The sequence below is a fragment of the Klebsiella sp. RHBSTW-00215 genome (genome assembly GCF_014103785.1).
Lineage (GTDB): Bacteria > Pseudomonadota > Gammaproteobacteria > Enterobacterales > Enterobacteriaceae > Klebsiella.
Window position 1 is genome coordinate 4190897 of the sequence record NZ_JABXQS010000001.1, and the last position, 114923, is coordinate 4305819.

Sequence of the window (114923 nt, forward strand, 5' to 3'; positions counted from 1 at the left end):
TGTACTACCTGTATCGGTAACTCCGGGCCGTTGCCGGATCCGATTGAGCGCGCAATCAAACAGGGCGATTTGACCGTCGGGGCCGTGCTTTCCGGTAACCGTAACTTTGAGGGCCGAATTCATCCGCTGGTGAAAACTAACTGGCTGGCCTCGCCACCTCTGGTTGTAGCTTACGCGCTGGCGGGCAATATGAACCTCGACCTAACCCGCGATCCGTTGGGCATCGGCAAAGACGATCAGCCCGTGTATCTGAAAGATATCTGGCCAAGTGGAGCAGAAGTCGCGCATGCGGTTGAGCAGGTTTCGACGGAGATGTTCCATAAGGAGTACGCCGAGGTGTTTGAAGGGACGCCCGAATGGCGGTCGATAAAAGTCGATCGCTCTGATACCTACGACTGGCAGGATGACTCAACCTATATTCGCCTGTCGCCGTTCTTTGACGACATGGGCATTGAACCCAAACAGGTAGAAGACATTCATGGCGCGCGCATTCTGGCGATGCTGGGTGACTCAGTGACGACTGACCACATTTCACCGGCGGGTAGCATCAAAGCCGATAGCCCGGCGGGTCGTTACCTTCAAAATCATGGCGTTGAACGCACCGATTTTAACTCCTACGGTTCGCGACGCGGAAACCACGAGGTGATGATGCGCGGTACGTTTGCCAATATCCGTATTCGCAACGAAATGGTGCCCGGAGTGGAAGGAGGGATGACGCGCCATCTTCCCGATAGTGAACCTGTCGCGATTTATGATGCGGCAATGTTGTACAAAGATGAAGGCACGCCGCTGGCGGTGATTGCCGGGAAAGAGTATGGCTCAGGCTCCAGCCGCGACTGGGCAGCGAAAGGACCGCGTCTACTTGGCGTCAGGGTGGTTATTGCCGAATCTTTTGAGCGTATCCACCGCTCGAACCTGATTGGGATGGGGATATTGCCGTTAGAATTCCCGCAGGGTGTTACGCGTAAAACGCTGGGACTCACTGGTGAGGAGAGGATCGATATCAGCAACCTGCAATCACTGCAGCCGGGGATGACGGTTCCGGTGACCCTAACCCGAGCAGATGGCAAACTGGACGTTATAGACTGCCGCTGTCGTATCGATACCGCCACTGAGCTGACGTACTACCAGAACGATGGCATTTTGCATTATGTCATTCGCAATATGCTATAAACAAAGAGGGCCAGCGTATGCTGGCCCTGAATTTTTCTGCCCGGATTATTTATTGAGCAAGTGCCCCATTTTGGCGGCTTTCGTATCCAGATAGTGCGCATTTTTCGGGTTACGACCCACGATCAGCGGTACGCGTTCAACAATGTTGATTCCTGCTTCGGTCAGAATTTCGACTTTCTTCGGATTGTTGGTTAACAGGCGCACTTGATCGACGTTGAGCAACTTAAACATATCGGCGCACAGCGTGAAGTCGCGCTCATCGGCGGCAAAACCGAGCTGATGGTTAGCTTCGACCGTGTCATAACCCTGATCCTGTAAAGCATAGGCGCGGATTTTGTTCAGCAGGCCAATATTGCGCCCTTCCTGACGGTGATATAGCAGGATGCCGCGGCCCTCTTCGGCAATATGCGACAATGCCGCTTCTAGCTGAAACCCGCAATCACAACGCAGACTAAAAAGGGCATCGCCCGTTAAGCACTCTGAATGTACGCGAGCCAGAACGGGGATCTGCCCCGAGATATCGCCAAAAACCAGGGCAACATGATCCTGCCCGGTTGCCAGTTCTTCAAAACCCACCATGAGAAAATCGCCCCATGGGGTTGGCAGTTTGGCTTCTGCCACACGTTTAAGCTGCATGTGATTCTCCAGATTCTATCAGCACCTGACTGTGCTTCTGTTTGCCGCTATTTTGCCACAACGGCGTGACGTTCTCCTAATTGCGCACGGCTGCTTGCGTGCAAAGCGCACAAACGAACGACTTTCCGTTATGATATCCAGGTCAATGATAAGGAGACGAGATGCTGTTGATTGCCAGACGAACCGCCGTTGGCGCGGCGCTGTTATTGGTTATGCCTGTTGTAGTCTGGATTTCCGGCTGGAAATGGCATCCAGGGTTGCCGGAAGGGGTGATGAAGCTGTTGTATTGGGTGACCGAAACGGTGACTCAACCCTGGGGCGTCATTACCCACGTTATCCTGTGCGGCTGGTTCCTGTGGTGCCTGCGTTTTCGTCTACGGGCGGCAATCGTGCTGTTTCTGATTCTGGCGGCTGCAATTTTGCTCGGGCAGGGCATGAAATCCTGGATTAAAGTTCGCGTGCAGGAGCCTCGGCCCTTCGTCATTTGGCTGGAAAAGACGCAACAAGTGCCGGTGAATCAATTCTACGCATTGAAACGTAAAGATCGCGCTAAACTGGTGCATGAGCAGTTAGCGCAAGAGCAGCAAATTCCTAAATTTCTGCGTAAGCACTGGCAGAAAGAGACTGGATTCGCTTTCCCATCCGGCCACACGATGTTTGCCGCCAGTTGGGCATTGCTCGGCGTTGGTTTGCTGTGGCCGCGGCGTCGTTGGGTCACTCTGGCGCTACTGCTAACATGGGCCACTGCGGTGATGGGCAGCCGCCTGGCGCTTGGTATGCACTGGCCGCTGGACTTGATCGTGGCAACCGTGATTTCCTGGCTGCTGGTTACCCTGGCGACCTGGCTTACGCAACGGTTTTGTGGTCCGCTATCGCCGCCGGGAGAAGAGGCTCAGGACATTAAAAAAAGGGCTGCAGCCCCGGAGTAATGTTGATTTTACCGCCATCAGGCCGCATATCCTGTACTGGCGTTGTGCATTTCCATTTCACCGCTGCGGCGAAAATGATACTTTATAGGGCTGAACGCGGGATTTTTTCGCGCAACCCACATAACGGGAAGTAATGTGAAATATTTACTCATTTTCTTACTGGTGTTAGCGATCTTTGTCATTTCAGTGACGCTGGGTGCGCAAAATGACCAGGTAGTCACTTTCAATTATTTGCTCGCGCAGGGTGAATTCCGGATTTCGACACTGCTGGCCGTCCTGTTTGCTGCTGGTTTTGCTATTGGTTGGCTGATTTGCGGCCTTTTCTGGCTGCGCGTTCGCGTCTCGCTGGCGCGTGCTGAACGTAGAATCAAGCGTCTGGAACACCAGATCGCGCCAACCAGCGCTACACCTGCGCAAGCCGGTGTTCCTGCGGTGAAGGAATAATCATTTATGTTGGAGTTGTTGTTTCTGCTTTTGCCCGTTGCCGCTGCCTACGGTTGGTATATGGGGCGCAGAAGTGCACAACAGTCCAAACAGGACGATGCGAGCCGTCTGTCACGTGATTATGTGGCGGGGGTCAACTTCCTGCTGAGCAATCAGCAGGATAAAGCCGTTGATCTATTCCTCGATATGCTGAAAGAGGATACCGGTACCGTTGAAGCCCACCTGACGCTTGGTAACCTGTTCCGCTCCCGCGGCGAGGTTGACCGGGCCATTCGCATTCACCAAAGCCTGATGGAAAGCGCTTCGTTGACGTATGACCAGCGACTGCTGGCCGTACAGCAACTCGGTCGCGACTACATGGCCGCTGGTCTGTATGACCGTGCGGAAAGCATGTTTAAACAGCTGGTGGATGAAACCGATTTTCGTCTCGGCGCCTTGCAACAGCTGCTGCAAATTTATCAGGCAACCAGCGACTGGCAGTCCGCTATCGAAATGGCAGAACGTTTGGTTAAGTTGGGCAAAGATAAACATCGCGGCGAAATTGCCAATTTTTGGTGTGAGCTTGCCTTACAGCAAATGGCGGGTAACGATCTGGATAAGGCCATGACGTTACTGAAAAAAGGTGCCGCTGCCGATCGTAATAGCGCTCGTGTCTCCATCATGATGGGCAGGGTATGGATGGAAAAGGGCGATTATGCCAAAGCGGTAGAGAGCCTGGAGCGCGTCATCGAGCAGGACAAAGAACTGGTCGGCGAAACGTTAGATATGCTGCAAACCTGTTACCAGCAGCTGGGCAAAACCGATGAGTGGGAAGCGTTTTTGCGCCGCTGCGCAGAAGAAAATACCGGGGCGACCGCTGACTTAATGTTGGCGCAAATCCTTGAACAGCGGGAAGGTATGGAGTCGGCGCAAAACTACGTCACGCGTCAGTTGGAGCGTCATCCAACGATGCGGGTGTTCCATAAGCTGATTGACTACCATATCAACGAGGCTGAAGAGGGGCGAGCGAAAGAGAGCCTGGGCGTTTTACGCCAGATGGTCGGTGAACAGGTTCGCAGTAAGCCGCGATACCGCTGCCAGAAATGTGGTTTTACCGCCCATACCCTGTACTGGCACTGTCCATCCTGTCGCTCATGGGCAACAATTAAGCCAATTCGCGGCCTTGATGGGCAGTAGATTAAAAAAAATCCGCGTTTTAGTTACAACATACTAAAGTGTTTTTTATCCTTCATTTCCTTTGGCATCGGAAGTAAACCCGCCTGGCAGGGCGGGAAATACAACCTGTCATTTTCGCCTCATCGCAGGTAGAATGCTGCCCGTTTACCTTTTTTGCGCCACACTGGCGCCCATCAACAATTAAGGTCCGGTCATGACGTCTACTGCTATATCTTCTTCCCGCGTTGTCACATCCTCTCCCATTGTTGTTGCTCTCGATTATGATAACCGTGATAAAGCGCTGGCATTTGTCGACCGCATCGACCCACGCGACTGTCGCCTGAAGGTTGGCAAAGAGATGTTTACTCTGCTGGGGCCGGAGTTTGTCCGCTGTCTGCACCAGCGTGGTTTTGAGGTTTTCCTCGACCTGAAATTTCACGATATTCCAAATACCACGGCGCGGGCGGTAGCTGCTGCGGCAGAACTCGGCGTCTGGATGGTCAACGTTCATGCCTCCGGCGGCGCGCGCATGATGACCGCCGCACGTGAAGCCTTGCTACCATTTGGTAATGATGCGCCGCTGCTGATCGCGGTGACCGTATTAACCAGTATGGAAGCCAGCGACCTACAGGATCTGGGCATTACGCTTTCCCCAGCCGATTATGCCGCGAAGCTGGCGGCGCTGACCCAGAACTGTGGCCTAGATGGCGTTGTTTGTTCAGCACAGGAAGCGGTGCGCTTCAAACGGGAACTAGGTCAGGCATTTAAGCTAGTGACGCCAGGCATTCGTCCGCAAGGCAGCGATGCAGGCGATCAGCGGAGGATCATGACGCCGGAACAGGCGCTGGCCGCTGGTGTTGATTATATGGTCATTGGTCGCCCGGTGACTCAGTCTGCCGATCCGGCCGCCACGCTAAGTAGTATTAATGCATCATTGAACAAGGGGGCGTGATGAGCGATTCCAACAGTCGTCTGGTGTATTCGACGGACAGCGGGCGTATCGATGAGCCCAAACAGGTACAAGAGCGTGCGAAAGGTGATGGCATTGTGCGCATTCAGCGCCAGACTAGCGGTCGCAAAGGCAAAGGCGTGTGCTTGATTACAGGTATCGATGAAAACGACGAGGCGCTGGCTAAGTTGGCTGCTGAACTGAAAAAGAAATGTGGCTGCGGCGGTTCAGTGAAGGATGGCGTGATTGAGATTCAGGGTGATAAGCGTGATTTACTCAAATCACTTCTCGAAGCGAAAGGTATGAAGGTTAAACTGGCGGGCGGCTAATAATAAGGCCACGATATGCGTATCGTGGCCTTAATTTTTTTGCTGGAGAATCAGTTAGCTAATATAAATTTTTATTTTATTTCGTGTGATGAATATTATTTACCTACCTGGTGACCAATAATACCGCCGACTGCGGCGCCGCCCAGCGTACCCAGGGTGCTACCGTCAGTTAACACTGCACCACCGATTGCGCCGGCACCCGCACCGATAGCGGTGTTACGATCGCGTTTAGACCAGTTAGAACAAGCGCTCAGAGACATTGCAACTGTTATTGCCAGGACCGCAGCGGCCATTTTTTTGTTCATTGAAGTCATCATAATTTTCTCCTGAATAATCTATTCACGGATACAACTTCCTATAAGCATAGCTTGTTACTTCTGCTTAAGGGGTATTCCATGAAGCTAAGTTGCGCAGGTGTTACTCTAATCACGCAGGTGATAGTCACTTCCTGTTATATCGCTAACATTAATTTTACTTTCTATAAAATTTTCAGGGAGGTAAAAAGTCTTAATTCAGGTGTCAGAAAAGTCTCAGACGAAGCATGGGCCGGGTATTTACCCGGCACAGTGAGGAGTTGCAGCGAAATAGGGAATTAGGGGTGATTAACGATATCGACAGTTAATCCGCACGCAGCCAGCCGATCGCGAACGGCATCGTTTAGGTTGTCGTCGGTAATAATGCGATTAAATCGTTCTACAGGGCCTAGCGGATAGGGGTGAACAACGCTGAACTTCGAGCTGTCGCTTAGCACAATCGCTTCACAGCCTTTTTCCAGCACCGCGTTGACGACATCGGCGCGCATCATATCCCGGCCGGTAAACCCGGTTTCAGCTTGCCAGCCATCGATACCAATAAAGGCCTTGCTGAAGTGAACTTGTTGAATGAACTGCCGCGTCAGTGGGCCAACCATACTTTCGCTGCGTTTTTGGTAAATCCCCCCCAGTAGAATGACTTCTCCGGGCGTCTCTTTAAGCAGGTGAGCGATATAGCTACTGACGGTGATGATGGTGATATCGCCACGCTCAGCAAGCGTACGGGCAAGCAGGGCGTTGCAGCTGCCGTTTTCGATAAACACCGTCTCGCCGGAAGAAACAAGCTTAGCGGCTCGCGTTGCCAGCTCTCGTTTAATAGAAAAGTTGGTCATCATGCGGGTTTCCACATCTTCGCTATCCAGAGGAACAGCGAAACCATGGGTACGTCGCAGATAGCTCTGCTTTTCCAGTAAATTCAAATCCTGGCGAATAGTGACTTCAGAGACACCGGTCATCTTCGCGAGATCGGACACGCTCATACGGCCTTTATCAATGACCATTTGCAAAATACTTTGTTGTCGGGCGTTCATAGCAACATCACAGTTAAAGGGCTATTTGAGGCTGACAATCGGCGCTGAACGGCCGACCGCGGCGATAAAGGTTTTTAGATTTCCCACGGCGCTTTAGTTTGGCCGGGCTTGGCTTCCTGTTCGTCACTAGAAAGCGCCTGCAGTTCAGCTTTTAGAATTTCCAGGTTATGAATGGCGGAGTGATAATCTCCGGCAACCAGGATATCCAGCACGGTATCAATACGTTGGGCGAGCAGGCGGGCATTCAGATCTGACATGGCGTAATCCTGGTTACAAATGTGAATAAAATCAATGATGCTAAAAACGGATGAAAAAGAGAAGCGAAAAAAACTCACAACCTAACTCATCTACTATTATTAGCGGAAAACGCGCAGGAAAACAACGGGAAGGGCCAGGATGCGGCTCCGAACGGGAGCCGCACAGGGCAGTCTATCAGGCGGCAGGACGCGCAATCACGCTGCGGGTTTCCATGCGAACTTCGGCAATCGTGACGTCGATTACGTCGGTCACTTTGTAGACGACTTCACCTTTAATCTGCACGGTACCATTTTCCTGGCTGCAAACCAGTTCATCGCGAACGGCGTGCAGGAACGGAGCCGGGATAAAGGCGACAGCACCGTTATCGACCAGACGCACGCGCATTCCACCGCGGCTGACATCAATGATTTCAGCAGCAAAACGCGTATCGGTTCCGGCTTTTGGGCTCAGATAACGGGCGTATAGCCAGTCACCGACATCGCGCTCCGCCATGCGGTTAAGACGACGGCGGTCCGCCATCTGTACCGCAACGTCATCCTGTGGACGCGCAATGGTTTCCCCTTTGATAACCGCTTTCAGCAGACGATGGTTGATCATGTCGCCGTACTTACGGATCGGTGAGGTCCAGGTCGCGTAAGCTTCGAGGCCCAGACCGAAATGAGGTCCCGGCTCGGTGCTAATTTCCGCGAACGACTGGAAGCGACGAATGCGGCTGTCGAGGAAGCCAGACGGCTGCGCGTCCAGCTCGCGACGCAGCTTGCAGAAGCCTTCGAGCGTCAGTACTTCCACCGGGTCAACGTGTACATCGTGCGTCTTCAGCAGCGCAGCCAGTTGCTCGGTGTTTGCCGGATCAAAACCGGTATGGACGTTATAGACGCCGAAACCGAGTTTATCGCGCAGCACGCGGGCAGCGCAGATATTGGCGGCAATCATCGACTCTTCAACAATGCGGTTGGCGATACGACGTGGTTCGGCAACGATATCCAGCACTTCACCTTTCTCACCCAGCACAAAGCGGTAGTCCGGGCGGTCTTTAAACACCAGCGCGTGGGTTTTACGCCATTCGCTACGGCGTAGGCAGACATCCTGCAGCAGTTTGATTTGCTGAGCGATGGCATCGCTCTCTGGCTGCCAGCTGCCGTTATTTTCCAGCCAGTCGGAAACATCATCGTAAGCCAGTTTCGCTTTGGACATGATGGTGGCAGTGAAGAATTCGATATCGTCTTCAATGGTACCGTCATCAGCCAGAATCATACGGCAGGCCAGAACCGGACGAACTTCGTTGGCGCGCAGGGAACACAGGTCGTCAGACAGCTCGCGCGGCAGCATTGGGATATTGAACCCCGGCAGATAGTTGGTAAAGGCACGAATTTTCGCCGCGTTGTCCAGCTTGCTGCCTTCAGCAATCCAGGCGGTCGGATCGGCGATAGCGACGGTCAGGTGCAGTTTACCGTCCGCGGCAAGCTCTGCGTACAGGGCATCGTCCATATCTTCGGTGCTGGCGCTGTCGATGGTCACAAAAGTCAGAGCCGTTAGGTCGCGGCGCTCCAGACCTTCGTCGAGCATTTCAGTTGCTACGCCATCCGGCGCTTCTTTTTCCAGATTGTGGCGCGCGAGGGTAACCCACCACGGTACAAAATGGTCATCGCCATAGGTGATGAACTGGGTCAGCTCGGCATAGAAGCCGCGATCGCCTTTCAGTGGATGACGGCGCATTTCAGCAACGGCCCAGTCACCCTCTTTAAAATCATGCTCAACGCCGCGAACGGCCCGGCAGGGAATGGCATCTTTCAGCAGCGGATGATCAGGAACGATGGAAAGACGGTCATCTTTCTTATGAACTTTGCCGACAAAACGCGTCAGAAAAGGCTCAACCAGCTCTTCTGGCTCAGCGCTTTCGCGTTCTTTTTCAGTATTGACCACGGCAATAATACGGTCGCCGTGCATCACTTTTTTCATTTGCGGCGGCGGAATAAAATAGCTTTTCTGCGAGTCGACTTCCAGGAAGCCAAAGCCTTTTTCCGTCCCCTTAACGACCCCTTCAACGCGCGGAGTCTGGGAATGCAGTTGCTGTTTAAGCTGCGCTAGCAGCGGGTTGTCCTGAAACATAATTTCTTATTTTCGTGGCTAAAAGAGCGGCTGACATTTTTACGCGAATATGCCTGCCTCAGCAAGCGCTGTTTCAGCATTTTACGTCTGCTGACACACATTCCCGAGGGCGATTTTCAGTCGATTCATCCAACCGCACAGCCCGCACCAGGCAAGAAGGTCGATAGCCGAAGTGCGAGAGAGTCCGTATTCAATAAGGGGAGTTAGCTGGGCGGCGCTGAAGCGGTCTGGGGCTCGGGTCAAAAGCTGGACGGCCTGTAAAATGACACGCTCCTGGGGATGTTGCAGCTCCCATGCCTGAGCGTCTGCCCCATGACCACGCAAAGCCTCAATAAGGTCTGGCAAATCCGGACATCGTGCGACCCAGGCGTTAAAGCAGCTGGTGCTACCGTTAATGCGTGCGGTTATCAGCGCCACCTGACTGACAAACTGTTGCGCGTCGCTGAGATGTGTCAGAACTTGTCCCAGCACACTAAGAGGTGGCTCCTGTGTCGCCAGCAGCGGTGCCAGTTCGAACAAACCGGGATGCTTCTGCCAGTCAGCTAACAGCGATTGACGCTCATCATTGGCGTAGTGTAAATCTGAATCGTCCAGGCCCGGCTGCCAGTCGACATCACTTGCGGCAAAAAGCGCTTCTGGCGCATCTTCCTGCTGCGGCATGCCGGGTATCCAGCGAACCGGATAACCTAATGCGGCCTGGAGTGCGGCGATAGCGCGGGCCTGAAAGCCGACAAAGCCAACAATCTGATTGATCAGAATAATATCGCGGCTGGTCAAGCCCACCTCATCCAACTGACTGCGGGATAGCGCGTTAATAACCGAAGGCGAACTGGCAAGCTGGCGAGCATATTGCGTGATCTGTGCCAGACGACGGTTGCTCTCTCGCGAAGAGTCCGGGCCGGGAAGCGGTGCCAGGCGGGCAGCATAGTGGTTACACAGGCGCTGTACGCCGTAAACCTGTGCCACGGTCAGCGCAGTACTTAGCCGGTCGTAGGCATTAAATGTTTGCAAGCGGCTCACAACCACTGTCGTCGGGAAGAAGGCATCGGCTAACTGACGGGCAGGCGCTATCCAACGCGCATGCGCCTGGAAAAGATCTTCGGGCAGAGTCAGGTCGAGTAGAAAGCGATCTTCGACATGGGCGGCTTCAGGGACGAGCGGCAATACATCCACCGGGCAGATTGTTGACTGGGTCTCATGATACCAGTGGTTTTTGCCGTTAACGCGGCGTTGCTCCATGGGGGATCCTTGTTCGGTATGTGGCAAACCACCGTTTCGCGGTTGCGCTATGCTGAACTATCCTGGCTTAACCCCGGAGCGGGAGAAAATATTGATACGTGCTAACAAATAGCGGATTGGAATAACAAAAGAAAAGTGCGGGGGAAAGCACCCTCCTCACGGACGCGAGGAGGGCAAAGAACTTATTTCAGTTCCAGCTCGTTCATTGCGGCGATGCTGAAACCACCGTCAACGTGAACGACTTCACCGGAGATGCCTGCAGACAGGTCGGAGCACAGGAATGCTGCGCTGTTACCCACGTCTTCAGTGGTGACGGTGCGGCGGATCGGAGTGACCGCTTCGCAGTGCGCCAGCATCTTACGGAAATCTTTAATGCCGGAAGCAGCCAGAGTACGAATCGGACCGGCAGAGATAGCGTTAACGCGAACGCCTTCCGGACCCATAGCGTTCGCCATGTAACGAACGTTAGCTTCGAGGGACGCTTTCGCCAGACCCATTACGTTGTAGTTCGGGATCGCGCGCTCAGCGCCCAGGTAGGACAGCGTCAGCAGGGCGGAGCCCGGGTTCAGCATACCGCGGCAGGCTTTAGCCATCGCCACAAAGCTGTAGGCGCTGATATCGTGGGCGATTTTGAAGCCTTCACGAGTGACCGCGTTAACATAATCGCCGTCCAACTGATCCGCCGGAGCGAAGCCGATAGAGTGTACGAAACCGTCGAACTTCGGCCATACCTTTTCCAGCTCGGTGAACAGAGATTCAATGCTCTCATCTTCAGCCACGTCGCACGGCAGTACGATGTTGGAACCCAGTGCCGCAGCAAATTCTTCCACACGACCTTTCAGTTTTTCGTTCTGATAGGTGAACGCCAGTTCAGCCCCTTCACGGTGCATTGCTTGCGCAATACCGTAGGCGATGGACAGTTTGCTGGCAAGGCCAGTCAACAGAATGCGCTTACCGGAAAGAAAACCCATAGCTTTAATCCTTATCGTTATTGCGTATTTTTACTTTAACAATCATTTGGTTAGCGTTGTTATTTCAAAATAACTCAAATTTAGCCGGGAATTATATCCCACTGACGACCCCTTGTGTCACGATATTTTTCTGTTGTCCCTTACGCCTTATCACGTAGGGGTTACCGTGCATACAAGAGAGTATACCCTCTGATATGACAGACATCCGTTGTTAGCGGCGTTCAATCTCGGCCAGTAAAAGCCGGGCATCTGCAGATTGCGGGAGCAGCTCTCCCGGCGACTCGCCGTGCCACCAGATCCCTGAACCGGCTGTACAGGTCTTGCCAGCCAGCTGCCAGCGACCTTGCAGCACCCAGGCGATACCTTCCGCGCCGGGCTGCTGTTGTTCTGCGACAACCGTGACCAGAGCGGCGGCGCGCGAGCGCTGAGTCATGATATTGAAATCCAGGCCGCGTCCGGAAATGCCCTCGCTGACGAGGGGCCATTCTCCGGCAAAAGCCCACGGTTGCCATAATTCAAGGCGCTGCGCGATGTTGTCGCCGTGCAGCCACAGCGGCTGCCCTTCGAGAAGGGTAATCACCCGGTCAACCTCAGGAAAGAGGGAAAACGGCCCATCGTTACTCAGGGTGGCAATACTGGCGCGCCAGATAAAAGGCGCATCAGGCGAGGGGAGGCTGACAATTTCGCGAGTTTCGCCGCCGCCGTTTTTCCACGGCGTCACGGGTAAAGAGGAAAACTGAACCGGAATAATCATCGTATTGTGCGCCTCGGATTATTTGCCGTCTTTACGCCAGGCGTCAGCCGTGAGCGCCTCGCCAAAATGCCCGGCGATAAGACGTTTGGTCAGGTCATGCAACGGCGAGGCCAGTACATCTGCGGTGCTGCCACGTTCGACCACTTCCCCCTGATGCATCACTAAAACCTGATCGCTGATATGTTTCATCATCCCCAGATGCTGGGTGACGTAGATATAGGAGATACCCTGTTTCTCCTGTAACTCCAGCATCAGATTGATTAACTGTGAACGCATCGACATATCCAGCGACGCCAGCGCCTCATCGCAAATAATCACCTTCGGGCGCAGAATTAGCGCGCGGGCCAGACCGAGGCGCTGTTTTTGCCCTGGCGCCAGCATATGCGGATAGTAACTCACATGGTCCGGCAGCAACCCGACCATACGGAGCGTTTCGATAATCTGCTTTTGTCGTGCTTCTGGCTCGAGGTCAGTATTCAGACGCAGCGGAAAATCGAGAATTTGAGAAATTCGCTGCCGTGGGTTGAGCGAAGTCGACGGGTCCTGAAAGATCATGCGAATCTGTTGGCTACGATAAGAGTAATCGCCGAATTCCAACTGATGGTCATCAATCAGCAGTTCGCCGGTGCTGGGCTCGACCATTCCGGCAAGCATTTTCGCCAGCGTTGATTTCCCTGAGCCGTTCTCGCCAATAATGGCCAGGGTCTGGCGTTCACGCAGGGTAAAGCTCAGCGGCTTGACCGCGTCTACGGTTTGTCGATGAAACCAGCCGGTACGGTAGCGAAAGGTCTTACTCAGATTGCGCACTTCAAGCAATGTTTCGACCATTTCACTCTTTCTCCATGTTCAGCGGGAAATGACAGGCGTAGAGATGGTTACGCACGCCCACCAGCCGGGGCGTTTCGATGCATTCACGCTGGGCATAGGGGCAACGCGGGCCGAGGCGGCAGCCGATCGGTAACTGTTCAAGCAATGGGATCGCCCCGGGCATGGTGTTGAGCCTGCTCTTATGCGGCAAGGCGCTACCGAAATCCGGGATTGCGCGAATCAGCGCCTGGGTATACGGGTGATGGGGGATGGTCACCAGCTCTTCGCTGGGAGCGCTCTCTACTGTCTGCCCGCAGTACATGACGTTAATTTTGTCTGCCCATTTACTCAGCATCTGCATATCGTGACTGATCAGCAAAATGGTGGTGTTGTTGTTCTGATTGAGCCGCGTCAGCAGGCGGATGATTTGCGCCTGGGTCGTCGGTTCCATGGCGTTGGTTGGCTCATCGGCGATCAGCAACCGCGGCTGGTTTGCCAGCGCGATAGCAATCATCACCTTCTGGCACTCGCCGTCAGTGAGTTCGTAGGGAAAGCTGCGCATGGCGTCTTTATGATCTTTAATCCCCACGCGGTGTAACAGCTCGATGACGCGACGTTTACGCCAGCCCAGGCGTTGCCACCAGCGACCTTTAAAGGTCCAGCCGGGGATATTTTGCTTTAACTGCTGGCCGATACGTTCGGAAGGATCAAGACAGGATTGCGGCTCCTGAAAAATCATCGATACGTTGTGGCCCACCAGCTTGCGGCGTTCACGGTTTGAGAGGCGCAGCAGGTCGATATCATCGAAGCGCATACGGTCAGCGGTCACCCGCCAGTTATCTTTGGTGACGCCGCAAATCGCTTTGGCGATTAAGCTTTTCCCTGATCCAGATTCTCCGACCAGACCGCGGATTTCGCCCTCAGCGAGGGTCAGGCTGACGCGATCGACGGCTTTGACCCAGCCTTCGTTGGTCTTGAATTCGATGGTTAAATTACGGATATCAAGTAACGGCATTATTCCACCCCGGCGATGATTGCGCGGCGGATCCCATCGCCCAGCAGGTTAACCAGCAGGACGCTTAGCATGATTGCCGCCCCCGGAAGCATCACCGTCCACGGCGCGACGTAAATCAACTCCAGCGCGTCGCCGAGCATTGCTCCCCATTCCGGAGAGGGGAGCTGAGCGCCGAGGTCGAGGAAGCCCAGCGCAGCGATATCCAGAATGGCCATCGACAGCGCGCGGGTAATCTCAGTGACCAGGCCGGAGGTAATATTCGGCAGCACCGCAAACCATAAAATGTTCAGCGTCGACGCGCCGTCGAGGCGGGCGGCGATGACGTACTCTTTTTCCAGCTCGTCATGCACCATGCTGTAAACTGAACGTACCATACGCGGCAGCAGCGCCAGCCAGACGGCGAACATGGCGTGGCTGAGGTGCGGCCCGGCAAAGGCGACGACGATTATCGCTAACAGCAGGGACGGGATCGACAGCAGAGTGTCGAGGATATGGTTCATGATGGCTGAGCGCAGGCCGTGAGTAGAACCGGCAATCACGCCCAGCACCAGACCCAGCAGGGTGGCGCTGAGGGTCACCACAAACGCGCCGCCTACCGTTGGTGCCGCCCCGCTTAGCAGTCGGCTGAGGACGTCACGGCCAAGATCGTCCGTGCCGAGGAAGAATGAGACTTCGCCGTAGCGCGACCACGACGGCGGCAATAGCTGATAGCCAAGAAATTGTTGGTCGATGCCATACGGAGCGAACCAACTGCCGAAAACGCATAACAGCACTAACGCCGCGCAGCCGTACAGACCCACCATCGCGGTCGTATCGCCATAAAATTTTCGCCATACGGTGCGCAGCGCGCCGGGCGGGCGCTTCTCCAGATAAACGCTATCGTAGGGCATACCATTCCTTATGTTTCAGTGGGTTAGCCATAGCACCCAAAATATCGGATATCACGTTTACAATGATCACTAGCGCGCCAATGACCATCACCCCCGCCGAAATAGCCGCGTAATCCTGTTGACGAATGGCGTTGATCAGCCAGCGGCCAAGACCCGGCCAGCTAAAGACCATTTCGGTAATCATCGCCAGCGTCAGCATGGTGGAAAACTGTAATCCCAGACGCGGGATCACTGGCGGAAGGGCGTTGTGCAGCACGTGACGGTGCAAAATGGTGCGCCGTGAAACGCCGCGAGTCGCTGCGGCTTTGACATAGTTCGTGTCGTAGACTTCGCTGGTGCTGATACGCATCAGGCGGATCACTTCGGTAGTCGGCGCCACCGCCAGGGTAAGCACTGGCAGCACCATATGACGCGCGGCGCTGACGATCATTTCATGACGCCACGGCGAATCAGAAAGCCAGGCGTCAATCAGCGCAAAACCGGTGACTGTCTTGACTTCATACAGCAGGTCGAAGCGCCCTGATACCGGGAACCAGCCTAACGTCAGGGAGAAGAACAGGGTCAGCAGCAGCGCCAGCCAGAAGACCGGAATAGAAAAGCCCATCAGCGCCAGGGCGCTAATCAGGGTGTCCGGCCATTTATTACGCATAATCCCTGCCAGCATACCGACGGGAATGCCGACTAACAGCGCGAAGCCGAAGGCGAGGATGCACAGCTCCATGGTGGCCGGGAAAACCTCTTTGAGCTGCTCGGAGATCAGTTGACCGTTAATGCTGGAGACGCCGAAATCCCAGTGCAGTACTCCTTCAAACCAGAACAACCAGGCGTTCCACAGCGAAGCGCCCTGTAGCGGGGCGTGCGGCGTGAAATAGCTCAGACTAAAGCCGACGAAGGTCAGCAGAAAGAGCGTAATCAGCAGCAGCAGGAAGCGGCGCAGGGTAAAAATAATCATGGTTTTTTCACCTCGTCTTCTTTCTCGCGCGAGACGCCCGCAAAGGAAGCATTGCCAAACGGGCTCAGTACCAGGCCTCTCATATCGTAACGGTAAGCCTGTAAACGCAGCGAAGAAGCCAACGGCAGTACTGGCAGTTCGTTGGCGAGAATGTGCTGCGCCTCTTTATAGGCTTCAATACGCGATGCCAGCTGCTGCGAGGTCAGCGCTTTTTGCAGCACTTCATCGAACTCGCGGTTACACCAGTGAGCGTAGTTGGTTTGCGAGGTAATCGCCGCACAGCTCAGCAGCGGGCGGAAAAAACTGTCCGGATCGTTGCTGTCCGTTGCCCAGCCAGAGAGCGTCAGATCGTGGTTCATATCCATCAATCTTGCCTCCTGGAAGCGACCTTCAACCGGCACGATAATCACCTTTACGCCAATCTGCGCCATATCCGCCTGAATAAGCTCGGCGGTTTTCAGCGGGCTGGGGTTCCAGGCTTGCGAACTGGTTGGCACCCACAGTTTGAGGGTTAGCTTTTCCAGCCCCAGCGCTTTCAGTTGGGCGCGCGCTTTCGCTGGATTGTATTCGGTAATCTTGGCGTCATTATCGTAGGCCCAGGAGGCGCGTGGCAGCATCGACGCTGCGGTTTCCGCCGTGCCGTAGTAGATTGATTGCATCAGACGCTGGTTATTAATCGCCAGCGCCAGCGCGTGGCGAACTTCTGGGTTATCAAGCGGTGGTTTCGCGGTGTTAAACGCCAGCCAGGCGATATTCATCCCTGGACGCAGGGTCAAACGCAGTCGCGGATCGTCACGCAAAATTGAGAGCTGGCTGGCGGCGGGCCAGGCCAGCACGTCGCACTCGCCGGTGAGCAATTTCGACAGGCGACCTGTCCCGCCAGAACCGAGGTCGACGACAACCTGCGGCATCAACGGCGTGCCGCGCCAGTAGGCTGAATGGCGCTGTAGCCGGATGTACTGGCCACTACGATACTCTTCCAACTGGAACGGACCGGTGCCGACCGGCTGGCGGTCAATCAGCTCCTGACGATCGCCCTGCGCCAGCTTCGCGGCATATTCCGCCGACATGACCGAGGCGTAGTGGGTCGCCAGGTGCCAAAGGAACGAGGCGTCCGGGCGTTTCAGGCGAAACTCGACGGTCTGGTTATCCAGCTTACGCACGCTTTCAACGCTGTCAGCGAACTGCAGGCTGTCGAAATAAGGGAAGCTGCTGCCGTTGACGTTATGCCACGGATGGTTGCGATTAAAAATGCGCCCGAAGGTGAAAATAACGTCGTCGGCATTGAAGTTGCGGGTGGGTTTGAACCAGGCGGTGGTCTGGAATGGCACGTTGTTGCGCAGATGGAAACGGTAGGTCGCGCCGTTATCCAGTACCTCCCAGCTTTCCGCCAGCTCTGGCACTAGACGGTAAGTATAAGGGTCGACATCAAGCAGGCGGTCGTAGAGCTGGGCGGCCAGCGTGTCGACAATCAGTCCGCTGCTGACCTTTTGCGGATTAAAAGTATTGACCTGACCGCTGACGCAATAAACAAAGCCGCTATCACGGATATCGGCGTGAGCAGGCAGCGCTGGCGCGGCAAAGGCCTGTCCGCACAGCATAGAGACGGCTGCCAGGAGAGATGACAATTTCAGGCGCATAGTATCTTTTTGATTATAGAGCAAGGCTCTATCTTATTAATATTAAATAACATTTACCACCACCTTAATTGCTTATGGAGATAATGTAAGCGATGGTTGCGTTGGTTATTTGGCCAACTAATTCAAATTTAAACCGCTTATTAACTTCGAGTATACCTCTTAAATCACCCTGCGTTTGGCGTCAGGCGAGCGAAGGTATTATGAAAAGAGATTCATATGTCCCACGGGGCGCGGGCACCCTGATTTTTGCCACATGGTATCTTTTTATTAGCGGTTTCTCCAGTTAGCCGTGTTTCCACCGCGGCTGGGCAGGGAGGGCTACAGCGGAAGGAGTTGGTTATATCGCGTGATATAATCTTTGGGGGTAATTTCAAACTCATCACCGTCGTGATGGGTGGCAACATAGGTTCGCAGTACCAGACCACTTTTTTTCTGCGTAATTTCCCAGCCTTGCAGGCGATAGGAATCCTCGGTTGAACGGATGCACAGGTCTGAAAAGATCATCATGACCGACAGCGCAGGGGCCTTATGGCCTTTCATTGTATGGATTAAGCTGACGTGCGCGGCATAGCGGCTAAGCGTCGAGGAATTAACCGGAATCATCTGTATTTTCAGTCCGTTGAATGGTCATGGCGCAGATGATAATTCACATTGAAGTATCTTGCTAGTTACAAATAATTAACCATTAATTCATCGGTAATTTAGTGACGGCGTCACTTATTTTTCTAATCCTGCGTTCGGTTCAGAGCTGGTGCTTCTTAAGCAACGCCCGTAGCTGGTGGTAGGTGAGACCGAGCAATTCCGCTGCTTGTTTCTGATTGTATTTTGCCTGCTCCAGGCTCATCTCCAGCAGGCTCTTTTCTTGCTGGTGCTGGAAGCTACGCAAATCGAGCGGCAGCGCAGGCCCGGCGTTATTTTTTTCTGCGACGACCGGTGAGGTTTGCCGTTGGTGAAAGGGATTAATGATGATGTTATCCAGCTCGCTGTCGCTGCTGCCATGGCGGTAGACCGAGCGCTCAACCACGTTTTTCAATTCGCGAATATTTCCGGGCCAGCGGTAGTTTTGCAGCGTTTCCGTCGCCCGCTCGCTAAAGCCGGGAAATAGCGGAAGTCCGAGCTCGCGGCACATCTGGATAGCAAACTGCCTGGCGAGCAGCATGATATCGCTGTGCCGCTCGCGCAGCGGCGGCAGTTGCACCACATCGAAGGCCAGCCTGTCGAGAAGGTCGGCGCGAAACAGCCCTTCTTCTACCATTAGCGGCAGATCGGCATTGGTTGCGCACACCAGGCGAACGTTAACCTGCAGCGGCTGGCTGCCACCGACGCGCTCCAGCTCGCCATATTCAATCACCCGCAGCAGTTTTTCCTGCACCAGCATCGGCGCGGTTGCCAGTTCATCAAGAAACAGGGTGCCGCCATCAGCACGTTCAAAACGCCCCGGATGGCGCTTGCTGGCGCCGGTAAACGCTCCGGCCTCGTGGCCGAACAGCTCGGAGTCGAGCAGGTTTTCATTGAGCGCGGCGCAATTTAGCGAGATAAACGGCCCCTGCCAGCGGGAAGAGAGAAAGTGCAGGCGGCTGGCGATAAGCTCTTTACCGGTACCGCGCTCGCCGATCACCAGCACAGGTTTATCCAGCGGTGCCAGCCGTGAGACCTGCTCCAGCACCTCAAGAAAGCTGTTGGCTTCGCCGAGCAGGTTGTCCTTGTATTCCGCCATGATGAATTTCGCCATTTAGTAGTGTGATTCACTAAATCACTTTAGCAATCCACTGTGCAGATAACAACCTCATCTTTTAAAATCAATGAGATAAAAAGTTGGCACGCCATTTGTATTAATCATTGCACAGGCCGATGCCTGACACCAAGAACTATGAGGATTGAAATTATGGGTATTTTTTCTCGTTTTGCCGACATCGTGAATGCCAACATCAACTCCCTGCTGGAGAAAGCGGAAGACCCGCAGAAGCTGGTTCGACTGATGATTCAGGAGATGGAGGACACGCTGGTTGAAGTCCGTTCGACCTCGGCGCGCGCGCTGGCTGAAAAGAAACAGCTGAGTCGTCGTATTGAGCAGGCCGTCGCCCAGCAGGGTGAATGGCAGGACAAAGCTGAACTGGCGTTACGTAAAGAGAAAGATGACCTGGCTCGCGCTGCGCTTATCGAAAAACAGAAGCTGACCGATCTTATTGGTAGCCTTGAACATGAAGCGCAGCTGGTTGATGAAACCCTGACGCGGATGAAAAAAGAGATCGGCGAGCTGGAAAACAAACTGAGCGAAACCCGCGCACGTCAGCAGGCGTTGATGCTGCGTCATCAGGCTGCCAACTCTTCCCGCGACGTTCGTCGTCAGCTGGATAGCGGCAAGATTGATGAGGCGATGGCGCGTTTTGAATCGTTTGAACGCCGTATCGATCATATGGAAGCCGAAGCGGAAAGCCATCGTTTTGGCAAAGACAAATCGCTGGATCAGCAGTTCGCCGACCTGAAAGCGGACGATGAAATCAGCGAGCAGTTGGCGGCGCTGAAAGCCAAAATGAATCAAAATAACCAGTAATCGTTTTTGGGCGGCACCGAGATGTGCCGCTGCCACCTGCAAGGAGTCGACATGAGCATGCTTTTTCTCGCCATCCCTTTGACGTTGTTTGTGCTGTTTGTTTTGCCGGTCTGGCTCTGGCTGCACTACAACAATCGCACCGCCAGCGGCAGCTTATCGCAGAACGAACAGCAGCGTCTGTTGCAACTGACCGATGACGCGAAGCGGATGCGCGAGCGTATTCAGGCGCTGGAAGCCATTCTTGATGCTGAGCATCCGAACTGGAGAGACCAATAATGGGCGGACTGGATTTGAGTAAAAAACTGTGGCGCATTCCGCAGCGCGGCATGGTGAAAGGGGTTTGCGCCGGTATCGCGGAGTATCTGGACGTGCCGGTGAAGCTGGTGCGCCTGATTACCGTGCTGGCAATGATTTTTGGCCTGTTCCTGTTTGTGGTCGTGGCCTACATTATTCTCTCATTCGCGTTGGATCCGATGCCGGAAAGCGAACTGAATGGTGAAAAAATGCCGAGCAGTGGAGAACTGTTGGCTGCCGCAGATAAGGAACTGGCGGCGGGGGAGCGTCGTTTACGTGAAATGGAACGTTACGTCACCTCCGATACCTTTTCGCTGCGCAGTCGTTTTCGCCAGCTGTAACTGAACGTGAGGTTAATGATGAACATGAAATGGCAGCAGGCAGGGCAAAAAGTGAAACCAGGTCTGAAATTCGCGGGCAAGCTGGTTCTGCTGACCGCGCTGCGTTATGGCCCGGCCGGCGTTGCTGGCTGGGCGGTTAAATCCGTCGCCCGTCGGCCGCTAAAAATGCTGCTGCTACTTGTTCTTGAACCCATGCTTAGTCGAGCTGCACAACGGTTTTCTAAACGTCGCGGATGGCGTATGTTATGAGTGCCTAAAAACTCAACATATCAGGATGATAAAATGCTACGAAAACTACTTCTGGGTTTAGCTCTGGCCGTCGCCTTACCGGTGTCTGCGGCGGAGCATTGGATAGATGTTCGCGTTCCGCAGCAGTATCAAAAAGAACACGTCGAAGGGGCGATTAACATCCCGTTGGCTGATATAAAAACGCGGATTGCGAGTGAAGTTCCGGATAAAAACGATACCATTAAAGTCTATTGCAACGTCGGGCGACAATCGGGTCAGGCCCAGCAGGTGCTGACCGAGATGGGCTACACTCAGGTGGTTAATGCGGGTGGTCTTAATCAGATAGATATGCCAAAAAGCGCCAGTAAGTAATCTTCAGCCCCGCGGTCGCGGGGCTAATGCAAGCCATTGATAATTAGCCGTATAGCCCCCATATTATTCTCTCTCGTTCTTCAGGCACAACAGGATGGCGATGAAGCGACTCAAAACTGAATTCAATGCGCTGGTTAATCGTGGGGTTGATCGGCATCTCCGTCTGGCCGTTACCGGTCTTAGCCGCAGCGGGAAGACCGCTTTTATCACCGCGCTGGTCAACCAACTGCTGAATATTCACACCGGGGCGCGTCTACCGCTACTTAGCGCGGTCAGAGAGGAGCGTCTGCTCGGCGTCAAGCGCGTACCGCAGCGGGACTTTGGCATTCCGCGCTTCACCTATGACGAAGGGCTGGCCCAACTGTATGGTCAGCCGCCGGTCTGGCCAACGCCCACCCGCGGCGTCAGTGAAATCCGCCTGGCGCTGCGCTATCGTTCCAACGATTCGTTGTTACGCCACTTTAAAGAGACCTCAACGCTGTATCTGGAAATCGTCGATTATCCCGGCGAGTGGCTGCTGGACCTGCCGATGCTGGCCCAGGACTATCTCACCTGGTCACGACAGATGACCGGGCTATTGCAAGGGCAGAGGGCAGAATGGTCGACGCGTTGGCGGCAGCTTTGTGAAGGGCTGGACCCGCTGGCTCCGGCCGATGAAACCCGCCTGGCGGAGATTGCCAGCGCATGGACCGATTATCTGCACACCTGTAAACGCGAAGGGATGCACTTTATTCAGCCCGGGCGCTTTGTGCTGCCAGGCGAAATGGCCGGCGCGCCTGCGCTGCAATTTTTCCCCTGGCCGGATGTTGATGCGACTGGGGAGGCCAGGCTCGCCCAGGCGGACAAACACACCAATGCCGGGATGTTGCGCGAGCGCTTTAAATACTACTGCGAGAAAGTCGTCAAAGGTTTCTATAAAGACCATTTTCTGCGCTTTGATCGGCAAATTGTGCTGGTGGACTGCCTGCAACCGCTAAATAGCGGGCCACAGGCGTTCAACGATATGCGCCTGGCGCTGACGCAGCTGATGCAAAGTTTTCACTATGGTCAGCGCACGCTGTTCCGCCGCTTGTTCTCGCCAGTTATCGATAAGCTGCTGTTTGCGGCCACCAAAGCCGATCACGTGACCATCGATCAGCACAGTAATATGGTGTCGCTGCTGCAACAGCTGATTCAGGACGCGTGGCAAAACGCGGCGTTCGAGGGGATCAGTATGGATTGCCTGGGGCTGGCGTCTATTCAGGCGACCCAGAGCGGGCTTATCGAGGTGAACGGCGAAAAGATCCCTGCGCTGCGGGGTAACCGGTTGAGCGATGGTCAGCCGCTGACCGTCTATCCCGGCGAGGTGCCCGCACGTCTGCCGGGCCAGGCATTCTGGGAGAAACAGGGCTTTCAGTTTGAAAACTTCCGTCCGCAGGTGATGGATGTTGATAAGCCGCTGCCGCATATTCGCCTCGATGCGGCGCTGGAATTTTTAATTGGAGATAAGTTGCGATGACCGAACCGTTAAAACCGCGTATCGATTTCGACGGCCCGCTGGAGGCGGAAAAGGCGCAAATTCTCAAATCCGCCCGCGCTTTTGATGACGTGGATGCCGGGAAGTTTGCTCCGGCGCGCCTTGATGTCGTGGAAGAAGAAGAGGGCGCGGCGGAAGCAGTTGTTGAATCAGTTCTGCGGCCCAAACGTAGCCTGTGGCGGAAAATGGTCAGCGCCGGGTTGACTATTTTCGGCGTGAGCGTGGTCGCGCAGGGCGTGCAGTGGACAATGACCGCCTGGCAGACGCAGGACTGGATCGCGCTTGGCAGTTGCGCTGCCGGGGCGCTGATTATTGGCGCTGGCGTCGGTTCAGTCGCGACCGAATGGCGGCGTCTGCGGCGGCTGCGTCAACGAGCGCACGAACGCGATGAGGCGCGGGATTTGATGCACAGCCATGCGGTTGGCAAAGGGCGTGCGTTTTGTGAAAAACTCGCGCAGCAGGCGGGGCTGGATCAATCGCATCCGGCGCTACAGCGCTGGTATGCGGCGATCCACGAGACGCAGAACGATCGCGAAGTGGTCAGCCTGTATGCGCAGATCGTGCAACCAGTGCTTGATGCCCAGGCACGGCGCGAAATCAGCCGCTCGGCGGCGGAATCGACGTTGATGATTGCCGTCAGCCCGCTGGCGCTGGTGGATATGGCGTTTATCGCCTGGCGTAACTTACGCCTGATCAACCGCATCGCCACGCTGTACGGCATTGAGCTGGGCTACTACAGCCGTCTGCGCCTCTTCCGTTTGGTGCTGCTGAATATCGCTTTTGCCGGGGCCAGCGAGCTGGTGCGGGAAGTGGGGATGGACTGGATGTCGCAGGATCTGGCGGCCAGGCTGTCGGCGCGCGCGGCCCAGGGTATTGGTGCCGGACTGCTGACCGCGCGGCTGGGGATTAAAGCGATGGAACTCTGTCGCCCGCTGCCATGGATCGCCGATGATAAGCCGCGGCTGGGTGATTTTCGTCGCGAGCTGATTGGTCAACTGAAAGATACCTTACAGAAGAGTAAAAACAGTCCGGAGAAATAGCGGTTTTGCGGGCTTCCCGGCTTGCAGATAGCTGTGAATCCGTAGCCCCGGTAAGGCGCTAGCCGCCACCGGGGAGAGAATCAGACGCTGCGCGCGTTGTTTCCCGGAGGCGGTGCTGGCGCACCTGTCCGGGCTACCGTCCAGCACTACGTCACCGGGGATTGATCCTGACCACACTCATTTTGTAACCACTCACTAAAGGCGAGAAAACGCGGGCGCGAGCGGTTCTCTTGCGGGCAAATCAGGTCATATCCAAACGGCGAGGGCACCTTTTCCTCGCTCAATGCCACCAGCTTACCGCTGTCGAGCAGAGGTTGAATCAGCGTCTGACGGCCCATCATCACCCCTAAACCGTTCTCCGCCATCTGAATCGCGATGGAGTGGTTATTCACGGCGTAATAACGCCCCTCAAAAGGTAAATTCGCACCCGTTTGCTGACACCATAATCGCCACTCGCTGAACTGATCCTGGACATCCGTCGATTCAGACGCGTGGATCCAGAGCACTCCTGACGATGCTCCTGCGCTCAGCGGCTGATGTTGACGCTGATATTCCGGCGAGCACACCGGGAGCAGGTTCTCACCCATCAACCGCTCTTGATAGAGATCGGGATACTGGGTCGCGCCGTAGTAAATAGCCAGATCCACACGCTCTTCGTTAAAGTCCATTACTCCGGCCCGCACGCGAAACTGTAAGTTCAACCCCGGCCACTGCGCCTGAAAGCGCAGCAGGCGCGGCATCAACCACAAATGCGCCAGCGTCGGTGCGATGCCAACATGCAGCGTCCCGCGCAGATCCTGTTCGCGAATATCTTCGATTTCATCATTAATGGCGCGCAGCGAGTGGCTTAGCGTGGTCAGCAGGCGCTTGCCTTCTTCGGTTAGCGCCAGCTTACGCGTCAGCCGGATAAACAGGCGAAAGCCGATGTGCATCTCCAGTTTGCGAATTCGGTGGCTCACCGCTCCCTGGGTGAGGTTCATTTCGTGTGCTGCGAGGGTAAAGCTAAGGTGGCGCGCGGTCACTTCAAAGGTTTGTAGTAGCGCAAGAATACTTTGTTGCTCCAGCATGGTCACTCTCCGTTATGCATTAATCATATTCATGCATGAGCCATTTTATTTCGTTTGTTCCGCCAGTTATGACGGTTTTAAATAGTTATACCCTATATCAAATGGAGATATACCATGTCAGGACTCAAAATTGTGGTGATTGGCGGCGGTTCCAGCTATACCCCGGAACTGATCGAAGGTTTACTTAAACGGCACGCTGAGATGCCGGTTAAGACGCTGTGGCTGGTCGACATTGAAGACGGCAAAGAAAAGGTGGAAATTATCGCCGGGCTGGCGCGGCGAATGATTGCCAAAGCGGGTTTGTCCATTGAAGTGGTGGCGACGCTTGACCGCGAAAGCGCCTTGCAGGGCGCGAATTTTGTCTGCTCGCAGTTCCGTGCCGGGTGCCTGGATGCGCGCATCAGCGACGAGCGCATCTCGTTAAAATATGGCCTGATTGGCCAGGAGACCAACGGGCTGGGCGGTTTTGCCAATGCCTGCCGGACAATCCCGATTGCTCTGGAGATTGCGGCAGATATGGAACGCCTGTGCCCGGACGCCTGGCTGCTGAACTTCACCAACCCATCGGGCATGGTGACGGAGGCGGTGCTGCGTCATAGCAAAATTAAAGCCGTGGGCCTGTGCAACGTGCCGGTGATTATGCAAAAGGGCGTCGCACAGCTGCTTAATTGCGCCAACGAAAATGATTTCATCATGCAGGTTGCGGGCCTGAACCACTTCATCTTCGTGCGGCAGATTCTGCATAAAGGCAAAGAGTGGCTGCCGGAAGCCATTGCGCAGATTAGCGCAGGTAACGATCCGCTGGTACCGCGCAATATTCCGCCGTTCCGCTGGCCGCAGCATCTGCTACAAGGACTGGGGATGATCCCCTGCGCCTATCTGCGTTATTACTATATGAAGGACGACATGTTGCGCCAGGAGCTGGCGGAGGCTGACGGGGAAGGGACGCGCGGAGAAGTTGTTAAACTACTGGAAAAAGAGCTGTTCGCCCAGTACAGCGACCCGAATCTGGCGGTAAAACCGAAGGCACTGGAAGGGCGCGGCGGGCAATACTATTCTGAAGCGGCCTGTGAATTGATGAACGGTATTTATAATGACAAGCGTATTATTATGCACGTTAACACGCGTAACAATGGCGCGATTAGCGGCCTGCCGGACGACTGCGCGGTTGAAGTGAGTTCGTTAATTACCGCTTCCGGCCCGCAGCCGCTGAATGTGGCGTCCTTCCCGGAAGATACGCTACGCCTGCTGCAACTGATGAAGTCTTTCGAGCGGCTGACCATCGAAGCGGCGATAACGGGTAACCGGCATACCGCCTGGCGCGCGCTGGTGCTGAACCCGCTGATCGTCAGCGGTGAGAAGCTTGAACAGGCGCTGGACGAGGTTATCGAACATAACCGGAAGCTGATGCCCGCTTTTCACCCACAATAATTCTGAGGGGGCGATGATGCCCCCAAACTGCTCATTGTAATCCCTTAACGAAGCGTCTATTGTGCGGAAATGTTAAACAAGGACATGATGACAACCGCACGTTATGGAAAAACGTAATCCTCCCTGGCTGCGATTCACTCCGGGCAGAGCGTTGCCGCGCTGGTATCGCTTTATCGCCAGGCTATTGAGCCATTTCTACTACGCTTCGATCGACTTTATTGACGAGCGTGGCCACCGTGTTTTACCGCTGGACGACGCAATTCCCACAATTCTGCTTGTCAGCCACCGTAATGGGGCGACCGACGGGTGGGTGGTTAGCCCACTGTTGCCGCATGGCCAGTTTCTTGCCTCCGTTCAACTGCTGCGATCGCTTTTTTTGCGCCTGCTATTTACCGGCATTCCGGTTGTGCGCGACAAGGATCGCATTCGCTACGGTTTTAGCCGGACGCAGGCGGGAAACCCGGTGCTGCACGCTATTGCCCATATAAAGCAGGGCGGCAGTCTGGTTATCTTTCCGGAAGGCACCAGCGAATGGAGCTATGCACCACAGCCTTATCAGCCGGGAACCGTGAAAATCATTCGCCGACTGTTGCAGGAAGGCCAGCGCTTTCGGGTGATCCCGGTAGGGAGTTTCTACCAGGCTGCGGATCGCTTTGGTTCGCGGGTCGAGCTGCTGGTTGGCGAAGCGCTGGTATTTCCCGCGCGGGAAGATAAGTCCCAGGAGGCCTGGGAAACTGAAATCTCTGAATGTGTGAGTAATGCGTTGAATCAGGTTTCGGTCAACTGCGACAGCGAGGCGACCATGGCGGACGCCGAAAGCTATGCCCACCAGCGGCGGCATAGCGAATCCTGGGCGTTGGCTTTTAAACGAGCGGCAAGCGGAACGCATGCTGAAAAACCATCTGATAAGCGGTATCGGCAAAGAAACATTTGGGCCTGCGCGCTGCAACTGCCGTTTGTGCTGGTACTTTTTCCGGTTCTGCTCTGCGCCTGGTGGGTTGGCAGAAAGGCCGACGGGCGTAATACGGTGGCCTTTTTTCGTCTGGCGAGCGGTTTTGCCGCCTCGCTGCTGTGGCTGCCCTGTTTGATTGTGCTGGGTATTCTCTTTCCCTGGCTGTGGCTGCTTTATACAGCGGCTTACCTGGGGTGGCGGCAACGTTCGGTTTGGGGGGAGGAAAACGTTTGAGCCTGATAAAGAACACCCATTTTGTCGGTTTAGCTTCCCGGAACCGTCCGGGGTATGGGATCTATTTAGCCCTGATCGCCTTGATTTGCGGGTTGGGGATTTTTTCCGCCTGGCAACTGCGTGACCCCCAATTTATTGCGCCGGTAATCGCCAGCGTGGTGGTTTGGCTGCTGTTGCTGCAATCAATGCGTTCGTCGTCGTCACGCTGGCGCAGCTGGATTGGCGTGCTGCAGTTTGCCGCCAGTTGGCTGGTTTTCCCTCTGTTTAAGGCGATTCAGCTGGCGATGCCGCGCTCAATGGATGCCAGGCTGTTAGCGGGCGATCGTTGGCTATTCGGCCGCGGATTGACTGAACGGCTGCTCGGCTGGGAGAGGGTCTGGTTAAGTGAGGTAATGAGCCTGTGCTACCTCTCGTTCTATTTCATTATTCTGCTGCCGGTGCTGTTTTGCGCTTTCCGTCGCCATGAACTTGCCAGCCGTGGTTTCTTCAATGGTCTGATGCTGATGTATCTCTTTGGATTTATCGGCTATCTACTGGTGCCCGCCGCCGGGCCGTATCTTGCCTTTCCGGACGTTTTCTCCTATCCGCCGCAAGGCGGCGCGCTGACCGCGTTGCTGGTTTCGCTGGTGGCAAGTGGCGGAACGGGTATGGACGTTTTTCCCAGCCTGCACTGCGGGATTAGTCTCTATGTGTTTGGTTATCTGCTTTTACAGCGTCGCTATTTTTGCGCGCTGTTGCTGTCGCCGCTGGTGGTGGGGTTGATCCTGGCGACGCTCTATCTGCGCTATCACTACGGTATCGATCTGATTTTTGGTGCTCTGCTGGCGTTTCTGGTGCTGGTATGGCTGCGCCGCTGCGGCTTCTCCAGCCGTAACAACATGATAAGGAAGGCATAATGCTAACGGAAGACTCGATGATTTTTACCTTTCACGATCCGCACGCCAGCGAACTGGCGCTGAGCGGGGGGAAGGGTGCCAACCTCGCGCGTCTGACCGCAGGGGGCCTGCCGGTGCCGCCCGGTCTGATTGTGTCGGCTTCTGCTTACCAGCTGTTTCTGGCGCCGCTAAGAGAGCAAATCCAGACTCTACTGCAACAATATGACGATTTCGGCATATGCAGCCGCGAAATTCAGGCACTTATTCGTCGACAAGCTTTGCCGGAAGCGCTACGCACGGCGGTAACGCAACGGCTGGACGCGCTTGGGGCGAAGGACTGGAACGTTGCTGTGCGCTCTTCAGCGACGTTTGAAGATCTGCCCGGCGCGGCTTTCGCCGGACAGCACGATACCTTGCTCAATATGCGCGGCGCTGATGCGATCCTCAACGCGGTGCGCGAATGCTACGTTTCGTTATGGCATGAACACGCCATGCGCTATCGCGCGCATCTGCAACTCGTTCACCTCGATGCCGCGATGGCGGTGGTGATCCAGCAGATGGTGGAGATGACGGAAAGCGATGCGGCTGGTGTGGCCTTTTCCATCGACCCGGTACGCGGCGAGCTGGAGCAAGTGTTGATTAACGCTTGCTTTGGATTAGGCGAGAGCGTCGTCGGCGGCGAGCGGGAGGTGGATGAATACCGCGTTGCCATGCCGCAGGGAGAAGTCACGGAACGTAGTATCGGACAAAAAACGACGATTTTGCTGAAAGACAGCCAGGGCGTACACAATGTGGTCCTGCCCGCATCCCGGCAATCGCAGAGTTCGCTTAGCGATGAACAATGTCTGACGGTGGCGAGCGTCGCCCGGCAGGCTCAGGCGTTTTTTGGTTTTCCCCAGGATATTGAATGGGCATTTTCCGGCGCTTCGTTCTATCTGCTGCAATCCCGTCCGGTCACGTTCGTGCCGGAACGCTGGACGCGCGATGAATCCGCTGAACGCTTCCCTAACGCGGTAACGCCGTTGACCTGGGATCTGGTAGAGGAAGGTTTCCATGAATCGCTCAACTTCTCTTTTTCCCTGATGGGCCTGCCTGGTTTTGGGGGGAAATGGTTTGCGGTAAAAGAGTGCTATGTCTATGGCAACCAGAATGCGGTGGAGCTGTATGCTGGCAGAATGCCCGGCGGCATCAGTTCGCTGGAGCAGCTGCGAGCGGCTCTGCCGACCCTGGCAAAGCGCTATGCCTGGGTGCAGGAGTTGCCGATCCGCTGGATGCGCGATCTGGATACCTATCTGCTGGAAATCGGCGCGTTGATGCGCGAGCCGTTGGCTAGCTACACGCTGGCGCAGTGCTGGGATTATCTGCTGCGGGTACGCGATGCGGGTAAACGTTATTTTCTGCCAAATATTGCAATTTCCCTGACCCAGCGCACCTTGTATGCCGTGCTCTTCCAGATCCTGCAAATGTCGATGCCTGCGGCAGAAGCCAAATCGATGTTCGATCTGTTGCTGTCGGTCGCCGAGACTAAAACCGGGCAAGTTAACGCTGAGCTGTGGGCGCTATCGCGGCAGGTTCGTAACGATCCAGAGCTGCTGCGGGAGTTCGCCGACACCCCGTCGCTGGCGCTTGTTTCACGTCTTAGCGCGTATCCTACGTTTGATACTGACTTCAACCAGTTTCTGCAACGCCACGGCCACCGCGAGCTGGATTTCGACGCTTATTATCCGACCTGGCTTGAAGCGCCGCATATTGTATTGGATCAGCTGAAAATGCTGGTGGAGCTGCCGGACGATGATTTGGCGGCGCAGGCGCTTAACGGCAAGCTGGCGGCTTCAGCGGCGCAGCACGCCTGGCTGGCTCAGGTGCCGGAAGATCTGCGTTACTTCGTTGAAGAGGTGACTCGCCTGGCGCGCGTTTATACCTGGCTGGACGACCTTGAGCATTATCAGACCACGCGTCTGACGCTGCCGTTCCGCAGCGGCGTGCGCGAGATGGGGGAGCGGCTGACGGCGGCGGGTATTCTGCAACAAGTGGATGATCTCTATTTCGCGTCATTCGCCGATCTTGACGCTGCGGTGGCGCAGAACGCTTTCGAAGATCTGGCCGCGCAGGTGCACGCCAATAAGTCTGCCTGGCAGGCGGCGAAACAGCGCAGTCCGTCATGGAATCTTGGCGAAGATGATGCGATCCCCGAGTTGCCGCAGGGTGAGGGATTACAGGGGATGGCTGGTAGCCCTGGCGAGGTGGAAGGTGAGGTCTTTCTGGTTCATGGGCCGGAGGAGTTTGCCGCGTTTCCCAAAGGCGCGATTCTGGTGGCTCGCACGACTAATCCTGCATGGACCTCGCTGTTTTACCGCGCGAGCGGAGTGATCACCGAAAGCGGCGGACCGTTGTCACATGGGGCGGTCACCGCGCGGGAGTTGCAGCTTCCGGCAGTGATGAGCGTGCGCGGGGTCATGACGCTGCTGGAGAATGGGATGCGGGTCAGGGTGAACGGAAGAACGGGAGTGGTCGATATTTTGCGTTAACGGAGCGGTTCGATGATGCTGCCCTCAAACCAGCATAAGGTACCTTGCCGGTTTGAGGGCTGATGACTCGTCTGAACGATTCTGGTCATGTGTCCGCTCTGAACGTATAACTTTACGGCAGAAAGGCCATTTTTCCGCCATACTGTCAATAATTGTTGACAGCTATCTTCACGCCAGCAAATAACTGTCCTATTATTCATCCGTCATTGGCCTTTTTAGGGTGAAAACTCCTATGCGTCTTGAAGTCTTTTGTGAAGACCGTCTTGGTCTGACCCGTGAATTACTCGATTTATTGGTGCTGCGTGGTATCGATCTGCGCGGTATCGATATCGACCCTATTGGCCGAATTTATCTCAATTTTGCCGAACTGGAGTTTGCCAACTTCAGCAGCCTGATGGCGGAAATTCGCCGTATTGCTGGAGTGACAGATGTGCGTACCGTGCCGTGGATGCCATCAGAACGTGAACATCTCGCACTTAGCGCACTGCTGGTGGCGATGCCGGAACCGGTGCTGTCTCTGGATACCAGGGGGAAAGTTGAACTGGCTAACCCGGCCAGCTGTCAGCTGTTTGCCCAGAGCCAGGACAAACTGCGCAGCCATCCGGTCGCGCAACTGATCACTGATTTTAACGTGCAGCGCTGGCTGGAAAATAGCCCGCAGGAATCGCATGCTGAGCATGTGGTGGTTAACGGACAGAATTTCCTGCTGGAAATCACCCCGGTCTATCTGGAAGGTGAGCACGGCGAGCGAGTGCTGACCGGTGCGGTGGCAATGCTGCGTTCAACGGTCCGCATGGGCCGACAGCTGCAAACCATGACCATTCAGGATACCAGTGCCTTTAGTCAGATCCTCGCCGTTGGTCCAAAAATGCGCCATGTCGTGGAGCAGGCCCGCAAGCTGGCAATGCTTAGCGCGCCGCTGCTGATCGTTGGCGATACCGGTACCGGCAAAGATCTGCTGGCTCAAGCCTGTCATCTGGCCAGCCCGCGCGCGGGAAAACCCTATCTGGCGCTGAACTGCGGCTCTATTCCGGAAGATGCGGTGGAAAGCGAGCTGTTTGGCGATGCGATTCAGGGTAAAAAAGGTTTCTTCGAGCAGGCGAACGGCGGCTCGGTGCTGCTGGATGAGATCGGTGAGATGTCGCCGAGAATGCAGACCAAACTGTTGCGTTTCCTCAACGATGGTACCTTCCGCCGGGTTGGCGAAGATCATGAGGTTCATGTCGACGTACGCGTGATCTGCGCCACCCAGAAAAACCTGGTGGAGCTGGTGCAGAAAGGGCTGTTCCGTGAAGATCTTTATTATCGTCTCAACGTTCTGACCCTGTATCTGCCGCCGCTACGCGACTGCCCGCAGGATATCATGCCGTTGACCGAACTGTTCGTCGCGCGCTTTGCCGATGAGCAGGGGATCCCTCGTCCTAAACTCTCTGCGGATTTAAATAGCGTATTGACGCGCTATAGCTGGCCGGGCAACGTGCGCCAGCTCAAGAACGCGGTTTATCGCGCGCTGACGCAGCTGGACGGTTTTGAACTGCGTCCGCAGGATATTCTGTTACCGGATCACGATGTGGCCTCCTTGCCTGTGGGCGAAGAAGCGATGGAAGGTTCGCTGGATGACATCACTCGCCGCTTTGAGCGCTCTGTGCTCACCCAGCTTTATCGCAACTTCCCCAGCACGCGTAAACTGGCTAAACGCCTTGGCGTCTCGCACACCGCGATCGCCAATAAACTGCGCGAGTATGGCCTGAGCCAGAAGAAAAACGACGACTAATCCTCACCACCGGCTGCTTGCGCAGCCGATTAGCGTTTCCAAAAAAGGGAGGGTTCTTCCCGTAGCATGATCTTGTATATACTCCGCTTTTACTCTTTTTCTCTCAGGAATACGCATGTGGATTTCGCGTAGTCACTTCTTTCAGTGGATGAAATTGCTGGCGCTCTCCGGTGCGCTCTCCTTTGTTTTGTTCTGGTTTCATCTCCCCGCAGCGCTGCTGCTGGGGCCGATGATTGCCGGGATTACTCTTAGCCTTCGCGGCGCAGAAATTCTCGTACCCCGCCCGTTTTTTATTGCTGCCCAGGCGATTATTGGCTGCATGATTGCCCGTAGCCTCACGCCCTCGATCTTCGGCGTTCTGTTGGCAAACTGGGCGCTGGTGCTGCTGATTCTTTTTTCCACGCTCGCCATTAGCGCGCTGGCAGGATGGCTGTTGGTGCGTTATAGCGCGTTACCAGGTGCCACCGGCGCGTGGGGAAGCTCGCCGGGCGGCGCGTCGGCGATGGTGGTTATGGCTCAGGATTACGGTGCCGATGTTCGGCTGGTGGCGTTGATGCAGTACCTGCGGGTGCTGTTCGTCGCCGGGGCCGCGGCGCTGGTCGTTCGCGTCGCTCTCGGCGGCGATGCTCAGGAGATGACCCAGCAGGTTATCTGGTTTCCTCCGATAAGCTGGCAGCTTCCGCTCACGCTATTATTGACCGCGGCGGCAGGGTGGCTGGGTCTGCGGTTGCGCTTTCCGTCGGGGGCGATGCTCTTTCCGATGTTGCTCGGCGCGCTGGTGCAGGGAGAGGGCTGGCTGGTACTGGAACTCCCGGAATGGCTGTTGGCGCTGGCCTATGCCGCCATTGGCTGGAGCGTTGGTCTAAAGTTTAATAAACAGATTTTCTTGCTGGCGCTGAAAACCTTACCGCAGATCCTGGCATCGATTGTTGGCTTGATTCTGTTGTGTGCGCTGATGGCTTTTGGATTAACGCAGGTTCTGCCGCTGGATTTTATGACTGCTTATCTGGCAACCAGTCCCGGCGGGCTGGATACGGTGGCGATTATTGCTGCAGGTACGCGGGCGGATATGTCTTTTATTATGGCGATGCAGACGCTGCGTCTGTTCACTATCTTGCTGACCGGTCCGGCGATTGCACGTTTTATCTCCTGCTATGCGGCGCGGGAATAAAAAAGCCCCCGATAAACGAGGGCTCAAGGTGCTAGCTGTGTTATTACGCTTTCAGCGCGGCCAGAGCGGCGTCGTAGTCCGGCTCTTCGGTGATTTCATTCACCAGTTGGCTGTAAACAACCTGGTCGTTTTCATCAATGACGACCACAGCGCGCGCCGCCAGACCGGCCAGCGGGCCTGCGGAGATAGCAACGCCGTAGTCGGCCAGGAACTGCGCGCCGCGCAGGGTGGACAGCGTGACAACGTTGTTCAGGCCTTCAGCGCCGCAGAAGCGAGACTGGGCAAACGGCAGGTCGGCAGAGATGCACAGCACTACGGTGTTGTCCAGTTCAGACGCCAGTTGGTTAAACTTACGTACCGATGCCGCGCAAACGCCGGTATCGATGCTTGGGAAAATGTTCAGCACTTTACGAAGGCCCGCGAACTGGCTCAGCGCGACGTCAGAGAGATCTTTGGCGACCAGCGTAAACGGCTGCGCTTTAGCGCCTGCCTGCGGAATGGTGCCTTGAACAGAAACGGGGTTGCCCTGGAAATGCACGGTTTGTGACATGGTTATCTTCCTGTTTACATATAGTTAACGTCCCGGCTAGTGTATGACATCAGTCATCAGCACGGCAAATCCTTTTAATATTTACCTGCGAGGTTCAGGGAATGCGAAATCTGCGAGTCTATGAAGAAGCCTGGCCGTTACATACTCCTTTTGTGATCGCCCGCGGCAGCCGCAGCGAGGCCAAAGTGGTGGTGGTGGAGATCGAAGAAAATGGCGTGAAAGGCGTGGGGGAATGCACGCCTTACCCCCGCTACGGCGAGAGTATCGCCTCGGTGATGGCGCAGATTATGACGATTGGCGAACAGATTGAACGCGGCATCTCGCGTGAGCAGATCCAAAACCTGCTCCCCCCGGGAGCCGCGCGTAATGCCGTCGATTGCGCGCTCTGGGATTGGCAAGCGCGCAGTGCGGGTAAGAGCATTGCTCAGCAGTCAGGTGCCATGCTGCCCAACCGGGTGGTCACCGCGCAAACGGTGGTCATTGGTACGCCTGAGCAGATGGCAGCCAGCGCGGCGGCGCTGTGGGAGAAAGGGGCCACGTTGCTGAAAGTGAAGCTTGATGATCATCTGATTAGCGAACGGCTGATAGCGATTCGCGAGGCGGTGCCGCAGGCGACGTTAATTGTTGATGCTAACGAGGCATGGCGTAGCGATGGTCTGGCTGAGCGTTGTCAGCTTCTGGCGGATATCGGCGTGGCGATGCTGGAGCAGCCGCTTCCGGCGGGGGACGATGCGGCGCTGGAGAATTTTATTCATCCGTTGCCTGTTTGTGCTGATGAAAGCTGCCATACCCGCGACAGCCTCGCGGCGTTACGTGGTCGCTACGAAATGGTCAATATTAAACTCGATAAGACCGGCGGCCTGACCGAAGCGTTGCTGTTGGCGGAGGAGGCGGAGCGACAGGGATTTGCGCGGATGCTGGGCTGTATGCTGTGTACCTCGCGAGCCATTAGCGCCGCGTTGCCACTGGTGCCGCTGGCCCGTTTTGCCGATCTTGATGGCCCAACCTGGCTGGCGGTCGATGTTGAGCCGGCGCTGCATTTCAGCACCGGCGTACTTCATCTTTGAGGATGCCAGTGCAGCAGGTTAATCATTGCCGACAGGTATTTGTCCGTGGCCTCGTCGGCGGATATTGGCGGAAATTCGGCGGTAATGCACGGCAGGCCGATATCGGCGCACCAGCTGCCAAAGGAGCCGGGCGTTTCATAGCCGACGCTGCCCACCAGCGGCAAAGTAAAGGCATCGGCGAGCCAACGTCCCAGCTCGCTGTGGCCAGGATCTTCAATGCAGGCCAGCGGATCGTGAAATGAAACGACCCAGGCGGGATGGATCTGGTGGATCAGCTCGCACAGCGCCTGGGTTTCTGGCTCTGAACCGGGCTTTTCGCCAGTGAGCAGAACCACATCACGCTGCTCTGCTGCGCTGTTCCAGCGGTAAACCGTTTCGCCTTCCTTCCAGTTCGCCGCCGGAAAATTTCGGTTCAGGTCGATTCCACGTGCGTTGGCGCGTAACCCTAGCTGACAGCCGTCGGGATTCACCGCCAGCACCACATGATGACGGCGCAGCTCCGGTTTGAGCGTGCGTAACGCGCAGGAGAGGGTGACGATTGATGAGTTTTCATCGCCGTGGGTGCCGGCAAGAATTAAACCGCTGCGGCTATCGGCCAGCGGTGCAGGGAACCACAGCAGCGGTGCGCCGAGATGAGACTGGCCGTAGCGCTGGGTTCCCGGCGGAAAAGCGCCGCGTTGAGGGCGAGGACGAGAAACGGGCATAGGGCATCCTGTTATCAGGTTATTTTGAGCAGTGTTGTGTAAAACCGTCCCGGAATCAAACAGTTTCCTGCGATCGAGAAATCAGCATATATGTCAATTTTCTATCACAAGCTGTTTGCAATTTCAGGTGATGAAACAAATAATTATCGCACTGCCAGCTCTGGTTTTTTTATTTTAAAGGGGATCTTATGAAGTATCCTGTCACATTGACATGCGGCGCGCTGTGGTTAGCCAGCGTCTCTTCTCTTGCCTGGGCGGCGGATGTCCCTCCGGGCACCGTATTAGCTGAAAAACAGATGCTGGTGCGGCACATTAAAGATGAACCCGCCACATTAGATCCCGCTAAAGCCGTGGGCCTGCCAGAAATTCAGGTGATCCGCGATCTCTTTGAAGGTTTAGTCAATCAGGACGCGAAAGGCAACCTGATTCCTGGCGTGGCGACTCGCTGGCAGAGCAATGATAACCGCGTCTGGACCTTCACCCTGCGTGACAACGCCCGCTGGTCTGACGGCACGCCGGTGACGGCAGAGGATTTTGTCTATAGCTGGCGGCGGCTGGTGGACCCAAAAACGACATCGCCGTTCGCCTGGTTTGCCGCTCTGGCGGGCATCAGCAACGCGCAAAATATTATTGATGGTAAAGCCGCACCGGATAGCCTCGGCGTCACCGCGGTGGATGCGCGGACCCTGCGCGTGCAGCTGGATAAACCGCTGCCGTGGTTCAGCAATCTGGCGGCCAGTTTCGCCTTTTATCCTGTGCAGAAAGCCAATGTGGAAAGCGGTGATAACTGGACGCGCCCGGGTAATCTGGTCGGTAACGGCGCGTATGTTTTAAAAGATCGCGTGGTGAATGAAAAGCTGGTGGTGGTTCCCAATACGCACTATTGGGATAACGCCAAAACGGTTATTCAGCAGGTTACGTTTGTGCCGATCAACCAGGAGTCGGCGGCGACCAAGCGCTATCTGGCGGGCGATATCGATATCACTGAGTCATTCCCGAAAAACCTGTATCAGAAGCTGCTGAAGGACATCCCGGGACAAGTCTATACCCCGCCGCAGCTGGGGACTTATTACTATGCGTTTAACACGCAGAAGGGGCCAACTGCCGATGAGCGCGTGCGCCTGGCGCTGAGCATGACGATTGACCGTCGTCTGATGGCAGAGAAAATTCTGGGAACCGGCGAGAAACCAGCTTGGCGCTTTACCCCGGATGTCACCGCAGGCTTCACTCCGCAGCCGGTGCAAATTGAGAGCATGAGTCAGGCCGAGCTGAATGCTCAGGCGAAAGCGCTGCTGCAGGCGGCGGGCTACGGCCCAAACCGCCCGCTGAAGCTGACTCTGCTGTATAACACCTCGGAAAATCATCAGAAAATCGCTATCGCGGTGGCGTCGATGTGGAAGAAAAACCTTGGCGTTGATGTGAAGCTGCAAAATCAGGAGTGGAAGACCTATATCGACAGTCGAAATACCGGGAATTTCGATGTGATCCGCGCCTCGTGGGTAGGGGATTACAATGAACCGTCGACTTTCCTGTCGCTACTGACCTCAACCCACAGCGGCAATATTTCGCGCTTTAACGATCCGGCCTATGACAAAATTCTGACTCAGGCAGCGCTGGAAAACTCGGAAAAAGCGCGCAACGATGATTACAACGCTGCGGAAAAAATCATTATGGCGAAAGCGCCTATCGCGCCAATTTATCAATACACCAACGGGCGTCTGATTAAACCGTGGTTGAAAGGATATCCGATAACCAACCCGGAAGATGTGGCATACAGCCGCACGATGTATATCGAGAAGCACTGATGACAAACCAGGTTTAAAGATTGTGCTCGCGTTTCTGCCGGGCGTCGGCTGACGCCTTGCCCGGCCTACAAAACCCACAATATCAATAAATTGTGCATTTTTCGTAGGCCCGGTAAGGCGCTAGCCGCCACTGGGCAATTCCAGCCAGCTGCACTTTGTCAGCAATCTGAAGCACTGATAAGTGCACCACCGCAAAACCCGCAACTGGCGCTGTTTTCAGCGCCAGTCTGTCTTTTCTAATTATCTCTTGTCGTCACCTGGTCACGTTCGTTTTATTCAACAGGAGGACTGCAGCGTTGTTACTGCTGCAACAATTCGGCAAATTTCGCCAGCCATTGCGGGTGCGCTGGCCAGGCAGGGGCGGTGACCAAATTGCCATCGACGTGCGCCTGATCGATGCCGATGTCGGCATAATGACCACCGCTGAGCCGTACTTCCGGTGCACAGGCAGGGTAGGCGCTGCAGGTGCGTCCTTTTAGTATCCCTGCTGCAGCCAGCAGTTGGGGACCGTGGCAAACTGCGGCAATCGGTTTACGTGCAGCATCAAACGCCTGTACCAGTTTGAGTACTTCAGCATTCAATCGTAGGTATTCAGGCGCGCGTCCACCGGGGATCAGCAGAGCGTCATAATCCTGTTCCTTCGCTGCGCTGAAATCGGCGTTGAGAATAAAACGATGACCAGGTTTCTCGCTATAAGTCTGGGCACCGTCAAAATCATGGATTGCAGTCATAATGTAGTCGCCTGTGATTTTGTCAGGGCAGACTGCATCAACCTGATGACCAATCATCTGCAATGCCTGAAATGGCACCATCGTTTCGTAGTCTTCAGCATAATCGCCGACCAGCATTAGAATTTTCTTGCTCATCATAACCACTCCCGTGTGAATTAGGTGTCTAAGATATAGCCTGGTAGAAGAGGGAATGCGAACCGTAGTTGGCGCAATATTGCCAGCTGAACAGAGTCTCTATAAAAATAAAGCTTGCTATCAATTGTTATCTGTGCGATCAGTAGGGGGTTGGTTTGGTACACAGACCTAAAAATAAAGCGGTTTAGTAAAGCAGTTCTCATCTCAAGCGTTATCCATAGATAATCCTTTTTTCGAGCCTCCTTATCGTTATTAATTAAATTCTGTGATGCGAACTTTTTCGCCGTAAGGCGCTGATTATTGAGGTAATATTTATGTCTGAGAAGATGACTGGTTTAGTAAAATGGTTTAACGAAAGCAAAGGTTTTGGTTTTATTTCTCCACTGGATGGCAGTAAGGATGTCTTTGTACATTTTTCTGCACTTCAGGGTGATGGTTTCAAAACCTTATTTGAAGGGCAGAAAGTTGATTTCTCTATCGAGAATGGCGCCAAAGGTCCTGCTGCTGCAAATGTCATTTTGCGCGATTAATAATTTTCTAAAATCTTTTGAACCTGCGACAAAGATGACGGTCTAAGCCCGAGTAGACAGGTTTACAAGAGAGTAGTAAAGGGTATATTGAAGCAGACGGTTCCAGTGTACCCATTTAAAATGATCGAAGGTGTATGAGAGATACGACATCCCGAATACACTTAATATTTTTGTATTAAATTTTACTTAACGTTACGTGCCGAAGGCACATTAAAAAACAAACAACATCCAAAAGATCGCTGGTGCAGTATAGATTTTAATCCGAAGAGTTTCGGGTTTATCTTTAAGAATTAATGACAATGATGTCTTTGTTATTATCGACCATTCAGAACAATGCTTTTTGCGTTGTCATTGAAAACCAGGAAAGCGTTTTCAGTTGAATATGGCTAAATGTCCCTGCGGTAGTGAATGTTGTAGCAAATAGAGGCTAACATCATGACTGACCACATTCATTTCAGGTGCCCATGCTGTCATGGGTCACAGTACAGAACATCGGCTTACGATGTGTCTGCAACAAATCCGTTTGGCGCGAAATGTATCTTTTGTAAATCTTCAATGATTACACTCGATAACATCGCCATACATATTTCTAAAAACTCAGCATCGCTGGAGTTAAGGAAATAAATCGGCCCCGGAAGGGGCCTTTTGACGTCTATAGTGTCATATCTTTTTCCGTCTCGATTAGTCATTAATTCCTTGTAATACACCAATCAGCTCCACATCCAAGTGTAACTTTCTGTATTTATTGTGTTTTTTATGGTCGAATTGCCTGCGCCTGGCTTTTGGGTTTGTTTAAATTTAAATACAATCGTGGTTTTTTATTTTGTCCTGATATGAGTAAATACTGAGTTGCGCAATTTTTACGAAAACATTATGACGTTCTATAATTGTGCTGATTGAAACTTATCAGGTATTTCTATGCACATTTTACCACCTGTTCGCCCGGAAGAGAGTATCCAACGCTTGACGGCACTGCTGGAGCCGATTGCCGAAAAAATGAAAGTAGTGCCGCGGAAACGCATCACCTGGACGCACAAAAATCAACCTCAGTTGTACCTTTTTCAGGAAGGCGAGCTTTCGATACTCAGGGCATCAGACGGCCTGCTAATTGTCACCGTTTACAACCCACATCTGTTTGGCATCGCTGAAATGATCCAGCCGGTGCGCGGCCATCAATTGCGGGCGGAAACTGAATCGACAATCCTGCGCGTCGATGCGCAAAAAGCGATGGAGGCCTTTCGTCAGCACGGGGTATGGGAAGATGTCGCCTCATTGTTGTCGTATCATACGGCCTATCTTTTTTATCGTGATGCCCTAGTGGTACAGCAACGAACCTATGCCGTCATTCGCAATCATTTAATAGAAATGAGCCTGCTCCCGGAGGGAGCTCGAATGCGCGTATCTATTCTTGATTATATTCAGGAACGCACACATTTATCCCGAAGTAGTGTATTAAATGTGCTTTCTGCGTTAAAAAGTGGTAACTACATCGTTTTTAAACGCGGTGGTTATTTGATTGAATTGAATAATTTACCTGAGCGTTTTTAGGTTGGTTGGTTTGTCCAAAATTAAATAATAAAGCGGTTATCATTGCCGCATTTATATTCTATTGTAGGCCCACTTAATTCTTAAGTATCTCATTTATTCGACAACGGGTCGACACTAGGATTTTTATGAAAAAGACGCTTATTACGTTAATTATTGCTAATGCTTTTACCGCGACCACCGCTTTTGCTGCTGCGCAGGAGGGAACCTGGTATGCGGGTTCTAAATTTGGCTGGTCGCATTATGGTGACTCAAGCTCCGATCATTCTGTCGATGTAGACCGTGATAACGTCGGCGGCGGTGTGTTTACCGGTTATCAGATTAACCCGTGGCTGGCGGTAGAAGGTGGGTATGATTATTTAGGTAATATGGGGATCAACGGTCGCCATGGTGCATCCGGTTCGCAGATGAAAAGTCAGGGATTGCAGCTCTCATTGAAAGCTAGCTACGGCCTGACCAGCGATTGGGATCTCTATGGCCGCGCAGGGCTGATGGGCTATCGCGCGGAGTCTGACGTGAATGGCCATAACCGTTTTGATACCGGCGTGCGTCCGGTGGTGGCGATTGGTACTGAGTATGCCTTTAACAACAATTGGTCGGGGCGTCTGGAGTATCAGTGGGTTAACAATGTGGGCAACGAAAACCAGATTGGCATGAGCAGCGATGTGAGCTCCGTGATGGCTGGCGTTAGCTATCGATTTGGTCAGTAAATTCAACGGACTGGAAAGAGCCCCCTTATTGCTAATAAGGGGGCTCTTTTTTATCCCTGAGTGAGTGATTGCAGAGAGTCGTTCATCTTCTGTAATCCGGCGATATTCTGCTCTTTCAGATAGTAGTTATTCATTAAGCGCATTTGATCCAATTTTGTCAGCGAAGCATAAACCCGATACGTCTGGCTATGGACATCAAAAATATCGTTAGTTTTCACATCTAACAGATAATCTGTTTTTAAACTGAATGATACATTATCAATGATTTGCTTATTTTTCTGATGCAGCATCGTTGTCGCAACCGGGTCGCTGGCTATTGGATTGTTTTGCACGACGGGGATGTGTAACGCATCTATTTTAGTTAAGGTTTTGGGAGGCTGTGAACTACAGGCCGTTAGCATTGTAGCCAGCATAACAAGGGAGAGCTTACGCATGGTATTTCCTGGTATAAATAATGGTCGTGCTTATTATCTTTTTTACCTGGAACTCTGCGAGAGATTATTTGTTTAATTTAAAATTATAAGCGTGCGGGTGGTGGAAGGAACCCGTGATTTCACGGGTTCTGCATAGCGCATACTAAACCACATTATGTTAGTGATTGAGGAATCGTACTCATTGCGAACGTGAGGATTTTCTCACCATCAAATGATGCGTAAGGCAAACTTTCGATCACTGCAATTTCTTGTTCCGAATTCAATGAGTTCATGAATTCTGGGATCTTATATTGAATATGCGGAGCGATCAAAACGCCGTCATAGGCAGGTGCTACGCTAAAGAAATTCTCAACACCAACGGCACTGATTAAAAGATCTAAACCCTGAGTATCGGCTATTTTTTGCATTTTTCTGGCAATAATTCCTGCCGTTTCGCCGAACAGGCAACATATTAATAACTTTTTCACAATTTAATCCTCGGTGAGATACCGAAGCTACATTATTCCTCCATGGCTGATGAAAATGCGCGATACGTCAATATTCTAATACTAATTTATTAGACGGCATCTTCACCATCACAGAAGCCAGAAACAAAAGCTTCTGTGATGTTGTGAATGATCGGATATGGCTATTGGGTTACTTTTTTTTGCGTGAAATCACGAAGCGATCGTCAACGCGCGTGAGCTTTGCTCCATTGGTGCAGTGCTCAATGGCAAAATTAAAAAACTCATCAGAGTCGAGTTCAAAATCCAGTTCGATTTTAATGGTTTCACTGGATTGCAGAAGCTGCTTTGCCTGTTCCAAATCACTGGCCTTGACTATTCCCATCTCTTCACCTCGTTTTAGCGCTGGTGGCGTCCGGGCTTCATCTTACGGCCTAAGTTTTACAATCATGCGACACTGGCGTTTTATTTCTGCGAAATAAGTTTTTCGGCCTTACGTAACACGATCACCATCGCTTCAGGAGACCCGATAGCGATGGTAGCCAGTGCAATCTTAATCAACGTTAGTGAAGTAGTCTCGTGCGACTGCCTCAACGTTCTTTGCATCAATGCCCGTCTTCTCCGTGATCGAGGCAATGAACGGCTTGAACTTCTCTGTCATCACATGGCCACCGTCCCAATGAGCGACGTAGAAGCGGCACTGATAGCGATAAAAGTGGAGAGTGGTGTCTCCTAACGTGTAATACATAAGAATCTCCCGTTCAGTATGTCGGATGGATCGCCACAATTTGTGAGCAAAGAGCCGATTGGCGGATTCTATCCTCCTCCCAATTGACCGAAATTTCCAGAGAGCAATACAAACCATCGGGAATACGTATAGGGGCCCCTACACAATATCGACGATATGATTAGCGTACGGATGCTAAATTCTCCACAACTTCAATGTGTTCACGTTAATGCCCTGCATGTGGCTTGATTAACGCCATTGAAGTATTGATACTGTATATAAATACAGTATGTGCAGGTGAGTTTATCATGATGTTCTACAAGCCGGTTGAATTGCGTCAGGTCATATCAATACCGTTGTTTAGCGATCTTGTCCCGTGTGGGTTTCCCAGCCCGGCGCAGGATTATATTGAGAAGGGGATTGATCTCAACGAGCTTTGTATCAGCCATCCTGCGGCGACCTATTTTGTGATGGCGACAGGCATGTCGATGGTTGATGCCGGTATTTATGAGGGTTCGCTACTGGTGGTGGATCGCAGCCTGAAAGCGACGCATGGCGATATCATCATTGCCTCGTTGGCCGGTGAATACACGGTCAAACGCCTCTGCACGCATCCCGTGATACAATTGATGCCGATGAACCCTGATTTTCCTCCGATTGAACTACACGATGGTGGTGAAGAGCTGGAGATTTTTGGCGTCGTCACGTTCAGCATTAATCGGTTTCGCTAATGTTTGCCCTGGTAGATGTGAATTCATTTTATGCCAGCTGTGAAATGGCCTTTCGCCCCGATTTGCGCGGGCGTCCGGTGGTGGTATTAAGCAATAATGATGGCTGCGTGATTGCCCGAAATAGCGATTATGTGGAATTGCAAGTAACACTGTGATGCAGATGAAGCGAACTTCATCTGACTATAATATTGATATCGTTTTCCGCAACAATCAGCATCACAGCAGGTAAACCTTCCACACTCATTTTTTGATGTAACTTTTTGATTAAATTATCATCTTCATTACTGGCTTTCGCTGAAAATCCTTGAGGATGGGAGTGCCATTCACCAACATAATCGACAACACGAGCGGTCAGCTGCTGAACCCGTTCTAATGCTTCCTTTTGTCCCTCTTCTCCTCGGACAAAGAAGGCTGGTGAGGATTTACTGTCGATAGGTTCTGGGAGCACATCAACCAGAATAATAGTCTTGTTCTTAAAATCAGTTATGCCCACAATAGCGCCCCCGGTTTCATTCGGTAGGGCCTGTAAACGGGTGTGTCTCAGTTTTTGTTCTAAGCCTTGATCGTATCTAACAATCCATTCGCCAGCAATTACAGATACCACAGGGTAAAGCTCAATTTCATGAGCGCTCACTGCACCTGAATTTTCATCAGACACCCAGATACATAATCGAGCATCATCCTTAAGGACGGTCTGCCGTAGTTGGCGCGACAGGATACCAGCATGAACGTGAATACATTCGTTAGACATACGTACAGAAATATCCCGACATCCACCACCGACCCAACGATCACCATAATTGTGCTGTAGGTGAGTGTTTCCCCACTCGCTGCTCAAAATTGCCCGGTAGTATTGCCCCTCAATTGCATCAATTCGGCACTGTCTGTCTGTATCCTCTATTAACATCACGCTGGCCTTGCCTGATGGTGTCAGAAACAGACTAACTGTTCTGGGTATATCATCTTTTAACGCTAGGGTCCTAGGCACCTCAAAGGTGGTACTGACATCCACAACTAAGTGAGCCTCATTCACAGCTCTGGCAATATCATGATCGTCATCAAGAATACTTTTATTGATCGCTCCGGGGAGAGGTTCATGTGGATAAATACTACCTGCGAGGTGCCGAAGAATATCAGTTTTAGGGTATCCAATATGATCATCAACCCCAATATGGCGGGGCAGATTATGTGGAAGGAGTTTGTCAGGATCGATAAATGTCCAGTGTCCCCAGCCGATTCGTATCCAGATATCAGCTAATGTGCCGCCAAGAGCCCCAACGCCAGCCAGAACACCATAGAAAGATGCATTATCAGAATCAACAGCAGAAATGTCTCTTGCTCGTGCAGCATTCATAGCCGAACGTATTTCGACAGGTAACAGTGGTAATTGTTGCCATTGTGTACCTCTTACGCCACCAAGTAGTCGGAAACGGTGCTGTATTCCCCGCTCATTCCTAGGGGCAAGTATGTCTAATACGCTGGCAAGTTCGTAGAGTGAGCGTTCCACGATATAGCCCATAACATCAGTACGTTCTGTTTTACCATCCCTTAAACGAGGAACCCATAGCAGAATTAGCAAACCTTCCTTTTCACCAGAGCTAGGGCGAAGACCTGTATCAGGTATAGCATCATAAACAGCATCAGCGAGTGGCTGGAGAAGTTCACTTCCCCAGGATTGAAGCTGCTCTTCCAGTTTTTTCAGATTGTCAGGATATGAAGCAACTAATGAGGCTTCAACTGGTGGGACGGCAATGGTTAATAAGCGAAATGGTCTGATGCCCTGATTAGAATGTTCAGGTACAGCCCTTAAAATTATCGGCTTACCATTGCTGACCATCTGGAGGCTGAGTTTATGAGCTGCGGCATGATTATAATCAAGATAATTCGCTGGTAAAATAAGTTGATAGGGGCTCATATAAAAAAGTTGCTCAAGAGGTTGGTCTTCTCGATGCAAACGTTGTTCAGCTGATTCTCTGAGCCACCAAAATATTCGCTCAATAAATCTTTCAGGTGTCCAGTTGCGTTCGACGGCGCTCCAAGATACATCATAAAGGCAAAGAATTTTTGGAGAGTCTGGTACACCTGCATGTTGATGAGATAAAACAGGAAAATCTTTACGCAATGCATGAACTAGGATCGGGATAGTGAACTTAGGGTTTATCTCAATAGCTAATCGTTCTTTACGACGAATGCCAGCCTTATTGCCAGAAGTTACTGTACCATCAGCAACATCAATGACTAGGTATTCCGAGCGGTCATTGTTTTGCTCAGATAAACGTAATTCTCGAACAGTTATATAGGGATGCTGTTCGCATGCTGTAAGCAATGAGATTGTTTGCGGATATAGGCTATCACGCCCCGATGAATCGAGGCGTTTACCCAATTCGAAATATTCGATCATTGGTTTATTACACCTGCCCGGGGTGCGGCTGCCGTAGCAGCGCTTGTCGCAGCAGAAACTGCACCAACAATAGCGGGAATCAATTTCCCATCTCGTGCCACTTCAAACTCAAGAACAGTTTTATCTTTAAGGTCGCCCGTGCAACTGAACCAACCATCAACATTATCCAGAATATCATCGTACTCACGTTTAGCTCGAATACACGGAGGATCATAATCGTCATCAAGTATCTGTTTGCTGCTGGAAACTATTGTCGCTCCAGAACGCGCTTGCCCTAAAGCATTACGGGCCGCATCGCAAACCAGAGCATCTTCTCCCCATTGTGACCAGCTATAATAGGAAAGTGAATGCCACGAACAATGATGTGGTGTGAGGAGAAGATCATACTCCAGCACCTCAGGATTGCTTTTGTAACGATTCCATAATCGCTCCCAGATGAGAACTTCTGCATCCCCACCGAGTAAAAAGTGCATAGGATTACGAGAATATGCGGAAGGCAGTATTTTCATATTCATAATGATACTGGATTCATTTTTAGAAAGGGCTTCTTCCAGATTTTCATCATCTTCATGTGGTGCAGGTGCCAGAAGCTGTGCAGAGAAAACGTCTGAAACTTGCCCGTCAATTCTGGTGAATGTATCTCCAGCTTTAATAAGAATGGCACTCAGATCATCCGTTTTACCGTTAATATCTTCACCCATGATAAGAATGCGATTACCGCTAAATGCGTAACCATGTTCCCGCCAGTATTTTACACGGCGCCGAGCTTCCGTATTAAATGCCTGAGCATCTTCGCAAAGTGTGTGATTTTTCGAACGACGTCGAAAAATCAATGGTGATGACCACAACTCTCGGATGATTATGCGTTTTTCTGAACGTTTCAGATGGTCATCTGGATAGTCTTCAGGACGGCCCAGCCAGAAATGTTTACGTAGACCCCCACAATGGTCCTGATCCGGATGACTCAGCATAAAGACGTCAACAAAAGGGCGATCGTTATTATCGTACTTCAATCTGTTACGTAGCGCCGAGGCAACATCAGGTGTGTCATCTTTGGGGTCATCAGCAGCAGAACGGATATGTACATCAGTCAGAATGGATGTACCCTGGGTATCAGCCAAACGCACCAGTGTCATATCACCGTTGCCGACCTGGAAAAAAGTAACTTTTGCTGCCATCGACATCTCCTTCAGGGATACGAAAGATTGAGGTTAAGAACATCTGTTGCTAAGATACATCTAGTAATTATTCGAGTCTAGTAACTATGCGTATATTTTTTAGACTCAAATTGTAAGCACAGGAAATGATTGATAAATGATTGATAAAATGGTGCGAACTGGTCATTGGGGCCAAGAGAGACGACTTGAATTCATCGATTTTCGCCTACTGTGGGAAGGTCGACTTAACCGTGCAGATATCACTACATTTTTCAGAATTTCAGTGCCGCAGGCTTCGTTAGATTTGGCTAAATATCAAGAGATTGCACCAAGAAACATGGTGTATGATCGAACTCAGAAGGCTTATGTAACTACTCCAGATTTCAAACCTGTTTTTTCAAGTTTTGACAGTAATCATTACCTGAATGAACTATTAGGGCGAGAAAATGGAATAGTGGATCCTTGTGATAGTTTCATTGGATGGGCCCCTCCGGTTGCCAGCCTTCCTCTTCCGGCTAGGAAAGTACAACCTGAAATATTGATTGATTTAATCCGGGCCATGCAAAGAGAACAGGCTTTGGTTGTTGATTATCGTTCGATGACTAATGAACCAGCGGTTCGTATGTTATACCCAACTGCATTTGCACATGATGGTCATCGGTGGCATATTCGCGCCTATTGTTTTAAATCTGCAATGTTTAAAGATTTTGTCCTTGGCAGATTCTTTAATATTATTGAATTTGTTTCCCCACCGACATCAATTCCACAAGATGTTGACTGGAATACATTTATTGATGTGGTGATAGGTCCAAACCCTAACTACGATACGAATAGACGGCTATCTATTGAGCATGATTACCAAATGGTACATGGCGAGGCGAAAATTCGGATACGTAAAGCACAATTATATTATCTTAACCGTCGGTTAAATTTGGATGTGAAAATCGATTCTTCAATAGATGATAAGCAGCAAATCATCATGCTAAGAATAGAAAAACCTGAAGATTCTATAGGATAAAGTTAACATGAATGTAACTGGTATTAATAAAAACAATAAGGAATGGATGATTGCGATAATAATTACCTACCTTTTTATTCTGTTATGTCTGGCAACATACGCTATTGGGGCTATGTCTCTGGGGTGGTTGCCTGCACCTTACGCACCATTAAGGGTGCCACTGATGTGTGGTGCCATTGCCTATATTGGTGGTTGTTTATATTGTTTTCGTGCAATTTACATCAATAAATGCATTAGAAAACAATGGGATCCAGATTGGCATGTATGGTATTTCATCCGCCCACTTACCAGTACAATTGCAGGTGCAATCAGTTACTTATTTCTTAAAGCAGGATTGTTAGTTCTGGAATCTAGCTCCAATGCAGGGTCCAGTGAAATGGGTTTCTTTGCATTGGCGTTTATTGCAGGCTTTAATGTCGATAAGTTTGTCGCGAAAATTGAGGAAGTTGCAAAGGCCGTGTGGGGGATTGAAAAAACAAGAAGTGCAACTAATCATGAGGTAAAAGACTTAGATAAAAAAGAATAACATGGGTATTCAAATTAACCGGGATATTTTTCGCTATTTTATCTTCTTTGCTTGTCTGGTGTTTCAATGTTTTTTAATTTCTCTAATAATTTGTCTATCGCACCAATATCATTATTTACTGCTGCCTGTTCATCATCCGTCAACGGGATCTCCTGCATCATTTTGAGTAAATTCTGACGCCCCTCTATATATTGCGCTTCTGATGATGATTTAGGCAGGTAGAACGAACATTTTGCACAAGCCATACGGTGTGGGCACTGTTCAAAAAAGTCATAACTACACAATCCGTGCCCAAGGTCATAATATCGCCATGGTTCTCCTTTCTGCATTTGTCCGGACGAAATTGCATCCTGATCGATCAGCACCGAAACCATACGACGGTTTCGCTCAAAGTATCCTGCTTTAGACAGAGACCCTGCCAGTTTTGTCGGTGTGATATCGATATAATGCTGTGTCGAACTGGGAGAGGAATGTCCGAGCCAGCGCTGTAACTCAAATAATCCTAGTGGTTCCCTGGCATTAAACAGCTGGCTGGCTATAGTTGCCCGCGCTCTGTGGCTAGTGATAGTTCCCCTGATATCTTTGTTTGGAACACCAGCTTTCCGACAAAGCATCGGAATTAAGGATTTATTAATATAACTCTGGCTAATCCGAGCAGCTTTATGCATAAAAAGATAACTGACAAGTTCACCCGTTTTTAAATCAAGTTGGTCTGGTTGTATATTTCGTTCTTTTTCCCAGCAATCAATGTATTCCCCTACGATTGGATCAACAGGTTTGGTGAAGGCCGTGCTGGTTTTGTTCACGGGGACATCCAGCAAACATATCCGAGAGCCGCCCTGATGTTCATCATTTTGCCAGCGTATACAGCCTGTTCGCATCCGCAAAATTTCATCACGACGCAACCCACCAAACAGCCAGAGAACACATAATGCACGAACCATAGAAAATGGGTAGCGATAGTAAAGTTGTTCACCATAATGCAGATCCTGCTCCTGCAGGTTCAACCCTGCCCAGACAAGTTTACTCCATATATCATCAGCAACGACTCTTGGTGCAGGGCCAATACTGGCCCGGATAGCGCGGGGTAAACGGAACGTTCTGACAGGATTAAATCGGACGATAATAAGCCCCCATTCCTGAAGGTCTCGAAAAAAAACTCTGATAGCCTGTAAAATCCCCGCCCGTGCAGAGGCTGTCATTAACTGGCCTATTCGATTCTGATACATATGGCGCGGTTCAGACCACTGGCCTATTTTCATTTGACACACTGCAGCTACGTATTCAAGTGCGATGTCCCGGCTCCAGTCTGCAGGAGAATGTATATCAGGGTGAGTGGCTTTCAGCCAGCGCCCACACTGCAGGATGCGGTACCATGTACTGAGTTCAGATGATGGTGCTTTAATAGCGGTTTTACGCCAGCGTTCACACCATCGCAACCATTCTTCCGGAACGTTACTGGTTGCACGATATTCCCCGTGAGGCCGTCTGCGCTCAAGAATACGATGGTCAATGCCCGCTGGGAACAGCCCCATCGCAGCAAATATCCTTGACAAGGTGGCCGCAGAGCGACGCATATAAACAGGCCCGTAAGTTATTACTCGCTTAAGTGTTTCCAGTTCCAATTTTTCAGGATCAACCTGCCGCTGACAAAGCATAGACAGCAGTAGCGCATTACGAATGTTATTGTCAGCAGCGACAAAGCCGAGGCGCTGCATGTTCTCCTGAAGCTTGTTTACCGCCGCCTCTGTCGCCGGGCGGCCAAAAACTTTGACAGAAAGCCGATAATGATAAAAGCAGCCAGCCGCCTCAAGTCGATTAAATCCGCACAGTAACCAAGCAATCGCGAGGACATACTGTCGACAATTACCACAGCTGCCATATTTTTTGCGAAATACCTCTTCACTGCTGCACAGCACTTCGAGCCAGTCGTCCTGGGTCCATGACCAGTAGTTTTTTTCCAGCCGGTGCATTTCCAGAATGATGTCATGAATTGCAGAATTGGTTGTTGTGGATGCGGCATTCATCCACTTTAATGCTGCTCTGAGTGGAATTATCAGGCGAGAAAGCCTTTGTCTTACACAGTTCGACCAGTTTTGTTTATGACGTCCAACAACATACTGAGCCAGCTTTATCAAAGTATCTCGTTCAATCGGCTGTAATTCGGGAGAACAATCCCAGTCAGGATCAGGTTGCCATACTTCGTAGTCAAAAGGGGCTGGCGCATCATATTCAGTTTTCATTGCCATCCGTATTGTCCCCCTTTAAATGGTGTAACCGATGTTCATGTATCGACGCCATACCTGCGTTAAATTTTTCCGTAAGATCACGCGCACTAAGATGGATATAAAGTAACGTTGACTGGATACTCTGATGGCCGGCAAACGTAGCGATCTCATGAATATCCCAGTCAGCTCTGGCGAGATCGGTCAGACATAGATGTCTGAAGGTATGCGTACTCAATTGGGGTAGCCCCGCCTGCATTGCCAACGACCTTACGATCTTGGACCAGGTCCACCGGGTTATTGGCGCAGTTCTGTTGCGACAGGAATAAGAAAGAAACAGTGGGCCACGGGAAGTATTTAATTGTCGCCGTTCTGCTAACCAGAGGAAATATAACTCTCCGGTTACGACAGAATAGGGCACAACCCGACCTCGCTTAGTTTTTGTCGTTTCAGCCCGAACTGTTAGCAAGCGACGAGAAGGGTCAATATCGCCGGTAGCAACGGAGCACAACTCTTCCCGGCGCAGGGCACAGTCGTACGCAAGAGATAGCATAAAACGATTACGTATTGTGGTCTGGCGGGCTGCGATAAGTAAGTTTTCCCAGTCACGGTCACTCGGTATCCATGGCAGGCGTCGCTGTGCCTGAATGAGCCCCCTGCGCCCACCTCCGCCAGGATGCCAGCTGCCTCTCATAACGGGGTTCAGTACTATTAATCCTTCTTCTCGCAGGTAGTCACAATATAATCGAACGATAGTGAGTCGATGACGAAGGCTGGCAGCCGCCAGATTGCGGGAGATATTAAGATGCCGAACATACAAAGCCAGGATCTCCCGGCTGGCTTCTGTAGGGCTCACATCATTCTGGCGACAAAAACGCAGCCAATCATCGATCCCACGGGCATAAGCTTCAACCGTATTTGGCGCCTTCAGCAAACTTTCCTGTAAGCATAACCAGCGAAAAGCTGTAGGCTCAGCCATCATGTAAGGTAAAGATGCCAGCAACGATGCACGCATACACTTTCCTTCCGAGTCAGAAAGCACAACCTAAGGATAGTCAATTCCAAATAACATATAAGCTAAACGGCTTGAGATTCCCATGGGCGCGCCGTATTTCAAAGTGAAATCTCAGTTTGAGCGTTACCAGATCGCGGTATTTAGCAGTAACTACGCACTGTATGGCGATATGTCGCACCGTGTAATGACCCTTCTTGAAGAGCTGGCCCCATCAGTTCACCAATATTCCATTGATGAAGCATTTGTGAATCTCACCGGGCTTAATCGTCCAGGGGAACTCGAGGCATTTGGTCGCCACGTGCGAACGACATTGCTCCAGTGCACTGGCTTGACGGTAGGTGTGGGAATTGGGCCGACTAAAACACTGGCTAAGCTGGCTAATTATGCAGCGAAAAGATGGCCGCAAACCGGAGGCGTGGTTGATCTCTCTTTGTTGGCCAGGCAGCGAAAACTGCTGGCTCAGGTTGAGGTCAGCGAGATCTGGGGCGTTGGTCGACGAATAGCGAAAAAGCTCAATGATATGGGTATTAAAACGGCGCTTCAGCTTGCTGAAACGCCCGCGTCGCTTATCAGAAAACATTTCAGCGTCGTGCTGGAGCGCACAGTGCGAGAGTTGTGCGGCGACCCTTGTCTTGAACCGGAAGAGTTTATGCCGACGAGGCAGCAAATCATCTGCTCGCGTTCGTTTAGCCAAAAGGTGAGCGAATATGAACCGATGCGTGAAGCAATATGCAGCCATGCGGTTCGCGCCGCCGAGAAGCTCCGTGCAGATCATCAATATTGCCGCTATGTTTCCGCCTTTATTAAAACCAGCCCGTTTGCAGGTAATGAAGTCTATTACGGTAAAGATGCCGGGACCAAAATCCAGATCCCAACGCAGGATAGCCGGGATATCGTCGCTGCGGCGATAAAGTGTCTGGATACCATCTGGCGGGAGGGGTATCGGTTTCAAAAGTGCGGCGTAATGCTGGGCGACTTCTTTAGCCAGGGGGTGGCTCAGTTGAGCTTGTTTGATGACTATCGGCCGCGAGCCAATAGCGAACAGCTCATGACGGTACTCGATCACGTTAACCAACGAGGAAAAGGGCGTCTCTGGTTTGCCGCGCAGGGAATAGAACGTGCTTGGGAGATGAAGCGAAACATGCTATCTCCGGCCTACACCACCCGTTTTAGCGATCTGATGCGGGTGAAACTGTAGACCGGATAGATTCCCCGAAGACGGCGCTGAAGCGCCTGTAACGACGGGGCATAATGTCGACACGGCGTGGCGGTTTCCCGGAGGCGCTGCTGCGCATCTGTCCTGGCTACCGGTCCGTGCTGGCTGTGGTTTTTATTGCTTGCCCGGCGATTTCCCTGGTCACAGAACCTTGCTTATTTTAGGCCAGCCAGCTCATCGGCGGTCAGCGCTAAAGTTTGCGTCATCCCGCTCTCGGCAGATTGCACCGCGGCTTCCAGTACTGCCATCACGGCGAGCGCTTCTAATGGTGATACCGGGTTGTTGATTTTCCCGGTCAGCGCATCTCGGACGTGAATATAGTACTGGCGCTGGTCGCCCTGCGGTGTACTGATTTCCTGGGTTTGGAGATCGGCATCGTAAACCACCAGACTATCGTCGTCATGGCCCCAATCTTCGCTGCCAGGAACCACACCTGCCAGTAATTGACTCTCCTGCTGGTCCGCTTTTTGTTTGACCACGCTGCCTTTATCGCCATGAATGGTAAAGCGCGATACGCCGCCGGCCACCAGCATGCTGCAGTGCAGAATCACTTTATGCTGCGGATAATTCAGCACCACATGCGCCCAATCGTTAATTTGCGCACCATCGCGCAGGGTCGCGATATTCCCCTGCACGGATTGCGGCAGGCCAAACAGCTGCAGCGCCTGGTCAATCATATGCGGGCCCAAATCAAACCACAGGCCGCTGCCCGGCACATTCTGCTCGCGCCAGCGAACGCGGACTTCCGGGCGGAAGCGGTCGAAATGCGATTCAAAATGTTTAACCTTACCGATAAGCCCCTGCTCGATAACCTGCTTAACGCTGAGATAATCACTGTCCCAGCGGCGGTTATGGAACACCGACAGCACTCGCTGCTTCTCTTTAGCAAGCGCAATCAGCTCGCGGGCTTCCTGCATATCGAGCGTAAACGGTTTGTCGACCACCACGTGCTTGCCAGAGTTTAAGGCCAGCCGGGCGAGCGGGGCGTGGGTCGCGTTTGGGGAGGCAATGACCACCAGATCGATATCCGGATGCTGAATCGCCTCTTCAGGTGAGGCAATTACGGTCACATTCGGCAAATCGCGCTTCACTTTTTCTTCATCGCGGGAAGCGACAATCGCCAGATTCAGGCCGTCAACGGATTGGATCAGCGGCGCATGGAAGGTTTTGCCGACAAAACCATAGCCAATCAGGGCGATATTGATGTTCTTAGCGTTATTCATAAGCGTCTCCGCGTCATTACGCATCAGCGATGTTGAGGTGTATTGAGCCGTTATCCTTCAACTCTTTCCACGGACGGTCGAGAAAGAGCTGATGGATATCGGTGAGTTCAGCGACCAGCCAGGGTTCGCAGTGGTTCAGTTTCATATGGTCGGCGACCAGCCAGTGTTCAGCGCTGGCCGCCAGCATGGCGCGCTTCACCTGGGCATCGGCTTCCTGGCTGGCGCTCAGGCCAAGTTCGGCATGAAGCGCGCAGGCGCCAAGAATGGCGATATCCGCACGATAGCGTTCGAGCAGCGACAGGGTGGCGTGACCGGCAAACAGGCGCTGTTGCATATCCCATTTTCCACCCAGCAGAATAAGCTGAATATCCGGGCGATCGCTTAAGTGCTGGGCAATGTCCAGAGAATGGGTAATGACCGTCATGGGGCCGGTTACCTGGCTCGCGACGGCCAGTACCGTGCTGCCTGCGTCAAGAAACAGAGTCGATCCGCTGGGGATCTTCTCGGCCACCATTTTGCCCAGGCGCTGTTTGGTATCCGCAAGCAGAGCGTTTCTGCTTTGGCGGTTCATCAACGAGAGATTCAGGGCGATAGCGCCGCCGTGATTCTTCTGTGCGAGGCCCTGTTTTTCGAGATCGGTAAGGTCGCGGCGCAGAGTATCCGCAGAAACCTGCAGCTTATCTACCAGCTCGCTGATAGTGACTTCACCCTTTTCACTAAGAATATCAAGCAGGTATTTTTGCCTGGCCGTTTTATGCATCTTTTAAATTCCGCAAAATGCTGCAATAACTCGCATAATACAGCATTTTGCGGCAAAAGAAATCGGGATGATGCGGAGGTTAGTTCAGCGCAATGCGCGCCACGATGTCAGGGCCTTTGGTTGTGTTATCCTCGTTGAAATCCTGCTTGATGGTGACGTAAAGCGTGTTGCCGTCAGGAGAAATCAGCAGGCTGTTCGGATGGCTATCGAAAGACCATGTATTTTTCAGCGCATAGCTGGTGGCGTCGAGCTGTAATACCTTTTTCGACTCGCGCTGGCTGATATAAATTTCATTGCGTTTGGCGTTGAATTTGATCCCCAGCGCATCACCCTCAAGACGTTTAATCACTTTGCCCGTACGCTCATCAAACACCAGCGTCGTTTTCGCTTTTGAATCGTCAGTCACGAACAGGCGGCCAGTCGCCGGATCTTCCGCCATGTTGAGGAACAGGTACTCTTTGCCGTCGCCCGGAGTCCAGCGTTTTTCAATTTTATTGGTGGCCGGATTAATCACCAGAATTTCGCCGCCGCCGTTAGCCGCATAGATGCGTTTGGTTAGCGGAGAGTAGATGATCCCGGTCACCCATTTGCCGGCTTTTTCAATCTGGGTTTTCAAAGTCATGGTTTTCGCGTCAACCACGGAAATGTAGCCGGGATCGGTCACGCGGCCGATGTAGAGTTGATTGTCGTGAAACAGAACTTCCCGCGCGCCAACGGGATCTCCATCCTTGTCCTTGCCCTCGAACATCAGGCGTTGCAGTACTTTCCCGCTATGGGCATCCACTTTTGAAACGCCGCCGTCCAGCGAGTTAGTGGTGTAGAAAACCTGACCGTTATCATCAACCGCCATACCAAAGTTTTTGAGATCGGTATGGGTTTCGACCGTGGTGGTCAGCGTTGTCGGGTCAAGTCGGTAGAGCATGCCGCCGTTAACGTCTTTGAACCCCTGAGCGCTGGCAACAAACAGGGCATTTTGCCCGGGTATCAGAGCCAACTCATATAAACCATCCCCCAGTTGACGCTGGACCAGAGGTGATGTGGTTTTCTGGTGGACGGCGGAAGCGGCTGGTGGCGATGTCTCTGCCATGGCCTGCAACGTGGTCAGGGTCAATGCCGTAACCAGCGCAGCGGCAAGCGTGGTTTTACGCGGGCTGAACAACGATTTCATTCTGAACTCCATCATTGGGTTTACGTGCTCTAAGGCAGAGCAACGTCGCTAAAACAAGAATGAGAATCATAATCATTTGTTTGGGTTGAGCAAATTGGCTAACGGAGTGGGAGGAGGGAGATCGCTGATTTCTAAGACCCTGGATGGGTATTTTTCAGCGGTAGTGAGTGGGAATGCGGGGTAGGGAGAGGCTAATACATTGATTTGATGTAAGTATACATTTCCTTACAGTTAACTTACAAAACACTATGAGTTTAATAAAACAAATAATTATCATTTCCATTCTCAATTGTTGCTGTTTCACGTTATTTGCGGCGCTAAACCTCATGGAATAGAGGGCTATTTCATCAGCGCTGCCGGCGCAACAGCTGCATTCACAAGAATAATTCCTGATGGAAAAAAGTTATGTTTCTCAATGGCAAGGGAAGTTCAGGGCACGCATCCATAAACAAAATAGTAAAACCGTTTACCGTTTCGCTGCTGGCGTTGGCCGTACACGCGTTTATTCACCCTGCTCAGGCAGCAGAAAATACTCAGCAGAATATGGTGGTGTACGGCAGTACTGAAAATACCGCGGATGACCCGCAGGATTACGCCGCGAAAACCACGCGTGCGGGCACCAAAATGCTGCTGGCACCGCGTGATGTGCCGCAGTCTGTCAGCATCGTTACCCAGCAGCGTATGAAGGATCAAAACCTGCAAACTATCGATGATGTACTGACCAACGCGACCGGCGTGTCATCGCAGGAAATCGACAGCGAACGTTCGTATTACTACTCTCGCGGCTTTGAAATCACCAGTTTCTCCTACGACGATATCCCCACCTCGTTGGGCGATGCGTGGAATTACGGCGATGCGGCGGAAGATACCGCTATTTACGATCGTATTGAAATTGTACGTGGCGCAACCGGGCTGATGACCGGAGCAGGCGATCCCGGCGCGACGGTGAATATGGTGCGCAAAAAAGCCGACAGCAAAACTGTAACCGGCAACGTCAGCGCCAGTTACGGGAGCTGGAACAAGCAGCGCTATGTCGGCGATTTCTCGACACCACTCAACGCCGACGGCAGCGTACGCGGACGGGTGATTGCTGGTTATCAGGATCAGGATAGCTGGCTGGATCGCTATCATAAGACCAAAAAGTTTCTTTACGGCGTCGTGGATGCAGATTTAACGGACAGGACAACGTTGTCGCTGGGCTGGGATTACCAAAAAACCAATACCGGTAATCCAACGTGGGGCGGGCTACCGAGCCTGTATAGCGACGGCTCGCGCACCCATTATGATCGCAGCACCAATACGGCAGCCGACTGGACGCGCTACGCTGTCGAATCGCGCAAGGTGTTTGCCAATCTGACCCACGACTGGGATAACGGCTGGTCATTGCGTTTCAACGGTACTCATGGCGAGCAGATGTTTAACGACACCTTGCTGTACGTGATGGGTAACCCCGATGCGACCACCGGTGAAGGTACCACCGGCTGGGGCAGTAAAGACCGCGGCAAACGGACCCTTGACTCTTTTGATACCTACGCCAGCGGGCCGTTTAATTTATTTGGCCGCCAGCATCAGCTTATGGCCGGGGCCAGCTACAGCCGACAGCACAACGCGAGCTATAGCCAGGATGGGCCGATGGATAGCGACCAGATGGGCATCTTTAATAACAACTGGAACGGCAGCGTCGCTCAGCCGGAATGGGGTGACTGGTATCTTAATGCCGATGATATTGTGCGGCAGAAATCAGCCTATACCGCCGCTCGTTTCTCTCTGGTCGATCCGCTGTCGCTCATTCTTGGCGCTCGCTATACGCAGTACAGCGCTAACGGCAGCAGTGGCGATATGCGCAAATACAACATGACGCCATACGGCGGCGTGGTCTACGACATCACGGAAAGTCTGTCGGCCTACGCCAGCTATACGTCAATATTCTCGCCACAAACTAAACGATCCGCTGATGGGGCATGGCTGTCGCCAATCACCGGCAAGAACTACGAAACCGGGCTAAAAGCCGACTGGATGGATAGCCGATTAACCACCAACTTCGCCATTTTCCGCATCGAGCAGGAGAACGCGTCGGAAGCCATCAGCGGAGTCTTTGTCAATGGCTCCAGCGAACAGGCTTATCGCGCGACAAAAGGTGCGGTGAGTAAGGGGGCGGAGTTTGAAGTTAATGGCGCGGTGACGGACAACATGCAAATGACCTTCAGCGCCACTCGCTACGTCGCTACTGATAGCAGCGGCCGCTACAACAGTTTCGCCCCGCAAACACAGCTCAAACTGTTTACCCGCTACCGTGTTCCGGTGCTGCCTGAGCTGACCGTCGGCGGCGGTGCAACCTGGCAAAACCGGGTTTATAAGGATGTGACCGGTCCGGATGGTGAAACGCAGCGTCTGTATCAGGGCAGCTATCCGCTGGTTAACCTGTTTGCGCAATACCAGTTAACGAAGCAACTGACCGTGCAGGCGAACGTCAATAACTTGTTCGATCGTGAATATTACTCGTATCTGGATGATTCGGCGGTTTATGGCGAACCCCGTAACGTTTCGGTGAGTATGAACTACATGTTTTGAAAATTTGCCCAGCCGATACTGACTATCTGCAAAGGTGGGTAACCTGGTTGGGCGTTTAAAAGCGGGTGGGTAAATGGTGAATGGCGATCAGTTTGCCATTTTCCAACTGGATATAGTTGCCCTTTTTAAGCTCAGCCAGCATTTTCATAATACTGCTGCGTGATAATCGGGTGCGGTCAAGAATGTACTGATAAGCAGCGGTACTGGCACGAATTTCGTCAGCTTCCTGAATGAGCATCAGTAACTGATAGCGTAAAATATCAAAGCTGGTAGGTGCCGTCAGCATTTCGTTATAAATGAAAAGCTTGTTAGTCACGAACATGACGTGTTTAGCTAAAAGATCCCAAACTTGTTTTTCTTCAACCAACGCCATTACTTGCTCATAAGGAAGGGTGGCGATTTCAGATTCCGTCATCGTACGTAGATGAAGATGTTCGGATAACGGTACGGTAAAACCCAATGCCAGTGGGGCGGAGAGAATACCGAGCGAGAATGCATCTTCATTACGAGCGAGCAGAAGACTCCCTTTGCGTACAAAATGGCACAGTGGCTCTGCGCTGCGGCGAAAAAAAAGTTTGCTGCCTTTAGCCATCGTGCGGAAATCCTCATCGCAAGTCACCGCGGCAAGAAGACGCGTTAGATGCGGGGAGGGAATTTTGATATCGGTGTGACGATCGTGCGCTGTCATAGATTTTTCTGGTTAATCTGACATGACATTAAATCTAGCAGAACATTGTCGTTGGACAACATAATGCCCGTTGAGAGAAAACGTTAGTACTTCATCGGGATGCCCTGTTTTATCTGTAAAAGAATGCCTCGCTCGGTCGTAATGTAGCTCCCCTTTTTTAGTTCAGCGAGGATCTTCATAATGCTGCTGCGAGAAAGAAACGTACGCGACTGGATATAATTTGCCGCCGTAATACTGTGGCGAATTTCCTCGGATTCCTGCATCAGTTCATACAGCTGAGAACGTATAATCGCGTACGAAGTTGGTGCCGAAATGCGCGTGCAGTGATCGTAAACCCTTCCCGCTGTGTAAATTAACAGATGTGACAAACTCTCCCATAAATCTCTTTCGGCAATAATTGCGTTTGCTGTAAATAAAGACAGGCAGGCAATGCGGGAAGGCTCCATCGTTTGCATATAAAGATAGTCAGCAGCCGCAAGCTGATTGCTTAAACCAAATACATAAGGAGCTGATTCCGAGTTCATCATAAAGCCATCTCGGGTGCGAAAAAGGGCAATGCTTCCCGAAAGCAACAAGTAACATTTGCGGGAGCTATCATTCTCGTAGTTAATTTTTTGTCTTGCATATGTTTCGAATATGTTGGATTCAGGTTTGAGTTGGTTGATCAGGTTTTCAATATGCTGATTAGGTTTAAAGGTTAAAGCATTGTACATACTTGTTTTCACTGTTTTTATACCGTCAGATACGTTTAACTCTCTGCTGGGAGAACGTTGTCCATGAATATGCCGATTCATTTGAGACCGAAATTATGTGCCAATATGTAGCAGGGAGTGAATATCCCTGTCGGTGTAAAATTACACCGAAAAATCACTTGAGTTGATGTGTGTATTTATATCAATATTTAAAACAGTAGTAATGATGTTGGGTTTTTTAATATTGATTCATTACGGGTTGATATCTCCTGTTTAATGTTTTTTATGGTAAGCATATTCTCATGCGTTACCTCCGACATAATGACTATTTACATACCAATATGATGAAGCAATGGAATTTCTGTGAAATATGAACTGATGAGACATACATCTAATGTTTTATTCACAGGAATATACTTAACCAAGTAAGGAGTATCACAATGAATAATAAAATAATGATCGCCGCATTCGCCGTTAGCGCCGCTTTGTCTGCAGTAAACGTTTATGCTGCTGACGGTACAATCAACTTCACCGGTGAAATTATTGACCAGGCCTGTACTGTTGATATCGGCAGTGGCAACACGATGACCGTTGACCTTGGTCGCGTAGCCCGGACTTCTTTCCAGAGTACAGGAGATGAGTCTGATTCAACGAAGTTCACGATTAAATTAATCAACTGCCCAGCTTCCGTTAGCTCGGCGAAAGTGAAATTCGATGGCGCGAATGACTTAAGCAATAGTGATTTGTTGGCTGTGACTCAGGGGGCTGCCGCGGCAACGGGGGTCGCCGTCAAATTGATGACAGCGGATAAAAGCCTACAGGGCCTGAACCAGGTCAATAGCTATAGCTATCCGCTGGTCACAACGGCTGATAACAACCTCGATTTCTATGCGTCCTACCAGGCAACTCAGGCGGTTGTTACCGCCGGTACGGCTAACGCAGTAGCTAACTTTACCGTTAACTATAACTAATTCTTTAGCGTCAAACAGGGCCGATATTCGGCCCTTACTGTCCGGAGTATTCAATGAAGTTTTTTACTGGCGTCATGATGAGCACGCTGTTAATGGCAACTATCACCTCAATATCTTACGCAGGGGTGATTATCGGCGGGACGCGCGTCATTTACGCGGGTGATAAAAAAGAGGCATCATTAAGTATTACGAACCCTGACGATTTACCCTATCTGATCCAATCCTGGATAGAGCCGCCATCCACCAGTGGAGATAAAGCGCCTTTTATTATTACGCCACCGTTGTATCGGCTGGATAAAAAACAGCAAAACGTTATGCGCATCGTACTGACCGGAAATTTAGCGCAGGATAAAGAATCTATGTTCTGGCTGAATATTAAGTCTATTCCGTCTGTCGCACCTCGGGATAACACTTTACAGGTGGCTGTCAAAACAAGAATAAAACTCATTTATCGTCCCTCCGCTCTAAATAAATCAGGCCCGGAAGAACAGGCGAATAAATTGAAATGGCAAAGAACGGGTGATCGCATTCTGGTGACCAATTCAACGCCTTACTATATGAATTTTAATGAAATAAAAGTGGGGGCGTCAAAAATTGATGATGTGACATTTGTCGCACCTGGTTCAACCAGTTCGTACAGATTGCCCTCCGGCGGAACCTCGACACAGGTTGAATTCAAAATTATTAATGACTATGGCGGAATTGGAGTGACGCATGTCGCCAGGTTATAAATAAAAAGGTCAGACGATAGCGGAAATAAAAATGATAAAAGCTATCGCAAGGGAGTTAATGCTAATGAAAGCACTGAAGCAAATATCTATATATTATCCTTCATTCCTGGCGGTTTGGATCTCGCTGGTATCGTCATCAATGTGGAATAGTGCGCAGGGCCGTGATTTCTTTAACTCGGCACTTCTTGAAATTGATAATCCCGCGATGAAAGGGGCCGATCTTTCGGCGTTTGAAAGCGGCGCTCAGGCACCGGGTACCTATCATGTTGATGTGATTATTAATGATAGTCAGGTTGATACTCGGGATATTGTGTTTTATACCGTTAAAGACGGAGGCGGGGAGGTGGTGCTTGAACCCTGCCTGACGGTTGAACAGCTGCGGAGCTATGGTGTGAAAACGGCACAATTCCCCGCTTTGTCAGGAAAAGGAGAGTGTGCAAATCTCTCTGCAATACCGCAGGCCAGCTCTGAGTTTCTATTTAATACGCAAAAACTACGGTTAAGTGTTCCACAAGCGGCGCTATCACCGGTAGCCCGAGGTTATGTTTCTCCGGAACTCTGGGATGAAGGAATTAATGCCGTCATGCTGAACTATATGTTCAGCGGAGCTAACAATTGGGCGCGCAATCAGGATAAAAACAGCAACAATCAATATGCCAATTTGCGTCCCGGTATTAATGTTGGCCCATGGCGCCTGCGTAACTATACGACCTGGAATCGAGACAGCCAGGGAACGAATAAGTGGGACACGGTTTATAGTTATGCGCAGCGTAATATTATTGCGTTAAAAGCGCAGCTAAGGAAGGTGCGAATAAGCGGGGAAATTCTTCTCGGCTGACTCAGTCATTTCATTTCTTCATGTTTGAGCCGATTTTTTCTCCCGTAAATGCCTTGAATCAGCCTATTTAGACCGTTTCTTCGCCATTTAAGGCGTTATCCCCAGTTTTTAGTGAGATCTCTCCCACTGACGTATCATTTGGTCCGCCCGAAACAGGTTGGCCAGCGTGAATAACATCGCCAGTTGGTTATCGTTTTTCAGCAACCCCTTGTATCTGGCTTTCACGAAGCCGAACTGTCGCTTGATGATGCGAAATGGGTGCTCCACCTTGGCCCGGATGCTGGCTTTCATGTATTCGATGTTGATGGCCGTTTTGTTCTTGCGTGGATGCTGTTTCAAGGTTCTTACCTTGCCGGGGCGCTCGGCGATCAGCCAGTCCACATCCACCTCGGCCAGCTCCTCGCGCTGTGGCGCCCCTTGGTAGCCGGCATCGGCTGAGACAAATTGCTCCTCTCCATGCAGCAGATTACCCAGCTGATTGAGGTCATGCTCGTTGGCCGCGGTGGTGACTAGGCTGTGGGTCAGGCCACTCTTGGCATCGACACCAATGTGGGCCTTCATGCCAAAGTGCCACTGATTGCCTTTCTTGGTCTGATGCATCTCCGGATCGCGTTGCTGCTCTTTGTTCTTGGTCGAGCTGGGTGCCTCAATGATGGTGGCATCGACCAAGGTGCCTTGAGTCATCATGACGCCTGCTTCGGCCAGCCAGCGATTGATGGTCTTGAACAATTGGCGGGCCAGTTGATGCTGCTCCAGCAGGTGGCGGAAATTCATGATGGTGGTGCGGTCAGGCAAGGCGCTATCCAGGGATAACCGGGCAAACCGACGCATGGAGGCGATTTCGTACAGAGCATCTTCCATCGCGCCATCGCTCAGGTTGTACCAATGCTGCATGCAGTGAATGCGTAGCATGGTTTCCAGCGGATAAGGTCGCCGGCCATTACCAGCCTTGGGGTAAAACGGCTCGATGACTTCCACCATGTTTTGCCATGGCAGAATCTGCTCCATACGGGACAAGAAAATCTCTTTTCTGGTCTGACGGCGCTTACTGCTGAATTCACTGTCGGCGAAGGTAAGTTGATGACTCATGATGAACCCTGTTCCATGGCTCCAGATGACAAACATGATCTCATATCAGGGACTTGTTCGCACCTTCCCTTACTGAAGTAAGTGACTGGGGTGAGCGACAAATCTGTCTGGAACAGATTTGAACGCCGTATAACGACGGCCCGCAGGGCGAGGCTCATGGATGAGCCGAGTAACAAAGCCAACGCACAAGCAACTTGAAGTATGATGGGTATAAACTTGCAAAATACACATTCTCATCTATCTTTGTTGTGCTTACGACTATGGAGGATTAAAGCATGTGTACCCATTTGCACGACAACGCTCGTCAGTACGCAGAAGAGAAAAAATGAACGGCTTCCGCTAGCCTGCCATCCCGCCAGCCTGTTTTTTGGCGGTGGCTTATAACGCGGGTTAGGCACAGTATCGCAAAGCACATCCACAACCCGCCGACGGCGGGTTCTTTTTTTCTCCCCTCCGTTTTACCTGCGAATTCAGCAGCATGCCTTGATTAACTCTTGCGTAACCGTAGTGTAAGGCTAGACTACGGAAATGTGCATGAGTTTACGGAGGTCCAGTGGACGCCATTAAGGGATCGGAACTGAACGTGCCGGATGCCGTTTTTGCATGGGTATTCGACGGGCAGGGCGGCGTTAAAACGCTGGCCGACAGCGATACCATCGATAAAGAGCATCCTTGCTGGCTGCATCTCAATTATACCCATGTTGATAGTGCGGAATGGCTGGCCTCAACGCCGCTGCTGCCCAATAACGTACGTGATGCGCTATCCGGGGAGAGCACTCGTCCCCGGGTTACGCGGATTGGTGATGGGGCGCTGATCACGCTGCGCTGTATCAACGGCAGTACCGATGAGCGGCCAGACCAACTGGTGGCAATGCGCCTTTATATGGATGAGAGTTTAATCGTCTCGACCCGGCAGCGTAAAGTCCTGGCGCTGGACGATGTGCTTGGCGATTTACGAGAGGGTAATGGTCCGACAGACGGCGGCAGCTGGCTGGTAGACGTTTGCGATGCTCTGACCGATCATGCGAGCGAGTTTATCGAGCAGCTTCACGATCGCATTATCGATCTGGAAGATGACCTCCTGGATCAGCAGGTGCCGCCGCGCGGTTTTCTGGCGCTGTTGCGTAAACAGCTTATCGTCATGCGCCGCTATATGGCTCCGCAGCGGGATGTCTATGCAAGGCTTGCCAGCGAACGTCTGCCGTGGCTAACCGATGACCAGCGGCGGCGGATGCAGGATATTGCCGAGCGCCTGGGACGCGGGCTTGATGAGATTGATAGCTGCATTGCTCGCACGGCGATTATGAGCGATGAGATAGCACAGATTATGCAGGAGTCGCTATCGCGCAGAACCTACACGATGTCGCTGATGGCGATGGTCTTTCTACCCAGCACCTTTTTAACCGGGCTGTTTGGCGTCAACCTCGGCGGCATTCCAGGCAACAGCTGGCATATGGGTTTTTCTATTTTTTGCATAATGTTAGTTGTTCTCATTGGCGGTGTTACATGGTGGTTGCATCGTAGTAAATGGCTGTAAAGAATCGCCTTTTTTCATAATGATGATGGTGAAAACCCGGCAATGTTTGAGCGAAATCAATAAACCACCTACCCATTCAGGGCAATATCTCTCTCGCAGGTGAATGCAACGTCAAGCGATGGGCGTTGCGCTCCATATTGTCTTACTTCCTTTTTTGAATTACTGCATAGCACAATTGATTCGTACGACGCCGACTTTAATGAGTCGGCTTTTTTTTGCGCTCTGTTTGTCAGCTTCTACGCTTAATTGGTGTACCCGCCCATAACCGGGAGTCAATATGCGTTATCAGCCACTGAACTCAATACCTATCTCACCTGAACCTAACGACCCGGTTCCGGTGCCCGATCCCAGACCGCGACCGCATCCGTTACCTGATCCTCCGCCTGACGATGAACCGATTAAATTGTCGCATCGCGAGCGGAGATCTGCGAGGATACGCGCCAGCAGATTGTCCGCCCTTTAATGTAATGCGAGAAATAATTGTGACCGCTTTTTCTACTCTGAATGTTTTGCCCGCCGCCCAGCTAGATAACCTGAATGAACTGGGATATCTCTCGATGACTCCGGTTCAGGCGGCGGCTTTGCCCGCGATTTTGGCCGGTAAAGATGTGCGCGTGCAGGCGAAAACCGGCAGCGGTAAAACGGCGGCATTTGGCCTCGGATTACTCCAGCATGTTGATGCGTCGCTGTTCCTGACGCAGTCGTTGGTGTTGTGCCCGACGCGTGAACTGGCGGATCAGGTCGCAGGTGAACTGCGCCGTCTGGCGCGCTTCCTGCCAAACATTAAAATTTTAACTTTGTGCGGTGGGCAGCCTTTTGGCGCGCAGCGTGATTCGCTACAGCATGCGCCGCATATTATCGTTGCCACGCCGGGGCGTTTACTCGATCACCTGCAAAAAGGCACCGTGTCGCTGGATGCCCTGCAAACGCTGGTGATGGATGAGGCAGACCGCATGCTGGATATGGGGTTTAGCGACGCCATTGACGAAGTGATCCGCTTTGCTCCGGCTTCGCGCCAGACGTTGCTGTTTTCTGCCACCTGGCCGCAAGCTATCGCGGCGATTAGCGGTCGTGTGCAGAACAATCCGCAGACCATTGAAATTGATGCCGTTGATGCCATTCCGGCTATCGAACAACAGTTCTTTGAAACTTCGCAACACGGCAAAATCGCGCTGCTGCAAAAGCTACTGAGTCAGCATCAGCCCGCCTCATGCGTGGTGTTCTGTAACACTAAAAAAGATTGTCAGGCCGTTTGCGATTCCCTGAACACTGCCGGACAAAGCGCACTGTCGCTGCATGGCGATCTTGAACAGCGCGATCGTGACCAGACGCTGGTGCGTTTTGCCAACGGTAGCTCGCGCGTGCTGGTGGCGACAGATGTTGCCGCTCGCGGATTAGATATCAAGTCGCTGGAGCTGGTGGTGAACTACGAACTGGCCTGGGATCCGGAAGTTCACGTGCATCGTATTGGTCGTACTGCCCGTGCCGGTGAAAGTGGCCTGGCAATCAGCCTCTGCGCGCCGGAAGAGGCGCAGCGCGCGAATATTCTCGCAGAAATGCTGCAAATAAAGCTGAACTGGATGAACGGTCCGGTAAATAGCAACATTGTGCCGCTACAGGCGGAAATGGCGACGTTGTGTATTGATGGCGGTAAAAAGGCCAAGATGCGCGCGGGCGATGTGCTGGGAGCGTTAACGGGTGATATCGGTCTTGATGGTGCGGACATCGGTAAAATTAACGTCCATCCGGCGCATGTTTACGTTGCCGTTCGTCAGGGCGTGGCGCATAAGGCGTTTAAGCAACTGCAAAACGGTAAAATCAAAGGTAAAGCCTGCCGGGTTCGTCTGCTGAAATAAGCGTTGAAAACGCGTCTCAGGCTGTGGCCTGAGACGCTCGTCATTATTTAACTTCCACCACGTTCAGACGCAGCTCATCGAGCTGTGCTTCGTCTTCTTCCGGTTGCCAGCCCGCAGGCTGCATCGGGATCTCTTCGCGATCGAATGCCAGATCGCCGCCGTCAACCACAGCCGAACCGTGGTTAATCCCTTTAAAGTCGAAAAGGTTGGTATCGCTGAGGTGAGATGGCACCACGTTTTGCATCGCGCTGAACATCGTTTCGATGCGTCCCGGATAGCGTTTATCCCAGTCGCGTAGCATATCACCAATCACCTGACGCTGAAGGTTAGGCTGTGAACCGCACAGGTTACACGGAATGATCGGGAACTCTTTCGCCTGAGAGAAGCGCTCGATATCTTTTTCGCGGCAGTAGGCCAGCGGGCGGATAACGATATGCTTGCCATCATCGCTCATCAGCTTCGGCGGCATGCCTTTCATCTTCCCACCGTAGAACATATTGAGGAACAGCGTTTGTAAGATGTCGTCGCGGTGGTGGCCCAGGGCGATTTTGGTCGCGCCCAGCTCCGTGGCAGTACGATAGAGGATTCCGCGGCGCAGACGAGAGCACAGCGAGCAGGTGGTTTTGCCTTCCGGGATTTTTTCTTTAACGATGCCGTAGGTGTTCTCTTCAACAATTTTGTATTCAACACCCAACTGCTCAAGATATTCCGGCAGGATATGCGCTGGGAAGCCCGGCTGTTTTTGATCGAGGTTTACCGCGACCAGCGAGAAGGAAATCGGCGCGCTTCTTTGCAGATTACGCAGGATTTCCAGCATGGTGTAGCTGTCTTTGCCACCGGAAAGGCAGACCATAATACGGTCGCCTTCCTCAATCATATTGAAATCGGCGATAGCCTCACCGACGTTGCGACGCAGGCGCTTTTGCAGCTTGTCGATGTTGTATTTTTCTTTCTTGCTAATTTCTTGATTTTGCAGCATTTAATAGTGGCTCAATTCATAGTGTGGCATACGTACCCTGACAGCGGTTGGCTGAGGATAACGATGAATTCGGTCTAACATCTACTCATTTGTATTTAGGTTGTAGAAAGGCGGCAAGCCAGGGCGGCTTGAGGGCGAAATGAACATCGCCAGCGCGTCTACACCTGAATGATGATGAGTAAAAAGTGTGGCGTGTATGGTACGGATTAGCGAGGAATATGTCAGCACATTTAAGGCAATTTAATCCGCCGGGAGTAAATATAGCAGGGCTTTGTGGCGTAGGTAAAACCGGCAGGCATCAGGCGATCCCTGCCGCAGGCGATTATTTAGCGCAATAGACGCGCGCTTCACGCGGGGTATAAATACCCAGAGTCACGAAACCCAGCAGGCCATTAACAAAAGTCTGTTGAACTTCGGTACGGACGACTTTGTCCGCGCCGCCGCACACTTTAGCTGCGTCGATTTGTTTGGCCTGGCCAATTCCGCTAACAAAGAAGTGGTGGGTGGTGACTTGCTGAGGCTGAACGGTAACGCCAGGATTTACCGTAAAGCTCTGCTGGGCGCAGCCAGAAATAGCGGTTGCGGCTAAAACTACCATCATTAACTTTTTCATATCATCCCTATAATTGTTGTATAACAAACCCTCATTGGGGAGAGGGATTTTATACAGAAAAAAGAGAAAGTAACAACTTAGTGACTGCTCCTCACCGTAAACGGCGAGGCTTCCCACTTCTCAGGCCGCAACCGTCTGTGTGACGGATTTACGCTGGCCTCCATGGGCAGATTGCACGACGAGTCCCGCCGCACATAATTCCAGTATGCCCTTACGTTCGATGTTAATCGCCGCATTAATATCCCGGTCATGTTCTACGTCGCATTCGGGGCATTGCCATATGCGCTTATATAGCGGCATTTCTGGCATTTTATATCCGCAGCAATGACAGGTTTTAGAGCTGGCGAACCATTGATCCAGTTTCACCAGATGTACACCTTTCTCTGCTGCTTTATATTCCAGTTTGGTGATGAATCCAGCCCAACCCGCATCTCCAATAGCGCGTGCCAGATTGTGGTTTTTCATCATATTGGTTGATTTTAATGTCTCTACAATTACCGCTTGGTTTTCGTCAACAATTGCGCGAGAAAGTTTGTGTTGAAAATCAGCACGGGCATTGGCTATCCGCTCATGGACGCCAGCAAGTTGTATACGGGCTTTCCGTCGGTTTGCACTGCCTTTTTTCCTACGGGATAACGCTTTATGTTTTCGTCGTAGATTGCGACTGGCATTTATGAGATGGCGAGGATTGTTAACCTTGCCACCGTCTGATTTGATGGCGTAATGGCTCAACCCCATATCAAGACCGGTGATATGGGTTATCAAAGATGGTTTTTCTTGTACTTCGATCCCATCATCACAGAGTAACGCCGCGTAGTATTTGCCGGTTGCGCTGCGACTCAACGTGATACTTTTCAGCGTACCCGTAATTTCACGATGTAAACGCGCTTCAATCGGCGAGATTTTCGGGATTTTGATCGCACCATCAAAGACTTTGATACCAACACAATGATAGCTCGATTGTCTGCCATGCTTGCGTTTGAACGCAGGGAAGCGAGTCTTTAGTTTCGGATTGAAAAAGTTGGAAAAGGCCACGTCGAGATTAATCACCGCCTGCTGCAAAGCAATAGAATCATATTCTTTAAGCCATCCATATCTGCGGGATTTTTTCGCTACTGCAAGCAGTGGTTTCAGATCTTTATGGGGGCTTAAACTCACTCCGTGCCGCTGGTAAACCTGTTTTTTGATGTACAGAGCTTTGTTGTACACAAAACGAACCGCGCCGAACTGAGTATTGAGAAACTCAGCCTGTTGCGATGTCGGGTAGATGCGTACTTTAGTAGCTCTTAACAAAGTCAGTGCTCATTAATATAATCTTTTTATTTTATCAACTTAATGGAATATATCAATTGAGTGATCAAGATGATTTATTGGAAGGTTTCCTCCGCAAGCGGCACAGTGTCAGTAAACTGGTTGTGCATCTTATTTTTACGACAAAGTATCGACGCAAGCTATTCGACGAACAGATAATCGCTCAGTTGCGCGAGGCTTTTGGCTCCGCTGCGGCAAAACTTGAATGTGAACTTATTGAAATGGATGGGGAACCAGACCATGTGCATTTACTTGTTGCTTATCCGCCAAAACTGGCTGTCAGTATAATGGTCAATAATTTGAAATCAGTATCATCACGTCTGCTACGCCAGCAGAACACACATTTACGAATGCAGAGTAAAACGGGGCTTTTGTGGTCAAGATCGTACTTTGTCTGTAGCACTGGAGGAACAACGATTGAAATGCTCAGAGCCTACGTTCAGAGTCAGTCAACGCCTGATTGATCAAAGCCCTTCGGGTTTTTCGCCTTATATCCCCGCCCGCATTGGGCGAAGGTTTACGGCGTTTTTTGCTAAATTTAATAGCATGTGAACAAATAGTCATAATATCAGCCGATATATAACGATAATTCACGGCTTAGGGTGCGGAATAAAGACAAAAAGCCCGCACGATGGCGGGCTAAGAGGGTTAACGCACGACCAGCACCGAACACTCGGCGTGGCGCACGACGGCGGCGGCGTTAGAGCCCAGCAGATAGGTGGTAATATCGGGACGGTGCGAAGAGATAATCACCAAGTCTGCGGGTAGCGATTTCGCCATCGCGAGGATTTTATCCTTCGGCGAACCTTCCGTAATGTGGAAATGGATGCGGTCTTCCGGGATATTAAACTTACTCACAATTTCCTTCAGCCGTGATTCAGATTCCGCTTTCAGGTCATCCATCGCAGGTAGCTCAGCGGTGTAGGCCATTCCCAGCGAAGCGTAATAGGGCAGGGAGGGAATGACGGTCAGGAAATGCACCTCGGCATCATCGATTCTGGCTTCTGCTTCAACATGCTTGATAACGCGGTCAGTTAATTCTGTATCGGAAATATCGATGGGCACAAGAATCATTCTGTTCATAAAACCTCCTGTTTAAGTAACCACTAAAAGTGTAGGCCATCCAGGCGATTATTGTACATTGACCACAATCACACTTTTACTATCAGGTGCAGCGGCGTTCGGTAAATTTACCTTTGATGACGCCATCGTAAAAACGACCTTTAGAAACAACTTGCAGGAAATTACGGTAAATACGCGGCGGGACACCGATATACTGCAGCGTTTGGTTATCGCGAAAGCGTATTTCAAGAATGCCAGAGGACTCGTCGTAGGCGACGGAGGTGATTCGGGAAGATTTTACGGGCTGATGATTCATAACGGGCGTCCTCTACGGCTACGGCAGTTCTTGATAGCAATATATCATTCATCGGACGACTATTTTAAGGCATTAGATATATTGTTTTGATTTGACTGTGGCTGTTGGAGGGGGAAGAGAAGGAGAGAGCCCGCCGTTGCCAGCGGGCCTTAACATTAGAACTGGTAAACCAGGCCCAATGCTACAACGTCATCAGTAGAGATGCCTCTGTTAGAATAGAAGCTGTCGTCTTCGTCCAGCAGGTTGATTTTGTAATCAACGTAGGTAGACATATTACGGTTGAAGTAATAGGTTGCGCCGACATCAGCATATTTCACCAGGTCTTTGTCGCCATCGGTATTGCTCAGGTCTTTACCTTTAGACATCAGGAAAGAAACCGCCGGGCGCAGACCGAAGTCGAACTGATACTGAGCGGTCACTTCAAAGTTCTGCGTTTTGTTCGCGACGCCGTTACCGTTGCCGTACGGAGTCATGTTGCGAGTTTCTGAATACATGGTTGCCAGATAGATGTTGTTGGCATCATATTTCAGGCCAGTCGTCCATGCTTCAGCTTTGTCGCCTCCGGCAGTGGTCTGGGTCATCTGATCGTTGGTACGGTCAGAAGAGGTGTAAGCGGCAGCGGCGCTAATACCCATACCGAAATCATAAGAAGTAGACAGACCAAAGCCGTCGCCATTCGCGTTGCGCACGCTGCGGTCGCCGTTGTTGGTGCCTTCGCCGCTACCGGCGTTTTCATTTTTACCCTGATACTGCAGGGCGAAGTTCAGACCGTTAACCAGACCGAAGAAGTCATTGTTACGGTAGGTTGCTACGCCGTTGGCGCGGCCAGCCATGAAGTTGTCAGCCTGAGAGTAGGAGTCGCCACCGAACTCTGGCAGCATATCGGTCCAACCTTCCACGTCGTACAGCACGCCATAGTTACGGCCGTAATCGAATGAACCGTAGTTAGCGAATTTCAGACCAGCAAACGCCAGACGGGTCCAGGACTGGTTGTCAGCCCCTTCGGTGTTGTTCGCCTGGACGTTGTATTCCCACTGACCGTAACCGGTCAGTTGATCGTTAATCTGGGTTTCGCCTTTGAAGCCAAGACGAACGTAAGATTGATCGCCATTTTTAGAAGAGTCATCAGAGAAATAATGCAGACCGTCTACTTTGCCATAGAGGTCCAGTTTATTTCCGTCTTTATTATAAATCTCAGCGGAATGAGCAGCGCCAGCAGCTAATAATGCCGGGATAACGAGGGCCAGTACTTTTCTTTTCATTTAGACAATCCTTTAGCTGTTTTTGTTTTAGCTTCCTCAAGGGAAGTGAACTCATGCTAAAGGAGCGAGTTAATATATGGTAAGCATCAATTGTTACGATATAAGTAAAATCTAAAACAAATAATACGAATGAAATGATGATAATTATAGTGAATGATTTTACTGAAAGCATATAAAATAAAAATTATACACATCAATATTAATGTCGTATTATCCGCCCGTTATATGCCTTTATTGTCATCCAAAAATTTTTTTTGCTGCCATCCGTTCCTGAGAATGGTTTTTATTGGTCGGTTAAATGACAAGCCCGAATTGATATTCGGGCTTTTTTTATATGCTGAAAAAACGTCCGCGGTTTAACTTTCCGTCGCTGGCTTTTCCGCCTTACCGGCCAGCTGCGCGAGGAAGTCGTAGCGTTTTTGCAGATCTTTCGTTGCATCCTTCCACAACTGCTCCGCCACTTCCGGCTGCTGTGCATTCAGGCGACGGAAACGCTGCTCGTTAAGCAACGTTTCTGCTAACGCATCTGACGGTGGACGGGAGTCAAGCGCCAGCGGAAGTTTACCCTCATCCGCACGACGCGGATCAAAGCGGTACAGCGGCCAGAATCCGGTTGCGGTCAACTGGCGCATCTGGTCGTGACTCAGGGCCAGATCGTAACCGTGCTCCTCGCAAGGACTGTAGGCGATAATCAGCGACGGTCCCGGATAAGCCTCTGCTTCCTGAATCGCTTTCACCGTCTGGTTAAGCTGAGCGCCCAGTGAAATCTGCGCGACGTACACATGGCCGTACATCATCATGCTCACGCCGAGATCTTTACGCGATTTGCGCTTACCGTGCTCACCAAACTTAGTGACCGCGCCCAGTGGGGTAGCCTTCGAGGCCTGGCCGCCGGTATTGGAGTAGCATTGGGTATCGAGCACCAGAATATTGACGTTTTCGGTCAGGCTCAGCACGTGGTCAAGACCGCCAAAGCCGATATCATAGGCCCAGCCGTCACCACCAATCAGCCAGATGGATTTCTCCACCAGCGCATCGGCGTCGGTTAACAGCTCCTTCGCCCCCTCTTCATTTGCCAGAACCTTACGCAGTTCGGCGACCTGTTCACGGCGTACCTCAGGCGTTGCTTCTGCATACAACGCGTCGTTCAGCTCTGCCGGAAGCTTACCGGAAAACTCTGACAGCAGACGCATCACGCGCTGACGATGCTGATCGACGGTAAGGCGGAAGCCTAAGCCAAATTCGGCGTTATCCTCGAACAACGAGTTGGCCCACGCCGGGCCGCGACCGTTGGCATCGGTGGTGTACGGTGTGGAAGGCAGGTTACCGCCATAGATAGATGAACAGCCCGTAGCGTTGGCGATTAACATCCGATCGCCGTACAGCTGAGTCAGCAGTTTGATATACGGCGTTTCGCCGCAGCCGGAGCAGGCCCCGGAGTATTCGAACAGCGGGCTAATCAGCTGCGACGTTCGGATATCAATACGTTCCAGCTTGCTGCGGTCAATTTCCGGCAGATTGAGGAAGTAGTCATAATTCACTTTCTCTTCTTCAACATGCTCAAGGCGTGACATCATATTGATGGCCTTGATTTCCGGGTTTTGCCGGTCTTTCGCCGGGCACACTTCGACGCACAGATTACAACCGGTGCAATCTTCCGGCGCCACCTGCAATACATATTTCTGTCCGCGCATATCGCGGGACTTCACATCCAGAGAGTGCAGGCTGGCCGGAGCGTTTTCCATCGCTTCCGGGGAGATAACTTTAGCGCGAATAGCCGAGTGCGGGCAGGCGGCGACGCAGTGGTTACACTGAGTACAAAGCTCCTCTTTCCAGATCGGGATCTCTTCGGCGATGTTGCGTTTTTCCCAACGGGTAGTGCCCATCGGCCAGGTGCCATCCGGTGGTAGAGCGGAAACCGGCAGCGCATCGCCGAGTCCGGCCAGCATCGCGGCGGTCACCGTTTTGACAAAGTCTGGCGCGGCATCGGACACCACCGGCGGGCGATTCGGGCTGTTGCCATCGACCGGCTGTAACGGCACTTCCGCCAGCGACTCGCGGGCCATCGCCAGCGCCTGCCAGTTGCGTTCGACCAGTTCCTGACCTTTGCTGCTGTAGCTTTTGGCGATAGCGCCCTGCAATTCCGCCAGCGCGCTATCGCCCGGCAGAATTTGTGTCAGATGGAAAAACGCCATCTGCATAACGGTGTTAATACGCGCGCCGAGGCTGCATTCGCGGGCGATTTTTGCCGCATTGACGATATAGAACCGCGCTTTTTTCTGATTCAACGTCGCCTGCACTTCCTGCGGCAGACGAGACCAGGCTTCATCAGCGCTGTAAGGTGTGTTGAGCAGGAAAATGCCGCCAGGCTTCAGACGTTCGACCATCTGATACTTGTCGATAAACTGGAGCTGATGACAGCCGACGAAGTCCGCCTGTGAAATCAGATAAGAAGAACGAATCGGCTTCTCGCTAACACGCAGGTGTGAAACCGTCAGGCCGCCGGCTTTTTTTGAGTCATAGACGAAATAGCCCTGCGAGAACCACGGCGTTGAGTTGCCGATAATCTTGATATTATTTTTGGTGGCCGAGACGCTGCCGTCGCTGCCGAGTCCGTAGAACAACGCTTCCAGCTTGGCTTCCGACGGCAGGGTATTTTCCACCAGCGGCAGGGAAAGGTTGGTAACGTCGTCATAGATGCCGACGGTAAAGCGCGGTTTCGGTTTGGCGGCGCTCAGTTCGCTGAAGATCGCCAGCACGCACTCCGGGCCGAACTCTTTGGAGGATAGCCCATAACGACCGCCGATGGTGCGCGGCAGAGTTTCGCGCTCGCCGCGATTGAAGGCTTCCGCCAGGGCGGTCATCACGTCGAGATACAGCGGTTCTGCCTGAGCCCCAGGTTCTTTAGTGCGGTCCAGAACTGCGACGGCGCGGGCGCTTTCCGGCAGGGCTTCCAGCAGATGAGCGGCGGAGAAGGGGCGGTAAAGACGCACTTTCAGCACGCCGACTTTTTCGCCACGGTTCAGCAGTTCTTCAACCACTTCTTCACAGGTACCAATGGCTGAGCCCATGATCACAATGACGCGTTCTGCCTGCGGATGGCCGTAGAACTCAAACGGCTTGTACTGGCGTCCGGTGGCGGCGGCGAAATCGTTCATGGCGGTTTCGACATGATCGTAGACCGCGTCGTACCACGGGTTAGTTGCTTCGCGGGATTGGAAGTAAGTATCCGGGTTGGCGGAGGTACCGCGGATCACCGGATGTTCCGGATTCAGCGCGCGCTGGCGATGTTCGTCAATTTTATCCTGCGGCAGCAGGCTACGAAGGGTATCGTCGGCCAGCGGGGCGATTTTATTGATTTCGTGCGAGGTGCGAAAACCATCGAAGAAATGAATAAATGGCACCCGGCTTTGCAGCGTGGCGATATGCGAAATCAGGGCAAAATCCTGCGCTTCCTGGACGCTGCTGGCGCAGAGCATCGCGCAGCCGGTCTGGCGCACAGCCATCACATCAGAGTGATCGCCGAAGATAGAGAGCGCGTGGGTTGCCACGGTGCGGGCTGCGACGTGCAGAACAAACGGCATCAGTTGGCCTGCCAGTTTGTACAGCGTCGGGATCATCAGCAGTAAACCCTGCGATGACGTAAAAGAGGTCGAGAGGGCGCCGGTTTGCAGCGCCCCGTGTACGGCACCAATTGCACCGGCTTCCGACTGCATTTCGACGACGCGGGGAACGTCGCCCCAGACGTTTTTCAGCCCGTTGCCAGCCCAGGCGTCCGCCTGTTCCGCCATCGTGGAGCTGGGCGTAATCGGGTAGATGGCGATAACTTCACTGGTGCGAAACGCGACTGAGGCGGCCGCACCATTACCGTCGATAGTGATCATATTCAATACTCACATTGCTTAATGTTTGATAAATATAAAATTTATGCTCAAGGACACTCCCTGAGCATTTGCTTATGTTTTTCTTGCAACCCGACATCAGCGCAACCTTACAGGATTCTTATCAATTCATTTTTGACGAGCGCTGTGTTACCCCGTTTGCGACTGCTTGTTTTAGTATAGACGCCAAAGAACCAGGCTTTTTTGATCTCCAGGCGCTACAAAATCCATAAGTTAGATAAATTAGTTCAGCTTGAGCATAGAGACTCGCGTATGGACGACACCCTACACCAAAATTGAGTGCGCCATTTTTCCATAAGTAGCAATGTTGCCGATTTTCGTTCGGCACCAGGAAGATGATGAAGCGTGGACATTGATGAAAATTACCTGTAGGTAATTTTATGAGTGTTTGCTATATTTTGCCCATCTGATGGTAAATGACGTTAAAATCGCTCCTATGGACAAATACGAAACCCGGCGGCAACGCCTGCTCTATATCCGCGATAATTTATGTGGCGGAAAAGCCGTTGATGTGGCCCGAACCATTGGTCGGGAGCCTTCTTATGTCTCACGGATGCTCTACCCCGAAGGTAAGAAGCAAAAGAAAAGGATAGCTGACGAGATGGTCGAACTTATTGAATCTTCATTCAATCTGCCGCGTGGATGGATGGACGGTATTACCGGGAGTATTGATAGCGTGGGTGAACGAGTGGAAAATTCACCACAGATACAATACGTTATTGAAGTTCTGGATGCACAAGCCAGCGCCGGACCCGGTTGTATTGTCTCAAGTGAAGTTGATGAAACCGTCAGCAGTATCACCTATGACTCCGTCGGCGCGCTCAGGCTTTTTGGTAACCGGCCCGCAGAGCATATCAAAGTGATCACGGTATCCGGCGATAGCATGTCAGGCACGATTGAAACTGGCGATTACATCTTTATTGATGTATCGAAAGATTACTTCGAAGGTGACGGCATCTATGTCTTCTCATTTAAAGGCGCGGTGCTGGTAAAACGTCTCCAGTTCACTGCCGATGGCCTGCTTGTGCATTCAGATAACAGCAAATATGCCGACTGGACGATTGGCGAAAGCCATGAACAATATCTGAAAATTATCGGCCGCGTTATCTATAGCCACAGCGTTAAACGCTTCGTGTAAATGCAGCCATCTGCACGTCAGGCGTGCAGATGCGTCGTGTCAAAGTCTTGTTGAGAATGTTCCACGGGCTCCGCTATCAGGGTTGCTTAGGCCATCGCATAGGCAACACTTGCACTCTTCCATCTCCTTTACGACTTTCCCGTCAAATGAGTTACGCATAAAAATCCCTTTTTTTCATGCAATTACAATTTTTAATAAAAAAATATACCCAGGGGTATTTATTTTTGAGTAACCTTAAGGTATCTTTGTTCTATCAACACGATTTACCTCAATCATCCTGATGATGAGATACAACGATTCAGTAATGAATCTACGTGGCTGAAAAGCCAGTTTCCTCAAATAATGAACTTTGGGATGGGGTTTTCAATAAGGCTCGTTTAAGCCAATGTCTCCGCTATGACCTTACCACCAAAGATCATTAAGGAGGCCATAATGTCCCGTCGAACCGCGTTTAAGGGTTCTGCAGCAGGCCGACGCCGTGAACGTCGCTCGCACTTGCAAAATCCTGAAGCCCTTACTGCAGACGTTCTGCATCGACCGACGCCTGGTCGCGCTCAGATTCAGGCCAAAGGAGTACATCATACGCCGGACTCTATTGATAACGCTGTGCCTATAAAATTTATTGCTCAGGATGTCATCTGGCAACGTGAAGAATACAAACGCCAAATTGAGCGAGCGGCAATTATTTATCAACAAGAGTTCGGGCATAAATATATAGAATCCGCTGATTATCTTTGCCATCGGGCGATCTATGCACTTGGTTTACAAAAAAGAAAGAAAATAACGGCGAGGTAACCGTAGTGTAAGTATGAAAAATTATTCTGCACTTCGGTATTCATCATCATCACTCACAGTGAAAGAAGGGAGGGTAAATGTCCGATCCTGTTTCCGGTACATCGCTAGTTGTTGCTGGTGGATTAATGGGAGCTGGTATGTTTGGGTTGGTAACAGGTATTGATTATGGCGTTGTTTTTGGGGCTTTTGCTGGTGCGGTATTTTATGTGGCAACTGCGGTAAATATTACCCGCTTTAGATTGGCCGCTTATTTCATGACTTCCTTTATTGTTGGTGTCCTGGGAGCCGGGTTAATCGGGACGAAACTGGCATCCTGGACAGGGTATAGTGAAAGGCCATTAGACGCGCTGGGCGCGGTGCTGATATCTGCACTTATTATTAAGATCCTCACGTTTCTGAATAATCAAGAACTAACCGATTTGTACAAAATATTAACCCGGCATAATAATGAGCGTCCGAATGGAAAATGACCTTCCTGCGCTGGTTAATTCAGTTCTCTGCGCTTTTATTACCCTGAATTTGATGTTTTATCGCCGTGCACAGCTCAGGAGATATCGGCCATGGGTATCGTGTACAGCATATTTACTCGTGATTACCTATGCCAGCATACCGTTTCGCTATTTGTTCGGATTATATGAGTCAACCCACTGGTTGGTTGTTGTAGTCAATTTTTTCGTTTTTATGGCTGTATTTCGTGCGAAAGGGAATATTGCACATTTAATTGATAAATGAGGCATGTATGAACAAAGATGACATTTTTAATACCATTTTGGATAAGGAGGGCGGTTATGTAAATCATCCGGATGATAAAGGTGGGGCGACAAACTGGGGAATTACTCAGGTGACCGCCCGGGCCCATGGCTATGATGGCGATATGCGAAAGCTGACGCGTCAGCGAGCGCTGGATATTCTCAATGCTGACTACTGGATTGCGCCCCGGTTTGATCAGGTTGCTGACATATCTGCCACTATCGCTGAAAAGTTGTGTGATGCCGGTGTCAATATGGGACCGTCATTACCGAGCAAGTGGCTTCAACGATGGCTAAATGCTTTTAATCATCGCGGAATGCTCTATCCGGATCTCATATCGGATGGAGTTATTGGCCCCAGAACCTTAAATGCGTTGAGTCTTTACCTTATCCGCAGAGGGAAAGAGGGAGAGAACGTATTACTTCGAGCACTGAATTGTAGCCAGGGACAGTATTATCTGGAGCTGGTTGAAAAGTATGATTCCAATGAATCATTTGTATATGGCTGGTTGAAGGCGAGAATAGCTATGTAATATTTAATGACGAACCTCTGAATGCGATTAACTCAAATATTTTACTACTATAATTAGTACCGTAACTGTCACCTGGAGAAAATAAATGTATACATCTAATGATTTAACTCTTTCAATGTTTTACTCATCCACTGTTGCTGAGGACAAAGGGAATAGAATTGTAACGCTCACTGTTCAAACTGTTGGGCCATCCGCGGAGATTCTACAAATCAGTAAGCTGCATTGCATTACTGATGAAAACAAAACGAAGCATTATAGTATTGGCGAGCAGTTCATTGCTAATGGCTCCGATCCTCTTCTGACTTCGATCGAAAGTTGGTGCCGTGATAACTCAGCAACTTTAATTCAAGAGTTAATGCTTGAAGTTATGGAGTTTATTTTTAGTAATGTTAACCAAAATGCGACGTGGATTGGGCAGTATGGTATGAAGGTTTTTGAAAATGAACCAGTAACAAAACGCATCCCTGATAGCGTATTGCACAATGGCAGCTCCGAAAACTCATAATAAATTAACAGGGAAAATAGTTTTGGTTTTAAAACGTGATAATTATGATGCATAACAATAAGTCATAATTAAACAAACTGATTTTTATAAAGTACATCCTAAAATTTAAATATCAATAATGGAGATATTATTATGGCTTTTGCTCTGCCTAATGGCTCGACCGTTTTTGTTGGCTCCGGCCTGAGTAATCCAGTTTCAGTCAGTACGGTTTCTAATGCCGAAGGGGCTATTTTTACCGTTGCTGAAAATCATAACCTTAAGGTTGATGATGTCGTGCTTATTTCTTCGGGATGGGGACTTATCGATGGTTTAGTTGCCAGAATCACCGCGCAAACAACGAATAGCGTAACCATTTCGGTTGTTAACTCTAGCGACAGGAATTTTTTCCCTGCTCATGCCGGTAGCGGGAAATTACAGAAAATCACTGAGTGGACTGAGATTCCACAGATTACGGAAGTCGCGCAATCAGGTGGTGAACAGCAGTATGCACAGGTACAGTTTCTGGCAGACGATCGCCAGCGTAATATTGGTACTTTTAAGGCGGCTAAAAATCAAACCTTCACGTTAGCCCATGATGCTTCATTAGCAATCTACAACGTGTTAAGCATGGCGGATCGTTATGGCCAAATTTTACCGCTACGCATGTTTGTTCCGAATGCGAAAGAGTACCGCTATTGGTCCGGTATTCCGTCGTTTGATCCGCAACCGGTGACGGCTGTGAATAGTGTTGAAACCGTACAAGTCGCGTTTTCCATTCACTCGCGGGATATTACCTTCTACAAATCGGAAGATTAATCATTTTCCTTATCTGCAGAACACAAAATAAATTCGATTAGGCTCCTGCGGGAGCCTTTTTTAAGGGTACTTATGAGCGCTATCTTCAAATTACAACCTAAACCTGTTTTTAAAGCGGATGTCATTATTCCCCGTGCTGGTGAAGACGACGGAGTACTGAATTTTACATTTAAGCATCGGCCAATAAAAGAGCTGGCAGAGCTTGAAAATATTGACGAGAAAACCGCCAGTGATTTTTTACTGGAGATCGTCGACGACTGGGCATTATCTGAACCCTGTACGCGAGAAAATATGGGAACACTGATAGATAACTATCCGGGGGCGGTTAAAGCAATAATGACCACCTATTATCAGGAGCTGACGGGGAATCGCGAAAAAAACTGATTGCGGTTGCCTCTGCATTCTATACGCCTGAACCATCAGCGGATGAGCTTAGCGCATTCGGTCTGACAGCCGAAGACTATGACGATGTTGTTATCAACGTCTGGCCTGATATCTGGCCTGCATTTGTGGTTTTTCGCGCGGCCAGCACGCAGTGGCGCACCAGCCCGGGAGGGGTCATCGGTCTGGATTATAATGTCCTAGCATGGCTCATGAGGGTTTATGATGTAGCTGACGAGGTAACCGCAATAAACGATCTTCAGATAATGGAACGGGTGGCGTTGAATATCCTGAATAAACTACAGAACTAGTTAGGATTTTCATCGGAAGGATGTTCTATTTATTAATCAAATTAAATCAGGCTATCGCCTGGTTTATTCTTTCAGGAGAAAGTCAATGGCGGGTGATACAACAATAACACTGCGCATGAATAACAGTGAGCTGGAAAAAAGCAACCGACTTCTGGATCAATATCAACAGAAAGTCACTGTTGCCAGCCGTAAAAGTGAAGAGTTTAATAAGACTTTTCGTGCTGCAACAGATATCCAGAAAAAGCATACGGATGGCCTGAAAAGGTTAATGCAGACGTTACCCCTTCCTCCAGCCAGAATGGGGCCAATACTTCAGGATATGGTAAAGAAATCTGAGGATGAGACCTACAATATCACGTCAGGTCCTAAAAGCTATTGGGATTCACTGGCGGGAATAGGTGGCCCTCCAAAAAAAGATGTGGGTAATACGCCAAAAATTTTTCTGCCAGGCGCAATTATGGAAGAGCGTTCTGACGATGATCAGGAAAAAGGGGGGAAGAGCGATTGGCTCGGCGGTTTAATGGCAGGGGCCAAAGAGGCGTGGGATAAATTCCTTAAGGATGGAGAAAACGTTCATGGCAAGCTTAAGGATTTAGCTAAAGACGCTTTTAGCTCAATGGGAAACTCGCTGGTGGAATATATAACCACAGGAAAGGCGAATTTTAGTGATTTCCTGATGACCTTTCTGAAAGGGACTCTGAAGATGCTTAGCCAATTATTGTTGGTAAAAGCCATGCAGGCTTCCTTTAACGCGATGTCGAATTCCGGCATCGGTTGGGTAGCATCCATCGGTAAAGTTTTCACTGGCCATTCCGGAGGCGGATATACCGGAGACGGTGGTAAATATGAGCCAAGAGGGATTGTTCATGGCGGCGAATTTGTTTTTACCAAAGAGGCGACCTCGGCGATAGGGATTGGCAATCTTTACGCCATGATGCGCGGCGCGCAGGGGTATGCGGGCGGCGGTTATGTGGGAACGGCATCGATGCAAGGACTGGGTTCTTCTGGTGCTGGGCCACTTACTATTCAGACCTCAGTACTTATTCAGAATCAGAGTTCAGAACCGCAATCGACCGACAATAATGGCGCGGTGAATCGCGCCTGGCAGCAGACTATCGACCGTTCAGTTCGTGCTGGCGTGGCGAATGAATTGAGGCCGGGTGGCCTTATTTGGAATGCAAATCACGCGCGTTAATTTTTTGATTCCCGGAGATGATATGGCAATAGAAACTTTTACCTGGCGAACGCAAATACAAGCGGGTTTGCAAGGAGATTTTAATTTTAACGTCCGTGAGGCTAGTTTTGGTGATGGCTACCAGCAGATCGTGGGCGATGGTATTCATTCTGAAAAACAAACCTGGCCGGTGACATTAACTGGCGAAAAGGAAGAGATATTAGCGGTACTCGAGTTTATGCGCCGCCATGTAACGAAGTCGTTTATCTGGGATTCACCAATGGGTGAGTCTGGACTTTATCGCGTCAGCCCCGACTCATTAAAGCTTTCACCGTTATCAAGTCAGGTCATGACGGTAACCGCCACATTTAACCAGGCATATGCACCATGATTACAGCTGATTATCAAAAACTTGAACCAGGGAATGAAATACGCTTGCTGGAGATTGATGGCAGCGTCTTTGGAATGGATGATGTTTTATATTTCCACGGACACAATATCGCTCATAGCGAGGCCGAGATTCTGGCAGCGGGCGGCGATGAGACTCGTTTACCTGCCAAACCCATTTGGTGGCAAGGAAATGAATATATGCCATGGCCTTGTATTATTGAAGGTATTGAGTCTACCACCAGCGGTCGGGACGCGCAGCCATCGCTTAAGGTGGCAAATATTGATGCCTCAATTACTGCTCTGTGTCTTTATTACGATGATCTGGTTCAGGCGAAGGTTACGGTGCACGATACTTTGGCAAAATATCTTGATGCACGTAATTTTCCTGAGGGGAATGCGGCTGCCGATCCCACGCAGGAAAAAAGAAAGGTCTTTTTTATTGATGCCAAAAGTGAAGAAACGAATGAAGCGATTGAGTTCACTCTTGCCAGCCCAATGGATTTGCAAGGGATCATGATCCCAACTCGCCAGCTACATTCTATTTGTACCTGGTGTATCAGAAACAAATACCGCAGTGGTGATGGTTGTGATTATACCGGTCAGCGATATTTTGATAAAAATAATATACCTGTTACCGATCCGGCGCTGGATGTCTGCAACGGTACTTTATCAGCCTGTAAATTACGCTTTGGTGAAGACAACGAGCTACCTTTTGGTGGTTTCCCCGGCACGTCTTTAATTCGGAGCTAATATGCGCCAGAAGGTTATCAGGGCTATTCAGGAGCATGCCCGGCAGGAGTATCCTCGTGAGTGCTGCGGTGCGATTGCGCAAAGAGGAAGGGTAGAACGCTATTTTCCCTGCCGTAATATTGCTGACGATCCACAAGAGCATTTTGTCCTTGCGCCGGAGGATTATGCTCAGACAGAGGATTGGGGTACCGTCACGGGGATTGTGCACAGCCACCCTGATGCTACGACCCAGCCAAGCGAATTGGATAAGGCTCAGTGTGACGCGATGTTGCTACCCTGGCATATCTTTAGCTGGCCGGAAGGTGATCTCCGCACGATTTATCCTCGGGAGGAACTGCCGTTACTGGAGCGCCCGTTTGTTCTTGGCCACTATGATTGCTGGGGATTGGTAATGAGTTATTTTCGCCAGCAGCATGGTGTCGAGTTGACGGATTATCGTGTGGATTATCCGTGGTGGGAAGATGACTACCCTGATAACTTTTACCATGATTGCTGGTATGAATGCGGATTTCGCGATTTTTCTGGCCAGCTGCAGCCCGGTGATATGATTATCATGCAGGTGCAGGCGAATAAATGGAATCACGCAGGTATTCTGCTGGAGGGAAATATGCTACTACATCATCTGTATGGTCACTTGAGTCAGCGGGTACCTTACGGTGGATACTGGCAGGAAAGAACGGTGAAGGTTTTGCGTTATAAATCGTTATGTTCGTTTGTTGTTTAAGTCCAGGAAGGAGACAGATAAATGAAAAAACTACTGCTTATCATGGCAATCGTTGGTTTAACAGGGTGTGCCACGTCGGCTGTGTCACTTGATAAAGCAAAATTAGTACCAAAAGAGAGGTTGTTTTTTTATCAGGAACCATTATCAAATGGTGCAAGGCTTACAGTTGTGCGTGATTCTGGTTTGTTGGGTAGCGCATGTTTCTATGGTTTTTATATATCAGGTAAAAGAGTTGCTAGTCTTGATATTGGTGAACGTGCAGATTTTTACATTCCAGCTGGTGAATGGATGCTTGGATATAGAGAAGAAGGTGGTATTTGCAATACAAACCGACCTTTAACTGAACGCGAGTTATATATAAAAGAAAATCAACATAAAGGCGTGAGACTTTTCCAAGCGCCGGAAGATGAAGGCGATATTAAGCCTATCTCTGTTAAATAATTTTGTTTAATCACTTAATGAATGACTATGTGAATAGTCATTCTGTGAGGCTATTTATGCAAGAACAAACAATAAAAATAGAGTTTGGAGGGGTTCTCGGTAAAAAATTCGGGAAAACTCATGTTAAACAAGTAAAAACAACATCTGAAGCAATAAGAGCACTTTGTTGTACCATTCCAGGGTTTGAAAAATTTCTTAATGATAGTAAATCAAAGGGATTAACGTATGCGATTTTTAAGGGGAAGAGAAATCTTAATAAGGATGATTTAATCTTTCCAGTAATAGATGATGTTATACGAATTATCCCTGTTGTTATAGGAAGTAAGAAAGCAGGTTTGTTGCAAACTATTTTAGGGGCGGTTTTGGTCGTTGTAGGGGTACTCGGAAGTACAATCGGCCAGGCGTGGGGAGGTGGTGCTTGGGGGCCTGTGGCGTGGAAGTTGGGGGCATCAATGATGCTTGGCGGCGTTCTTCAGATGCTCTCACCTCAGGTACCCGGATTAGCCAGCAAGCAGTCTGGCGAAAATAAAGCTTCTTATGCCTTCGGTGGCGTGACTAATACAGCGGCACAGGGATATCCGGTTCCACTGTTATATGGTAGGCGGCTTATCGGTGGCGCAATTATTTCGGCTGGAATTTATGTAGAAGACCAGCAGTAAAATATCCGGTCCCTCTCTTTTTCTGGCCACCTTCGGGTGGTTTTTTTATGGACATAATATCTATGACACAGCACCTCATTAAAGGGCGCAAGGGCGGGAGTTCGAGTCCGCGTACCCCAACGGAACAGCCAGATGATTTACAATCCGTAGCAAAAGCCAAAATTCTTATGGCGTTGGGCGAGGGCGAGTTTGCTGGCGCACTTACCGCAAAGGATATTTACCTTGACGGAACGCCGCTGGAGAATTCCGACGGTTCACAAAATTTTAGCAGTGTGGTATGGGAATTTCGCTCTGGTACTCAGGCACAGAATTATATTCAGGGGATCCCTGGTTCAGAAAATGAAATTAACGTAGGTACGGAAATATCCAGTAAAACGGCCTGGACCCATTCTTTTAGTAATACTCAGCTTTCTGCCGTGCGTCTGCGCTTAAAATGGCCATCTTTATTTAAACAAGAAGATAACGGCGATCTGATGGGTAACTCCGTGAGCTACGCTGTCGATTTGCAAACTGACGGAGGCACCTGGCAAACGGTACTGGAAAGCGCGGTTACCGGCAAAACCTCTTCCGGTTATGAACGATGCCATCGAATTGATTTACCTCGGGCTAATACGGGCTGGGTTTTGCGCCTGCGTAAGGTCACAGAAGACGTCAGTACCTCAAAAATTGGCGATGTCATGACGTTGCAAAGCTATGCTGAGATTCTCGACGCAAAATTACGTTATCCCAATACGGCCCTGCTTTACGTTGAATTTGATTCCCGTCAGTTCAATGGTTCTATCCCCAAAATTGCCTGTAGTCCTCGCGGGCGCGTTATTCGCGTTCCTGACAATTACGACCCGGAAACCCGACAATATTCGGGCATCTGGACGGGCGCGTTTAAATGGGCATGGACAGATAACCCCGCATGGATTTTTTACGATCTGATCGTTACCGATCGTTTTGGTCTGGGAAATCGTCTTACCTCAGAAAATATCGATAAATGGACGTTGTATCAGGTTGCCCGTTATTGCGACGAACCTGTGCCTGACGGTAAGGGCGGTGATGGCACCGAGCCACGCTATCTTTGTAACGTCTATATTCAGGATCGCAATGATGCCTACACGGTGTTACGTGATTTTGCAGCTATTTTCCGCGGCATGACCTGCTGGAGTGGCGATCAGGTGATAGCGTTGGCGGATATGCCTCGCGATATTGACTACACCTACACCAGAGCTAACGTGATTAATGGTCGTTTTCAATATGCCAGCAGCAGTAGCAAAACGCGCTATACCAACGCGCTGGTTTCCTGGTCCGATCCTGAGAACGAATATGCTGATGCGATGGAGCCGGTTTTTGAGCAGCCGCTGGTGGCTCGCTATGGCTTCAATCAGCTTGAACTGACGGCGATTGGCTGTACCCGTCAGTCGGAAGCTAACCGTAAAGGGCGCTGGGGGATCCTGACCAACAATAAAGATCGCGTAGTGACGTTCTCCGTCGGACTCGACGGCAATATTCCGCAACCCGGTTATGTCATTGCGGTGGCGGACGAAATGTTGGCGGGTAAAGTCAACGGGGGCCGCACTAGTAAAGTGGATGGCTGCGTCATTACGCTCGATCGTAAAACGGAAGCAAAAACTGGCGATAGGCTGTTGATGAACCTGCCGTCAGGCGTGACGCAAAGCCGGACTATTCAGGATGTCGATGGGTATATTGTCACCGTTACTACCGAATATACTGAAGTACCGGAAACAGAATGCGTTTGGGCTGTAGAATCTGACTCTCTGAAGGTTCAGCAATATCGGGTTGTGAGTGTTAAAGATAATAACGATAGTACATTCACTATTTCCGCAGCCGCTCACGATCCTGATAAATATGCGAGGATTGATACCGGCGCGGTTATCGACAGTCGACCGATCAGCGTTATTCCCCCGGGAAATCAAAGTGCGCCAGCTAATATCGTCGTTGAGTCCTATTCGGTGGTTAATCAGGGGATGAGTGTTGAAACGCTGCAGGTTCATTGGTCTGCGGTAAAAAACGCCATTTCCTACGAAGCGCAGTGGCGCCGCAATGAAGGCAACTGGGTTAATATTCCTCGCAGTTCCGTGTCATCGTTTGATGTTGTAGGTATTTACGCCGGGCGCTATACCGTGCGAGTGCGCGCTATTAATGCGGCTGAGGTTTCCAGCGGCTGGTCGTATTCTGAAGAGAAAATGCTGACCGGAAAGATCGGTATGCCTTCTGCGCCGATCGCCCTGACAACCACATCGCTGATGCATGGTGTTGAACTGAATTGGGGGTTTCCGGACGGTGCCGGTGATACCCAGAAAACGGAGTTGCAGTATAGCCCTAATCCAAACGGCAGCGGGGCGATGGCGCTGTCTGACGTGGCGTATCCGGGCAAAACGTATCAGCAGATGGGTCTGCAGATTGCCGCAACGTTCTGGTACCGGGTGCGTATTGTCGATCGTCTGGGTAACGAAAGCCCCTGGACAAGTTGGGTTCAGGGGCAGGCCAGCGATGACATTAGCGAATATTACGACCAGCTGACGGATGCTATTAAGGACACCCCTGCCTGGCAGGAAGTCCAGCGGGATATCGGAGAGGCTCACGAAGAGCTGACGAAAGCCGCCGATGCTATTCGTGAAGAAGTCGCGCAGCAGGTTACCGATATTAACCAGAGTCTTGATGAGACCGTCGCGGATATCGGTAAACAGGTTGACGGGCAGATAGAGTCGGTCAACAAGTCGATAACGGAGAATATCGACCTCGTCAATCAGACGCTCAGTGACAATATCTCGGCAGTGAACAAGAGCATCACCGAGGCTGTGAGCGACATTAATGCCTCCGTTGACCAGCAGATAACTGACGTCAACAGAACCCTGACCGAGGGGGATGCCGCGTTAAAATCCCAGCTGCAGACGGTTGAAAACAGCCTGAAACAGTCCATTGCCCAGGCGAATACGGGCTGGGACAAAGCGGTGAAACAGGAAACTGCCGACCGCATTGCGGACGTCAACGCGAAAGCGGCGCAGGCGGCAGACCAGCTGCTGAATGAAAAAATTGAGCGCGTCGCCGCCATTGATACCCTGCAGACCATTATTCAGCATGGCGACGAGTCACTGGCCCGTCAGATTTCTGAAATTTCCGCCGGTAGTGGCCAGCAGTTTGATTCATTCAGTATCTGGTACTTTGATAAAGACAACGAAGGGTGGACTGAGGACGATGCCGGTCAGGTGCCGATGCAAATCACGGATGACGGCTGGCTGAAAGCGTCGAACAGTAACTCATCCTGCCGCTCACCCAACGGGCAGAAAATCCCGTCCTCCTCTTATCGCACCATCATGCTGCGTATTAAACGCGTGGGTAACCCGGTCTGGAAAGGTCGGCTTTACTGGATTGGTGCAGAGGAAACCGGCTGGAGTGATGCCCGCTCGGTGAGTATTGCGGAGCAGGAGTTTGATGGCGATGGTATCAGCGTGGTGGCCATCTCCGATGTGAACTGGAATGCGTCCGGTACGGTCCGCCGTTTTCGTCTCGATCTGGCCCAGGGGCAGAATGCGGACAACTATTTCCTGATCCACTGGATATCGGTCGGACGACCGGCACCGGCGGCGAGTACGGCGGCGTTACGCAATGAGGAGACGGCCCGTACCCGGGCCGATGAAGCGGAGGTGCTGAAGCGCTCCACGCTGGCGGCGCAGATCAGGGGAACCACTGACAGTAACAGCCTGAGCGATTTACGCTCCGGTCTGCTGTATCAGGAAATGAACGCGCGGATCACCGCCGACCGGGCTGAAGTCGTGGCGCGGGAGTCCCTACAGACGCAGTTCAACGACAATAAATCCTCCGTGGCAGAGGAACTGAGTTCCCTGTCGACTGCGCAGGGCGCACAGGCCAGTAAAATCAGCGGGCTGGAAACCACGCTTGGGAAAAAGGCCGACGCCAGCGCCCTGCAGTCACTGACGCAAAAAGTGGAGCAGCAGGGCACCACGAGCACTTCTCAGGGCAGTTCGCTGACCTCACTGACGAACCGCGTGGGGAAAGCCGAATCGGGCGTGGCGGCAAACAGCAGTGCCATTACCGGCCTGCAGTCCAGCGTCAGCCTGCAGGATAAAACGCTGACCAGCCAGAGCCAGGCAATCACAAAGCTGCAAAACGACCTGACAACGACCAACACGAATGTGAATAAAAAGGCCGATGCGAGCGCGGTCACGGCTTTAACCAACCGGGTCACCGCGACGGAAGGAAGCCTGGCCACTCAGTCTGGCCAGCTGACGGTGCTGAAAAACTCCCTGGCTGACGGGAGCCTGATTAGCAACGGCGGAATGGATGTGGATCTGTCGTTCTGGGAGAACTCCGGGACCGGTTCGGCATTCACTTACGATTCAGGTGAAAAAGCCCTGAGAACGACCACCGGCTCCATTCGTGTTGCCAACGTCACACGTATCCCCGTCGAGGCCGATACCATTCTGACCATGTCTTTTGAGTACAGGACATCGGAAACGGTTAACAGCATATCGTCTGATACCGTCGGCGTGATAACGGATTTAGGTAATCCAATTGGCTGGTTGTCTTCTGTGTCGCCATGGCTGAGTGGGGTGACGACCAACTGGCAGACGAAAACCGTGGAACTGACCATTCCGGCCAGTTTTACCAGAAATTATGTCTATCTGCGATTTGCCGTTGGCGGGTGGGCACCGGCTACCAGTGCGCGTCTCTATATCCGTAAAGTCGATGTTTTCTCTTCGACCGGCGTGTCGAAGAAGGCAAATGCTTCGGCAGTGACTGACCTGACCAGTCGGGTCGATACGGCGGAAGGCAAGCTGACCAGCCAGAGCAGCGCGATCACTAAGCTGCAGAATGACCTGACAACGACCAACACGAATGTGAACAAAAAGGCGGATCAGAGCGCCCTGACGTCACTGACCGGTCGGGTGGAGAAGACGGAAAGTGGTCTGACCGCAGCGAACGGCAATATTACGGGATTAACGTCAGCCATCAGGGCGGTCGGCGCGGCAGGCGACGATTATATTCCCAATCCGACATTTGATGCGGCCTATGATCGAATGGGCCTGGCTGTGGTGGAATCTACAGCCTCCGGGGTTCCGGCAAACTGCCCGTATGCTTATGTTGCTAAACTGACATCCCGCGACCATACCCCGAAGATGAACAACATTCCGGCGACGGCTGGTGATGTGATTGAAATCTCGGCACTGGTTGCCTGTGGTGCTGGTACCGCAGCCTTTAACCTGTATGTGGGTCATGCGGACTCCCCGTCAGGGGGCATTACTGCCGCAAACTCGGGTGGGGCAGTTTCCGCCGCGACAGGAAAAATCTGGGTGCGTACCACATGGCGCTATACGGTCACCGCTGCGGTTGCGGCGAAGGGCTATTTCAGACCGTTCCTGCAGATTAACCAGAGTTCACCCTTTGGCACCATCTGGTATGCGACCGACTGGCACTGCCGGAACATCACGGCGGCAGCGAAGGCGCAGAGTACAGCTGATGCCACGGCGTCTGCTGTTGATTCTCTGACGACGACAGTGATCCAACAGGGAAATACGCTGACAAGCCAGAGCAGCAGCCTGACGAAGCTCGATAACACCCTCAGTACAACGCAAAATGATGTTGCTGCTATGCAAGATGATGCTGTGGCCAGCGTCGCCGTTGTAGGCAACATGCTCGTTAATAGTGGTTTTGAATTAGGGAGCAACCGCTGGACAGTCTCTGGCGCGGCGACATTTACCACGGCATCGGCTCCGCATAGCGGTAGCAGGATAGTGCGTTGTGGCGAAGGTAAAGCGGCGATTTCTCAACGCATCAATGTAAAAGCTGACCGGACCTACAGGATCGGTGTATTTACCCGTCGTAATGGGGCAGCAGTCACGGCAGACCAGTCGTATCACAAGCTGAGAATTGGTGATACCAGCGGTTCGATTCTTTCTGCGGTGAATTTTATTACGCCGGATCTACCGACGGGATCTACCTGGACAGATATTAGCGGTTCCTGGAAAGCGTCTTCAGATATGATTGTTGAGGCTGCTATCTGGTCGTCATTGTCTGCCGGTGAAATATACTTTGATGATTTTTATGTCGTTGATATTACGGACGAGAGCAGCATTGCGGCTAATGCGGGTGCAATCAGTAATCTGACAAGCCGGGTCAGCAATGCCGAAGGGACACTGACCAGCCAAAGCAGCAGCATCACGAAACTGACGAACGACCTGGCCACGACAAATGCGAACGTCAATAAAAAGGCGGATGCGAGCGCGCTGCAGACGCTGCAGAACACGGTAACGGAGCAGGGTAAGACCCTGACCAGCCAGAGCAGCAGTATCACCAGTCTTCAGAACGGACTTTCTACCGCCAACCAGAACATCACGAAGAAGGCCGACGCGTCAGCCGTCACCTCGTTAAGTAACCGTGTTACCGAAGCTGAAGGGAAGCTGACCAGCCAGAGCAACAGCATCACGCAGCTTCAGGCATCGCTGATATCCGGTAGTCTGATTGCTAACGGGGGGATGGAATCTGACCTCTCGCTATGGGTGGACTCCGGCACTGGCTCCGCGTTTACGTATGATGCCGGGGAAAAGGCGCTGAGAACGACGACAGGCTCCATTCGTGTGGCCAACCAGACCCGTATCCCGGTTGAGCCTGATACGAAATTAACCGTTACGTTTGAGCTTAAATCCTCTGAAGCGATGTCGAATATTTCCGCTGACACGATGGGGGTGATTTCTGATCTGAATAATCCGACCGACTGGCTGGCATCCACTACGGCCTGGCTAAAAGGAGTCTCGACGGCCTGGCAGACGAAAAGTATTGAGCTGACCATCCCGGCAGATTTTAGCAATAATTTTGTCTATCTCCGGTTCGCTGCGGGTAGCTGGGCACCTGCCACCAGTGCGCGACTGTTTGTCCGTCGTGTTGTCGTGTTTTCATCAAATGGTGTAGCCGGTAAAGCGGACGCCAGTGTAGTAAACGACCTGTCGTCAAAAGTCACTCAGCAAGGCAATACGCTGACCAGCCAGGGCAGCGCGATCACTAAGCTGCAAAACGACCTGACAACGACCAACACAAATGTGAACAAAAAGGCGGATCAGAGTGCCCTGACGTCACTGACCGGACGGGTAGAGAAGACGGAAAGCGGCCTGACGGCGGCGAACAGCAATATAACGGGATTAACGTCAGCCATCAGAGCTGTCGGCGCGGCGGGCGACGATTATATTCCCAATCCGACCTTTGACCCGGCATACGACCAGATGGGGCGTGTTGTCGTCGATACGTCATCGTCCGGAGTGCCCGCAGGCTGTCCTTTTAAATATGCCGCGAAGCTGGCCAGTCGCGATCATATTCCCGGCATCAATAACATTGCCGCCACTGTCGGTGACGTGATTGAATTCTCCGCGCTGGTTGCCTGCGGTGCCGGAACAGCAGTGTTTAATCTGTATGTGGGTTCAGCGGAATCCCCGACCGGGGGGATTGCTGCCGCAAACGCGGGAGGGGCTGTTTCTGCAGCGACAGGTAAAACCTGGGTACGCACCACCTGGCGCTGGACGGTCACCGCCACGGTTGCCGCGAAGGGGTATTTCAGGCCGTTCCTGCAGATTGCACAGACTTCACCATACGGCACGATCTGGTACGTCACTGACTGGCACTGCCGGAACATCACGGCGGCAGCGAAGGCGCAGAGCACCGCCGACGCCACGGCCTCTGCAGTGGATTCCCTGACGACGAAAGTCTCTCAGCAGGGCGATACGCTGTCCAGCATTGGAACCCGGACCACGGCGCTGGAGAATGGGCTGAAGACAACGAATACCAACGTCCGCAATAAGGCAGATGCGAGCGCCGTGCAAACCCTGCAGAACATGGTGACGCAGCAGGGGAAAGATATTACGTCGGCGAACAGCGCGATTACGAAATTGACCAGCGATCTATCCTCCGCAAACCAGAGTATTGCAAAAAAAGCCGAACAGGCGGCCTTGAATACTCTCAGCGGGCGCGTGACTCAGACTGAAAATAATGTGACTGCTGCCAATAGCAACATCACTTCACTGACCGCAGCCGTTCGTGCCGGAAATGCGACGGGCGATGACTATATCCCCAATCCGTCATTCGACTCGGCGTTTAATTCGATGGGGTTCACGACGGTATTGTCGACAGCGACTGGTGTTCCGTCCGGCTGTCCGTTTGCTAACGTGGCAAAATTGACATCGCGTGACCATCACCCAAACTTTGCCGCTATACCAGCTACGCTGAATGATGTGTTTGAAATGTCTGCGCTGGTTGCGTGTGGAGCGGGTGAGGCTGACTTCAATCTTTATATTGGTACCGCCACAAGCTCTAACGGTAGCGTTGGGGCACCGCTGGCCAGCGGTGGCAATACGAAAAAGACAGCAACATGGAAGCGTGCTACCTGGCGATTTACCGTAAACCAGGCAATGGTTAATCGCGGCTATATTCGTCCATTCCTGCAGATTAATCAGAACTCGCCATATGGGACTATCTGGTATGTCACTGACTGGCATTTCCGTAATATTACGGCAGCAGCGAGGGCACAGAGTACCGCTGATGCTACTGCATCTGCCGTTGATACTCTGACGACAAAAGTCACTCAACAGGGGAATACGCTGACAAACCAGGGCAGCAGCATCACAAAGCTGACGAACGACCTGGCCACCACCAATGGCAACGTTAATAAGAAAGCGGATGCGACAGCGTTGACCGCGCTGACCAACCGGGTAACGAGCGCGGAAGGGAAGCTGGACAGCCAGAGCAGCAGCATCACCAGCCTGCAGAACGGACTGACAACGGCGAATACCAATATCAGTAAGAAGGCTGATTCTTCGGCTGTCACCTCCCTGACGAATCGGGTCACGCAGGCTGAAAACAAACTGGAGAGCCAGGGCAGCAGCGTCACGTCTCTGAATAGCAGCATTGTGGCCACCCAGCAGGATGCGGATGCGGCAAAAGCGATGCCGACGAATATGCTGGCGAACAACTCGTTCGAGCGCGGTTTTGACGGCTGGAGTAACTCGGGCTGGAGCACACTGGCGGCGCAGAACCCGAAGTCTGGGAAGTACATTATCCAGGCGACTTCCGGTAACACAACTGCCTGTGACCAGGCGGTGAGTCTGACTGGAGGGCGGACGTATCGTGTCGGTGCCTGGGTACGTAAATCAGGTGACTTTGCTATCAGAGATGCCAACAACACCAAAATCAGCATCCGTAATAGCTCCGGACCCTTGAAGGATATTCCGCTAACAGCCAGCATCGGAACAGCCTGGACGCTGATTAGTGCAGACTATAAACCATCGGCTAATGCAGCTATCACCATTTCATTGAGAACCGCGTTGTCGGCGGGTTATATATATGTGGACGACGTATTCTGCATTGATGTCAGTGATGAAGTGGCCAATACCGTTAATGCTGCAGCTATCACTTCGCTGACAACGCGCGTGACCAGCGCAGAGGGGAAAATCACCTCACAGGGCCAGTCGATCACCAGCCTGCAAAACAGTCTTGGGAATAAAGCGGATGCCAGTGTTGTCACCTCGCTGACGACCCGGGTCACGAAGGCAGAAGATAAAATCGAATCGACGGCCAGCAGCCTGACCAGCCTGAACAGCACCGTCGGGACCTTGTCCTCTACCGTACAGACTCAGGGTAAAACGCTGGTCGACACCAACAATAAAATCAGCTCCATGTATTCCATCAAAGTTGAAACCAACAACGGGAAAAAAGTGGGAGCCGGTATTGTGTTGGGAAGCGATGGTGATACCAGCGACATGATCCTCTATGCCGACCGTTTCTCGCTGTTTAACCGCAACAATAAGACTGCTGTACCGGTGATGATTGCGGAAGGTAATGAGCTGTATATTGATTCGGCTCGAATTAAAAATGGCTCTATTACAAATGCAAAAGTTGGTGATATTCAGTCAAATAACTACGTAGGAGGGAGTCAGGGCTGGCGTATTACTAAATCGGGGGGGAGCGAATTTAATAACGTGGTTGTGCGTGGGGAAGTTCATGCCAGTAGTGGGAAATTCACGGGGCATATCGAAGCAACGAGTGGCTCTTTCAGCGGCACAGTTCGCGCCAAAAGTTTTGAGGGTGATATCGCTAGCATGGGGGCGTTGCCGGTTAAATCGGGTTCGGAGTGGAAGTCTAAGGCCATTCATACGGATTCTGGTGAAGCTCAATCAGCGAAAACGTATTCTGTAAGCGGACTTGTTCGTTGGACTGCAGGGATGAGTACTTCCAACACCCGCATAGAAGTATGGATTCAGGGGAGTAGAGTCTTTACCGTTACATCTATTGGAAGAGACCTGGGAGCATCGCTTATTGGTGTAATACCTTTCCATGGGGTGCGTACTGATATCTATGACCGCACAGTCACCTGTGAAGTGGTTGTATCGGGTTCCGGTACTGCAGCATTGGTTGCTGGTACAGTGACGATGAGTCGTGGTTCTGGAGGTTGGGGAACGGCTTAACAAACTGAGAATTAAATAGTTAAGGGCTATATGGCCCTCTCTTTCATACTTCAGTTGGCCAAAACTCAGCTTCTTCAAGCATTTCTTGAATGGCACGGTTGGTTTGTTCTTTTCATGTTCGCTGGCCTCCGTACTAATGGAGGTCAGCAGTATCATTGGTTTTCACCCAGCCATCAGCATCAGGAAAAATGCGATGAACACGTCTCGTCAGCTCGGAGTTGATAATCTCCTTAGCACCAACTAAATCTTCGAATTTCCGCCTGTTATAAATCAATTAATAATGGTGGTTGTTAAAATCGTTAATGGAGGAAATATTATTCTACAGCTCGTGAATATATTTTAGTTGTTATGCTTTTTTCGGCTACTGAGTTAAAAGGAGATGATATATGAGTTAATATTTAAGCAAGGTACAGGGTCTGTTATCCCTGTACCAGGCACAATCTTTATCTATGAAATAACGACCATATTAGCTGAGCAATTAGCTGGATTCAGGCGCATCAATCCACTCATCGAGAATCTGAATAAACGCGGCTATTTCATCATGATGGTAAAGATACACATCCAGTTTTTGCGCCGCTTGTCTGGCATGGGGAGTAAACTCGCTGTTGCTGACCACCATGGCCAGCAGGCAATCGTAGAATTGTTTAGCGGCGAAGACTTCCTGAATCGCTTTATTGCCAACTTTTCCCTGATAGTGTTTACACTGGACCGCCAGCCGACATCCCCGGTAATCGACCAGAATATCCAGACCGTGGTCGCCGCTGCCGCGAGTCACCTGGCAGGCGGCACCTGCTTTTTCAAAACAGCTGGCAACAAAATGCTCATAGTCGATTCCGCTTAAATGGGGGCTATAGCCTGGCGTATGCGGTTCGGGCATTTCGTCGACCACGCGCATGATCTCGCGCCTCACTATGCGTTCGAACTGCCCGGGTAAAGTGAACGCGCGATAGCTCACGCGACCAGACCCCCATACTGACTCCGCCGGGTTGTTGTCCGGCCATAGCTGATTAAGCTGCTGCTGGTGTTGTTCAATCCAGTGGTTCAGGTCGTATTTAATGACGTGTTCGAAGAAGTATTCCAGCTCGCTAAACCACTTTTCATAGTGCTCAACACCATAATCGTCGGTAACGGTCAACGTACGTTCTTTACGCTTCAGCGTATTCAGATGCGATGAATAAAGGGGAGGCAGCGCATGCGTCAGCAAATAAGCGGCAAACGCACCAGCAACCATCTCTTCTTTGGCACGCTGAAAAAAGAGGCTTGAACGCGTGAGTTGGCTATTTTTTTCGATCCAGGTTATGGCATCATCGCCCCGAAACGCGACCTCACACGCTTCCAGCCAACGATCTTCCAATTGATACTGTTTGATAAAAGGTAAAAGTGAGCTCCTGAATGTCGTAAGTTCGTCTCTGGTTTTATCTGCTTCAGATTTAAACAAATTGCGTAACATGGCGATCCTGAATTTTTACGTGCGCGTATTCATGCGCTCATTCTGCAACGCGTCGGCTACTTAAGAAATATCTCAACGTATATTTTCACGATACCCCCTATTTATTAGTGGGGCCGATTGCTTGCAGGCTTTCTCGATAAGATCAACCTTTGCGCAAAAAAATTGCTAGAAAATGTTAATACGGCGCATAAATACGTACTTTGCCTCTCGACGCCGCTCGCTGTGCTGCCTATTATTCTTGGGTTTGTTCATTTTCAGATGTATCTGAGGGGAGAGAGAATGCGAGCAGCTTTTTTAGTCGGATGTGCCGCGTTGTTACTGTCGGCGTGTAGCAGTAACGATGAACCTGTTCAGCAGGCAACAGCGGCGCACGTATCACCAGGGATGCGTGCTGCGATGAGCAGCAGCGGTGAGGCAAACTGCGCGATGGTCGGCGGCTCGTTATCGGTGGCCCGCCAGCTTGATGGCTCCGCTATCGGCATGTGCGCATTGCCAAACGGCAAGCGCTGCAGCGAGCAGGCGCTGGCAGGCGGAAGCTGCGGTAACTATTAATTCACCAGGTCGGCGAGTTTGTATACCAGCGTTTGATCGGCGGTGGCCAGCGTGAGCTGATTTTCCGTCAGGTCGACCTGTGCGCCTTCGCGCAGCATTTTACCGAGCGTAGCATCCAGCGAATTCAACTGCGGATCCGCGCATAACATTCGGGTCATTGCCAGCTCTTCAACCTTCAGCGCGCCGTCAGAGACTTTGCCCGTGCCGCTGAAACGGTTGCACATATTACCTGAAACGAACATCTTGCCAGTTATCGGCATCTTTTCGCCGAAGCTCAGCTCTAGCGGCTTATCTCCTGCTTTCAGCGGCTGCCCGTTGACGCTGGTTAGCACGAAACGATGGTGCTGAAGCTGCTCCGCTCCGGTCGACACCTTACTGTTATAGACGCAGCCCGATAGCAGCATTCCCGCCGCCAGCAGTGCAGCAAATTTGTTCATTTAATCTCCAAAAATATTTATCACATCAATAAATGAAGGGGATTGTAACTGTATCGCAGGCGATTTCTGTGGGGATTATCTGAATGTGCCCCCCCGTGAGAGGGGAGCACAAAAGGGAAAGGAAAATCAGACCAGCGCGTTCGGGCAGGTTTCGCCAGCATCCACCTGACGCAGGTTGTCGAGGGTAGTTTGCGAAATACTGATCAACGCTTCCGCGGTCAGAAACGCCTGATGGCCGGTAAACAGCACGTTGTGGCAGGCGGAGAGACGGCGGAAAACATCGTCCTGAATAACGTCGTTAGACTTATCTTCAAAGAACAGGTCACGTTCGTTCTCATACACGTCCATCCCCAGTGCGCCAATTTTCTGGTGCTTCAGGGCGTCAATCGCTGCCTGAGAGTCGATCAGCGCACCGCGACTGGTATTGATGATCATCACGCCATCTTTCATCTGATCAAAAGCGGCGTGGTTCAGCAGATGATAGTTTTCATCCGTCAGCGGGCAGTGCAGGGAGATAACATCGGACTCTCTGTACAGCGTCTCAAGATCGACATACTCCACCCCCATATCCAGCGCGGCGGCGCTTGGGTAGGGATCAAATGCCAGCAGGCGCATACCGAAGCCTTTAAGAATGCGCAGCGCGGCGACGCCGATTTTACCGGTGCCGATAACCCCTGCGGTTTTACCGTGCATGGTGAAACCGGTCAGTCCTTCCAGAGAGAAGTTAGCGTCGCGGGTACGCTGATAGGCGCGGTGAATGCGGCGGTTCAGCGACATCATCATGCCGATAGCATGCTCCGCGACCGCTTCTGGCGAGTAGGCTGGAACGCGCACCACGCGTAGCCCCAACTCTTTGGCGGCATCGAGGTCAACGTTGTTGAACCCGGCGCAGCGAAGGGCGATGTACTTCACACCGTGGGCTTTAAGTTCTTCAAGCACCGGGCGGCTACCGTCATCGTTAACGAAAATACATACCGCTTCGCAGCCGTTGGCAGTTTTCGCGGTCTTTTCGGTTAGCAGGAAGTCAAAAAATTCAAGTTCAAAGCCGTATGCATCATTAACATGCTGCAGATACTTCTTGTCGTACTGCTTCGTACTATACACAGCGATTTTCATAAGACTTTTCTCCAGTGATAATACCGTCACGGTAGCATAATTAAAATAATCTTACAAATGCTCAAAATTAGTTTAATCATCAGGTTATAATGATAATTCTAGAGCATATCGGCAGGTTCAGGAATCTCTTTGAAAGGTAATGTTTTTTACCAGATATTAAGGCTAAATGCCCCGGGGATCAGCAGCATTAGCGGCCAGAGCAAACCGGAACTGACGTTAGCGAGCTGAAAATGCCAGTGAGAAGTGCCGCTGGCGCCGGTCACCAGCGGGACGGTGGCGCGCAGCGGAGAGAGAAAACGGCCAAAAAAGACCGCCCATGCGCCGTGACGACGCAGAAACAGCTGGCCACGGGCCAGACGTTCGGCATTAAGCCAGCGAATGCGATGCAGATGGTGTCGGTAGCGGCGTCCTGCCAGCCACGAGAGCCAGAATCCGCCGATTGCGCCGAGGCTGGCGCTAAGCCACATTAGCAAGAAATGCCCGACGCTGGCGGAGGCCAGGGTACCAAACAGCAGTAGCCCGGAGGTGCCCGGTATCAGCAGCGAGATAACGGCGCAGGATTTCGTGAACGTCAGCAGGAAAACCATCAGCAATACCAATGAATAATGGCGCTGAGCGTGCTCCACCAGCGAGATAATCAACTCCACAGGATCGCCCGTTTGTGATTGCAGATGTTAATCAGTGTCGCAGGGGAAAACTAAACATCGGCTCAATAGCTTGCTGGAGAATCACGCGACGGCGACTACGCTTAAACGGGACGGAAACTTTAACTCGTAGGTCGAACGTGCCACAATAACGGCCTCTCGGCTTTTACTTATTTTGAATCAGGATATTAGCTGCCCATGAAGGGTAAATATAAAGCCGCCATCGCGCTATTATTAGCACTCGTGTTGCTACCGCTGGCTTTGTTGTTGACGCTCACCCATTGGGTCCCCACGCTGGCGGGGATCTGGCTGCCTGCCGGAACCCGGATCGCCCTGAATGACAGTCCACGCCTGACGCGCACCTCGCTGCGTATCCCCGATCTGCGCTATCTGGTGGGCGACTGCGAAATTGCTCGCGTCACTAATGCCGAGCTGTCCCGTCCCAGTCGCTGGCGTTTACATATCACTGAGCTGGATGTTAACAGCGCCTGTCTGAACAAGCTGCCGGAGAGCGAAGCCGCTCCCGGTGCGCCGAAAACCCTCGCCGAATGGCAATCGATGCTTCCTTATAGCTGGCTGACCATTGAAAACCTGCGTCTGTCGCCGTGGGAAAAATGGCAAGGGCGGCTGGTGATGTCGCTCACGCCAGAGCAGCAGGATATTGGCTATGCCGGAAAAGAGATTTCTGTTCAGGCGCGGCTGCGCGGCCAGGCGCTGACGGTCAGCAACTTTTCCGCGCGTTTAGTGGAAGATCAGGCCCCGGTGAAGTTGGTGGGCGAGTTTCATATGCCGCTGGTGCCGGACGGCTTCCCGGTCGATGGTCACCTGTTCAGCACCTTCGAGTTTACGCAAGCGCCCGGGCTGGTGGATGCCGAACTCGAGTGGCAAGAGAATCGCGGACAGCTGTTGGTTACGCCACGCGGTGAAGTGGAGCCAATGCTTGACCTGCCGTGGGAAATTACGCCCGATCGTATCGCCATCAGCGATGGCCGCTGGCACACCGAATACGCCGGTAATGCGCTGAGCGGTCGCGTCGCGCTGTCGGTAGGCAACTGGCAGCAGGGTACCGAGCAGATGCAGGTGAGCGGGCGGCTGAACGTGCTGACTCAGGGTCAGGCCGGTAAGGGTAACGCGGTGCTGAATATTGGCCCCGGTAAGTTGAGCATGGATAACAGCGACATGCCGCTCCAGTTGACCGGTGAGGCCAAGCTCGGCGATCTGATTTTTTATGCCAAACTGCCCGCACAACTGAGTGGTCCGCTTACCGCGCCGGTGCTCGATTTTCATCCCGGCGCGCTGCTGCGTTCGCGCGGGCGAGTGATTGATTCGCTCAACATTGATGAGATCCGCTGGCCGCTGGCGGGCGTTAAAGTGACCCAACAGGGCGTGGATGGTCGCTTGCAGGCCATTCTGCGCGCCCACGAGCAGGAGATGGGCGATTTTACGCTGCATCTTGACGGTCAGGCCGACAACTTTATGCCCGACCGCGGTCGCTGGCAGTGGCGCTATTGGGGTGAGGGCCATTTCACGCCGATGCAGGCGCGCTGGGATGTCAAAGGCGCAGGAGAGTGGACCGACAGCGCCATCGTGCTCAACAGCTTGTCTACGGGCTTCGATAAGCTGCAATACGGCTCCATGCTGGTCAGCACGCCGCGTTTGACGCTGGAAGAGCCGATCCACTGGCTGCGCGATGAACAGCACCCGAAACTGACCGGGGCGCTGTCGCTGGACGCCGGAAAAACCACCTTTAGCGGCGGCAGCGAATTACCGCCCTCGACGCTCAAATTTAACGTCGATGGGCGCGACCCGACCTGGTTTCAGTTCAACGGTTCATTGCATGCGCAAAGCATTGGTCCGGTGCGCGTTACCGGGCGCTGGGACGGCGAACGACTGCGTGGACAGGCGTGGTGGCCAAAACAGTCTTTAACCGTGTTCCAGCCGCTGGTGCCGCCCGAGTGGAAAATGAATCTGCGCGAAGGCGAGTTGTACGCTCAGGTGGCGTTCTCTGCCGCCGCCGATCAGGGTTTTGAAGCGGGCGGGCACGGCGTCCTGAAAGGCGGTAGCGCCTGGATGCCGGATAGCCAGATTAACGGCGTCGATTTCGTTCTGCCATTCCGCTTTAGTGAAGGTACCTGGCAGCTCGGTACCCGTCATCCGGTATCGCTACGCATTGGGGAAATCGTCAACCAGTTCACTTCGCGTAATCTGACGGCGGATCTCCAGGGCTCCTACCCGTGGAGCGAAGACGCCCCGTTGCAGCTCAGCAACGTCAGCGTCGATATACTCGGCGGCAAGCTGACCATGCAGCAGTTGCGGATGCCGCAGCATGATCCGGCGCTGCTGCGTCTGCAAAATATCTCCAGCAGCGAACTGGTTAGTGCTATCAAAGTGAAGCAGTTTGCGGTTTCCGGACCGTTTAACGGTGCGCTGCCGCTGTGGCTGAATAACGATAAATGGATAATCAAGGACGGCTGGTTCAATAATCCGGGGCCGATGACAATGCGCCTGGATAAAGATACAGCGGACGCGCTGGTGGCCGACAACGTCTCCGCTGGGGCGGCGATAAACTGGCTGCGCTATATGGAAGTCGCCACCTCGTGGACGCGCATCAACCTCGATAACCTTGGCGTACTGACGCTGAAGGCGACGATTAGCGGCACCAGCCGGGTAGAGGGCAAAAGCAACACGGTGCACTTAAACTATTCCCATGAAGAGAATATTTTTGACCTGTGGCGCAGCTTGCGTTTTGGCGACAATTTGCAAGCGTGGCTTGAACAAAATGCCAGGCTGCCCGCGCAGCGCTGTCAGGACAGTAACACCTGTAAGGAACAACAATAATGATCAAACTACTCACCGCCTTTCTGGCGACCATGCTGCTGGCCGGCTGCACGCCGCGCATTGAGATTGCGGCGTCAAAGGAGCCGATCACCATCAATATGAATGTCAAAATTGAGCATGAAATTCATATCAAGGTGGATAAAGATGTTGAGAATCTGCTCAAATCGCGTAGCGATCTGTTCTGAGGCGATTATGAGAAAACGACTGTTAACTGCGACGCTGGCGCTCGTGTTATTCAGCACTCAGGCACTGGCTTTAACCTTGAACGAAGCTCGCCAGCAGGGGCGGGTAGGCGAAACCCTCAATGGCTATCTTGAACCGCTGCGACAGGATAAAGAAACCCTGGCGTTGGTTAAACAGATTAATGCTGCGCGCAGTGAGAGCTATCAGCAGCTGGCGGATGACAACAATCTGCCAGTGGATCAGGTAGCAAAAATGGCCGGGCAGAAGCTGGTCGCCAGGGCGCAACCGGGGGAATATGTGCAGGGCCTTAACGGCAAATGGCTGAAAAAATAGCTAACGGCAGCGCTTGCGATACTCCCCCGGCGAGATGCCGAAGCGTTGCTTAAAGGCGGTAGAAAAGTGGCTATGATCGCTGAAACCCCAGCTGTAGCCAATCCCTGCCAGCTTTTCGTCATCATGTGCGCTTTGCAGCGCGCGGGCGCACAGATCGAGCCGACGATTCTTAATGTACTGCGCGACCACCAACCCCTTTTCAGCAAACAGCCGATACAGACTGCGAACCGACATCCCGGTTTCGCTGGCCAGCCACTCCGGGCGCAGGTGTTCCGCCTGAATTGACTCATCGATTAAATCCATGATTTTGCGAAACTGCTTATCGCGCCGCGATGGCTGAGCCTCCTGATGATGTAGCATCGGACGCAGCAGGCAGACAATCGCCTCCAGCGCCGCTTCGCTTTCGCTTGCTGACAGCTCGGGGCTGTTCATACTTTCTCGCAGCAGACGCTGGCTTAGCTGAACCATCGGCAGGCTTTTTGCCAGCCGGGTGGCAATGCAGATTTCGCTGCCGCGCAGTTGCTGTTCGAGCAGCGTTCTTGGTAATAACAAGGAGGCCTGACGTGAGGTCTGCTGCCAGACAATCGAGCACGGACGGGAAGCATCAATCAGCGTGATATCACCGGTTTCGAGTAGCGCCTGACGGCCATCCTGCTCGACGGTCGCCTGGCCGGAAAGCTGGAAAACGGTATAAAACCAGGCGTCGTTGTCGCGCTTAATTTCTTGCCGGGTACGATACAGATTGATGCCGCGAGCGGTAACGGTACTGACTTTCAGGCTGCCCGCATAGCTGGCGTCTATCTCACCGTGAAAATTATCATCCAGCGGACGGGCGGCGAATTGCCCGCAGACTTGATTGATTTTTGCTAACCAATGCTGGTAATCCTGCCCACGATTTGCCGTACTCATCGCGCATCTCTTGTAATAATAATGTTTTTGTATTGTTGCATTTATGGTTCTGGAGGCAAGGGCCGGAGGCGGAGTATATGAAAGAACTATTACCTGCGGCACATTTTCTGTCCGCGTAATCGGATTAATTGCGGAGCCTGTCACAGCGGCACAAGCGAATGTCACAGAGAAAAAAGCGCGAATGGCGACCCCGACTTAGACTGAAACCACTATCCGCGAACAATAAGGAAGGGGTATGTCTACATCACAGGTCGCGCTACTTGCCAGCGTGCAGCAGTTTTTAGACCGACAGCATGGTTTGTACCTCGATGGTGCTCAGCAGGCGGCCGAGAGTGAAAAGCGCTTAACCGTCTGGAACCCGGCCACCGGGCAGGCCATCGCCAGCACGGCGGATGCCAATGCCGCAGACGTCGACCGCGCGGTGATGTCTGCGTGGCGTGCGTTTGTCTCCCGCAGCTGGGCCGGGCGCACGCCCGCGGATCGCGAACGCATATTGCTGCGCTTTGCCGATCTGGTTGAACAGCATGGCGAAGAACTGGCGCAACTGGAGACCCTTGAACAGGGTAAATCAATCAACATTTCTCGCGCCTTTGAAGTGGGCTGCACCCTGAACTGGATGCGCTATACCGCCGGGCTGACCACTAAAATAAGCGGTCGAACTCTGGATGTATCTATTCCCTTCCCGCAGGGCGCGCGCTATCAGGCGTGGACCAAAAAAGAGCCGATTGGCGTCGTGGCCGGGATCGTGCCGTGGAACTTCCCGCTGATGATTGGCATGTGGAAAGTGATGCCCGCGCTGGCGGCTGGCTGCTCTATTGTCATTAAACCGTCGGAAACTACGCCGCTGACCCTGCTGCGCGTGGCGGAACTGGCAACGGAAGCGGGCGTGCCGGATGGCGTGTTCAACGTGGTCACCGGCAGCGGTGCCGAGTGCGGCGCGGCGTTAACCTCGCACCCGCAGGTGGCGAAGGTGAGCTTTACCGGCTCGACTGCCACCGGTAAACAGATTGCCCGCGTGGCCGCCGACCGCCTGACCCGCGTAATCCTGGAATTAGGCGGTAAAAACCCGGCTATCGTGCTGAAAGATGCCGATCCCCAGTGGGTGATCGAAGGGTTGATGACCGGCAGCTTCCTCAACCAAGGGCAAGTTTGCGCCGCTAGCTCACGGATTTATATCGAAGCGCCGCTGTTCGACACGCTGGTAAGCGGTTTTGAACAAGCGGTGAAATCGATGCAGGTGGGGCCAGGGATGCTGGAAACTACCCAGATTAACCCGGTGGTATCGAAAGCGCACTGCGCCAAAGTGGCGGCTTATCTTGACGAAGCCCGTCAGCAAAAAGCGGAACTGATTAGCGGTAACGTCGGCCCCGATGCGCAGGGTTTCTACATACCGCCGACGCTGGTGATTAACCCGGATGCTAACCTGCGCCTCACTCGCGAAGAGGTGTTTGGCCCGGTGGTCAACCTGGTGCGCGTTGCCGACGGCGAAGAAGCACTGCGTCTGGCCAACGACAGCGATTTTGGCCTCACCGCCAGCGTGTGGACGCGTGATTTGACTCAGGCGCTGAACTATACCGACCGTCTACAGGCGGGCACAGTGTGGGTTAACAGCCATACGTTGATTGACGCCAACCTGCCGTTTGGCGGCATGAAGCAGTCCGGTACCGGACGCGATTTTGGCCCTGACTGGCTGAATGACTGGTGCGAAACGAAATCGGTTTGCGTGCGGTATTAGCGGTATTTTTCCCGGTGGTGGCTAACGCCCTACCGGGGCTACGGCCCTGCGTGGGTGTGGTAGTTCGCACAGGTGCGATCATCAGGATAGTCGCCGTATCTCGCTCTTCGACGCCATCACTATGACATAAAAATATTAATGCCTTATATAAAATCGATAATTTCAGTTATGTCTTAATTCTCCGTATTTTTATCGCCTCTTCATTTTTCGGAGGCGATTATGCCGCTCGTTATTTATATCTTCACCCTCAGCGCGTTTGCGCTGGGTTTAGCTGAATTTGTACCCATCGGACTGACTGACGTGATGGCAAACGGATTAGGCGTGAGCATTGAACAGAGCGGTGGTGCGGTGACGGCCTATGCGCTGGGTGCCACCGTGGCCGCACCGGTTCTCACCGCGCTTACCGCGTCCTGGAGTCGTAAAAATGTGATGCTGGTGACCGCCGTGGTTTTCACGCTGGGAAGTTTCGCCGCGGCCTTTGCCGCCAATCTGACGCTGCTGTTGGCGGCGCGGTTTATCGCCGGACTGGGCCATGGACTGTTTCTCGCCGTCGCGTCAAGCACCGCCGCACGTCTGGCGGGCCCGAAAAAGGCCGGTAGCGCCGTGGCGGTAGTGTTCGGCGGATTCACGCTTGCCATGGCTATTGGCGTGCCGGCCAGCACCGTTCTGGCCGGTGTGGTGCCCTGGCGTTATGTAATGGCAGCGATTGGCCTCTTTGGTGCGATTGGCTTCTTTGGGCTGCTGTTTGGTATGAAAGATGCGCTGGCTACGCCAAAAAATGCGCAAGGCAATTCTGCGCTCAGTCATCTTGCCACGATGCTTAATCCCACCTTGCTGGCCGGGGCGCTAGTAACAGTACTGGCCTACGGCGGCTCGTTTACCGCCTATACCTATATTGCGCCACTTCTGACGACGAAAACCGGCGTGACGACGGCAACGGTCAGTATATTCATGCTGATCTACGGTGTGATGGCGGCGTTGGGTAATATCCTCGGTGGCAAAATGACTGATGCACTTGGCGTTAATCGCGCCTCGGTACTGATTGTGTTGGGGATCATTATCGTCACGGCGGGAATGTGGCTATTCAGTGGTTCGCTCTGGCTCATGGGAATTCTGGTTGCCCTGTTAGGGATGCTGACTTTTGCCGCCGTACCTGCGCTACAAGCTCGCCTTATTAGCATTGCCCAGACTCATGCGCCGCACGCTCACGGCGTAGCCGCCGGGCTCAATATCGCCGGTTTTAACTCGGGAATCGCTCTGGGTTCGGTGCTGGGAGGGATAACAATCGTTCACGCGGGTATCGTGTGGGTAGGGCTTGCTGGTGCGCTGCTCTCATTACTGGGTTTGGGATTATTGTGGTGGCAAATTACGCGTCGTCTTGCCGCTGGCGCGGAGGGTGCGGTAGCCTAATAAGCAAATTAAACGAAGAGTATCCCTGAATGAGCCATCTGACCCACCTGCGAACCTTTCTTGAAGCATACAGAACTGGCTCATTTTCCCGTGCTGCGGAGCAACTTGGGATCACCCAGCCCGCAGCCTCGCAGCATATTCAGGCGCTGGAGTCGCTGGTGGGTAAACCGCTATTCGTCCGTCAGGCTCGTGGGGTCAAGGCCACGGACGCGGCGGAAGAGCTGGCTCGGGCCGTTGCACCGTTTATTGACGGTGTGGAGGCGAAAATTGCCAGCTATCGTCCACAGGTAGATGCGGGTGGGACGGTCTATTTTGTCGGCTCCTCGGATTTTGTTTATTACCGTTTTACCCCAACCCTCGCAAAATTAATGAATGCCGGATATCGGGTGCGCTTTCACGTGGGCGACCGGGCGAGAATTTATGCCATGCTGGGGGATGACAGCGTCGACTTTGCCATTACCGCCAGCGTGCCGGATGAAAAAAATTACCACTACTGCTTGCTGCATACGGAAAGAATGCTGCTGGTGCATAGTCCTGCGTTGACCGACGCCATTGGTGTGGCGCCTGACATGACTACCCTCAGCCAACTGCCGCTGATCGCGTTTGACGAAGATCTACCGCTGATTCGAACGTTGTGGCAGACGATGTTCCATAGCGCACCGCCGTTGCAGGCGGCATTGACGATCCCGGACATGCGGGTTATCCGCCAGATGGTGATCGACGGACAGGGCTGGAGCGTGCTGCCGGATTATCATTGTGCCGATGCTTTGGCGCAGGGCAGGTTAGTCTCACCGACGCCAGTCGAGATCTCACCGACCAGTTATCTCTACCTGGTGTGGCATAAAAAGCGGGAAAACCCGCGCTTAAACCGTATCCGCGAGACCATCACCGCCGATTTTGCTTCGTAGAGGGATATCCCCGGACGCGGTTGTCCGGGAATCAGCCGTCAGTCCAGCAATGACGGATCGGCGTCGATCATTATCTGCTTCATCTCTTCGAAATGCTGACGTGAAAAGTCGGCGATACCCTCCCAATCCTGAGCGGTTTTCTCCGCCACCTCATCAGAGAGTTGCTTCAGCGGCTGCCCCGTTGACCAGGCGGTCACCAGAATCTGGCAGGCGCGCTCCAGCGTCCAGATATCATCGAATGCCTCGCCAATAGACGGGGCGGTTACCAGCACGCCGTGGTTGCCCATCAGCAGTCGACGCTTATCGGCCAGCAGCGACGCCAGTCGGGCGCCTTCCGCCGTGGTGTCTGCCATGCCGCCGTAAAGCGTATCGACGGCAACGCGGTTAAAATAGCGCGCTGTATTCTGATCGACCGGCGGGATATGCGGCGTCTCCAGGCAAGCCACGCTGGTGGTGTAAACCGGATGCAGGTGCAGCACCACCCGCACCTCCGGTAGACGCTGGTGGATTTGCCCGTGAATCGCCCACGCCGTCGCGTCTACGTCCGCCCGATGGGCGCAAGTTTCATCATCAGCATCCAGCAGCAGTAGATCGCTGGCGCGGATCCGCGAAAAGTGTTTCCACTTCGGGTTCAGCAGGAACTTTTTGCCGTCCGCCGAGATGGCCGCGCTAAAGTGGTTGGCCACTGCCTCGTGCATCCCGAGATGGGCGATGATGCGAAAGGTTGCCGCCAGGTCGATACGCGTCTGTTCTTCATAAGACCGGGCCATATAATTACTCCGCTTTTGGCATCAGGGTTTGCAGATCCTCTTGCGTCGGTGCCTGGAAGTTGTATTTCTTCAGTAACGCAGCGTATTCCGGCGTGGCGCTGTATTTCTTCAGGCCTTCTTCCAGTGCGGTTTTCACCTCACTGTTGCCTTTTTTCACCCCAAAACCGTTCAGCACCGGGTAAATCAGCGTTTCCGATGAGATAACCACCCGATCGCCAAGCTTATCAATGACGCCGCGCGCCACAGCCGCATCGGTGATTTGCGCCTCTACCGCCCGCGACAGCAGCGCCTGAGTGGTTTGCGGGTCGGTGGTGTATTCACTGAGCGCAATCGGCTTCAGGCCCTTTTTCACGCAGTAATCTGTGGAGAGCTTTTGCAATTGCGCCAACCATGAGGTGGCTCCCATGGAACCAATTTTGTGGCCGCAAAACTCTTCCGGCGTTTTCGGCTGATAATCGCTGCCTTTCAGCGCGAGGATTGCTTCGCCGCTCTTCAGATAGGGCACCATATCGATAACCTTCAAACGTTCGGCGGTGATGTACATCGACGAGTTGGTGATATCAAAACGCCCGCCCTGTAAGCCCGGAATTAAATTCGGAAAACGGGTATCAATATTCACCGCCTCGCGGCCCATGGTTTTCGCCAGTCCGGCAAGGAACTCGATGTCGAATCCGGCGGGTTTGTTGTTTTCCATATATTCATACGGAAAAAAGGTCATATCTGAACCCGCGGTGATTTTTCCCGGCTGCTGGAAGGCCAGCGCGCTAAAGGACGTCAGGGCTCCGGTGGCACAAAGAAGCAGGGCCGCAGGGCGCAAAGCATTAATACGTTTCATACAACCTCCAGGGAGTGGGCAAATTACATGCTGGCGCGATCGGTACCGGCCTGCTGGACGAAAAAGGATGCGCCGCGCGGTTTTTGCGGCAGGCGTAAATGATTAACGGTACTGCGCACCAGGCCGCTCTCTTCACCGGCAACCATCTGACCGGCATGAATGCTGGGTAGCGGATTTTCGCCATACGGCAGGGCGTCCTCCGCTGCATACACGCTGATAAACAGCGTACGCGGCAGGTCGGTTTCATTCGGGCTGGAGGCGTGGAGCAGGCGAGTGTGCATAAAACATACCGATCCCGATGGCCCAAAACAGGCTTGCGGCTGTTGGCAGTGGGCCGCTTCAACCTGCGGGTCCACCGAGCCGGTAAAGCGCGCGTTTTGCCAGTGGGACCACAGCGGTCCCTGATGGCTGCCCGGCACCACGTTGAGCGGGCCATTTTCCGGCGTCACTTCACTGACCATTAGCAGGGCGGTGATGATGTCGTCGTTACTGTGCGGGGTAAACAGAAAATCCTGATGCCATTTTACCTGCGTTGCGGTGTGCGGCAGTTTGGAGTTTATTTTGCTGTGATGAAAACGCGTTCCGCTGCCGCCGATAAGCTGACCGGCAATCGCCGCCATCTTTGAATCTAGCGCGGCGTGGCAGTAGGCGGCGGAAATCTCCGTGGGCGAACTTACCCGGCGCAGCGAAGGGTGGTGGGCCGCGTGATCGCTTTCCAGATCGAAACGCGGTCGACCGTCGAGAGTTTCCCCCCAGACTTCGCTATGCTGCCGACTCTCTTCGACCCAGGCGTCGAAATCGGCTTGCAACAGAGCGACTTCCTCTGCGTTAAGCACCTCTTCGACGACCAGAAAGCCCTGCTGATGAAACTGTTCGATTTGCCACTGCGCAATCATAATCTTCTCCTTTGAGGAACGGAGGCGTTAAGCCAAAGAGACATCTTTCAGGAAGGCATCCACGCGCGGGTGTTGGCCGTCGCGCATTGCCGCAGGCGTGTCGTCGCAGACCACGCGACCTTTTTCCATAAACACAATTCGGTCGGAAACCTTGAAGGCAAAATTCATCTCATGGGTGACGATCACCATGGTGATGCCTTCATGAGCCAGTGATTCGATAACCTGTAGCACCTCGTTAACTTTTTCCGGATCCAGCGCCGAGGTGGGTTCATCAAACAGCATAATTTGCGGGCGCATCATCAGCGCGCGGGCAATCGCCACCCGCTGCTGCTGGCCGCCGGAAAGCTGATGCGGATACTTCCACGCGTGTTCCAGCATGCCGACTTTATGCAGCAGTTCGCAGGCGTGCTGTTTCAGCTCGCCTTCGCTGGCCAGATGGTGATAGCGCGGCGCCAGCAGCAGGTTGCCGAGAACGGTCAGGTGGGGGAACAGGTTGAAGCTCTGGAATACCATGCCGATATTCTGGCGATGTTCGCTGTTCTCCATAAAACGCGGCTTCTGTTGTCCCTGCCGATCCAGGTGAATAAAAGGTTGTCCGTTGATTTTGATCTCACCGTTATCGATCTGCTCAAGACCGTTTAGCAGGCGAATCAGCGTCGTTTTACCGGAACCAGACGGGCCGATTACGGAAACCACCTCACCGGGCTGAATTTGTAGGCTGACCGCGCCCAGCACTTCGACATTGTTATAGGCTTTATGCAGCTTTGAGGCCTGTAGCGCGGGTTCCTGCGCCAAACTGACGCTGCGGGCCATCGCCGGACGCCGGACCGTCGCCAGTCGCTGCATTTCCTCATCCACCGGGCGCGTGGTTTTGCGCTGAGTGACATCGAGCCAGGTCTCCAGGCGTTTGAGCAGGAAATCAAAGACCGTGACGATCAGGATGTAATAAAACGCCACCGCCGCCATGGTCTCCATCACCAGGAAATTCTGCGAATAGAGGCGCTGGCCGACCATTAAGATTTCGGTCAGAGAGATGACTGATACCAGCGAGCTGAGCTTGACGATGGCAATATACTCATTGGCCAATGCAGGCAGGGCCACGCGCAGCGCCTGTGGGATCACCACCCGCCACTGGGTTCCGGCATAGCGCAGCCCGAGCGCGCGAGCGGCTTCGCTTTGTCCTTTAGGGATCGACAGCAGCCCGCCGCGATGGATTTCAGCGATGTAGGCGGCCTCGCTAAGTACCATCGCCAGCAGCCCTGCCCAGAACGGGTCGTTCAGCACCGGCGCAAATGACGGCAGCGCCTGGGGCATGTTGTAGACAAAAATCAGCAGCACCAGCAGCGGCATACTGCGAAACAGCCAGATATAGAGGCGGGCAGGCACATTAAACAGCTTGCGCGTCGACTGTTTTGCCAGCGCCAGAATAAATCCCAGCACAATACTGAAAGCCCAGGTCAGCAAACTTAATTTGATGACGGTCCAGGTGGCCTGCCAAAAATCGACATCGCTGAGCAGGCTTAACATATAGTTCCAGTTAAACGTCATGGGCTATTTCACTCGCCATCATTAACGGAAATTAAGGCGACTCCAATGTTCTAAAATGGGGAATCGCCAGCGTTCATATTGCAATGACACTATGCTGGCAGTATTCCACTGGAGGCAATTAGTAAATTTTTGGCCTTTAAGTTTAAAAAAACTATACAGCAATATTAACCTTAAGTAATTCAACGCAATTAATGAGAAACAGTATTGAAACAACTTAAAAACAATCACTGTTGTTTTTAACCCGAATTTCCCATGAAATGAAAATTTGCGCAATAGTGGGGCGTGTCGTGAGCCAATAAGGTGCAGAGCGAGACTTTATGGTGCAATCGGGTAAATATCACTCAAGGAATAAGAAGCGAAGAAATAGAGTTAGCGACTGGCCAATCAATATTTTAATCAAAATCGGTATGGCACGAGGCTTGCAGGTTGCATATCGGAAAACTAAGCCTGATTGCAGTAAGACAATATTTTATCAATGGTGACGCTATGAACCGATTTACCCTTAAACAGCTAAAGTATTTCGTGACGGTGGTGGAAACGGAGAGTATTGCCGAGGCCTCCCGCCAGCTGCACATTGCTCAGCCATCAATCTCGATTGCGATTAAAAACCTTGAAAGCACTTTCGACCAGCAGTTGTTTATCCGCCATCATGCGCAGGGTGTTTCCCTGACCTCTGGCGGACGGCGTTTCTACGATAAAGCTAAAGAGCTACTGCGGCTGTCGTATGAGTTTGAACAGAATTCGCGGGCGGATAAAGAGCTGGTTTCCGGGACTATTTCTGTGGGTTGCTTTGAATCCGTTGCGCCGTTGTATATGCCAAAATTGGTAGCCGGGTTTAAAAAAATGTATCCCGAAATCACCCTCCAGCTCTACGATGGCGAACAGCACGAACTGATGCATGGCCTGCACCGTGGGCGATTCGATCTGGCGCTGGTCTACGATCTGGGATTAGGGCACTCCATTCATAAAGAGCTGCTGAATGCGCCGCATAAACCTTATGCTTTGTTGCCTGCCTCTCATCCGCTGGCGCAGAAAAAATGCGTCACGCTTCAGGAGTTAAGCCGGGAACCGATGATTTTGCTCGATGCGGTTCCCAGCAAAAACTATTTTGTCTCGATATTTAAAGAGAAAGGTTATCACCCGGAAGTTGCCTACAGTTCGCCATCTATTGAAATGGTGCGCTGCATGGTCGGGCAGGGATTAGGCTTTTCGGTACTGGTTACCCGCCCGCTTTGCGATATGACCTATGATGGTGAAAAACTGGTGCAGCTAGATATTGCCGATGAAATGCCGGCATCCACATTAATTATGGCGCATCTGACAAATAATGA

At 52.0% G+C, this 114923-nt stretch carries 109 protein-coding genes and 4 pseudogenes (2 of these 113 running past the window's edge); 63 read left to right on the forward strand and 50 right to left on the reverse strand.

What is annotated here, in order from left to right:
- Positions 1-1173, forward strand: the final stretch of a protein-coding gene (gene acnA, locus HV127_RS19850; protein WP_182238149.1) for an aconitate hydratase AcnA. 1500 nt of this gene lie to the left of the window's left edge; only the last 1173 of its 2673 coding nucleotides appear in the window; the start codon falls outside the window, past its left edge; it ends in the stop codon at positions 1171-1173.
- A 45-nt stretch (positions 1174-1218) separates the two neighbouring features.
- Here acnA and ribA read toward each other — a convergent pair whose 3' ends face one another.
- Entirely contained in the window at positions 1219-1809 is a 591-nt protein-coding gene (ribA, locus tag HV127_RS19855) for a GTP cyclohydrolase II (protein ID WP_110273498.1), read from the reverse strand.
- Between the two features lie 161 nt (positions 1810-1970).
- Between ribA and pgpB the strand changes: the two genes are divergently transcribed.
- The 5 genes from pgpB (at position 1971) to yciH (ending at position 5615) form a co-directional block, all read left to right on the forward strand.
- Positions 1971-2738, forward strand: coding sequence for a phosphatidylglycerophosphatase B (gene pgpB / locus HV127_RS19860; protein ID WP_182238150.1), 768 nt, complete (start codon positions 1971-1973; stop codon positions 2736-2738).
- 135 nt (positions 2739-2873) lie between these two features.
- Positions 2874-3182, forward strand: a complete 309-nt coding sequence (locus HV127_RS19865; RefSeq protein ID WP_110273496.1) for a LapA family protein — start codon at positions 2874-2876, stop codon at positions 3180-3182.
- Positions 3183-3188: 6 nt separating this feature from the next.
- A complete protein-coding gene (gene lapB, locus HV127_RS19870) occupies positions 3189-4358 on the forward strand; it encodes a lipopolysaccharide assembly protein LapB (RefSeq protein ID WP_181482501.1) in 1170 nt (389 codons plus the stop codon).
- A 193-nt stretch (positions 4359-4551) separates the two neighbouring features.
- On the forward strand, positions 4552-5289 hold the full coding sequence (gene pyrF / locus HV127_RS19875; RefSeq protein ID WP_182238152.1) for an orotidine-5'-phosphate decarboxylase: 738 nt from the start codon (positions 4552-4554) through the stop codon (positions 5287-5289).
- Complete coding sequence (yciH, locus tag HV127_RS19880; protein ID WP_110273493.1) at positions 5289-5615, forward strand: stress response translation initiation inhibitor YciH; 327 nt, start codon at positions 5289-5291, stop codon at positions 5613-5615. Before pyrF ends, yciH begins: the two co-directional genes overlap by 1 nt.
- A gap of 95 nt (positions 5616-5710) precedes the next feature.
- On the opposite strand, the gene osmB is transcribed toward yciH, so the two are convergent.
- The 14 genes from osmB to pspF form a co-directional block, all read right to left on the reverse strand.
- Positions 5711-5935 (reverse strand): osmotically-inducible lipoprotein OsmB, encoded by a 225-nt coding sequence (gene osmB, locus HV127_RS19885; RefSeq protein ID WP_181486436.1) that lies wholly within the window; start codon positions 5933-5935, stop codon positions 5711-5713.
- Positions 5936-6207: 272 nt separating this feature from the next.
- On the reverse strand, positions 6208-6957 hold the full coding sequence (locus tag HV127_RS19890) for a DNA-binding transcriptional regulator YciT (RefSeq protein WP_182238154.1): 750 nt from the start codon (positions 6955-6957) through the stop codon (positions 6208-6210).
- 74 nt (positions 6958-7031) lie between these two features.
- The gene (locus HV127_RS19895) at positions 7032-7214 is read right to left on the reverse strand and encodes a hypothetical protein (protein ID WP_182238156.1); all 183 of its coding nucleotides are present in this window, start codon (positions 7212-7214) and stop codon (positions 7032-7034) included.
- A gap of 175 nt (positions 7215-7389) precedes the next feature.
- Complete coding sequence (locus HV127_RS19900; protein WP_182238158.1) at positions 7390-9324, reverse strand: exoribonuclease II; 1935 nt, start codon at positions 9322-9324, stop codon at positions 7390-7392.
- An 81-nt stretch (positions 9325-9405) separates the two neighbouring features.
- Entirely contained in the window at positions 9406-10563 is a 1158-nt protein-coding gene (locus tag HV127_RS19905) for a carboxymuconolactone decarboxylase family protein (protein ID WP_182238160.1), read from the reverse strand.
- Between the two features lie 182 nt (positions 10564-10745).
- Complete coding sequence (fabI, locus tag HV127_RS19910) at positions 10746-11534, reverse strand: enoyl-ACP reductase FabI (protein WP_112216491.1); 789 nt, start codon at positions 11532-11534, stop codon at positions 10746-10748.
- Positions 11535-11745: 211 nt separating this feature from the next.
- The gene (locus HV127_RS19915) at positions 11746-12288 is read right to left on the reverse strand and encodes a HutD family protein (RefSeq protein ID WP_182238162.1); all 543 of its coding nucleotides are present in this window, start codon (positions 12286-12288) and stop codon (positions 11746-11748) included.
- 18 nt (positions 12289-12306) lie between these two features.
- Complete coding sequence (sapF, locus tag HV127_RS19920; RefSeq protein WP_110273484.1) at positions 12307-13116, reverse strand: putrescine export ABC transporter ATP-binding protein SapF; 810 nt, start codon at positions 13114-13116, stop codon at positions 12307-12309.
- Position 13117: 1 nt separating this feature from the next.
- A complete protein-coding gene (sapD, locus tag HV127_RS19925) occupies positions 13118-14110 on the reverse strand; it encodes a putrescine export ABC transporter ATP-binding protein SapD (protein WP_181482494.1) in 993 nt (330 codons plus the stop codon).
- On the reverse strand, positions 14110-15000 hold the full coding sequence (gene sapC, locus HV127_RS19930) for a putrescine export ABC transporter permease SapC (RefSeq protein WP_182238164.1): 891 nt from the start codon (positions 14998-15000) through the stop codon (positions 14110-14112). The genes sapD and sapC overlap by 1 nt, the downstream gene beginning before the upstream one ends.
- Positions 14987-15952: a putrescine export ABC transporter permease SapB gene (gene sapB, locus HV127_RS19935; protein WP_112216495.1), complete on the reverse strand. Its 966-nt coding sequence runs from the start codon at positions 15950-15952 to the stop codon at positions 14987-14989. The genes sapC and sapB overlap by 14 nt, the downstream gene beginning before the upstream one ends.
- Positions 15949-17592, reverse strand: a complete 1644-nt coding sequence (gene sapA / locus HV127_RS19940; RefSeq protein ID WP_182238166.1) for an ABC transporter substrate-binding protein SapA — start codon at positions 17590-17592, stop codon at positions 15949-15951. The genes sapB and sapA overlap by 4 nt, the downstream gene beginning before the upstream one ends.
- A 318-nt stretch (positions 17593-17910) precedes the next feature.
- Positions 17911-18195 carry a hypothetical protein gene (locus HV127_RS19945; RefSeq protein ID WP_182238168.1) on the reverse strand — a complete coding sequence of 95 codons (285 nt, stop codon included), beginning with the start codon at positions 18193-18195 and terminating at the stop codon, positions 17911-17913.
- Positions 18196-18334: 139 nt separating this feature from the next.
- Positions 18335-19324, reverse strand: coding sequence for a phage shock protein operon transcriptional activator (gene pspF / locus HV127_RS19950; RefSeq protein ID WP_182238171.1), 990 nt, complete (start codon positions 19322-19324; stop codon positions 18335-18337).
- A gap of 153 nt (positions 19325-19477) precedes the next feature.
- On the opposite strand from pspF, the gene pspA reads away from it, so the two are divergent.
- The 7 genes from pspA to HV127_RS19985 all read left to right on the forward strand — a co-directional run bounded on the left by pspA (position 19478) and on the right by HV127_RS19985 (position 23937).
- Positions 19478-20146 (forward strand): phage shock protein PspA, encoded by a 669-nt coding sequence (pspA, locus tag HV127_RS19955; protein WP_112216498.1) that lies wholly within the window; start codon positions 19478-19480, stop codon positions 20144-20146.
- Positions 20147-20197: 51 nt separating this feature from the next.
- Positions 20198-20422 carry an envelope stress response membrane protein PspB gene (gene pspB, locus HV127_RS19960; protein ID WP_110273477.1) on the forward strand — a complete coding sequence of 75 codons (225 nt, stop codon included), beginning with the start codon at positions 20198-20200 and terminating at the stop codon, positions 20420-20422.
- A complete protein-coding gene (gene pspC / locus HV127_RS19965) occupies positions 20422-20781 on the forward strand; it encodes an envelope stress response membrane protein PspC (RefSeq protein ID WP_182238173.1) in 360 nt (119 codons plus the stop codon). The genes pspB and pspC overlap by 1 nt, the downstream gene beginning before the upstream one ends.
- Before the next feature lie 18 nt (positions 20782-20799).
- Complete coding sequence (gene pspD / locus HV127_RS19970; protein WP_181486435.1) at positions 20800-21030, forward strand: phage shock protein PspD; 231 nt, start codon at positions 20800-20802, stop codon at positions 21028-21030.
- A 33-nt stretch (positions 21031-21063) separates the two neighbouring features.
- Entirely contained in the window at positions 21064-21381 is a 318-nt protein-coding gene (pspE, locus tag HV127_RS19975; RefSeq protein ID WP_182238175.1) for a thiosulfate sulfurtransferase PspE, read from the forward strand.
- A gap of 100 nt (positions 21382-21481) precedes the next feature.
- Positions 21482-22879, forward strand: a complete 1398-nt coding sequence (locus HV127_RS19980; protein WP_182238177.1) for a YcjX family protein — start codon at positions 21482-21484, stop codon at positions 22877-22879.
- Complete coding sequence (locus tag HV127_RS19985; RefSeq protein WP_182238179.1) at positions 22876-23937, forward strand: YcjF family protein; 1062 nt, start codon at positions 22876-22878, stop codon at positions 23935-23937. The genes HV127_RS19980 and HV127_RS19985 overlap by 4 nt, the downstream gene beginning before the upstream one ends.
- A 146-nt stretch (positions 23938-24083) precedes the next feature.
- On the opposite strand, the gene HV127_RS19990 is transcribed toward HV127_RS19985, so the two are convergent.
- Entirely contained in the window at positions 24084-25004 is a 921-nt protein-coding gene (locus tag HV127_RS19990; RefSeq protein WP_182238181.1) for a LysR substrate-binding domain-containing protein, read from the reverse strand.
- A gap of 114 nt (positions 25005-25118) precedes the next feature.
- Between HV127_RS19990 and HV127_RS19995 the strand changes: the two genes are divergently transcribed.
- The 6 genes from HV127_RS19995 to HV127_RS20020 all read left to right on the forward strand — a co-directional run bounded on the left by HV127_RS19995 (position 25119) and on the right by HV127_RS20020 (position 33969).
- Positions 25119-26435, forward strand: coding sequence for a 6-phospho-beta-glucosidase (locus HV127_RS19995; protein WP_182238183.1), 1317 nt, complete (start codon positions 25119-25121; stop codon positions 26433-26435).
- A gap of 103 nt (positions 26436-26538) precedes the next feature.
- Positions 26539-27621: a hypothetical protein gene (locus HV127_RS20000; protein WP_182238185.1), complete on the forward strand. Its 1083-nt coding sequence runs from the start codon at positions 26539-26541 to the stop codon at positions 27619-27621.
- Positions 27618-28517, forward strand: a complete 900-nt coding sequence (locus HV127_RS20005; protein WP_182238187.1) for a phosphatase PAP2 family protein — start codon at positions 27618-27620, stop codon at positions 28515-28517. Before HV127_RS20000 ends, HV127_RS20005 begins: the two co-directional genes overlap by 4 nt.
- The gene (locus tag HV127_RS20010) at positions 28517-31024 is read left to right on the forward strand and encodes a PEP/pyruvate-binding domain-containing protein (RefSeq protein ID WP_228727479.1); all 2508 of its coding nucleotides are present in this window, start codon (positions 28517-28519) and stop codon (positions 31022-31024) included. Before HV127_RS20005 ends, HV127_RS20010 begins: the two co-directional genes overlap by 1 nt.
- Positions 31025-31256: 232 nt before the next feature.
- The gene (tyrR, locus tag HV127_RS20015; protein ID WP_182238189.1) at positions 31257-32798 is read left to right on the forward strand and encodes a transcriptional regulator TyrR; all 1542 of its coding nucleotides are present in this window, start codon (positions 31257-31259) and stop codon (positions 32796-32798) included.
- Positions 32799-32913: 115 nt separating this feature from the next.
- Complete coding sequence (locus HV127_RS20020) at positions 32914-33969, forward strand: AbrB family transcriptional regulator (RefSeq protein ID WP_182238191.1); 1056 nt, start codon at positions 32914-32916, stop codon at positions 33967-33969.
- A 43-nt stretch (positions 33970-34012) separates the two neighbouring features.
- Here HV127_RS20020 and tpx read toward each other — a convergent pair whose 3' ends face one another.
- Positions 34013-34519, reverse strand: coding sequence for a thiol peroxidase (gene tpx, locus HV127_RS20025; RefSeq protein WP_182238193.1), 507 nt, complete (start codon positions 34517-34519; stop codon positions 34013-34015).
- A 101-nt stretch (positions 34520-34620) separates the two neighbouring features.
- On the opposite strand from tpx, the gene ycjG reads away from it, so the two are divergent.
- The gene (gene ycjG, locus HV127_RS20030; RefSeq protein ID WP_182238194.1) at positions 34621-35586 is read left to right on the forward strand and encodes an L-Ala-D/L-Glu epimerase; all 966 of its coding nucleotides are present in this window, start codon (positions 34621-34623) and stop codon (positions 35584-35586) included.
- On the opposite strand, the gene mpaA is transcribed toward ycjG, so the two are convergent.
- Complete coding sequence (gene mpaA, locus HV127_RS20035; RefSeq protein ID WP_182238196.1) at positions 35577-36290, reverse strand: murein tripeptide amidase MpaA; 714 nt, start codon at positions 36288-36290, stop codon at positions 35577-35579. The two genes, ycjG and mpaA, sit on opposite strands and share 10 nt — an antisense overlap.
- A gap of 90 nt (positions 36291-36380) precedes the next feature.
- Between mpaA and HV127_RS20040 the strand changes: the two genes are divergently transcribed.
- A complete protein-coding gene (locus tag HV127_RS20040) occupies positions 36381-36482 on the forward strand; it encodes a hypothetical protein (RefSeq protein WP_167492778.1) in 102 nt (33 codons plus the stop codon).
- The gene (locus tag HV127_RS20045; protein ID WP_182238198.1) at positions 36479-38095 is read left to right on the forward strand and encodes a peptide ABC transporter substrate-binding protein; all 1617 of its coding nucleotides are present in this window, start codon (positions 36479-36481) and stop codon (positions 38093-38095) included. Before HV127_RS20040 ends, HV127_RS20045 begins: the two co-directional genes overlap by 4 nt.
- Before the next feature lie 299 nt (positions 38096-38394).
- Here HV127_RS20045 and HV127_RS20050 read toward each other — a convergent pair whose 3' ends face one another.
- The gene (locus tag HV127_RS20050; RefSeq protein ID WP_182240740.1) at positions 38395-38961 is read right to left on the reverse strand and encodes a DJ-1/PfpI family protein; all 567 of its coding nucleotides are present in this window, start codon (positions 38959-38961) and stop codon (positions 38395-38397) included.
- Between the two features lie 314 nt (positions 38962-39275).
- Here HV127_RS20050 and cspA point away from each other — a divergent pair, with 314 nt between their 5' ends.
- The 4 genes from cspA (at position 39276) to HV127_RS20065 (ending at position 41746) form a co-directional block, all read left to right on the forward strand.
- Positions 39276-39491: an RNA chaperone/antiterminator CspA gene (cspA, locus tag HV127_RS20055; RefSeq protein ID WP_110273456.1), complete on the forward strand. Its 216-nt coding sequence runs from the start codon at positions 39276-39278 to the stop codon at positions 39489-39491.
- Positions 39492-39926: 435 nt separating this feature from the next.
- Positions 39927-40115: a cold-shock protein gene (locus HV127_RS31775; protein ID WP_142514262.1), complete on the forward strand. Its 189-nt coding sequence runs from the start codon at positions 39927-39929 to the stop codon at positions 40113-40115.
- A gap of 294 nt (positions 40116-40409) precedes the next feature.
- The gene (locus HV127_RS20060; protein WP_182238200.1) at positions 40410-41039 is read left to right on the forward strand and encodes a helix-turn-helix domain-containing protein; all 630 of its coding nucleotides are present in this window, start codon (positions 40410-40412) and stop codon (positions 41037-41039) included.
- A 125-nt stretch (positions 41040-41164) separates the two neighbouring features.
- A complete protein-coding gene (locus HV127_RS20065; RefSeq protein ID WP_181482472.1) occupies positions 41165-41746 on the forward strand; it encodes an outer membrane beta-barrel protein in 582 nt (193 codons plus the stop codon).
- Between the two features lie 50 nt (positions 41747-41796).
- Here HV127_RS20065 and HV127_RS20070 read toward each other — a convergent pair whose 3' ends face one another.
- The 4 genes from HV127_RS20070 to HV127_RS20085 form a co-directional block, all read right to left on the reverse strand.
- On the reverse strand, positions 41797-42180 hold the full coding sequence (locus tag HV127_RS20070) for a hypothetical protein (protein WP_182238202.1): 384 nt from the start codon (positions 42178-42180) through the stop codon (positions 41797-41799).
- Positions 42181-42332: 152 nt separating this feature from the next.
- Positions 42333-42647: a PTS cellobiose transporter subunit IIB gene (locus HV127_RS20075; protein ID WP_110273451.1), complete on the reverse strand. Its 315-nt coding sequence runs from the start codon at positions 42645-42647 to the stop codon at positions 42333-42335.
- 169 nt (positions 42648-42816) lie between these two features.
- Positions 42817-43008 carry a hypothetical protein gene (locus tag HV127_RS20080; protein WP_110273450.1) on the reverse strand — a complete coding sequence of 64 codons (192 nt, stop codon included), beginning with the start codon at positions 43006-43008 and terminating at the stop codon, positions 42817-42819.
- A 168-nt stretch (positions 43009-43176) separates the two neighbouring features.
- Positions 43177-43371 (reverse strand): hypothetical protein, encoded by a 195-nt coding sequence (locus tag HV127_RS20085; RefSeq protein ID WP_110273449.1) that lies wholly within the window; start codon positions 43369-43371, stop codon positions 43177-43179.
- A gap of 287 nt (positions 43372-43658) precedes the next feature.
- Here HV127_RS20085 and umuD point away from each other — a divergent pair, with 287 nt between their 5' ends.
- Positions 43659-44081, forward strand: coding sequence for a translesion error-prone DNA polymerase V autoproteolytic subunit (umuD, locus tag HV127_RS20090; RefSeq protein WP_182238204.1), 423 nt, complete (start codon positions 43659-43661; stop codon positions 44079-44081).
- Positions 44081-44209 (forward strand): annotated as a pseudogene (locus HV127_RS20095) (DNA polymerase V subunit UmuC); the annotation flags it as partial. The gene umuD and the pseudogene HV127_RS20095, both read left to right, overlap by 1 nt.
- A 44-nt stretch (positions 44210-44253) precedes the next feature.
- On the opposite strand, the gene HV127_RS20100 reads toward HV127_RS20095, so the two are convergent.
- Entirely contained in the window at positions 44254-46482 is a 2229-nt protein-coding gene (locus HV127_RS20100; protein WP_023063206.1) for a Mov34/MPN/PAD-1 family protein, read from the reverse strand.
- Positions 46479-47660, reverse strand: a complete 1182-nt coding sequence (locus HV127_RS20105; RefSeq protein ID WP_008324210.1) for a hypothetical protein — start codon at positions 47658-47660, stop codon at positions 46479-46481. Before HV127_RS20105 ends, HV127_RS20100 begins: the two co-directional genes overlap by 4 nt.
- A gap of 136 nt (positions 47661-47796) precedes the next feature.
- On the opposite strand from HV127_RS20105, the gene HV127_RS20110 reads away from it, so the two are divergent.
- Entirely contained in the window at positions 47797-48657 is an 861-nt protein-coding gene (locus HV127_RS20110; protein ID WP_008324213.1) for a WYL domain-containing protein, read from the forward strand.
- Positions 48658-48664: 7 nt separating this feature from the next.
- Positions 48665-49183 carry a hypothetical protein gene (locus HV127_RS20115; RefSeq protein WP_008324215.1) on the forward strand — a complete coding sequence of 173 codons (519 nt, stop codon included), beginning with the start codon at positions 48665-48667 and terminating at the stop codon, positions 49181-49183.
- A 38-nt stretch (positions 49184-49221) separates the two neighbouring features.
- Here the strand turns inward: HV127_RS20115 and HV127_RS31780 are convergent, their stop codons facing one another.
- Entirely contained in the window at positions 49222-51432 is a 2211-nt protein-coding gene (locus HV127_RS31780) for a tyrosine-type recombinase/integrase (protein ID WP_016243537.1), read from the reverse strand.
- Positions 51416-52423: a site-specific integrase gene (locus tag HV127_RS20125; RefSeq protein ID WP_008325196.1), complete on the reverse strand. Its 1008-nt coding sequence runs from the start codon at positions 52421-52423 to the stop codon at positions 51416-51418. Before HV127_RS20125 ends, HV127_RS31780 begins: the two co-directional genes overlap by 17 nt.
- A 61-nt stretch (positions 52424-52484) precedes the next feature.
- Between HV127_RS20125 and umuC the strand changes: the two are divergent.
- A pseudogene (umuC, locus tag HV127_RS20130) lies at positions 52485-53621 on the forward strand (translesion error-prone DNA polymerase V subunit UmuC); the annotation flags it as partial.
- Positions 53622-53794: 173 nt separating this feature from the next.
- On the opposite strand, the gene HV127_RS20135 reads toward umuC, so the two are convergent.
- From HV127_RS20135 to HV127_RS20145, 3 genes are all read right to left on the reverse strand, one after another.
- Positions 53795-54886, reverse strand: a complete 1092-nt coding sequence (locus HV127_RS20135) for an oxidoreductase (protein ID WP_182238208.1) — start codon at positions 54884-54886, stop codon at positions 53795-53797.
- Positions 54879-55622, reverse strand: a complete 744-nt coding sequence (locus HV127_RS20140) for a DeoR/GlpR family DNA-binding transcription regulator (protein ID WP_182238210.1) — start codon at positions 55620-55622, stop codon at positions 54879-54881. The genes HV127_RS20135 and HV127_RS20140 overlap by 8 nt, the downstream gene beginning before the upstream one ends.
- 79 nt (positions 55623-55701) lie before the next feature.
- Positions 55702-56790 (reverse strand): YncE family protein, encoded by a 1089-nt coding sequence (locus HV127_RS20145; protein WP_182238212.1) that lies wholly within the window; start codon positions 56788-56790, stop codon positions 55702-55704.
- 405 nt (positions 56791-57195) lie between these two features.
- Here HV127_RS20145 and fhuE point away from each other — a divergent pair, with 405 nt between their 5' ends.
- Positions 57196-59361, forward strand: a complete 2166-nt coding sequence (fhuE, locus tag HV127_RS20150) for a ferric-rhodotorulic acid/ferric-coprogen receptor FhuE (protein WP_182238214.1) — start codon at positions 57196-57198, stop codon at positions 59359-59361.
- A 55-nt stretch (positions 59362-59416) separates the two neighbouring features.
- Here the strand turns inward: fhuE and HV127_RS20155 are convergent, their stop codons facing one another.
- Together HV127_RS20155 and HV127_RS20160 are read right to left on the reverse strand one after the other, a co-directional pair.
- Positions 59417-60049 (reverse strand): winged helix-turn-helix transcriptional regulator, encoded by a 633-nt coding sequence (locus HV127_RS20155; protein WP_182238216.1) that lies wholly within the window; start codon positions 60047-60049, stop codon positions 59417-59419.
- Positions 60050-60132: 83 nt separating this feature from the next.
- Positions 60133-60762, reverse strand: coding sequence for a winged helix-turn-helix transcriptional regulator (locus tag HV127_RS20160; RefSeq protein WP_112217344.1), 630 nt, complete (start codon positions 60760-60762; stop codon positions 60133-60135).
- 419 nt (positions 60763-61181) lie between these two features.
- On the opposite strand from HV127_RS20160, the gene HV127_RS20165 reads away from it, so the two are divergent.
- From HV127_RS20165 to HV127_RS20175, 3 genes and pseudogenes are all read left to right on the forward strand, one after another.
- A complete protein-coding gene (locus tag HV127_RS20165; protein WP_182238218.1) occupies positions 61182-61712 on the forward strand; it encodes a fimbrial protein in 531 nt (176 codons plus the stop codon).
- Between the two features lie 53 nt (positions 61713-61765).
- The gene (locus HV127_RS20170) at positions 61766-62443 is read left to right on the forward strand and encodes a molecular chaperone (RefSeq protein WP_182238220.1); all 678 of its coding nucleotides are present in this window, start codon (positions 61766-61768) and stop codon (positions 62441-62443) included.
- Positions 62444-62507: 64 nt separating this feature from the next.
- Positions 62508-63242: pseudogene (locus tag HV127_RS20175) on the forward strand (FimD/PapC N-terminal domain-containing protein); the annotation flags it as partial.
- A 147-nt stretch (positions 63243-63389) separates the two neighbouring features.
- On the opposite strand, the gene HV127_RS20180 reads toward HV127_RS20175, so the two are convergent.
- A complete protein-coding gene (locus tag HV127_RS20180; RefSeq protein WP_042934497.1) occupies positions 63390-64370 on the reverse strand; it encodes an IS5-like element IS5 family transposase in 981 nt (326 codons plus the stop codon).
- Between the two features lie 553 nt (positions 64371-64923).
- On the opposite strand from HV127_RS20180, the gene zntB reads away from it, so the two are divergent.
- The 3 genes from zntB (at position 64924) to dbpA (ending at position 67763) form a co-directional block, all read left to right on the forward strand.
- Complete coding sequence (gene zntB, locus HV127_RS20185; protein ID WP_182238224.1) at positions 64924-65907, forward strand: zinc transporter ZntB; 984 nt, start codon at positions 64924-64926, stop codon at positions 65905-65907.
- Positions 65908-66184: 277 nt separating this feature from the next.
- Positions 66185-66370 (forward strand): hypothetical protein, encoded by a 186-nt coding sequence (locus tag HV127_RS32035; RefSeq protein WP_275944523.1) that lies wholly within the window; start codon positions 66185-66187, stop codon positions 66368-66370.
- Positions 66371-66389: 19 nt separating this feature from the next.
- On the forward strand, positions 66390-67763 hold the full coding sequence (gene dbpA, locus HV127_RS20190) for an ATP-dependent RNA helicase DbpA (RefSeq protein WP_182238226.1): 1374 nt from the start codon (positions 66390-66392) through the stop codon (positions 67761-67763).
- A 43-nt stretch (positions 67764-67806) separates the two neighbouring features.
- Here dbpA and ttcA read toward each other — a convergent pair whose 3' ends face one another.
- The 3 genes from ttcA to HV127_RS20205 all read right to left on the reverse strand — a co-directional run bounded on the left by ttcA (position 67807) and on the right by HV127_RS20205 (position 70648).
- On the reverse strand, positions 67807-68742 hold the full coding sequence (gene ttcA, locus HV127_RS20195) for a tRNA 2-thiocytidine(32) synthetase TtcA (protein ID WP_112215673.1): 936 nt from the start codon (positions 68740-68742) through the stop codon (positions 67807-67809).
- A gap of 322 nt (positions 68743-69064) precedes the next feature.
- Positions 69065-69355 carry a Bor family protein gene (locus tag HV127_RS20200; RefSeq protein WP_182238228.1) on the reverse strand — a complete coding sequence of 97 codons (291 nt, stop codon included), beginning with the start codon at positions 69353-69355 and terminating at the stop codon, positions 69065-69067.
- A 120-nt stretch (positions 69356-69475) separates the two neighbouring features.
- Positions 69476-70648 (reverse strand): RNA-guided endonuclease TnpB family protein, encoded by a 1173-nt coding sequence (locus tag HV127_RS20205; protein ID WP_182238230.1) that lies wholly within the window; start codon positions 70646-70648, stop codon positions 69476-69478.
- Between the two features lie 56 nt (positions 70649-70704).
- On the opposite strand from HV127_RS20205, the gene tnpA reads away from it, so the two are divergent.
- Complete coding sequence (gene tnpA / locus HV127_RS20210; protein ID WP_182238232.1) at positions 70705-71130, forward strand: IS200/IS605 family transposase; 426 nt, start codon at positions 70705-70707, stop codon at positions 71128-71130.
- Positions 71131-71314: 184 nt separating this feature from the next.
- Here the strand turns inward: tnpA and uspF are convergent, their stop codons facing one another.
- From uspF to nifJ, 4 genes are all read right to left on the reverse strand, one after another.
- Positions 71315-71749: a universal stress protein UspF gene (gene uspF, locus HV127_RS20215; RefSeq protein WP_110273437.1), complete on the reverse strand. Its 435-nt coding sequence runs from the start codon at positions 71747-71749 to the stop codon at positions 71315-71317.
- Positions 71750-71831: 82 nt separating this feature from the next.
- Positions 71832-72044: a KTSC domain-containing protein gene (locus tag HV127_RS20220; RefSeq protein ID WP_182238234.1), complete on the reverse strand. Its 213-nt coding sequence runs from the start codon at positions 72042-72044 to the stop codon at positions 71832-71834.
- Positions 72045-72199: 155 nt separating this feature from the next.
- Complete coding sequence (ompC, locus tag HV127_RS20225; protein WP_110273435.1) at positions 72200-73306, reverse strand: porin OmpC; 1107 nt, start codon at positions 73304-73306, stop codon at positions 72200-72202.
- Positions 73307-73662: 356 nt separating this feature from the next.
- On the reverse strand, positions 73663-77190 hold the full coding sequence (gene nifJ, locus HV127_RS20230) for a pyruvate:ferredoxin (flavodoxin) oxidoreductase (RefSeq protein WP_182240742.1): 3528 nt from the start codon (positions 77188-77190) through the stop codon (positions 73663-73665).
- A gap of 454 nt (positions 77191-77644) precedes the next feature.
- Here nifJ and HV127_RS20235 point away from each other — a divergent pair, with 454 nt between their 5' ends.
- From HV127_RS20235 to HV127_RS20310, 16 genes are all read left to right on the forward strand, one after another.
- Complete coding sequence (locus HV127_RS20235; protein ID WP_181421767.1) at positions 77645-78346, forward strand: helix-turn-helix transcriptional regulator; 702 nt, start codon at positions 77645-77647, stop codon at positions 78344-78346.
- Positions 78347-78778: 432 nt separating this feature from the next.
- Positions 78779-79141: an antitermination protein gene (locus HV127_RS20240; RefSeq protein WP_182238236.1), complete on the forward strand. Its 363-nt coding sequence runs from the start codon at positions 78779-78781 to the stop codon at positions 79139-79141.
- A 77-nt stretch (positions 79142-79218) separates the two neighbouring features.
- Complete coding sequence (locus HV127_RS20245; protein WP_139538035.1) at positions 79219-79611, forward strand: phage holin family protein; 393 nt, start codon at positions 79219-79221, stop codon at positions 79609-79611.
- Entirely contained in the window at positions 79601-79873 is a 273-nt protein-coding gene (locus HV127_RS20250) for a phage holin family protein (protein WP_182238238.1), read from the forward strand. Before HV127_RS20245 ends, HV127_RS20250 begins: the two co-directional genes overlap by 11 nt.
- 7 nt (positions 79874-79880) lie before the next feature.
- Positions 79881-80423: a glycoside hydrolase family 108 protein gene (locus HV127_RS20255; protein WP_181482455.1), complete on the forward strand. Its 543-nt coding sequence runs from the start codon at positions 79881-79883 to the stop codon at positions 80421-80423.
- An 85-nt stretch (positions 80424-80508) separates the two neighbouring features.
- Positions 80509-80928 (forward strand): hypothetical protein, encoded by a 420-nt coding sequence (locus HV127_RS20260; RefSeq protein WP_182238240.1) that lies wholly within the window; start codon positions 80509-80511, stop codon positions 80926-80928.
- A gap of 132 nt (positions 80929-81060) precedes the next feature.
- Positions 81061-81723: a phage tail protein gene (locus HV127_RS20265; protein WP_182238242.1), complete on the forward strand. Its 663-nt coding sequence runs from the start codon at positions 81061-81063 to the stop codon at positions 81721-81723.
- A gap of 72 nt (positions 81724-81795) precedes the next feature.
- Positions 81796-82107: a phage tail assembly chaperone gene (locus HV127_RS20270; protein WP_110273426.1), complete on the forward strand. Its 312-nt coding sequence runs from the start codon at positions 81796-81798 to the stop codon at positions 82105-82107.
- A 62-nt stretch (positions 82108-82169) separates the two neighbouring features.
- Complete coding sequence (locus HV127_RS20275) at positions 82170-82415, forward strand: DUF1799 domain-containing protein (protein WP_142514322.1); 246 nt, start codon at positions 82170-82172, stop codon at positions 82413-82415.
- An 85-nt stretch (positions 82416-82500) separates the two neighbouring features.
- Positions 82501-83610: a phage tail tape measure protein gene (locus HV127_RS20280; protein WP_182238244.1), complete on the forward strand. Its 1110-nt coding sequence runs from the start codon at positions 82501-82503 to the stop codon at positions 83608-83610.
- Between the two features lie 22 nt (positions 83611-83632).
- Entirely contained in the window at positions 83633-83980 is a 348-nt protein-coding gene (locus tag HV127_RS20285; RefSeq protein ID WP_182238246.1) for a phage tail protein, read from the forward strand.
- The gene (locus HV127_RS20290) at positions 83977-84729 is read left to right on the forward strand and encodes a phage minor tail protein L (protein ID WP_182238248.1); all 753 of its coding nucleotides are present in this window, start codon (positions 83977-83979) and stop codon (positions 84727-84729) included. Before HV127_RS20285 ends, HV127_RS20290 begins: the two co-directional genes overlap by 4 nt.
- A gap of 1 nt (position 84730) precedes the next feature.
- Complete coding sequence (locus HV127_RS20295) at positions 84731-85453, forward strand: C40 family peptidase (protein WP_182238250.1); 723 nt, start codon at positions 84731-84733, stop codon at positions 85451-85453.
- A gap of 21 nt (positions 85454-85474) precedes the next feature.
- Entirely contained in the window at positions 85475-85894 is a 420-nt protein-coding gene (locus HV127_RS20300; protein ID WP_182238252.1) for a hypothetical protein, read from the forward strand.
- Between the two features lie 56 nt (positions 85895-85950).
- Positions 85951-86553: a tail assembly protein gene (locus HV127_RS20305; protein ID WP_182238254.1), complete on the forward strand. Its 603-nt coding sequence runs from the start codon at positions 85951-85953 to the stop codon at positions 86551-86553.
- Between the two features lie 62 nt (positions 86554-86615).
- Positions 86616-97028, forward strand: a complete 10413-nt coding sequence (locus HV127_RS20310) for a DUF1983 domain-containing protein (protein WP_228727480.1) — start codon at positions 86616-86618, stop codon at positions 97026-97028.
- Positions 97029-97071: 43 nt separating this feature from the next.
- Here HV127_RS20310 and HV127_RS31785 read toward each other — a convergent pair.
- Both HV127_RS31785 and HV127_RS20320 read right to left on the reverse strand, forming a co-directional pair.
- A pseudogene (locus tag HV127_RS31785) lies at positions 97072-97302 on the reverse strand (DinI-like family protein).
- 204 nt (positions 97303-97506) lie between these two features.
- Positions 97507-98382 carry a restriction endonuclease gene (locus HV127_RS20320; RefSeq protein WP_182238256.1) on the reverse strand — a complete coding sequence of 292 codons (876 nt, stop codon included), beginning with the start codon at positions 98380-98382 and terminating at the stop codon, positions 97507-97509.
- A 375-nt stretch (positions 98383-98757) separates the two neighbouring features.
- Here HV127_RS20320 and HV127_RS20325 point away from each other — a divergent pair, with 375 nt between their 5' ends.
- On the forward strand, positions 98758-99030 hold the full coding sequence (locus tag HV127_RS20325; RefSeq protein WP_139538049.1) for a DUF333 domain-containing protein: 273 nt from the start codon (positions 98758-98760) through the stop codon (positions 99028-99030).
- Here HV127_RS20325 and hslJ read toward each other — a convergent pair.
- The 3 genes from hslJ to HV127_RS20340 all read right to left on the reverse strand — a co-directional run bounded on the left by hslJ (position 99027) and on the right by HV127_RS20340 (position 101230).
- On the reverse strand, positions 99027-99467 hold the full coding sequence (hslJ, locus tag HV127_RS20330) for a heat shock protein HslJ (protein ID WP_182238258.1): 441 nt from the start codon (positions 99465-99467) through the stop codon (positions 99027-99029). The two genes, HV127_RS20325 and hslJ, sit on opposite strands and share 4 nt — an antisense overlap.
- A 126-nt stretch (positions 99468-99593) precedes the next feature.
- Complete coding sequence (locus HV127_RS20335) at positions 99594-100583, reverse strand: 2-hydroxyacid dehydrogenase (protein ID WP_110273415.1); 990 nt, start codon at positions 100581-100583, stop codon at positions 99594-99596.
- A gap of 146 nt (positions 100584-100729) precedes the next feature.
- Positions 100730-101230 carry a DedA family protein gene (locus tag HV127_RS20340; protein ID WP_182238260.1) on the reverse strand — a complete coding sequence of 167 codons (501 nt, stop codon included), beginning with the start codon at positions 101228-101230 and terminating at the stop codon, positions 100730-100732.
- Positions 101231-101425: 195 nt separating this feature from the next.
- Here HV127_RS20340 and HV127_RS20345 point away from each other — a divergent pair, with 195 nt between their 5' ends.
- The 3 genes from HV127_RS20345 to HV127_RS20355 are packed head-to-tail and all read left to right on the forward strand — an operon-like array spanning position 101426 to position 104581.
- A complete protein-coding gene (locus tag HV127_RS20345) occupies positions 101426-104065 on the forward strand; it encodes a YdbH family protein (RefSeq protein WP_182238262.1) in 2640 nt (879 codons plus the stop codon).
- Positions 104065-104250, forward strand: a complete 186-nt coding sequence (locus tag HV127_RS20350) for a YnbE family lipoprotein (protein WP_110273412.1) — start codon at positions 104065-104067, stop codon at positions 104248-104250. The genes HV127_RS20345 and HV127_RS20350 overlap by 1 nt, the downstream gene beginning before the upstream one ends.
- A 7-nt stretch (positions 104251-104257) precedes the next feature.
- The gene (locus HV127_RS20355) at positions 104258-104581 is read left to right on the forward strand and encodes a YdbL family protein (RefSeq protein WP_110273411.1); all 324 of its coding nucleotides are present in this window, start codon (positions 104258-104260) and stop codon (positions 104579-104581) included.
- Here HV127_RS20355 and feaR read toward each other — a convergent pair whose 3' ends face one another.
- Positions 104582-105490 carry a transcriptional regulator FeaR gene (gene feaR / locus HV127_RS20360; RefSeq protein ID WP_142467379.1) on the reverse strand — a complete coding sequence of 303 codons (909 nt, stop codon included), beginning with the start codon at positions 105488-105490 and terminating at the stop codon, positions 104582-104584. It lies immediately after the preceding gene.
- Positions 105491-105725: 235 nt separating this feature from the next.
- Here feaR and HV127_RS20365 point away from each other — a divergent pair, with 235 nt between their 5' ends.
- The 3 genes from HV127_RS20365 (at position 105726) to HV127_RS20375 (ending at position 109543) form a co-directional block, all read left to right on the forward strand.
- Entirely contained in the window at positions 105726-107225 is a 1500-nt protein-coding gene (locus HV127_RS20365; RefSeq protein WP_182238264.1) for an aldehyde dehydrogenase family protein, read from the forward strand.
- 219 nt (positions 107226-107444) lie between these two features.
- The gene (locus tag HV127_RS20370) at positions 107445-108635 is read left to right on the forward strand and encodes an MFS transporter (protein WP_182238267.1); all 1191 of its coding nucleotides are present in this window, start codon (positions 107445-107447) and stop codon (positions 108633-108635) included.
- Between the two features lie 29 nt (positions 108636-108664).
- Positions 108665-109543 carry a LysR family transcriptional regulator gene (locus HV127_RS20375; protein WP_182238269.1) on the forward strand — a complete coding sequence of 293 codons (879 nt, stop codon included), beginning with the start codon at positions 108665-108667 and terminating at the stop codon, positions 109541-109543.
- A gap of 38 nt (positions 109544-109581) precedes the next feature.
- On the opposite strand, the gene HV127_RS20380 is transcribed toward HV127_RS20375, so the two are convergent.
- The 4 genes from HV127_RS20380 to HV127_RS20395 are packed head-to-tail and all read right to left on the reverse strand — an operon-like array spanning position 109582 to position 113592.
- Entirely contained in the window at positions 109582-110313 is a 732-nt protein-coding gene (locus HV127_RS20380; protein ID WP_182238271.1) for a class II aldolase and adducin N-terminal domain-containing protein, read from the reverse strand.
- A 4-nt stretch (positions 110314-110317) separates the two neighbouring features.
- Positions 110318-111148 (reverse strand): ABC transporter substrate-binding protein, encoded by an 831-nt coding sequence (locus HV127_RS20385; protein ID WP_182238273.1) that lies wholly within the window; start codon positions 111146-111148, stop codon positions 110318-110320.
- 23 nt (positions 111149-111171) lie between these two features.
- Positions 111172-112044, reverse strand: coding sequence for a phytanoyl-CoA dioxygenase family protein (locus tag HV127_RS20390; RefSeq protein ID WP_182238275.1), 873 nt, complete (start codon positions 112042-112044; stop codon positions 111172-111174).
- Positions 112045-112071: 27 nt separating this feature from the next.
- Positions 112072-113592, reverse strand: coding sequence for an amino acid ABC transporter permease/ATP-binding protein (locus tag HV127_RS20395; RefSeq protein WP_182238277.1), 1521 nt, complete (start codon positions 113590-113592; stop codon positions 112072-112074).
- 486 nt (positions 113593-114078) lie between these two features.
- On the opposite strand from HV127_RS20395, the gene HV127_RS20400 reads away from it, so the two are divergent.
- Positions 114079-114923: the 5' portion of a LysR substrate-binding domain-containing protein gene (locus HV127_RS20400; protein WP_182238279.1), read on the forward strand. Its footprint extends 70 nt past the window's final position; only the first 845 of its 915 coding nucleotides appear in the window; its start codon is at positions 114079-114081; the stop codon falls past the right edge of the window.

What these genes read in the sequence shown, in the direction of transcription:
- HV127_RS20295 (WP_182238250.1), top strand. Translation starts at nt 84,731, where the DNA reads ATGCGCCAGAAGGTTATCAGGGCTATTCAGGAGCATGCCCGGCAGGAG.
- pyrF (WP_182238152.1), top strand. Translation starts at nt 4,552, where the DNA reads ATGACGTCTACTGCTATATCTTCTTCCCGCGTTGTCACATCCTCTCCC.
- hslJ (WP_182238258.1), bottom strand. Translation starts at nt 99,467, where the DNA reads ATGAACAAATTTGCTGCACTGCTGGCGGCGGGAATGCTGCTATCGGGC.
- sapD (WP_181482494.1), bottom strand. Translation starts at nt 14,110, where the DNA reads ATGCCGTTACTTGATATCCGTAATTTAACCATCGAATTCAAGACCAAC.
- HV127_RS20255 (WP_181482455.1), top strand. Translation starts at nt 79,881, where the DNA reads ATGAACAAAGATGACATTTTTAATACCATTTTGGATAAGGAGGGCGGT.
- HV127_RS20080 (WP_110273450.1), bottom strand. Translation starts at nt 43,008, where the DNA reads ATGGGAATAGTCAAGGCCAGTGATTTGGAACAGGCAAAGCAGCTTCTG.
- pgpB (WP_182238150.1), top strand. Translation starts at nt 1,971, where the DNA reads ATGCTGTTGATTGCCAGACGAACCGCCGTTGGCGCGGCGCTGTTATTG.
- HV127_RS20250 (WP_182238238.1), top strand. Translation starts at nt 79,601, where the DNA reads ATGGAAAATGACCTTCCTGCGCTGGTTAATTCAGTTCTCTGCGCTTTT.
- HV127_RS20310 (WP_228727480.1), top strand. Translation starts at nt 86,616, where the DNA reads ATGACACAGCACCTCATTAAAGGGCGCAAGGGCGGGAGTTCGAGTCCG.
- cspA (WP_110273456.1), top strand. Translation starts at nt 39,276, where the DNA reads ATGTCTGAGAAGATGACTGGTTTAGTAAAATGGTTTAACGAAAGCAAA.
- HV127_RS20085 (WP_110273449.1), bottom strand. Translation starts at nt 43,371, where the DNA reads ATGTATTACACGTTAGGAGACACCACTCTCCACTTTTATCGCTATCAG.
- HV127_RS20110 (WP_008324213.1), top strand. Translation starts at nt 47,797, where the DNA reads ATGATTGATAAAATGGTGCGAACTGGTCATTGGGGCCAAGAGAGACGA.
- umuD (WP_182238204.1), top strand. Translation starts at nt 43,659, where the DNA reads ATGATGTTCTACAAGCCGGTTGAATTGCGTCAGGTCATATCAATACCG.
- HV127_RS20040 (WP_167492778.1), top strand. Translation starts at nt 36,381, where the DNA reads ATGTCAATTTTCTATCACAAGCTGTTTGCAATTTCAGGTGATGAAACA.
- HV127_RS19890 (WP_182238154.1), bottom strand. Translation starts at nt 6,957, where the DNA reads ATGAACGCCCGACAACAAAGTATTTTGCAAATGGTCATTGATAAAGGC.
- HV127_RS20240 (WP_182238236.1), top strand. Translation starts at nt 78,779, where the DNA reads ATGTCCCGTCGAACCGCGTTTAAGGGTTCTGCAGCAGGCCGACGCCGT.
- pspF (WP_182238171.1), bottom strand. Translation starts at nt 19,324, where the DNA reads ATGGCGAAATTCATCATGGCGGAATACAAGGACAACCTGCTCGGCGAA.
- HV127_RS20270 (WP_110273426.1), top strand. Translation starts at nt 81,796, where the DNA reads ATGAGCGCTATCTTCAAATTACAACCTAAACCTGTTTTTAAAGCGGAT.
- HV127_RS20355 (WP_110273411.1), top strand. Translation starts at nt 104,258, where the DNA reads ATGAGAAAACGACTGTTAACTGCGACGCTGGCGCTCGTGTTATTCAGC.
- HV127_RS20020 (WP_182238191.1), top strand. Translation starts at nt 32,914, where the DNA reads ATGTGGATTTCGCGTAGTCACTTCTTTCAGTGGATGAAATTGCTGGCG.
- HV127_RS20235 (WP_181421767.1), top strand. Translation starts at nt 77,645, where the DNA reads ATGGACAAATACGAAACCCGGCGGCAACGCCTGCTCTATATCCGCGAT.
- pspE (WP_182238175.1), top strand. Translation starts at nt 21,064, where the DNA reads ATGCTACGAAAACTACTTCTGGGTTTAGCTCTGGCCGTCGCCTTACCG.
- HV127_RS20385 (WP_182238273.1), bottom strand. Translation starts at nt 111,148, where the DNA reads ATGAAACGTATTAATGCTTTGCGCCCTGCGGCCCTGCTTCTTTGTGCC.
- HV127_RS31780 (WP_016243537.1), bottom strand. Translation starts at nt 51,432, where the DNA reads ATGGCAATGAAAACTGAATATGATGCGCCAGCCCCTTTTGACTACGAA.
- tpx (WP_182238193.1), bottom strand. Translation starts at nt 34,519, where the DNA reads ATGTCACAAACCGTGCATTTCCAGGGCAACCCCGTTTCTGTTCAAGGC.
- HV127_RS19915 (WP_182238162.1), bottom strand. Translation starts at nt 12,288, where the DNA reads ATGATTATTCCGGTTCAGTTTTCCTCTTTACCCGTGACGCCGTGGAAA.
- HV127_RS19905 (WP_182238160.1), bottom strand. Translation starts at nt 10,563, where the DNA reads ATGGAGCAACGCCGCGTTAACGGCAAAAACCACTGGTATCATGAGACC.
- HV127_RS20375 (WP_182238269.1), top strand. Translation starts at nt 108,665, where the DNA reads ATGAGCCATCTGACCCACCTGCGAACCTTTCTTGAAGCATACAGAACT.
- uspF (WP_110273437.1), bottom strand. Translation starts at nt 71,749, where the DNA reads ATGAACAGAATGATTCTTGTGCCCATCGATATTTCCGATACAGAATTA.
- HV127_RS20380 (WP_182238271.1), bottom strand. Translation starts at nt 110,313, where the DNA reads ATGGCCCGGTCTTATGAAGAACAGACGCGTATCGACCTGGCGGCAACC.
- HV127_RS20335 (WP_110273415.1), bottom strand. Translation starts at nt 100,583, where the DNA reads ATGAAAATCGCTGTGTATAGTACGAAGCAGTACGACAAGAAGTATCTG.
- HV127_RS20265 (WP_182238242.1), top strand. Translation starts at nt 81,061, where the DNA reads ATGGCTTTTGCTCTGCCTAATGGCTCGACCGTTTTTGTTGGCTCCGGC.
- HV127_RS20260 (WP_182238240.1), top strand. Translation starts at nt 80,509, where the DNA reads ATGTATACATCTAATGATTTAACTCTTTCAATGTTTTACTCATCCACT.
- ttcA (WP_112215673.1), bottom strand. Translation starts at nt 68,742, where the DNA reads ATGCTGCAAAATCAAGAAATTAGCAAGAAAGAAAAATACAACATCGAC.
- HV127_RS20370 (WP_182238267.1), top strand. Translation starts at nt 107,445, where the DNA reads ATGCCGCTCGTTATTTATATCTTCACCCTCAGCGCGTTTGCGCTGGGT.
- HV127_RS20050 (WP_182240740.1), bottom strand. Translation starts at nt 38,961, where the DNA reads ATGAGCAAGAAAATTCTAATGCTGGTCGGCGATTATGCTGAAGACTAC.
- HV127_RS20290 (WP_182238248.1), top strand. Translation starts at nt 83,977, where the DNA reads ATGATTACAGCTGATTATCAAAAACTTGAACCAGGGAATGAAATACGC.
- HV127_RS19900 (WP_182238158.1), bottom strand. Translation starts at nt 9,324, where the DNA reads ATGTTTCAGGACAACCCGCTGCTAGCGCAGCTTAAACAGCAACTGCAT.
- pspD (WP_181486435.1), top strand. Translation starts at nt 20,800, where the DNA reads ATGAACATGAAATGGCAGCAGGCAGGGCAAAAAGTGAAACCAGGTCTG.
- HV127_RS19990 (WP_182238181.1), bottom strand. Translation starts at nt 25,004, where the DNA reads ATGCTGGAGCAACAAAGTATTCTTGCGCTACTACAAACCTTTGAAGTG.
- ycjG (WP_182238194.1), top strand. Translation starts at nt 34,621, where the DNA reads ATGCGAAATCTGCGAGTCTATGAAGAAGCCTGGCCGTTACATACTCCT.
- HV127_RS20125 (WP_008325196.1), bottom strand. Translation starts at nt 52,423, where the DNA reads ATGCGTGCATCGTTGCTGGCATCTTTACCTTACATGATGGCTGAGCCT.
- HV127_RS20060 (WP_182238200.1), top strand. Translation starts at nt 40,410, where the DNA reads ATGCACATTTTACCACCTGTTCGCCCGGAAGAGAGTATCCAACGCTTG.
- HV127_RS20045 (WP_182238198.1), top strand. Translation starts at nt 36,479, where the DNA reads ATGAAGTATCCTGTCACATTGACATGCGGCGCGCTGTGGTTAGCCAGC.
- HV127_RS31775 (WP_142514262.1), top strand. Translation starts at nt 39,927, where the DNA reads ATGACTGACCACATTCATTTCAGGTGCCCATGCTGTCATGGGTCACAG.
- HV127_RS32035 (WP_275944523.1), top strand. Translation starts at nt 66,185, where the DNA reads ATGCGTTATCAGCCACTGAACTCAATACCTATCTCACCTGAACCTAAC.
- HV127_RS19945 (WP_182238168.1), bottom strand. Translation starts at nt 18,195, where the DNA reads ATGATTCCGGTTAATTCCTCGACGCTTAGCCGCTATGCCGCGCACGTC.
- HV127_RS20170 (WP_182238220.1), top strand. Translation starts at nt 61,766, where the DNA reads ATGAAGTTTTTTACTGGCGTCATGATGAGCACGCTGTTAATGGCAACT.
- HV127_RS20220 (WP_182238234.1), bottom strand. Translation starts at nt 72,044, where the DNA reads ATGAATCATCAGCCCGTAAAATCTTCCCGAATCACCTCCGTCGCCTAC.
- fhuE (WP_182238214.1), top strand. Translation starts at nt 57,196, where the DNA reads ATGTTTCTCAATGGCAAGGGAAGTTCAGGGCACGCATCCATAAACAAA.
- nifJ (WP_182240742.1), bottom strand. Translation starts at nt 77,190, where the DNA reads ATGATCACTATCGACGGTAATGGTGCGGCCGCCTCAGTCGCGTTTCGC.
- HV127_RS20115 (WP_008324215.1), top strand. Translation starts at nt 48,665, where the DNA reads ATGAATGTAACTGGTATTAATAAAAACAATAAGGAATGGATGATTGCG.
- HV127_RS20065 (WP_181482472.1), top strand. Translation starts at nt 41,165, where the DNA reads ATGAAAAAGACGCTTATTACGTTAATTATTGCTAATGCTTTTACCGCG.
- HV127_RS20010 (WP_228727479.1), top strand. Translation starts at nt 28,517, where the DNA reads ATGCTAACGGAAGACTCGATGATTTTTACCTTTCACGATCCGCACGCC.
- sapB (WP_112216495.1), bottom strand. Translation starts at nt 15,952, where the DNA reads ATGATTATTTTTACCCTGCGCCGCTTCCTGCTGCTGCTGATTACGCTC.
- HV127_RS20365 (WP_182238264.1), top strand. Translation starts at nt 105,726, where the DNA reads ATGTCTACATCACAGGTCGCGCTACTTGCCAGCGTGCAGCAGTTTTTA.
- HV127_RS19985 (WP_182238179.1), top strand. Translation starts at nt 22,876, where the DNA reads ATGACCGAACCGTTAAAACCGCGTATCGATTTCGACGGCCCGCTGGAG.
- HV127_RS20000 (WP_182238185.1), top strand. Translation starts at nt 26,539, where the DNA reads ATGGAAAAACGTAATCCTCCCTGGCTGCGATTCACTCCGGGCAGAGCG.
- yciH (WP_110273493.1), top strand. Translation starts at nt 5,289, where the DNA reads ATGAGCGATTCCAACAGTCGTCTGGTGTATTCGACGGACAGCGGGCGT.
- HV127_RS20200 (WP_182238228.1), bottom strand. Translation starts at nt 69,355, where the DNA reads ATGAAAAAGTTAATGATGGTAGTTTTAGCCGCAACCGCTATTTCTGGC.
- pspB (WP_110273477.1), top strand. Translation starts at nt 20,198, where the DNA reads ATGAGCATGCTTTTTCTCGCCATCCCTTTGACGTTGTTTGTGCTGTTT.
- HV127_RS20325 (WP_139538049.1), top strand. Translation starts at nt 98,758, where the DNA reads ATGCGAGCAGCTTTTTTAGTCGGATGTGCCGCGTTGTTACTGTCGGCG.
- HV127_RS20135 (WP_182238208.1), bottom strand. Translation starts at nt 54,886, where the DNA reads ATGCGTAATGACGCGGAGACGCTTATGAATAACGCTAAGAACATCAAT.
- HV127_RS20300 (WP_182238252.1), top strand. Translation starts at nt 85,475, where the DNA reads ATGAAAAAACTACTGCTTATCATGGCAATCGTTGGTTTAACAGGGTGT.
- HV127_RS20165 (WP_182238218.1), top strand. Translation starts at nt 61,182, where the DNA reads ATGAATAATAAAATAATGATCGCCGCATTCGCCGTTAGCGCCGCTTTG.
- tyrR (WP_182238189.1), top strand. Translation starts at nt 31,257, where the DNA reads ATGCGTCTTGAAGTCTTTTGTGAAGACCGTCTTGGTCTGACCCGTGAA.
- HV127_RS20285 (WP_182238246.1), top strand. Translation starts at nt 83,633, where the DNA reads ATGGCAATAGAAACTTTTACCTGGCGAACGCAAATACAAGCGGGTTTG.
- HV127_RS20280 (WP_182238244.1), top strand. Translation starts at nt 82,501, where the DNA reads ATGGCGGGTGATACAACAATAACACTGCGCATGAATAACAGTGAGCTG.
- mpaA (WP_182238196.1), bottom strand. Translation starts at nt 36,290, where the DNA reads ATGCCCGTTTCTCGTCCTCGCCCTCAACGCGGCGCTTTTCCGCCGGGA.
- pspC (WP_182238173.1), top strand. Translation starts at nt 20,422, where the DNA reads ATGGGCGGACTGGATTTGAGTAAAAAACTGTGGCGCATTCCGCAGCGC.
- pspA (WP_112216498.1), top strand. Translation starts at nt 19,478, where the DNA reads ATGGGTATTTTTTCTCGTTTTGCCGACATCGTGAATGCCAACATCAAC.
- HV127_RS20390 (WP_182238275.1), bottom strand. Translation starts at nt 112,044, where the DNA reads ATGATTGCGCAGTGGCAAATCGAACAGTTTCATCAGCAGGGCTTTCTG.
- HV127_RS20160 (WP_112217344.1), bottom strand. Translation starts at nt 60,762, where the DNA reads ATGTACAATGCTTTAACCTTTAAACCTAATCAGCATATTGAAAACCTG.
- feaR (WP_142467379.1), bottom strand. Translation starts at nt 105,490, where the DNA reads ATGAGTACGGCAAATCGTGGGCAGGATTACCAGCATTGGTTAGCAAAA.
- HV127_RS20180 (WP_042934497.1), bottom strand. Translation starts at nt 64,370, where the DNA reads ATGAGTCATCAACTTACCTTCGCCGACAGTGAATTCAGCAGTAAGCGC.
- ribA (WP_110273498.1), bottom strand. Translation starts at nt 1,809, where the DNA reads ATGCAGCTTAAACGTGTGGCAGAAGCCAAACTGCCAACCCCATGGGGC.
- HV127_RS20140 (WP_182238210.1), bottom strand. Translation starts at nt 55,622, where the DNA reads ATGCATAAAACGGCCAGGCAAAAATACCTGCTTGATATTCTTAGTGAA.
- HV127_RS20100 (WP_023063206.1), bottom strand. Translation starts at nt 46,482, where the DNA reads ATGATCGAATATTTCGAATTGGGTAAACGCCTCGATTCATCGGGGCGT.
- sapC (WP_182238164.1), bottom strand. Translation starts at nt 15,000, where the DNA reads ATGCCCTACGATAGCGTTTATCTGGAGAAGCGCCCGCCCGGCGCGCTG.
- HV127_RS19995 (WP_182238183.1), top strand. Translation starts at nt 25,119, where the DNA reads ATGTCAGGACTCAAAATTGTGGTGATTGGCGGCGGTTCCAGCTATACC.
- HV127_RS20155 (WP_182238216.1), bottom strand. Translation starts at nt 60,049, where the DNA reads ATGACAGCGCACGATCGTCACACCGATATCAAAATTCCCTCCCCGCAT.
- fabI (WP_112216491.1), bottom strand. Translation starts at nt 11,534, where the DNA reads ATGGGTTTTCTTTCCGGTAAGCGCATTCTGTTGACTGGCCTTGCCAGC.
- HV127_RS20395 (WP_182238277.1), bottom strand. Translation starts at nt 113,592, where the DNA reads ATGACGTTTAACTGGAACTATATGTTAAGCCTGCTCAGCGATGTCGAT.
- HV127_RS19895 (WP_182238156.1), bottom strand. Translation starts at nt 7,214, where the DNA reads ATGTCAGATCTGAATGCCCGCCTGCTCGCCCAACGTATTGATACCGTG.
- HV127_RS20145 (WP_182238212.1), bottom strand. Translation starts at nt 56,790, where the DNA reads ATGAAATCGTTGTTCAGCCCGCGTAAAACCACGCTTGCCGCTGCGCTG.
- ompC (WP_110273435.1), bottom strand. Translation starts at nt 73,306, where the DNA reads ATGAAAAGAAAAGTACTGGCCCTCGTTATCCCGGCATTATTAGCTGCT.
- HV127_RS20350 (WP_110273412.1), top strand. Translation starts at nt 104,065, where the DNA reads ATGATCAAACTACTCACCGCCTTTCTGGCGACCATGCTGCTGGCCGGC.
- HV127_RS20105 (WP_008324210.1), bottom strand. Translation starts at nt 47,660, where the DNA reads ATGGCAGCAAAAGTTACTTTTTTCCAGGTCGGCAACGGTGATATGACA.
- lapB (WP_181482501.1), top strand. Translation starts at nt 3,189, where the DNA reads ATGTTGGAGTTGTTGTTTCTGCTTTTGCCCGTTGCCGCTGCCTACGGT.
- HV127_RS19980 (WP_182238177.1), top strand. Translation starts at nt 21,482, where the DNA reads ATGAAGCGACTCAAAACTGAATTCAATGCGCTGGTTAATCGTGGGGTT.
- HV127_RS20070 (WP_182238202.1), bottom strand. Translation starts at nt 42,180, where the DNA reads ATGCGTAAGCTCTCCCTTGTTATGCTGGCTACAATGCTAACGGCCTGT.
- sapA (WP_182238166.1), bottom strand. Translation starts at nt 17,592, where the DNA reads ATGCGCCTGAAATTGTCATCTCTCCTGGCAGCCGTCTCTATGCTGTGC.
- sapF (WP_110273484.1), bottom strand. Translation starts at nt 13,116, where the DNA reads ATGGTCGAAACATTGCTTGAAGTGCGCAATCTGAGTAAGACCTTTCGC.
- HV127_RS20345 (WP_182238262.1), top strand. Translation starts at nt 101,426, where the DNA reads ATGAAGGGTAAATATAAAGCCGCCATCGCGCTATTATTAGCACTCGTG.
- HV127_RS20245 (WP_139538035.1), top strand. Translation starts at nt 79,219, where the DNA reads ATGTCCGATCCTGTTTCCGGTACATCGCTAGTTGTTGCTGGTGGATTA.
- HV127_RS20305 (WP_182238254.1), top strand. Translation starts at nt 85,951, where the DNA reads ATGCAAGAACAAACAATAAAAATAGAGTTTGGAGGGGTTCTCGGTAAA.